97 protein-coding genes, 1 tRNA gene and 2 pseudogenes (2 of these 100 cut by a window edge) are annotated in these 113,664 nt (G+C 72.1%); 46 read left to right on the top strand and 54 right to left on the bottom strand.

Translation table 11 applies throughout. The features are described 5' to 3' along the window. The 7 genes in view from ACZ6D7_RS04690 to ACZ6D7_RS04660 are tightly spaced (at most 26 nt apart) and all read right to left on the bottom strand, a layout consistent with a single transcriptional unit that may run on beyond the window. Positions 1-440 carry the 5' portion of an HpcH/HpaI aldolase/citrate lyase family protein gene (locus ACZ6D7_RS04690; RefSeq protein WP_469483416.1) on the bottom strand. Its footprint begins 391 nt before the window's first position, so only the first 440 of its 831 coding nucleotides appear in the window; its start codon is at positions 438-440; the stop codon falls past the left edge of the window. Then, positions 437-1,642 carry a CaiB/BaiF CoA transferase family protein gene (locus tag ACZ6D7_RS04685; protein WP_469483414.1) on the bottom strand — a complete coding sequence of 402 codons (1,206 nt, stop codon included), beginning with the start codon at positions 1,640-1,642 and terminating at the stop codon, positions 437-439. Before ACZ6D7_RS04685 ends, ACZ6D7_RS04690 begins: the two co-directional genes overlap by 4 nt. After that, on the bottom strand, positions 1,639-2,532 hold the full coding sequence (gene rbsK, locus ACZ6D7_RS04680; protein ID WP_469483412.1) for a ribokinase: 894 nt from the start codon (positions 2,530-2,532) through the stop codon (positions 1,639-1,641). Before rbsK ends, ACZ6D7_RS04685 begins: the two co-directional genes overlap by 4 nt. Next, positions 2,529-3,926: an ADP-ribosylglycohydrolase family protein gene (locus ACZ6D7_RS04675; protein ID WP_469483410.1), complete on the bottom strand. Its 1,398-nt coding sequence runs from the start codon at positions 3,924-3,926 to the stop codon at positions 2,529-2,531. Before ACZ6D7_RS04675 ends, rbsK begins: the two co-directional genes overlap by 4 nt. Continuing rightward, positions 3,914-5,092 (bottom strand): ADP-ribosylglycohydrolase family protein, encoded by a 1,179-nt coding sequence (locus ACZ6D7_RS04670; RefSeq protein WP_469483408.1) that lies wholly within the window; start codon positions 5,090-5,092, stop codon positions 3,914-3,916. The genes ACZ6D7_RS04675 and ACZ6D7_RS04670 overlap by 13 nt, the downstream gene beginning before the upstream one ends. Positions 5,093-5,100: 8 nt before the next feature. Further along, positions 5,101-6,369 (bottom strand): ADP-ribosylglycohydrolase family protein, encoded by a 1,269-nt coding sequence (locus ACZ6D7_RS04665; protein WP_469483406.1) that lies wholly within the window; start codon positions 6,367-6,369, stop codon positions 5,101-5,103. A 26-nt stretch (positions 6,370-6,395) separates the two neighbouring features. Further along, the gene (locus ACZ6D7_RS04660) at positions 6,396-7,445 is read right to left on the bottom strand and encodes an ADP-ribosylglycohydrolase family protein (RefSeq protein ID WP_469483404.1); all 1,050 of its coding nucleotides are present in this window, start codon (positions 7,443-7,445) and stop codon (positions 6,396-6,398) included. 271 nt (positions 7,446-7,716) lie between these two features. Between ACZ6D7_RS04660 and ACZ6D7_RS04655 the strand changes: the two genes are divergently transcribed. The 3 genes from ACZ6D7_RS04655 (at position 7,717) to ACZ6D7_RS04645 (ending at position 14,898) form a co-directional block, all read left to right on the top strand. Beyond that, positions 7,717-8,448 carry a VIT1/CCC1 transporter family protein gene (locus ACZ6D7_RS04655; RefSeq protein WP_469483402.1) on the top strand — a complete coding sequence of 244 codons (732 nt, stop codon included), beginning with the start codon at positions 7,717-7,719 and terminating at the stop codon, positions 8,446-8,448. Between the two features lie 404 nt (positions 8,449-8,852). After that, a complete protein-coding gene (gltB, locus tag ACZ6D7_RS04650) occupies positions 8,853-13,445 on the top strand; it encodes a glutamate synthase large subunit (RefSeq protein ID WP_469483400.1) in 4,593 nt (1,530 codons plus the stop codon). Then, the gene (locus ACZ6D7_RS04645) at positions 13,438-14,898 is read left to right on the top strand and encodes a glutamate synthase subunit beta (protein ID WP_469483398.1); all 1,461 of its coding nucleotides are present in this window, start codon (positions 13,438-13,440) and stop codon (positions 14,896-14,898) included. The genes gltB and ACZ6D7_RS04645 overlap by 8 nt, the downstream gene beginning before the upstream one ends. A 113-nt stretch (positions 14,899-15,011) precedes the next feature. On the opposite strand, the gene ACZ6D7_RS04640 is transcribed toward ACZ6D7_RS04645, so the two are convergent. Next, a complete protein-coding gene (locus ACZ6D7_RS04640; protein WP_469483396.1) occupies positions 15,012-15,917 on the bottom strand; it encodes a rhomboid family intramembrane serine protease in 906 nt (301 codons plus the stop codon). 73 nt (positions 15,918-15,990) lie between these two features. On the opposite strand from ACZ6D7_RS04640, the gene ACZ6D7_RS04635 reads away from it, so the two are divergent. Then, complete coding sequence (locus ACZ6D7_RS04635; protein ID WP_469483393.1) at positions 15,991-16,713, top strand: vWA domain-containing protein; 723 nt, start codon at positions 15,991-15,993, stop codon at positions 16,711-16,713. A 73-nt stretch (positions 16,714-16,786) separates the two neighbouring features. Beyond that, positions 16,787-18,424 (top strand): cytochrome bc1 complex cytochrome b subunit, encoded by a 1,638-nt coding sequence (gene qcrB, locus ACZ6D7_RS04630; protein ID WP_469483391.1) that lies wholly within the window; start codon positions 16,787-16,789, stop codon positions 18,422-18,424. Here qcrB and ACZ6D7_RS04625 read toward each other — a convergent pair. Both ACZ6D7_RS04625 and ACZ6D7_RS04620 read right to left on the bottom strand, forming a co-directional pair. After that, a complete protein-coding gene (locus ACZ6D7_RS04625) occupies positions 18,402-19,580 on the bottom strand; it encodes an SGNH/GDSL hydrolase family protein (RefSeq protein WP_469483388.1) in 1,179 nt (392 codons plus the stop codon). The genes qcrB and ACZ6D7_RS04625 overlap by 23 nt on opposite strands. Beyond that, positions 19,577-20,146, bottom strand: a complete 570-nt coding sequence (locus ACZ6D7_RS04620; protein ID WP_469483386.1) for a TetR/AcrR family transcriptional regulator — start codon at positions 20,144-20,146, stop codon at positions 19,577-19,579. Before ACZ6D7_RS04620 ends, ACZ6D7_RS04625 begins: the two co-directional genes overlap by 4 nt. A 133-nt stretch (positions 20,147-20,279) precedes the next feature. Between ACZ6D7_RS04620 and ACZ6D7_RS04615 the strand changes: the two genes are divergently transcribed. Continuing rightward, positions 20,280-20,771: an FBP domain-containing protein gene (locus ACZ6D7_RS04615; protein ID WP_469483384.1), complete on the top strand. Its 492-nt coding sequence runs from the start codon at positions 20,280-20,282 to the stop codon at positions 20,769-20,771. Between the two features lie 3 nt (positions 20,772-20,774). On the opposite strand, the gene ACZ6D7_RS04610 is transcribed toward ACZ6D7_RS04615, so the two are convergent. Continuing rightward, complete coding sequence (locus tag ACZ6D7_RS04610) at positions 20,775-21,725, bottom strand: acyl-CoA dehydrogenase family protein (RefSeq protein WP_469483382.1); 951 nt, start codon at positions 21,723-21,725, stop codon at positions 20,775-20,777. Beyond that, on the bottom strand, positions 21,725-22,864 hold the full coding sequence (locus tag ACZ6D7_RS04605; RefSeq protein ID WP_469483379.1) for an acyl-CoA dehydrogenase family protein: 1,140 nt from the start codon (positions 22,862-22,864) through the stop codon (positions 21,725-21,727). The genes ACZ6D7_RS04610 and ACZ6D7_RS04605 overlap by 1 nt, the downstream gene beginning before the upstream one ends. A gap of 47 nt (positions 22,865-22,911) precedes the next feature. Here ACZ6D7_RS04605 and ACZ6D7_RS04600 point away from each other — a divergent pair, with 47 nt between their 5' ends. Genes ACZ6D7_RS04600 through ACZ6D7_RS04590 form a run of 3 tightly spaced genes read left to right on the top strand, consistent with a single transcriptional unit; the run spans position 22,912 to position 25,505 of the window. Beyond that, positions 22,912-23,697 carry an SDR family oxidoreductase gene (locus ACZ6D7_RS04600; RefSeq protein WP_469483377.1) on the top strand — a complete coding sequence of 262 codons (786 nt, stop codon included), beginning with the start codon at positions 22,912-22,914 and terminating at the stop codon, positions 23,695-23,697. A 15-nt stretch (positions 23,698-23,712) separates the two neighbouring features. Further along, entirely contained in the window at positions 23,713-24,324 is a 612-nt protein-coding gene (locus ACZ6D7_RS04595; RefSeq protein WP_469483375.1) for a TetR/AcrR family transcriptional regulator, read from the top strand. A gap of 23 nt (positions 24,325-24,347) precedes the next feature. Further along, positions 24,348-25,505 carry an acetyl-CoA C-acetyltransferase gene (locus ACZ6D7_RS04590; protein WP_469483373.1) on the top strand — a complete coding sequence of 386 codons (1,158 nt, stop codon included), beginning with the start codon at positions 24,348-24,350 and terminating at the stop codon, positions 25,503-25,505. A gap of 46 nt (positions 25,506-25,551) precedes the next feature. On the opposite strand, the gene ACZ6D7_RS04585 is transcribed toward ACZ6D7_RS04590, so the two are convergent. From ACZ6D7_RS04585 to ACZ6D7_RS04570, 4 genes are read right to left on the bottom strand one after another with little or no spacing between them, the layout of a single operon-like run. Beyond that, on the bottom strand, positions 25,552-26,601 hold the full coding sequence (locus tag ACZ6D7_RS04585; protein ID WP_469483371.1) for an NAD(P)H-dependent flavin oxidoreductase: 1,050 nt from the start codon (positions 26,599-26,601) through the stop codon (positions 25,552-25,554). Next, entirely contained in the window at positions 26,601-27,344 is a 744-nt protein-coding gene (locus ACZ6D7_RS04580; RefSeq protein WP_469483368.1) for a CoA-transferase subunit beta, read from the bottom strand. Before ACZ6D7_RS04580 ends, ACZ6D7_RS04585 begins: the two co-directional genes overlap by 1 nt. Then, a complete protein-coding gene (locus tag ACZ6D7_RS04575) occupies positions 27,341-28,177 on the bottom strand; it encodes a CoA transferase subunit A (protein WP_469483365.1) in 837 nt (278 codons plus the stop codon). The genes ACZ6D7_RS04580 and ACZ6D7_RS04575 overlap by 4 nt, the downstream gene beginning before the upstream one ends. Continuing rightward, complete coding sequence (locus ACZ6D7_RS04570; RefSeq protein ID WP_469483363.1) at positions 28,170-28,934, bottom strand: enoyl-CoA hydratase family protein; 765 nt, start codon at positions 28,932-28,934, stop codon at positions 28,170-28,172. The genes ACZ6D7_RS04575 and ACZ6D7_RS04570 overlap by 8 nt, the downstream gene beginning before the upstream one ends. Positions 28,935-28,988: 54 nt before the next feature. On the opposite strand from ACZ6D7_RS04570, the gene ACZ6D7_RS04565 reads away from it, so the two are divergent. Both ACZ6D7_RS04565 and ACZ6D7_RS04560 read left to right on the top strand, forming a co-directional pair. Then, entirely contained in the window at positions 28,989-29,729 is a 741-nt protein-coding gene (locus ACZ6D7_RS04565) for an SDR family oxidoreductase (RefSeq protein WP_469483361.1), read from the top strand. 1 nt (position 29,730) lies between these two features. Further along, positions 29,731-30,636, top strand: a complete 906-nt coding sequence (locus ACZ6D7_RS04560) for an SDR family oxidoreductase (RefSeq protein ID WP_469483360.1) — start codon at positions 29,731-29,733, stop codon at positions 30,634-30,636. A 140-nt stretch (positions 30,637-30,776) separates the two neighbouring features. Here ACZ6D7_RS04560 and ACZ6D7_RS04555 read toward each other — a convergent pair whose 3' ends face one another. Beyond that, positions 30,777-31,673 (bottom strand): hypothetical protein, encoded by an 897-nt coding sequence (locus ACZ6D7_RS04555; RefSeq protein WP_469483358.1) that lies wholly within the window; start codon positions 31,671-31,673, stop codon positions 30,777-30,779. Positions 31,674-31,767: 94 nt separating this feature from the next. Between ACZ6D7_RS04555 and ACZ6D7_RS04550 the strand changes: the two genes are divergently transcribed. From ACZ6D7_RS04550 to ACZ6D7_RS04535, 4 genes are all read left to right on the top strand, one after another. Next, entirely contained in the window at positions 31,768-32,106 is a 339-nt protein-coding gene (locus ACZ6D7_RS04550) for a chorismate mutase (RefSeq protein WP_469483354.1), read from the top strand. 124 nt (positions 32,107-32,230) lie between these two features. Next, positions 32,231-34,753 carry an aminopeptidase N gene (gene pepN, locus ACZ6D7_RS04545; protein ID WP_469483352.1) on the top strand — a complete coding sequence of 841 codons (2,523 nt, stop codon included), beginning with the start codon at positions 32,231-32,233 and terminating at the stop codon, positions 34,751-34,753. A gap of 168 nt (positions 34,754-34,921) precedes the next feature. Continuing rightward, entirely contained in the window at positions 34,922-36,298 is a 1,377-nt protein-coding gene (locus tag ACZ6D7_RS04540) for a pyridoxal phosphate-dependent decarboxylase family protein (RefSeq protein ID WP_469483350.1), read from the top strand. Beyond that, on the top strand, positions 36,295-37,746 hold the full coding sequence (locus ACZ6D7_RS04535; RefSeq protein ID WP_469483348.1) for a lysine N(6)-hydroxylase/L-ornithine N(5)-oxygenase family protein: 1,452 nt from the start codon (positions 36,295-36,297) through the stop codon (positions 37,744-37,746). Before ACZ6D7_RS04540 ends, ACZ6D7_RS04535 begins: the two co-directional genes overlap by 4 nt. A 27-nt stretch (positions 37,747-37,773) precedes the next feature. On the opposite strand, the gene ACZ6D7_RS04530 is transcribed toward ACZ6D7_RS04535, so the two are convergent. Further along, a complete protein-coding gene (locus ACZ6D7_RS04530; protein ID WP_469483346.1) occupies positions 37,774-39,579 on the bottom strand; it encodes a bifunctional metallophosphatase/5'-nucleotidase in 1,806 nt (601 codons plus the stop codon). A 149-nt stretch (positions 39,580-39,728) separates the two neighbouring features. Here ACZ6D7_RS04530 and ACZ6D7_RS04525 point away from each other — a divergent pair, with 149 nt between their 5' ends. Together ACZ6D7_RS04525 and pyk are read left to right on the top strand one after the other, a co-directional pair. Then, a complete protein-coding gene (locus tag ACZ6D7_RS04525; RefSeq protein WP_469483344.1) occupies positions 39,729-40,427 on the top strand; it encodes an SIMPL domain-containing protein in 699 nt (232 codons plus the stop codon). A 154-nt stretch (positions 40,428-40,581) separates the two neighbouring features. Further along, entirely contained in the window at positions 40,582-42,018 is a 1,437-nt protein-coding gene (gene pyk, locus ACZ6D7_RS04520) for a pyruvate kinase (protein WP_469483342.1), read from the top strand. A gap of 13 nt (positions 42,019-42,031) precedes the next feature. Here the strand turns inward: pyk and ACZ6D7_RS04515 are convergent, their stop codons facing one another. Together ACZ6D7_RS04515 and ACZ6D7_RS04510 are read right to left on the bottom strand one after the other, a co-directional pair. After that, on the bottom strand, positions 42,032-42,811 hold the full coding sequence (locus tag ACZ6D7_RS04515; RefSeq protein ID WP_469483340.1) for a helix-turn-helix domain-containing protein: 780 nt from the start codon (positions 42,809-42,811) through the stop codon (positions 42,032-42,034). Between the two features lie 106 nt (positions 42,812-42,917). Further along, a tRNA-Leu gene (locus ACZ6D7_RS04510) sits at positions 42,918-42,990 on the bottom strand. A 101-nt stretch (positions 42,991-43,091) separates the two neighbouring features. On the opposite strand from ACZ6D7_RS04510, the gene ACZ6D7_RS04505 reads away from it, so the two are divergent. Further along, complete coding sequence (locus tag ACZ6D7_RS04505) at positions 43,092-43,748, top strand: ANTAR domain-containing response regulator (protein WP_469483337.1); 657 nt, start codon at positions 43,092-43,094, stop codon at positions 43,746-43,748. 85 nt (positions 43,749-43,833) lie between these two features. On the opposite strand, the gene ACZ6D7_RS04500 is transcribed toward ACZ6D7_RS04505, so the two are convergent. The 9 genes from ACZ6D7_RS04500 to ACZ6D7_RS04460 form a co-directional block, all read right to left on the bottom strand. Further along, positions 43,834-44,550: an ABC transporter ATP-binding protein gene (locus ACZ6D7_RS04500; RefSeq protein ID WP_469483335.1), complete on the bottom strand. Its 717-nt coding sequence runs from the start codon at positions 44,548-44,550 to the stop codon at positions 43,834-43,836. Beyond that, on the bottom strand, positions 44,547-45,446 hold the full coding sequence (locus ACZ6D7_RS04495) for an ABC transporter ATP-binding protein (protein ID WP_469483333.1): 900 nt from the start codon (positions 45,444-45,446) through the stop codon (positions 44,547-44,549). The genes ACZ6D7_RS04500 and ACZ6D7_RS04495 overlap by 4 nt, the downstream gene beginning before the upstream one ends. 5 nt (positions 45,447-45,451) lie before the next feature. Then, entirely contained in the window at positions 45,452-47,275 is a 1,824-nt protein-coding gene (locus ACZ6D7_RS04490) for a branched-chain amino acid ABC transporter permease (protein ID WP_469483331.1), read from the bottom strand. Between the two features lie 5 nt (positions 47,276-47,280). After that, positions 47,281-48,213, bottom strand: a complete 933-nt coding sequence (locus tag ACZ6D7_RS04485; protein WP_469483329.1) for a branched-chain amino acid ABC transporter permease — start codon at positions 48,211-48,213, stop codon at positions 47,281-47,283. 115 nt (positions 48,214-48,328) lie between these two features. Continuing rightward, complete coding sequence (locus tag ACZ6D7_RS04480) at positions 48,329-49,558, bottom strand: branched-chain amino acid ABC transporter substrate-binding protein (RefSeq protein WP_469483327.1); 1,230 nt, start codon at positions 49,556-49,558, stop codon at positions 48,329-48,331. 288 nt (positions 49,559-49,846) lie between these two features. Further along, entirely contained in the window at positions 49,847-50,518 is a 672-nt protein-coding gene (locus ACZ6D7_RS04475) for a Tat pathway signal sequence domain protein (protein WP_469483325.1), read from the bottom strand. Next, positions 50,515-50,979, bottom strand: a complete 465-nt coding sequence (locus tag ACZ6D7_RS04470; protein ID WP_469483323.1) for a hypothetical protein — start codon at positions 50,977-50,979, stop codon at positions 50,515-50,517. Before ACZ6D7_RS04470 ends, ACZ6D7_RS04475 begins: the two co-directional genes overlap by 4 nt. Positions 50,980-51,105: 126 nt before the next feature. Then, a complete protein-coding gene (locus ACZ6D7_RS04465; protein WP_469483321.1) occupies positions 51,106-51,594 on the bottom strand; it encodes a PaaI family thioesterase in 489 nt (162 codons plus the stop codon). 53 nt (positions 51,595-51,647) lie between these two features. After that, complete coding sequence (locus ACZ6D7_RS04460) at positions 51,648-53,927, bottom strand: FdhF/YdeP family oxidoreductase (protein WP_469483319.1); 2,280 nt, start codon at positions 53,925-53,927, stop codon at positions 51,648-51,650. Positions 53,928-54,757: 830 nt separating this feature from the next. On the opposite strand from ACZ6D7_RS04460, the gene polA reads away from it, so the two are divergent. Both polA and ACZ6D7_RS04450 read left to right on the top strand, forming a co-directional pair. Beyond that, positions 54,758-57,484 (top strand): DNA polymerase I, encoded by a 2,727-nt coding sequence (polA, locus tag ACZ6D7_RS04455; protein ID WP_469483317.1) that lies wholly within the window; start codon positions 54,758-54,760, stop codon positions 57,482-57,484. Positions 57,485-57,689: 205 nt separating this feature from the next. Continuing rightward, positions 57,690-58,148, top strand: coding sequence for a hypothetical protein (locus tag ACZ6D7_RS04450; RefSeq protein WP_469483315.1), 459 nt, complete (start codon positions 57,690-57,692; stop codon positions 58,146-58,148). On the opposite strand, the gene ACZ6D7_RS04445 is transcribed toward ACZ6D7_RS04450, so the two are convergent. Then, positions 58,111-58,995, bottom strand: a complete 885-nt coding sequence (locus ACZ6D7_RS04445; protein ID WP_469483313.1) for a DUF4184 family protein — start codon at positions 58,993-58,995, stop codon at positions 58,111-58,113. The genes ACZ6D7_RS04450 and ACZ6D7_RS04445 overlap by 38 nt on opposite strands. Before the next feature lie 314 nt (positions 58,996-59,309). On the opposite strand from ACZ6D7_RS04445, the gene ACZ6D7_RS04440 reads away from it, so the two are divergent. The 3 genes from ACZ6D7_RS04440 to pgfA all read left to right on the top strand — a co-directional run bounded on the left by ACZ6D7_RS04440 (position 59,310) and on the right by pgfA (position 62,505). After that, positions 59,310-61,061, top strand: a complete 1,752-nt coding sequence (locus tag ACZ6D7_RS04440) for a lytic transglycosylase domain-containing protein (RefSeq protein WP_469483311.1) — start codon at positions 59,310-59,312, stop codon at positions 61,059-61,061. A gap of 295 nt (positions 61,062-61,356) precedes the next feature. Further along, entirely contained in the window at positions 61,357-61,491 is a 135-nt protein-coding gene (locus ACZ6D7_RS04435; RefSeq protein ID WP_469483309.1) for an SPW_0924 family protein, read from the top strand. Positions 61,492-61,512: 21 nt separating this feature from the next. Then, entirely contained in the window at positions 61,513-62,505 is a 993-nt protein-coding gene (gene pgfA / locus ACZ6D7_RS04430) for a cell envelope lipid trafficking protein PgfA (protein WP_469483307.1), read from the top strand. On the opposite strand, the gene hrpB is transcribed toward pgfA, so the two are convergent. Further along, the gene (hrpB, locus tag ACZ6D7_RS04425) at positions 62,495-65,032 is read right to left on the bottom strand and encodes an ATP-dependent helicase HrpB (RefSeq protein ID WP_469484539.1); all 2,538 of its coding nucleotides are present in this window, start codon (positions 65,030-65,032) and stop codon (positions 62,495-62,497) included. The two genes, pgfA and hrpB, sit on opposite strands and share 11 nt — an antisense overlap. Positions 65,033-65,161: 129 nt before the next feature. After that, positions 65,162-65,998 (bottom strand): class I SAM-dependent methyltransferase, encoded by an 837-nt coding sequence (locus tag ACZ6D7_RS04420; protein WP_469484536.1) that lies wholly within the window; start codon positions 65,996-65,998, stop codon positions 65,162-65,164. A 395-nt stretch (positions 65,999-66,393) separates the two neighbouring features. Here ACZ6D7_RS04420 and rpsA point away from each other — a divergent pair, with 395 nt between their 5' ends. The 4 genes from rpsA to ACZ6D7_RS04400 all read left to right on the top strand — a co-directional run bounded on the left by rpsA (position 66,394) and on the right by ACZ6D7_RS04400 (position 70,097). Further along, positions 66,394-67,887, top strand: coding sequence for a 30S ribosomal protein S1 (rpsA, locus tag ACZ6D7_RS04415; RefSeq protein WP_469483305.1), 1,494 nt, complete (start codon positions 66,394-66,396; stop codon positions 67,885-67,887). Between the two features lie 149 nt (positions 67,888-68,036). Beyond that, positions 68,037-68,975: a PAC2 family protein gene (locus tag ACZ6D7_RS04410; RefSeq protein ID WP_469483303.1), complete on the top strand. Its 939-nt coding sequence runs from the start codon at positions 68,037-68,039 to the stop codon at positions 68,973-68,975. 70 nt (positions 68,976-69,045) lie between these two features. Further along, entirely contained in the window at positions 69,046-69,666 is a 621-nt protein-coding gene (coaE, locus tag ACZ6D7_RS04405; RefSeq protein WP_469483301.1) for a dephospho-CoA kinase, read from the top strand. A gap of 50 nt (positions 69,667-69,716) precedes the next feature. Then, on the top strand, positions 69,717-70,097 hold the full coding sequence (locus ACZ6D7_RS04400; protein ID WP_469483298.1) for a tetratricopeptide repeat protein: 381 nt from the start codon (positions 69,717-69,719) through the stop codon (positions 70,095-70,097). A 17-nt stretch (positions 70,098-70,114) separates the two neighbouring features. Here ACZ6D7_RS04400 and ACZ6D7_RS04395 read toward each other — a convergent pair whose 3' ends face one another. Then, the gene (locus ACZ6D7_RS04395; RefSeq protein ID WP_469483296.1) at positions 70,115-70,381 is read right to left on the bottom strand and encodes a DUF6343 family protein; all 267 of its coding nucleotides are present in this window, start codon (positions 70,379-70,381) and stop codon (positions 70,115-70,117) included. A gap of 86 nt (positions 70,382-70,467) precedes the next feature. Between ACZ6D7_RS04395 and ACZ6D7_RS04390 the strand changes: the two genes are divergently transcribed. The 3 genes from ACZ6D7_RS04390 to ACZ6D7_RS04380 all read left to right on the top strand — a co-directional run bounded on the left by ACZ6D7_RS04390 (position 70,468) and on the right by ACZ6D7_RS04380 (position 73,175). Next, on the top strand, positions 70,468-71,370 hold the full coding sequence (locus ACZ6D7_RS04390; RefSeq protein WP_469483294.1) for an acyltransferase domain-containing protein: 903 nt from the start codon (positions 70,468-70,470) through the stop codon (positions 71,368-71,370). A gap of 133 nt (positions 71,371-71,503) precedes the next feature. Beyond that, positions 71,504-72,181 carry a class I SAM-dependent methyltransferase gene (locus ACZ6D7_RS04385; RefSeq protein ID WP_469483292.1) on the top strand — a complete coding sequence of 226 codons (678 nt, stop codon included), beginning with the start codon at positions 71,504-71,506 and terminating at the stop codon, positions 72,179-72,181. Between the two features lie 238 nt (positions 72,182-72,419). After that, positions 72,420-73,175 carry a uracil-DNA glycosylase gene (locus ACZ6D7_RS04380; RefSeq protein WP_469483290.1) on the top strand — a complete coding sequence of 252 codons (756 nt, stop codon included), beginning with the start codon at positions 72,420-72,422 and terminating at the stop codon, positions 73,173-73,175. 36 nt (positions 73,176-73,211) lie between these two features. Here the strand turns inward: ACZ6D7_RS04380 and ACZ6D7_RS04375 are convergent, their stop codons facing one another. Together ACZ6D7_RS04375 and ACZ6D7_RS04370 are read right to left on the bottom strand one after the other, a co-directional pair. Beyond that, entirely contained in the window at positions 73,212-74,681 is a 1,470-nt protein-coding gene (locus tag ACZ6D7_RS04375; protein ID WP_469483288.1) for a LamG domain-containing protein, read from the bottom strand. Positions 74,682-75,123: 442 nt separating this feature from the next. After that, a complete protein-coding gene (locus tag ACZ6D7_RS04370; RefSeq protein ID WP_469483286.1) occupies positions 75,124-75,807 on the bottom strand; it encodes a GntR family transcriptional regulator in 684 nt (227 codons plus the stop codon). Positions 75,808-76,003: 196 nt separating this feature from the next. On the opposite strand from ACZ6D7_RS04370, the gene ACZ6D7_RS04365 reads away from it, so the two are divergent. Together ACZ6D7_RS04365 and ACZ6D7_RS04360 are read left to right on the top strand one after the other, a co-directional pair. After that, complete coding sequence (locus tag ACZ6D7_RS04365; RefSeq protein ID WP_469483284.1) at positions 76,004-77,482, top strand: NCS1 family nucleobase:cation symporter-1; 1,479 nt, start codon at positions 76,004-76,006, stop codon at positions 77,480-77,482. Positions 77,483-77,487: 5 nt separating this feature from the next. After that, a complete protein-coding gene (locus ACZ6D7_RS04360; protein ID WP_469483282.1) occupies positions 77,488-78,201 on the top strand; it encodes an aspartate/glutamate racemase family protein in 714 nt (237 codons plus the stop codon). Positions 78,202-78,278: 77 nt separating this feature from the next. Here ACZ6D7_RS04360 and ACZ6D7_RS04355 read toward each other — a convergent pair whose 3' ends face one another. Together ACZ6D7_RS04355 and ACZ6D7_RS04350 are read right to left on the bottom strand one after the other, a co-directional pair. Then, a complete protein-coding gene (locus ACZ6D7_RS04355) occupies positions 78,279-78,713 on the bottom strand; it encodes a RidA family protein (protein ID WP_469484534.1) in 435 nt (144 codons plus the stop codon). Positions 78,714-78,768: 55 nt separating this feature from the next. Beyond that, positions 78,769-79,221 (bottom strand): hypothetical protein, encoded by a 453-nt coding sequence (locus ACZ6D7_RS04350; protein WP_469483280.1) that lies wholly within the window; start codon positions 79,219-79,221, stop codon positions 78,769-78,771. Positions 79,222-79,483: 262 nt separating this feature from the next. On the opposite strand from ACZ6D7_RS04350, the gene ACZ6D7_RS04345 reads away from it, so the two are divergent. Both ACZ6D7_RS04345 and ACZ6D7_RS04340 read left to right on the top strand, forming a co-directional pair. Then, positions 79,484-80,269, top strand: a complete 786-nt coding sequence (locus ACZ6D7_RS04345; RefSeq protein WP_469483278.1) for a nucleotidyltransferase domain-containing protein — start codon at positions 79,484-79,486, stop codon at positions 80,267-80,269. A 212-nt stretch (positions 80,270-80,481) separates the two neighbouring features. Next, complete coding sequence (locus ACZ6D7_RS04340) at positions 80,482-82,362, top strand: FUSC family protein (protein ID WP_469483275.1); 1,881 nt, start codon at positions 80,482-80,484, stop codon at positions 82,360-82,362. A gap of 72 nt (positions 82,363-82,434) precedes the next feature. Here the strand turns inward: ACZ6D7_RS04340 and ACZ6D7_RS04335 are convergent, their stop codons facing one another. Beyond that, entirely contained in the window at positions 82,435-83,409 is a 975-nt protein-coding gene (locus tag ACZ6D7_RS04335) for an endonuclease/exonuclease/phosphatase family protein (RefSeq protein WP_469483273.1), read from the bottom strand. Positions 83,410-83,534: 125 nt separating this feature from the next. On the opposite strand from ACZ6D7_RS04335, the gene ACZ6D7_RS04330 reads away from it, so the two are divergent. The 3 genes and pseudogenes from ACZ6D7_RS04330 to ACZ6D7_RS04320 all read left to right on the top strand — a co-directional run bounded on the left by ACZ6D7_RS04330 (position 83,535) and on the right by ACZ6D7_RS04320 (position 85,993). Beyond that, positions 83,535-84,914: an amidohydrolase gene (locus ACZ6D7_RS04330; RefSeq protein ID WP_469483271.1), complete on the top strand. Its 1,380-nt coding sequence runs from the start codon at positions 83,535-83,537 to the stop codon at positions 84,912-84,914. A 187-nt stretch (positions 84,915-85,101) separates the two neighbouring features. Further along, positions 85,102-85,666, top strand: a pseudogene (locus ACZ6D7_RS04325) (DUF899 family protein). A gap of 153 nt (positions 85,667-85,819) precedes the next feature. Continuing rightward, positions 85,820-85,993 (top strand): hypothetical protein, encoded by a 174-nt coding sequence (locus ACZ6D7_RS04320; RefSeq protein ID WP_469483269.1) that lies wholly within the window; start codon positions 85,820-85,822, stop codon positions 85,991-85,993. A 51-nt stretch (positions 85,994-86,044) separates the two neighbouring features. Here ACZ6D7_RS04320 and ACZ6D7_RS04315 read toward each other — a convergent pair whose 3' ends face one another. The 3 genes and pseudogenes from ACZ6D7_RS04315 to ACZ6D7_RS04305 form a co-directional block, all read right to left on the bottom strand. Beyond that, positions 86,045-87,907 (bottom strand): ABC transporter ATP-binding protein, encoded by a 1,863-nt coding sequence (locus ACZ6D7_RS04315; RefSeq protein WP_469484532.1) that lies wholly within the window; start codon positions 87,905-87,907, stop codon positions 86,045-86,047. Between the two features lie 354 nt (positions 87,908-88,261). Continuing rightward, on the bottom strand, positions 88,262-88,702 hold the full coding sequence (locus tag ACZ6D7_RS04310) for a hypothetical protein (protein WP_469483267.1): 441 nt from the start codon (positions 88,700-88,702) through the stop codon (positions 88,262-88,264). A gap of 1,121 nt (positions 88,703-89,823) precedes the next feature. Next, a pseudogene (locus tag ACZ6D7_RS04305) lies at positions 89,824-90,342 on the bottom strand (ATP-binding protein); the annotation flags it as partial. Positions 90,343-90,612: 270 nt separating this feature from the next. On the opposite strand from ACZ6D7_RS04305, the gene ACZ6D7_RS04300 reads away from it, so the two are divergent. The 3 genes from ACZ6D7_RS04300 (at position 90,613) to ACZ6D7_RS04290 (ending at position 92,683) form a co-directional block, all read left to right on the top strand. After that, positions 90,613-91,473: a helix-turn-helix domain-containing protein gene (locus ACZ6D7_RS04300; RefSeq protein WP_469483265.1), complete on the top strand. Its 861-nt coding sequence runs from the start codon at positions 90,613-90,615 to the stop codon at positions 91,471-91,473. After that, a complete protein-coding gene (locus ACZ6D7_RS04295; RefSeq protein WP_057580268.1) occupies positions 91,474-91,728 on the top strand; it encodes a DUF397 domain-containing protein in 255 nt (84 codons plus the stop codon). A gap of 142 nt (positions 91,729-91,870) precedes the next feature. Further along, positions 91,871-92,683, top strand: a complete 813-nt coding sequence (locus ACZ6D7_RS04290) for an SAM-dependent methyltransferase (RefSeq protein WP_469483262.1) — start codon at positions 91,871-91,873, stop codon at positions 92,681-92,683. Between the two features lie 105 nt (positions 92,684-92,788). Here ACZ6D7_RS04290 and ACZ6D7_RS04285 read toward each other — a convergent pair whose 3' ends face one another. The 4 genes from ACZ6D7_RS04285 to pdxR form a co-directional block, all read right to left on the bottom strand. Next, positions 92,789-93,493, bottom strand: coding sequence for a protein-tyrosine phosphatase family protein (locus tag ACZ6D7_RS04285; protein WP_469483260.1), 705 nt, complete (start codon positions 93,491-93,493; stop codon positions 92,789-92,791). Between the two features lie 256 nt (positions 93,494-93,749). After that, positions 93,750-94,667: a hypothetical protein gene (locus ACZ6D7_RS04280; RefSeq protein ID WP_469483258.1), complete on the bottom strand. Its 918-nt coding sequence runs from the start codon at positions 94,665-94,667 to the stop codon at positions 93,750-93,752. After that, positions 94,664-97,018 carry a PEP/pyruvate-binding domain-containing protein gene (locus ACZ6D7_RS04275; RefSeq protein WP_469483256.1) on the bottom strand — a complete coding sequence of 785 codons (2,355 nt, stop codon included), beginning with the start codon at positions 97,016-97,018 and terminating at the stop codon, positions 94,664-94,666. The genes ACZ6D7_RS04280 and ACZ6D7_RS04275 overlap by 4 nt, the downstream gene beginning before the upstream one ends. A 288-nt stretch (positions 97,019-97,306) precedes the next feature. Next, on the bottom strand, positions 97,307-98,746 hold the full coding sequence (gene pdxR / locus ACZ6D7_RS04270; protein WP_469483254.1) for a MocR-like pyridoxine biosynthesis transcription factor PdxR: 1,440 nt from the start codon (positions 98,744-98,746) through the stop codon (positions 97,307-97,309). Between the two features lie 47 nt (positions 98,747-98,793). Here pdxR and ACZ6D7_RS04265 point away from each other — a divergent pair, with 47 nt between their 5' ends. Beyond that, positions 98,794-99,348, top strand: a complete 555-nt coding sequence (locus ACZ6D7_RS04265; protein WP_469483252.1) for a carboxymuconolactone decarboxylase family protein — start codon at positions 98,794-98,796, stop codon at positions 99,346-99,348. A gap of 104 nt (positions 99,349-99,452) precedes the next feature. Here ACZ6D7_RS04265 and ACZ6D7_RS04260 read toward each other — a convergent pair whose 3' ends face one another. The 3 genes from ACZ6D7_RS04260 to ACZ6D7_RS04250 form a co-directional block, all read right to left on the bottom strand. Further along, positions 99,453-100,940, bottom strand: a complete 1,488-nt coding sequence (locus ACZ6D7_RS04260) for a glutamate synthase subunit beta (RefSeq protein ID WP_469483250.1) — start codon at positions 100,938-100,940, stop codon at positions 99,453-99,455. 288 nt (positions 100,941-101,228) lie between these two features. After that, a complete protein-coding gene (locus tag ACZ6D7_RS04255) occupies positions 101,229-101,708 on the bottom strand; it encodes an anthrone oxygenase family protein (RefSeq protein ID WP_469483248.1) in 480 nt (159 codons plus the stop codon). Positions 101,709-101,967: 259 nt separating this feature from the next. Then, a complete protein-coding gene (locus tag ACZ6D7_RS04250) occupies positions 101,968-102,672 on the bottom strand; it encodes a DUF2293 domain-containing protein (protein ID WP_469483245.1) in 705 nt (234 codons plus the stop codon). A 137-nt stretch (positions 102,673-102,809) separates the two neighbouring features. Here ACZ6D7_RS04250 and ACZ6D7_RS04245 point away from each other — a divergent pair, with 137 nt between their 5' ends. Both ACZ6D7_RS04245 and ACZ6D7_RS04240 read left to right on the top strand, forming a co-directional pair. Beyond that, on the top strand, positions 102,810-103,451 hold the full coding sequence (locus ACZ6D7_RS04245; RefSeq protein ID WP_469483243.1) for a nucleoside/nucleotide kinase family protein: 642 nt from the start codon (positions 102,810-102,812) through the stop codon (positions 103,449-103,451). A gap of 299 nt (positions 103,452-103,750) precedes the next feature. Then, complete coding sequence (locus ACZ6D7_RS04240) at positions 103,751-104,185, top strand: CBS domain-containing protein (RefSeq protein ID WP_469483241.1); 435 nt, start codon at positions 103,751-103,753, stop codon at positions 104,183-104,185. A 106-nt stretch (positions 104,186-104,291) separates the two neighbouring features. Here ACZ6D7_RS04240 and ACZ6D7_RS04235 read toward each other — a convergent pair whose 3' ends face one another. Further along, positions 104,292-105,419, bottom strand: a complete 1,128-nt coding sequence (locus ACZ6D7_RS04235) for a magnesium and cobalt transport protein CorA (RefSeq protein ID WP_469483239.1) — start codon at positions 105,417-105,419, stop codon at positions 104,292-104,294. Between the two features lie 271 nt (positions 105,420-105,690). On the opposite strand from ACZ6D7_RS04235, the gene ACZ6D7_RS04230 reads away from it, so the two are divergent. Beyond that, complete coding sequence (locus ACZ6D7_RS04230) at positions 105,691-106,485, top strand: methyltransferase (RefSeq protein ID WP_469483236.1); 795 nt, start codon at positions 105,691-105,693, stop codon at positions 106,483-106,485. Positions 106,486-106,552: 67 nt separating this feature from the next. On the opposite strand, the gene ACZ6D7_RS04225 is transcribed toward ACZ6D7_RS04230, so the two are convergent. From ACZ6D7_RS04225 to ACZ6D7_RS04205, 5 genes are all read right to left on the bottom strand, one after another. After that, complete coding sequence (locus tag ACZ6D7_RS04225) at positions 106,553-107,515, bottom strand: carbohydrate kinase family protein (protein WP_469484529.1); 963 nt, start codon at positions 107,513-107,515, stop codon at positions 106,553-106,555. Between the two features lie 167 nt (positions 107,516-107,682). After that, entirely contained in the window at positions 107,683-108,588 is a 906-nt protein-coding gene (locus ACZ6D7_RS04220) for a pseudouridine-5'-phosphate glycosidase (RefSeq protein ID WP_469484526.1), read from the bottom strand. Positions 108,589-108,737: 149 nt separating this feature from the next. Beyond that, the gene (locus ACZ6D7_RS04215) at positions 108,738-110,045 is read right to left on the bottom strand and encodes an MFS transporter (RefSeq protein WP_469484523.1); all 1,308 of its coding nucleotides are present in this window, start codon (positions 110,043-110,045) and stop codon (positions 108,738-108,740) included. 130 nt (positions 110,046-110,175) lie between these two features. Beyond that, the gene (locus ACZ6D7_RS04210; RefSeq protein ID WP_469483234.1) at positions 110,176-110,730 is read right to left on the bottom strand and encodes a methylated-DNA--[protein]-cysteine S-methyltransferase; all 555 of its coding nucleotides are present in this window, start codon (positions 110,728-110,730) and stop codon (positions 110,176-110,178) included. Between the two features lie 101 nt (positions 110,731-110,831). Next, positions 110,832-111,704, bottom strand: a complete 873-nt coding sequence (locus ACZ6D7_RS04205) for a glycerophosphodiester phosphodiesterase (RefSeq protein ID WP_469483232.1) — start codon at positions 111,702-111,704, stop codon at positions 110,832-110,834. A 272-nt stretch (positions 111,705-111,976) separates the two neighbouring features. On the opposite strand from ACZ6D7_RS04205, the gene ACZ6D7_RS04200 reads away from it, so the two are divergent. Both ACZ6D7_RS04200 and uvrB read left to right on the top strand, forming a co-directional pair. Next, positions 111,977-112,840: an MHYT domain-containing protein gene (locus ACZ6D7_RS04200; protein WP_469483230.1), complete on the top strand. Its 864-nt coding sequence runs from the start codon at positions 111,977-111,979 to the stop codon at positions 112,838-112,840. Between the two features lie 40 nt (positions 112,841-112,880). Continuing rightward, positions 112,881-113,664, top strand: partial view of an excinuclease ABC subunit UvrB gene (gene uvrB, locus ACZ6D7_RS04195; RefSeq protein ID WP_469483228.1) — the 5' portion only. Its footprint extends 1,364 nt past the window's final position; 784 of the gene's 2,148 nt are visible here — the first part of the coding sequence; it begins with the start codon at positions 112,881-112,883; its stop codon lies off the right edge, out of view.

Below are 113,664 nucleotides of genomic sequence, written 5' to 3'. Positions count from 1 at the left end.
CCGAGGGCGATCCCGCGCAGGGCCGGGTGCGCGGCGGCGATGGGGTAGGCGTGCTCGACGCCGAGCGCGGATTCCAGCAGGGCGTAGAGCGGCGGGGCTCCGCCGTCCGCCGGGGCGACGGCCTCGGCGATCCGGGTGATCTGGTCCGGCGAGGTCACCTTGGGCAGCCGCAGGCCCCGGACGCCGGGGAGGTGGGCCACCGCGTGCAGGTCGGCGGCGGCCAGCGGGCTGTCGAGGGCGTTGACCCGGACGTGCACCGGGACCGGCTGGGGGTCGCGGAGTCGTTCGGCGGTGGCCGTGCGGGCGTACTCCTTGCGGTCCGGGGCGACCGCGTCCTCCAGGTCGACGATGACGACGTCGGCTCCGCAGGCGAGGGCCTTGCTGACGATGTGCGGGCGGTCGCCGGGCACGTAGAGCCAGGTCAGCGGGGTGGGGTTCACAGGGCGCCCGCCTCGCGGAGGGCCGTCAGTTCGCTGCTCGTCAGGCCCAGCTCGGTCAGGACGGTCTCCGTGTCCGCGCCGTGCGGGCGGCCGGCCCAGCGGATCGCGCCGGGGGTGGAGGACAGCCGGAAGAGGACGTTCTGCATCCGGAGGGGGCCCAGTTCAGGGTCGTCGACGGTGGTGACCGTGCCGAGGGCCTGGTACTGGGGGTCGGCCATCACGTCCCGTACGTCCTGGATCGGGGCGATCGCCGCCTCCGCCTTCTCGAAGGCGGCGAGCACCTCGGTGCGGGGGCGGGCGGCGATCCACGTGCCGACCGCCTCGTCGAGGACATCTGTGTGGGCGGCGCGCTCGGCGCCGGTCGCGAACCACGGCTCGTCGATCAGCTCGGGGCGGCCGACCAGGCGCATCACGCGTTCCGCGACGGACTGGGCCGAGGTCGAGACGGCGACCCAGGTGCCGTCTGCCGTGCGGTAGGTGTTGCGCGGGGCGTTGTTCGCGGAGCGGTTGCCGGTGCGTTCCTGGACGCGGCCGAGCTGGTCGTACCAGAGGGGCTGCGGGCCGAGGACCATCAGGATCGGTTCGATCAGGGCCATGTCCACAACCTGGCCCTCGCCGGTGCGGTCGCGGGCGGCCAGGGCGGTCATGACGGCGTAGGCGGTGGCCAGGCCCGCGATGGAGTCGGCGAGGCCGAACGGCGGGAGGACCGGGGGCGCGTCCGGTTCGCCGGTGATCGCGGCGAAGCCGCTCATCGCCTCGGCGAGGGTGCCGAAGCCGGGCCGATGGGCGTAGGGGCCGAACTGGCCGAAGCCGGTGACCCGGGTGAGGACCAGCCGGGGGTTGGCGGCCGACAGCTCCTCCCAGCCGAGGTCCCACTTCTCCAGGGTGCCGGGGCGGAAGTTCTCGACGATCACATCGGCGGTGGCGGCGAGGCGCAGGAGGGTGGCGCGGCCGCCGGGCTTGGAGAGGTTCAGGGTGATCGTGCGCTTGTTGCGGCCGAGGTGCTTCCACCACAGGCCGACGCCGTCCTTGGAGGGGCCGTGGCCCCGGGACGGGTCGGGTTTCGTGGGGTGCTCGACCTTGATCACCTCCGCGCCGAAGTCGCCGAGCAGGGTGGCGGCGAGAGGGCCGGCGAAGAGGGTGGCCAGGTCGAGGACGCGCAGGCCGGTCAGCGGAGTTGCCCTGTGGGCGTTCTGGGTCATGAGGTGTACTGCTTCTCGATCTCGGAGCGGTACGGCATCGAGGCGGAGGCGCCGGGGCGCTGGACGGAGAGCGCCGCCGCCGCGGCCGCCCAGGCCAGGGCTTCGCGCATGGGGCGGTCCTCACCGCGGGCCACCGCCAGCGCACCGACGAACGTGTCGCCCGCGCCGGTGGAGTCGACGGCGGTGACCCGCGGGGCGGGCACGACGACGGGTTCGGCGCCGCGTGCCGCGTACAGGCTGCCGGCCGCGCCGAGCGTGACCACGACCTCCGGCACGCTCTCCAGCAGGGCCGCGGCCGCCTCGCGGGGGTCGGTGCGGCCGGTGAGGGTGGTGGCCTCGTGCTCGTTGGGGACCAGCAGGTCGACGGCGGTGAGGAGTTCGGGCGGCAGCGGTCGGGCGGGGGCCGGGGTGAGGATCGTACGGACGCCGTGGGCGCGGGCCGCGCGGGCCCCCGCGACGACGGCGGCCAGCGGGACCTCCAGCTGGAGCAGCAGCGCGTCGGCGGAGGCGATCAGGCCCTCGTCGCCGGGGACGAGATGGTCGACGGTGCCGTTGGCGCCGGGAACGACGACGATCGCGTTGCCGCCCTCGTCGTCCACGACGATGTGCGCGGTGCCGGAGGGGGACTCGACCGTGCGCAGATGGTCGGTGTTCACCCCGGAGTGTTCCAGGGTGGAGCGCAGCCGGGCGCCGAAGGAGTCGTTGCCGACCGCGCCGATCATCGAGACGGTGGCGCCCGCGTGGGCGGCGGCGACCGCCTGGTTGGCGCCCTTGCCGCCGGGGATCGTACGGAACTCCCGTCCCGTCACGGTCTCCCCGCGCTGCGGGGCCTTCTCGACGTACGCGACGAGGTCCATGTTCGTGCTGCCGAGCACGACGATGTCGGTCATGGGCGGGACGCCTCCCGGGGGGTGAGGGACCAGGTGAGCTGGGCGAGGGTGTCGAAGCCGGTGCCGTCGAAGCCGGCGACGGAGGTGGCGAGGCGGTTCTTGAGCGGGTCCGTCCAGCGGGCGGGGAGGGCGGCGGGATGCCCGGCGAGGAGGCCGGCGACGCTGCCCGCGGTCGCGCCGTTGGAGTCGGTGTCCCAGCCGCCGGACACCGCGCGGCGGACGGAGCCGGTGAAGTCGCCGTCGGCATGGGTGAGGGCGGCGGCGATCAGGGCGGTGTTGGGGACGGCGTGGACCCAGTGGGTGGCCTTGTACGTGGTGTGGAGTTCGTCCACGACCGTGTCGAAGTCGGGGTGGACTTCGGCCAGTCGGATGGCGTCGGTGACGGCCCGGGCGAGGCGGGAGCGGGGTGGGATCACCGTGAGGCCGGTGCGCAGGCAGGTGTGGATGTCGTGGTTCCCGGTCGCCGCCGTCGCGATGGTGGCCGCCGTGAACATCGCCGCGTAGACGCCGTTGGCGGTGTGGGTGAGGGTGGCGTCGCGGTGGGCCTGTTCCGCCGCGGCGGCCGGGTCGCCGGGGTTGGTCCAGCCGTGGACGTCGGCGCGGATGAGGGCGCCGATCCATTCGCGGAAGGGGTTGCGGTGGCGGGCGGTGTGCGGGGGTTCGATGCCGGAGAGGAGGTTGCGGTAGGCGATCCGCTCGGCGGTGAAGGTGCGGCCCGCCGGGAGTTCGTCCAGCCAGAGCTTCGCCACGTCGGCGGTGGTGAACTCCCTGCCATGGCGGCGCAGCAGGAGGAGGTTGAGGAGGGGGTAGTTGAGGTCGTCGTCCTCGGGCATCCCGTCGATGTTCTCGGCGAGGGAGGTCGCTGCCGAGCGGCGGTTCCAGGGGTGTCGCGCGAGGAGGTCCGCGGGGACGCCCCGGGCGGTGAAGTAGGTGTCCAGGGGCCAGTTGCCGGTGGACCTGGCGAGGGAACGGATGGCGTCGAGGGGGAGTTTCTCGACGGGTTTGCCCAGGAGGCAGCCCGCCGCTCGGCCCAGCCAGGCCGCTTCCAGGGCAGCCCGGGTGGGGGCCGGGCGGGTGCCCTCGCGGCTCGGGCGGGTGCCTTCGCGGCTCGGGCGGGTGCCTTCGCAGCTGTGGCGGATGGCGGCGAGGTCCGTCGGTTCGTCCTCCGCCAGCCTGCTCGGCAGGTCCGCCAGTTCGTCCAGCAGGTCCTCCGCGAGTTGGCGCAGGTACCGGGAGGCGCGGTGCGGGGAGGCTCCCGCCCGGGACGGGGCTTCCGGGCCGCCCGCCGCCCGCCAGCGGGCCGCGACGGCGTGGGGTTCGCGGCCGTCCTCGACCGCCTGGCGGAGTTCGTGGCCCAGGAGGTCCTCCGGTTGGACCCAGGTCAGGCGGAGCATCCCTGGCCTCCGAGGAGGGTGGTGAAGGCCGCCTCGCGGGTCCGGCGTGCCTGGACGTCCCGGGCGAAGATCTGCCGCGCGACCTCGGCGAGGGTGCGGGCGGGCGCCCACAGGTCCAGGCGGCTGGCCTCGGCCACCTCCTTCGACCAGTCGTCCGGGACGGGGGAGCCCAGGGCGCCGGCCAGCGCGCCCGCCATGGTGGCGATCGAGTCGCAGTCGCGGCCGTAGTTCACCGCGCCGAGGACGGCGTGCCGGTAGTCGCCGGCCGAGACCACCACCATGCCGAGCGCGACGGGGAGTTCCTCGATCGCGTGCAGCCGGGAGGGGCGGCGGGCACCGAGGGAGGGCCGGCGGTAGTCGGGGCCCACGGTGTCGTACGGGGTCACGGCCCGGCGCAGTGGGATCAGCGCCGACTCGAAGTCCCGGTGGTGGGACGCCTCTTCGCAGACCTTCTCGATCGCTGTGCGGGTGCCGTCCTTCGCCAGCGCCAGGCAGGCCGACACGATCGAGTCGGGGGTCGCGCCCGGTGCGCAGGCCGCCGCCACCGCCGCCGCGAAGACACCCGCCGCCTCACGGCCGTACGACGACTGGTGGGCGCCCGCGATGTCCAGCGCCTCGGCGTACGCGCCCGCCGGGTCGGCCGCGTTGACCAGGCCGACCGGGGCCATGTACATCGCCGCACCGCAGTTGACGATGTTGCCCACTCCGGCCTCGCGGGGGTCGACATGGCCGTAGTGGACCCGTGTGACCAGCCATTTCTCCGCGAGGAAGATCCGTTGGAGGGGGAGCGCCTCCGCCTCCAGCTCCGGGATCCAGCGGGGGGTCGTCATCAGGTCCGGGACCAGGTGGTCGGCGATCGCGTACGCGTCGAGGTGGTCGCGGACCGTGGCGTAGACCCTGATCAGCGCGTGGGTCATCAGGGTGTCGTCGGTGAAGTGGCCGTCGCCCTTGTGGTACGGGGCGATGGGGCGGGCGGTGCGCCAGGCGTCGCCGTTCCAGGGGCCGACGATGCCGTGGACGCGGCCGCCGTGGCGCTCGGCGATCTGGTCGGGGGAGTAGCCCTCGACCGGGCCGCCGAGCGCGTCGCCGACGGCCGCGCCGACCAGGGCGCCGGTGATCCGTTCGTCCAGACCCGCCTCTGGGCTTTCTGTTGCTTTGGGCGTCATGCCCCGAATCATCCTCCTGGTGGGGCCGGTTGTGTGGCTTCCAGGAGTTCGGCGAGTTCCACCAGATCGGTGCCGGTGAGGCGGGGGAGCACACAGCCGGAGAGGGTGCGGCAGGTGTCGCGCCAGGACGCGGGGATCGCGTCGCCGCCGCCGAGCGCGCCGGTGAGCGCGCCCGCCAGGGCCGGCGCCGAGTCCGCGACCCGGGACAAGCAGGCCGCCGCCGGCACCGCCTCGGCGACGCGGCCGCCGGAGGCGAGGGCCAGGGCGAGGGCCACCGGGACCGTCTCGGCGGCCGCGATGCCGTAGCTGTAGACGTGGTCGACGATCTGGTGCTCCAGGAGGGGGACCAGGGCGAAGGCGTTCTCGGCGTCGCGCGCCAGTTTCAGGGCGTGGCGGGCGTTGCGGCCGATCTCCGTCTCCTCGGGGAGTTCGGCGAGGGCCGCCGTCACACAGCTCTCGGGGTCCGCGCCGACGAGGGCCAGGGCGAGCGCGGCCGCCATGGCCCGGGCGCCGTGCACACCGTCGCCGTCCTGGGTGTAGCGGGCGTCGAACTCGGCCAGTTCGGCGGCGAGTCGGGGGTCGCCGGGGTGGGCCACGGCGAGGACGCAGGCGCGTACGCAGGCCGCGTCGTCGAAGTAGTGGGGGTTGTCGTGGCCGGTGGCGGGCGGGCGCAGGCCCGTGGCGAGGTTGCCCAGGCCGGCCCGGACGGAGATGCGGGCGCGCAGGGGGAGCACCGCGGACTCGATCTCCGGGGCGCGGTCGGCCGCCGCCGCGACCTCGCTGGCGATGGCGTTCCAGGTGAGGTCGATGGCGGCGCGCATACGGCGTTCGCGGCTGAGGTCGCCGAGGACGGTGTCGTCTCCGGCCCGCAGGACGGCCTCCGCCGCGAAGGCCGCCCACTCGGCGTCGTCGGAGGGGCCGAGGCGGAGGGGCTCGGGGGGTTGGTTGAGGGCGATGGGGACGGGGAGGGTGGTCGTCGCGTTGTGCTCGGCGAAGGTGTCGAGTTCGCGGGTGAGGCGGCGGGTCCATTCGGGCATGCGGGCGGCGCGGTGGCGGGCGGCGGGCCAGCCGGCGGCGTCGCCCGCGGCCAGGCCGAGGAGGAGACCCTGGATGCGCTTCTCCCGGTTGCCGCCCGTGGCACCCTCGGCGTCGGAGGCGGCCGGCCTCCGCGGGAGGTCCGGGCTGTCGGCCGCCGCGGGCTCGGGCGGCTCCGCCGTGGGTGTCGGTTCCTGCCGCTCCGGTGCGGGCGGCTCCGTCGTCGTCGTTCCCGCGGACATTCCCTCGTCCCATGGGCCCGGTGGTCTCATCGGTGGGTCTCCGTTCCGTCGGGGGCGGGCCGGTCGTGGTTCAGCAGGCTCGGTACCAGGTCCGGTACGACCACCCCCTCGCCCCACTTCCCGCCCTCGCCCGGTACCAGCAGTTCGGCCACGTCCAGGACGTGGTGGCCGGCCATCGAGGGGAGGCAGCTGCCGCGGGCCGGGCCGATGGCCGCCGCCCAGTCGGCCGGGATGGCGGAGACACCCTCGGTCGCGCCGGCCAGCGCGCCCGCGACCGCCGCCGTGGTGTCGGCGTCGCGGCCCATGTTGACGGCGGTGAGGACCGCCTGTGTGAAGTCGCCGTCGGCCGCCGCGTAGGCGCCGAAGGCGAGGGCCACGGCCTCGGGGGCGAGGTCGGTCCAGGGGTAGCCGCCGATGACGACGGCGGAGCGGACCGCTCGTTCGCCGCGGTGGGCGACTGCCACCGCCCGGCGCAGGGAGCGGGCCGTCCAGGAGTCCTCGGGGACGACGGCCAGTGCGGAGGCGATCACGGCGACCGTCGGCGCGCCCGCCATCGCCGCCGCCACACCGGCCGCGACCGCCTGGCCGCCGTAGATGCCCTCGCCGTCGTGGCTCACCGAGCCGTCGATGGCGACGAGACGGGCCGCTTCCGCCGGGCGGCCCGCGGCGAAGACGCCGAACGGGGCCGCGCGCATCGCCAGGCCGTCGCTCCAGGCGTGCCGGTGCTGGGCGGAGATGGGGGCGGCCAGGCCCCGGCGCAGGTTCTCCAGGGTGCCGCGTTCGCTGAAGCCGGCGCCGCGGAAGGGGCCCTCGTCGCGGTCGGCGATCCACTGGTGCCAGGCCGCCTCCACATGGGCCGGGGTGAGGGCCGAGCCGTGCCGGGCGAGGAGCAGGCCGGAGAAGATCGCGTACTCCGTGTCGTCCGTGCCGGCCGGACGGTCCGCCACATAGCCCGTGACGCGGCCCCAGCGGGCCCGGATCTCCGACGGCTTCAAGTTCTCGGCCGGTGCGCCGAGCGCGTCTCCGACGGCGAGGCCCAGCAGGGCGCCGCGGGCCCGTTCACGGATCGATGCCATGCGCGGCCTTTCCTCCGGGGGTCCCGCTCGGGTGCGGAACCCTTTGCGGATGTGTCCCACCATCGGCGGTTGACCTGAGCCTCGAACCCCTTCATGTCACCCGGTCGACATTTGTGCAGGATCCCGATCGAATGAGCGCTCGAAGGTAAAAGCGCAGGTTAGCGCAGCCTCGCCTTGGTGGCGGGTGGGGATGCGGAGGCGTATCTTATGTGCTGTCGGAAATTAGAATCAGTCTAAAGTTAGCTTTGGCTCAGCTTACTGGGGGACCCTCATGGCCATCATCGAGACCGAGGCGCCGCTGCACGAGGCGCACCGTGACAACCACACGCACCGCGATGTGAACGGCGGCTGGCTGCGCCCCGCCGTCTTCGGCGCGATGGACGGCCTGGTCTCCAACCTCGCCCTGATGACCGGTGTGGCCGGCGGGGAGGCCGGGCGGCAGGCCCTCGTGCTGACCGGGCTCGCGGGCCTGGCCGCCGGCGCCTTCTCCATGGCGGCCGGCGAGTACACCTCCGTCGCCTCGCAGCGCGAACTCGTCGAGGCCGAGCTGGACGTCGAGCGCCGGGAGCTGCGCAAGCACCCGAAGGACGAGGAGGCCGAGCTGGCCGCGCTCTACGAGATGCGGGGGGTCGAGCCCGCGCTGGCCCGGCAGGTGGCCCGGCAGCTGTCGCGCGATCCCGAGCAGGCGCTGGAGATCCACGCCCGCGAGGAGCTGGGCATCGACCCGTCCGACCTGCCCTCGCCGCTGGTCGCCGCCGTGTCGAGCTTCGGGTCGTTCGCGCTGGGCGCGCTGCTGCCCGTGCTGCCGTATCTGCTAGGGGCGAGCGCGCTGTGGCCGGCCGTGCTGCTGGCGTTGTTCGGGCTGTTCGCGTGTGGTGCCGTCGTGGCGCGTGTCACCGCGCGCAGCTGGTGGTTCAGCGGGCTGCGGCAGCTCGCGCTCGGGGGTGCGGCGGCGGGTGTGACGTACGTCCTGGGCAGTCTGTTCGGAACGGCCGTAGGATAGTTCGACCGCTACTTATGCGTTGGGCCGCATAGGTAGCCGTTACTGACTGGTTTCGACCGCTTAACCAGTGGGCATGAGCCGTAAGCGCTGTGGGCAATGACGCCTGCGGCGCACGCGCGGGGTGGGCGAAGACGCCCGCGCCGCCCTTCGGACCGACGGACACCGATCTGTCCCGTTCGGTCCCCACACACTTTCAGCCAGGTGCGCGGTACCCCCGCCGCACGCCCATGGCGTCCGCATGTTGGAACGGAGTATCCGGTTCCCGAGAACCGCTCCATCATGTAACCTGCACGAAATTTTGCACTTACGCAGAGGGCCAACGTCGTCCCTTCGCAAGTCACTCCCCCAGAGCCTCAGAGCCTGGGAGGGGCCACCAGCCACTTGAGACGACGACGGGAGAGCCGATGCGTACGCCGCGCCAGCCGTCCCAGCATTCCGCGAATGGCCAGAACTGGTCCTTCATGGATGCTCGCCCTGCTGCGCAGGGTATGTACGACCCCCGCAACGAGCACGACGCCTGTGGCGTCGGCTTCGTGGCCACCCTCACCGGCGAGGCGAGCCACACGCTGGTCGAGCAGGCGCTGACCGTTCTGCGCAACCTCGAACACCGCGGCGCCACCGGCTCCGAGCCGGACTCCGGCGACGGTGCGGGCATCCTCACCCAGGTCCCCGACGCGTTCTTCCGCGAGGTGGCCGAGTTCGAGCTGCCCGAGGCCGGTTCCTACGCCGTCGGCATCGCCTTCCTCCCCGAGGACGGCATCCAGGACGCCGTCTCACGTATCGAGACGATCGCCGCCGAGGAGGACCTCACCGTCCTCGGCTGGCGCGAGGTCCCGGTCGCCCCGGAGCTGCTCGGCGCCACCGCCCGCTCCACCATGCCGGCCTTCCGGCAGGTGTTCGTCGCGGACAGTTCGAGCCAGGGCATCGCGCTCGACCGCAAGGCGTTCGTGCTGCGCAAGCGCGCCGAGCGCGAGGTCGGCGTGTACTTCCCGTCGCTGTCCGCGCGGACGATCGTCTACAAGGGCATGCTGACCACCGGCCAGCTGGAGCCCTTCTTCCCGGACCTGTCCGACCGCCGTTTCGCCTCGGCCGTGTCGCTCGTCCACTCGCGCTTCTCCACGAACACCTTCCCGTCGTGGCCGCTCGCCCACCCGTACCGCTTCGTCGCGCACAACGGTGAGATCAACACCGTCAAGGGCAACCGCAACTGGATGCGCGCCCGTGAGTCGCAGCTGGTCTCCGACCTCTTCGGGCACGAGAAGCTCGAGCGGGTCTTCCCGGTGTGCACGCCGGACGCCTCCGACTCGGCGTCCTTCGACGAGGTGCTCGAGCTGCTCCACCTCGGTGGCCGCTCCCTGCCGCACTCCGTGCTGATGATGATCCCCGAGGCGTGGGAGAACCACGACTCCATGGACGCGGCCCGGCGCGCCTTCTACCAGTTCCACTCCACGATGATGGAGCCCTGGGACGGCCCGGCCTGTGTCACCTTCACCGACGGCACCCAGGTCGGCGCCGTGCTCGACCGCAACGGTCTGCGCCCCGGCCGCTACTGGGTCACCGACGAGGGCCTCGTCGTCCTCGGCTCCGAGGTCGGCGTCCTCGACATCGACCCCGCCAAGGTCGTCCGCAAGGGCCGCCTCCAGCCCGGCAAGATGTTCCTCGTCGACACCGCCGAGCACCGCATCATCGAGGACGACGAGATCAAGGCGGAGCTGGCCGCCGCGGCCCCCTACGCCGAGTGGCTCGAGGCCGGCGAGATCGAGCTGGGCGACCTGCCCGAGCGTGAGCACATCGTGCACACCCACGCCTCGGTCACCCGCCGCCAGCAGACCTTCGGCTACACCGAGGAAGAGCTGCGCGTCATCCTGGCGCCGATGGCCAAGTCGGCCGCCGAGCCGATCGGTTCCATGGGCACCGACTCGCCGATCGCCGCGCTGTCCGCCCGCCCGCGCCTGCTGTTCGACTACTTCACGCAGCTGTTCGCGCAGGTCACCAACCCGCCGCTGGACGCGATCCGCGAGGAGCTGGTCACCTCCCTGCGCTCGTCGCTGGGCCCCGAGGGCAACCTCCTCGAGCCGACGGCCGCCTCCTGTCGCAGCGTCACCCTGCCCTTCCCGGTGATCGACAACGACGAGCTGGCCAAGCTCATCCACATCAACGCCGACGGCGACATGCCCGGCTTCAAGGCCGCGACCCTCTCGGGCCTGTACCGGGTGCACGGCGGCGGTGACGCCCTCGCCGCGCGCATCGCGGAGATCTGCGCCGAGGCCGACGCCGCCATAGACAACGGCGCCCGGCTGATCGTCCTGTCGGACCGCCACTCGGACGCCGAGCACGCGCCGATCCCGTCGCTGCTGCTCACCGCGGCCGTCCACCACCACCTCATCCGCACCAAGCAGCGCACCCAGGTGGGCCTGCTGGTCGAGGCCGGTGACGTCCGCGAGGTCCACCACGTCGCCCTGCTGATCGGCTTCGGCGCAGCCGCCGTCAACCCGTACCTGGCGATGGAGTCCGTCGAGGACCTGGTCCGGGCCGGCACCTTCCTGTCGGACATCGAGCCCGAGCAGGCGATCCGCAACCTGATCTACGCGCTCGGCAAGGGCGTCCTGAAGGTCATGTCCAAGATGGGCATCTCGACCGTCGCCTCCTACCGCGGCGCCCAGGTCTTCGAGGCCGTCGGTCTCGAGGACGGCTTCGTCACCAAGTACTTCAGCGGCACCGCCAGCAAGATCGGCGGCGTCGGCATCGACGTGGTCGCCAAGGAGGTCGCCGCCCGGCACGCCAAGGCGTACCCGGCGTCCGGCATCGCGCCGGCCCACCGCGCCCTGGAGATCGGCGGCGAGTACCAGTGGCGCCGCGAGGGCGAGCCGCACCTGTTCGACCCGGAGACGGTCTTCCGCCTCCAGCACTCGACGCGTGCCAACCGCTTCGACATCTTCAAGAAGTACACGGACCGGGTGAACGAGCAGTCCGAGCGCCTGATGACGCTCCGCGGCCTGTTCGGCTTCAAGTCGGACCGCCCGTCGATCTCCGTCGACGAGGTCGAGCCGGTCTCCGAGATCGTCAAGCGCTTCTCCACCGGCGCCATGTCGTACGGCTCCATCTCCAAGGAGGCGCACGAGACCCTCGCCATCGCCATGAACCAGCTGGGCGGCAAGTCCAACACCGGTGAGGGCGGCGAGGACGCGGACCGGCTGTACGACCCGGCGCGCCGCTCCGCCATCAAGCAGGTCGCCTCCGGCCGCTTCGGTGTGACCAGCGAGTACCTGGTCAACGCGGACGACATCCAGATCAAGATGGCCCAGGGCGCCAAGCCCGGCGAGGGCGGCCAGCTGCCCGGCCACAAGGTCTACCCGTGGGTCGCCAAGACCCGGCACTCCACCCCGGGTGTCGGTCTGATCTCCCCGCCGCCGCACCACGACATCTACTCCATCGAGGACCTGGCCCAGCTGATCCACGACCTGAAGAACGCGAACCCGCAGGCGCGGATTCACGTGAAGCTGGTCTCGGAGGTCGGCGTCGGCACGGTCGCCGCCGGTGTGTCCAAGGCGCACGCGGACGTCGTCCTGATCTCCGGCCACGACGGCGGCACGGGCGCCTCGCCGCTGACATCGCTGAAGCACGCGGGCGGCCCCTGGGAACTCGGTCTCGCCGAGACCCAGCAGACCCTGCTGCTCAACGGGCTGCGCGACCGGATCGTCGTCCAGACGGACGGCCAGCTGAAGACCGGCCGTGACGTGATCATCGCCGCGCTGCTCGGCGCCGAGGAGTTCGGTTTCGCGACCGCGCCGCTCGTCGTCTCCGGCTGCGTCATGATGCGCGTCTGCCACCTGGACACCTGCCCGGTCGGCATCGCCACCCAGAACCCCGTGCTGCGCGACCGCTTCGCCGGCAAGGCCGAGTACGTGGTGAACTTCTTCAAGTTCATCGCGGAGGAGGTCCGCGAGCTCCTCGCCGAGCTGGGCTTCCGCTCGATCGAGGAGGCCGTCGGCCACGCCGAGATCCTCGACGTCGAGCGCGCCGTCGACCACTGGAAGGCGCAGGGCCTGGACCTGGCCCCGCTGTTCCACGTGCCCGAGCTGCCCGAGGGCGCGGTGCTGCACCAGGTGATCGCCCAGGACCACGGCCTGGAGAAGGCGCTCGACAACGAGCTGATCAAGCTCGCCGCCGACGCGCTGGCCGCGGACTCCCAGGCCGACGCCCAGCCGGTGCGCGCCCAGGTCAAGGTCCGCAACATCAACCGCACGGTCGGCACCATGCTCGGCCACGAGGTGACGAAGAAGTTCGGTGGCGCGGGCCTGCCCGAGGACACCATCGACATCACCTTCACGGGCTCCGCCGGCCAGTCCTTCGGCGCCTTCCTCCCGCGCGGTGTCACGCTGCGCCTGGAGGGCGACGCCAACGACTACGTCGGCAAGGGCCTCTCCGGCGGCCGGGTGATCGTCCGTCCCGACCGGGGCGCCGACCACCTCGCCGAGTTCTCCACCATCGCGGGCAACACCATCGCCTACGGCGCGACCGGCGGCGAGCTGTTCCTGCGCGGCCGCACCGGTGAGCGGTTCTGCGTCCGCAACTCCGGCGCGCTGGTCGTCTCCGAGGGCGTGGGCGACCACGGCTGCGAGTACATGACCGGCGGTCACGCGGTGGTCCTCGGTGAGACGGGCCGCAACTTCGCGGCCGGCATGTCCGGCGGTGTCGCCTACGTGATCGACCTCGACCGGGACAACGTCAACGCCGGCAACCTGAACGCCGTGGAGGCGCTGGACGACGCGGACAAGCAGTGGCTGCACGACGTGGTGCGCCGCCACGCGGAGGAGACCGGGTCCACGGTCGCCGAGAAGCTGCTGGTGGACTGGGACACGTCCGCGGAGCGCTTCAGCAAGATCATCCCCAGCACGTACAAGGCAGTGCTCGCCGCCAAGGACGCCGCCGAGCGAGCGGGACTCTCCGAGTCCGAGATCACCGAGAAGATGATGGAGGCGGCGATCAATGGCTGACCCGAAGGGCTTCCTGAACCACGGCCGTGAGGTCGCCAAGTCCCGTCCCGTCGACGTGCGTCTGAAGGACTGGAACGAGGTCTACGTCCCCGGCTCGCTGCTGCCGATCATCGGCAAGCAGGCCAGCCGCTGCATGGACTGCGGCATCCCGTTCTGTCACAACGGCTGTCCGCTGGGGAACCTGATCCCCGAGTGGAACGACTACGCCTACCGCGAGGACTGGTCGGCGGCGTCGGAGCGGCTGCACGCCACGAACAACTTCCCGGAGTTCACGGGCCGGCTGTGCCCCGCTCCGTGCGAGTCGGCGTGCGTGCTCGGCATCAACCAGCCGGCCGTCACCATCAAGAACGTCGAGGTCTCGATCATCGACAAGGCGTGGGACGCGGGCACCGTCGCCCCGCAGGCCCCGGAGCGCCTGTCCGGCAAGACCGTCGCCGTGATCGGCTCGGGCCCGGCGGGTCTCGCCGCCGCCCAGCAGCTCACCCGGGCGGGCCACACCGTCGCCGTCTACGAGCGCGCGGACCGCGTCGGCGGGCTCCTGCGGTACGGCATCCCCGAGTTCAAGATGGAGAAGCGGCACATCAACCGCCGTATCGAGCAGATGCGCGCGGAGGGCACCCGCTTCCGTACGGGCATCGAGATCGGCCGCGACCTCAAGGCGACCGACCTGAAGAAGCGGTACGACGCGATCGTCATCGCCGCCGGTGCCACGACCGCCCGTGACCTCCCGGTCCCCGGCCGTGAGCTCAAGGGCGTCTACCAGGCGATGGAGTACCTGCCGCTGGCCAACAAGGTCCAGGAGGGCGACTACGTGGTGTCGCCCATCTCGGCCGAGGGCAAGCACGTGGTCGTCATCGGCGGTGGCGACACCGGCGCCGACTGCGTGGGCACCGCCCACCGCCAGGGCGCGGCCTCCGTCACCCAGCTGGAGATCATGCCCCGTCCGGGCGAGGAGCGGAACGCCGGCCAGCCCTGGCCGACCTTCCCGATGCTCTACAAGGTCACGTCCGCGCACGAGGAGGGCGGCGAGCGGGTCTACTCCGTCTCCACCACCCACTTCGAGGGCGACGAGGACGGCAACGTCCAGTGGCTGCACCTCACCGAGGTCGAGTTCATCGAGGGCAGGCTGACCCCGAAGCCGGGCACGGAGCGCAAGATCCCCGCCCAGCTGGTCACCCTCGCCATGGGCTTCACCGGCACCGACCGCGAGAACGGCCTGGTCGAGCAGTTCGGTCTCGACCTCGACGAGCGCGGCAACATCGCCCGCGACGCCGACTTCCAGACCAACGTGCCGGGCGTCTTCGTCGCCGGTGACGCGGGCCGCGGCCAGTCGCTCATCGTGTGGGCGATCGCGGAGGGCCGCTCGGCCGCCCGCGGCTGCGACCGGTTCCTCACCGGGGCCAGCGAACTCCCGGCCCCGATCCGCCCGACGGACCGCTCCCTGATGGTCTGACGGTTCCGCAGGACGAAACCTCAAGAGACGTCCCGTACAAAGGCGTACGGAACACCAGACGGCGCCTGCCCCTGTCCCCGACCGGACGATGGGGTGGGCGCCGCCGCCTTGTCTCATGCCAGCGCGCCGACCTTGCCGAGGGCGAGTACGACGAGCAGGGCGAGGAGGGCCAGGCACACACCCGCCTGGATGAACGAACGGCGCTCGCGCGGCGCGTACGCGTACGCCACCGTCACCACGCCACCCGCGAGCAGCCCGCCCAAGTGCCCCTGCCAGGACGTGAGTCCCGCGGAGATCACCAGCCACAGCAGCAGGCCCGCCATGAAGCGGTTGACGGCGTTCATGTCGGCGCCGAGGCGGCGCGCCATGACGTAGTAGGCGGCGCCGACGCCGAAGATCGCGCCGGACGCGCCGACCGTGGGGGTGGTGGGCGCGATCAGCAGCACCAGCACCGAACCGCCGAGCGCGGACAGCAGGTAGAGGGCGAGATAGCGGATCCGGCCGAGCTGGGACTCGACCACCCGGCCCAGGTTCCACAGCGACACCATGTTCATCACGATGTGCAGGATCCCGAACGTGCCCTCGGTGGGCGGCAGATGGAGGAAGGCGCCGGTCAGCAGCCGGTACCACTCCCCGTCCACGACCCCCTCCGGCTGAAACCCCGCCGGGTAGGCGGCCTGCCACACGTAGTGGCCGCCGTCCGGCCCGGTCAGCCCGGCACCCAGCATCTCGAACCGGTCCACGATCGCCGGACGCACCAACTCGCCGAGATAGGCGAGGACGTTCAGCCCGATCAGCACGTACGTCACCATCGGCACCGCCGACACCCGGCCGCCGACGACGGTCCGGGCCCGGCGGATCGACCGTGCGCCCTCCCGCACGCACTCCGGGCACTGGTGGCCGACGGCCGCCTCGCGCATGCAGTCCGGGCAGATGAACCGCTCGCAGCGGGTGCAGCGGACGTACGACTCCACCTTGGGATGGCGGTAGCAGGTGGTGACGGCGGACTCGGGCTCCACGGCCGGCTCCTCGGGGTTCTCGGCAAGAGCGAACAAAATAGCGAACGCCGGTGGGTGTGGGAGGGTGGGGGGCATGGTCGCGATCAGTCTCAGCAAGGTCCAAGAGACGGCACCCGCGCTGGTCAGCCTCTACAAGAGCGCCGGGGTCTCCCTCACGAAGCACGGCCTCGACGGGCAGCGGGCCGCCGTCTACCTCGTGGTCGACTACTCGGGGTCGATGAAGCCGTACTACCAGGACGGGAGCGTGCAGGCGCTCGCCGACCGGGTGCTGGGGCTGTCCGCGCACCTCGACGACGACGGCCGGGTGCCGGTCGTCTTCTTCTCCACCGATGTCGACGCCGTCACCGACATCGCGCTCGCCGGCCATCAGGGGCGGGTGGAGCGGATCGTGGCCGGGCTCGGGCACATGGGGAAGACCAGCTACCACCTGGCGATGGACGCGGTCATCGACCACTACCTCGACAGCGGATCACGCGAGCCCGCGCTCGTCGTGTTCCAGACGGACGGCGGCCCGATCAACAAGCTCGCCGCCGAGCGCTACCTCTGCAAGGCGTCACGGCTGCCGCTGTTCTGGCAGTTCATCGGCTTCGGCGACCGGGGCAGCAAGCAGTTCGACTTCCTGCGCAGGCTCGACGACCTGCCCGTGCCGGCCAAGCGGGCCGTCGACAACGCCGGTTTCTTCCACGCCGGTTCGGACCCCAGGAAGGTGTCGGACGCCGAGCTGTACGACCGGATGGTCGGCGAGTTCCCGAAGTGGCTGGTGGCGGCGCGGGCGGCAGGGATCGTACGGCCGTAGCGGGCGCACGCGCCATTGGCCCCGCCGCGCCGCCGTGCCACCCTGGGATCATCCGACGGGGAGGCGGCGGCGTATGGCGGACGACGCGCGATCGGGGCACGAGGGCCGGGGCGGCGAGCCCGCGAAGGGCGAGCGGATCGCCGACTGGGCCGACGGACGGCTGGGCATCTACGGGCTCGCCCGCACGAACCTGCGCAAGCTGTTCCCCGACCACTGGTCCTTCATGCTGGGCGAGGTCTGCCTCTACAGCTTCCTCGTCCTCATCCTCACGGGCATCTACCTCACGCTCTTCTTCGAGCCCAGCAGCGCCGAGGTCGTCTACGACGGCTCGTACGTCCCGCTCAACGGCATCCCGATGACCCGGGCGTACGAGTCGACGCTGGAGATCAGCTTCGATGTGCGCGGCGGGCTGCTGATCCGGCAGCTCCACCACTGGGCGGCGCTGGTCTTCGTCACCGGCATGCTGGTGCACATGATGCGGGTGTTCTTCACCGGCGCCTTCCGCAAGCCCCGTGAGCTGAACTGGCTGTTCGGCTGGACCCTGTTGATGCTCGGCATCCTCACCGGCCTGACCGGCTACTCGCTCCCCGACGATCTGCTCTCCGGCACCGGCATCCGCTTCGCCGACGGCGCGATCCTGTCGATCCCGCTCGTCGGGACGTATCTGTCGTTCTTCCTCTTCGGCGGGGAGTTCCCGGGCCACGACATCATCTCGCGGCTCTATCCGATCCATGTCCTGCTGTTGCCCGGGATCATGCTCGGGCTCGTCGTCGCCCATCTGATCCTGGTGTTCTTCCACAAGCACACCCAGTACCCCGGGCCCGGACGCGACCAGAAGTCGGTCATCGGGATGCCCCTCATGCCGGTCTACATGGCGAAGGCCGGCGGGTTCTTCTTCCTCGTCTTCGGGGTGCTGACGCTGATGGCCGGCATCGCCACCATCAACCCGGTGTGGGCCTTCGGTCCCTACCGTCCGGACCTGGTGACGACCGGCGCGCAGCCCGACTGGTACCTCGGGTTCTCCGAGGGGCTGATCCGGGTGATGCCGGGATGGGAGATCAACGCCTGGGGCCACACCCTGGCACTGGGCGTCCTCATCCCCTTCTCCCTCTTCCCGCTGATCCTGCTCGCCCTCGGCCTCTATCCGTTCGTCGAGGCGTGGATCACCGGGGACCAGCGGGAGCACCACATCCTCGACCGGCCGCGCAACGTGCCCGTGCGCACCGCACTCGGCGTGGCCTGGCTGACGCTGTACGTGGTGCTGCTGATCGGCGGGGGCAACGACATCGTCGCCACGCATCTGCATCTGTCCATCAACGCCATCACCTGGTTCGTGCGGATCGCCGTGTTCGTGGGGCCGGTCGTCGCCTTCATGGTGACCAAGCGGATCTGTCTGGGGCTGCAACGCCGGGACCGGGACAAGGTGCTGCACGGCCGCGAGACCGGCACCGTCAAACGCCTTCCGCACGGCGAGTACGTCGAGGTGCACGAACCCCTCGGCCGGGAGCAGCTGTTCACCCTCACCCAGCACGAGCAGAACCCGCCCTACGAGATCGGCCCGCGCGTCGACCACAACGGAGTGCGCCGGCCGGTCACCGTCTCCCAGCGGGTGCGGGCGCGGCTGGCCCGGGCCATGTTCGGCCCCGGAAGCCACATCCCGAAGCCGACCCCGCAGGAGTACCGCGAACTCACCGGAAAGCACGGTCACTGAGCGCCAGCGCGGCGAAGCGTTCGCCGATCAGGCGGTGCGTGGCGGCGTCCGGGTGGAGGCCGTCGGGGAGGGGGAGCACGGCGGCGTCGGCCTCGCCGTAGAGGTCGCGGCCGTCGAGATAGTGCAGGTGCGGGTCGTCGCCCGCCCGCCCGGCCACGATCCGTTCGAGTTCCTCGCGGACGACGCGCAGGGTGAGCTTGCCGTACGCGACCTCGGCCGGGTCGCCCATGGGGTGGAACCACAGACGGTCCTCGGCGACGGCCGTGAAGTCGAGAGCGGTGGGGCCCGGGGTGTCCTCGTGCATGGGGCACAGGATCGGTGAGACGACCAGCAGGGGCGTGGCCGGACGGCCCTCGCGGATCGTGTCGAGGAAGCCGTGCACGGCCGCGGTGAAGGCGCGCAGCCGCATCAGGTCGAGGTTCACCAGGTTGATGCCGAGCTTGACGCTGATCAGATCGGCCGGGGTGTCCCGCAGCGCGCGGGCGGTGAACGGGTCCAGCAGGGCGCTCCCGCCCAGGCCCAGGTTGATCAGCTCCACCCCGCCGAGGGAGGCGGCGACCGCGGGCCAGATGCCGGTGGGGGGCACGGCGTCCGAGCCGTGGCTGATCGAACTGCCGTGGTGCAGCCAGACGGGGCGGCCACTGGGCGGGGCGGGTTCGACGGGGGCGTCGGTGCGCAGGGCGACCAGTTCGGTGGTCTCGTTGTGCGGGAGCCAGATCTCCAGGTCCTTGACCCCGGCCGGCAGGCCGGTGAAGCGCAGGGTGCCGACCGGGCCGGACTCCGTGCGGGTGGTTCCGGCGGCCAGGTCGACGGTCAGGATCCGGCCGCCCTCCGTCACACTGCCCCGGCCGGCCGGGCGGCCGTCGACGAGCAGCTCGTACACACCGTCCGGGCGGGGCGGGGCACCGACGTAGATCCGCTTGGTGGGCAGGACGTCCAGCTCGACCGCGGTGGCGCCGCTGCGGAACGCGAGCCGCACGCCCGACGGCTGGGACTCGGCCATGGCGAGCTGCGGGTCGGCGCACTGGGCGCGCGCGCGTGCGGGCAGCCGGTGCGGGAGCACGCCGTGCTCGGTGCGCTCCAGGTCGAGGGCGCCGCGCAGCAGGCCGGCGGTGATGGGGGTCGTCACCCACCCGGGCTCGTTCGCGCGGCTCATGCGGCGGGCCAGTTGCGCAGCAGGGCGTCGAGGGCGTCCAGGACGCGTGTCCAGGTCTCGTCGGTGTCGGGCGCGCTGTGGCTGAAGGCGCCGCCCAGCTCCAGGCCGACATAGCCGTGGAAGACGCTGCCGAGCAGGCGGACCGCGTGGGTGCGGTCCGGTTCCGTCAGGTCGTAGCCGCGCAGCAGCGCCCGGGTCATCTGCGCGTGCCGGACGCCCGCGCTCGCCGCCGCCGTCTGCGGGTCGAGCCTGAACTGGGCGGCGGCGTAGCGGCCGGGGTGCTCGTGGGCGTAGTCGCGGTAGACGTTCGCCAGCGCGGCCAGGGCGTCCTTGCCGGCCCGCCCCGCCAGCGCGTCGGCGGCCCGGTCGGCCAGCTCCTCCAGGGCGAGCAGGGCGATCCGGGTCCTGAGGTCATGGGAGTTCTTCACATGCGAGTACAGACTCGCCACCTTGACGTCGAACCGCCTGGCCAGCGCCGAGACGGTCACCTGGTCGAAGCCGACCTCGTCGGCCAGCTCCGCGCCCGCCCGCACCAGGCGTTCCGTGGTCAGTCCGACCCGCACCATGTCCGTCCTCCCATGTCCGTCCTCCCGTGCCGGCTCACCCTGTCCGGGCTCACCTGTCCGGCCTCACCCTTGCCCCTTGCCTGAAGTGATTATGCATTTGCCTAAAACCTTTAGGCAAATTAGCCTCATCTTTATGAAGCCGCTGACCGAGCAAGAGATCCGTGCCGCCTTCGTGAACTGCACCAAGGGCGAGGCCAAGCGCCTGTCCGTGCCGCGCGACCTGGCCGACCGGCCCTGGGACGACCTGGACTACCTCGGCTGGCGCGACCCCCAGGCCCCCGACCGGGCCTACCTCGCCGTGGAGCTGGACACCGGCCTGACGGCGCTCGCCCTGCGCGCCTCCGCCGGGGCCGTCGGGCAGGCCCGGCGCAGCATGTGCTCGATGTGCCTGACCACCCACTCCGGCGGCGTCTCGCTGATGGTCGCGCCGAGGTCCGGCCGGGCCGGACAGCAGGGCAACTCGGTCGGCGCCTATCTCTGTGCCGACCTGGCCTGCTCGCTCTACGTGCGCGGCCTGCGCGACGCGGGCATCGGCGCCCGGCTGCACGAGACGATCACCCTGGAGGAGAAGGTCCGGCGGACCGTGGCCAACCTCGCCGCGTTCGTCGCCAAGGTGACCGGCTGAGCGTCAGGCGCGGGCGTTCAGCACCGCGGACCGGCACTCCTGCGGCGTACCCCACGCGGTGCGCAGGGCGCGGGCCTTGGCCAGCCAGAGCGACAGGTCGTACTCCGCCGTGTAGCCGATCGCGCCGTGCAACTGGAGCGCGGCACGGGCGCTCGCGTACGCCGCCTCGCAGGCGCTCACCTTCGCCGCCGCCACGTCCGCCGGCGCCATCGTCACAGCGGCGCCCAGGACCAGCGGCCGGGCGAACTCCAGCGCGATCCGCGCGTCCGCCAGCCGGTGCTTGACGGCCTGGAACGAGCCGACGGGCACCCCGAACTGCGTGCGACGGCCGACGTACGCCACCGTCCGCTCCAGCAGCGCCAGTCCGATGCCCAGGGCCTGCGCGGCGGTGACGAGCCGCGCCCGGAGCAGGGCCTCCCGCACGGGCGGACCGGCGGCGAGCAGCTCGCCGCCCGGCCGGAGCCGGGTGAGCCGCCGCGCCGGGTCGAGACAGGGGCGTACGGGCCCGTGACCGGGGGCGAGCCACAGACCGTCGGGGCCCAGGGACAGCCGTACGTCCGCCGCGTCGCCGTCCAGCGCGTACGCCCCCTCGTACGCCACCGTCGCCAGCGACTCGCCCGACGCCAGCGCGGGCAGCAGCCGCTTCGCCGGGCCCGGTTCACGGATCAGGGCCGCCGCCGTCACCGTCTCCACCAGCGGCCCCGGCACCGCGTGCCGTCCCAGCGCGACGAAGGCCACGGCGAGGTCCACGGGGCGTGGCCCCAGCCCCTCGTACGCCTCCGGCACCGCCAGCGCGAACACCCCGGCCTCGGCGAGCCGGGACCACAGCGCGCGTCCGCTCGCGTGCTCGCCCCGGCTCCACTCCCTGACCACCTCCGGGGTGGCGGCGGCCGTCAGCAGGGCGTCCAGGGAGTCGGCGAACGCCCGTTGCTCGGGGTCGAGGAGAAAGTGCATCAGCGGCGTCCCTTCGGCAGGCCGAGCAGCCGCTCGGCGACGATGTCGCGCTGGATCTCGTTCGTCCCCGCGTAGATCGGCCCGGCGAGGGCGAACACGTACCCCTCCGCCCAGTCGGTGTCCGACCGCTCGCCCTCCTCGCCGAGGAGATCCAGCGCCGTCTCGTGCAGCGCGATGTCGAACTCGGACCAGAAGACCTTGTTCAGGCTGGACTCGGGGCCGAGCCGCTCGCCCGCCAGGAAGCGCGACGCCGCCGCGTGCGTGAACAACTGGTAGGCGCGGGCGCCGATCAGGGCGTCGGCGACTCGGCCGGCCGATTCCGCAGGGCTGCCCTGCGCCTGCCAGAGGGCGTGGAGGCGCTCCGCGGACGCGAGGAACCGGCCGGGGGAGCGCAGGGTGAGGCCGCGTTCGTCGGCCGCCGTCGACATCGCGATGCCCCAGCCCTGGCCGGGTTCCCCGATCACGTCCTCGTCCGGCACGAACACGTCGTCCAGGAACAGCTCGGCGAACGCCGGTTTTCCGTCGAGGCGGCCGATCGGGCGGACCGTGACCCCCGGGGCGCGCAGGTCGAACATGACGTAGGTGAGCCCCTGGTGGGGCTTCGGGGCCGCCGGATCGCTGCGGAACAGGCCGAAGGCGCGGTCGGCGAAGGCCGCGCGGGAGGACCAGGTCTTCTGGCCGGTCAGCAGCCAGCCGCCGTCCGCGCGCACCGCGCGCGACCTGAGGGACGCCAGGTCCGAACCCGCCTCCGGCTCCGACCAGGCCTGCGCCCAGATCACCTCGCCCGTGGCCATCGGCGGCAGGACCCGGGCCCGCTGCTCCTCGGTGCCGTGGTCGAGGAGGGTGGGGGCGAGCAGGCTGATCCCGTTCTGGCTGACGCGTCCGGGGGCGTCCGCCGCCCAGTACTCCTCCTCGAAGAGCAGCCACCGCACCAGCCCCGCGTCCCGGCCGCCGTAGCGCGCGGGCCAGTTCACCGCCGACCAGCCGTCCGCGGCCAGTTCGGCCTCCCACGCGCGGTGCGCGGCGAAGCCCTCCGCCGTCTCCAGGGACGGCAGGGGCGGGTGCGGCACGTGCGCGGCGAGCCAGGCGCGCGCCTCGGCGCGGAAGGCCTCCTCCTCCTGCGTGAAGGCGAGATCCATGACACCCATCCTTCCCTAACAAGTGTTTGGTAGGTTAGCGTGGGGTCATGACAGGCGTCGAGAGTCCGGCGTACGTGCCCGGACACGGGCTGCTGAAGGGCCGCACCGCCGTCGTCACCGCGGCGGCCGGCGCGGGCATCGGCGGGGCGACCGCCCGCCGCTTCCTGGAGGAGGGCGCGCGCGTGCTGATCAGCGACGCCCACACCCGCCGGCTCAAGGGGTACGAGGCCGAACTGGCCGGCGCGTTCCCGGGCGCCGTGACCGCGCTGCCCTGCGACGTCACCGACGAGACCCAGGTGCGGGCCCTCTTCGACACGGCGGTGCGCGAGCACGGCCGGCTGGACGTCGTCGTCAACAACGCGGGACTCGGCGGCACTTCACCGCTCGTGGACATGACCGACGACCAGTGGTCCCGGGTCCTCGACGTGACACTGAACGGCACCTTCCGCTGCACCCGGGCGGCCCTGCGGCTGATGCGGGAGAGCGGCTCCGGGGTGATCGTCAACAACGCCTCCGTCGTCGGCTGGCGCGCCCAGGCCGGCCAGGCGCACTACGCCGCCGCGAAGGCCGGTGTGATGGCCCTGACCCGCTGCGCGGCGATCGAGGCGGCGCGGTACGGGGTGCGGGTCAACGCCGTCTCCCCGAGCCTCGCCATGCACCCGCACCTGGCGAAGGTCACCACCCCCGAACTGCTGGCGGAGCTGACCGCGCGCGAGGCCTTCGGCCGGTACGCCGAGCCCTGGGAGGTGGCCAACGTCATCGTGTTCCTGGCGTCGGACTACTCCTCGTACATGACGGGCGAGGTCCTCCCCGTCAGCAGCCAGCACGCGTAGGACGACAATGGACCCGTGCCGACCAAGAAGAAGCCCCAGGTGACCGCCGCGCCCGCGCGCCGCGGCGAACTCCTCAGCACCGCCGCCGAGGTCTTCGCCGAGCAGGGCTACAACGCCACCACCGTCCGCAAGATCGCGGACCACGCGGGGATGCTCGCGGGCAGCCTCTACTACCACTTCGACTCCAAGGAGTCGATGCTGGAGGAGATCCTGCGCACCTTCCTCGACGAGCTGTGGGACGGCTACGACACCGTCCTGGCCGCCGGGACGGGCCCCCGCGAGACCCTCGAGGCCCTGGTCACCGAGTCGTTCCGGGAGATCGACCGGCACCGCGCCGCCGTCGCGATCTACCAGAAGGAGAGCAAGCAGCTCGTCGCGCAGGAACGGTTCGCGTTCCTCGCCGAGTCGCAGCGCAGGTTCGAGAAGGCGTGGCTGTCCACGCTGGAGCGCGGGGTCGTGGACGGGGTCTTCCGCGCCGACCTCGACGTCCGTCTCACCTACCGGTTCGTCCGCGACACCGTCTGGGTCGCCGCGTCCTGGTACCGGCCCGGCGGACAGCACAGCCCGGAGGAGATCGCCCGGCAGTACCTGTCGATGGTGCTCGACGGCATCGCCGTACGTGAATAGTCCTTTCCTGTAGGGGAGTTGCCATGGCCGAGGCCTTCATCGTCGAAGCGGTCCGTACGCCCGTGGGGCGGCGCGGGGGAGGGCTCGCCGGGGTCCATCCGGCGGACCTCGGGGCGCACGCGCTCAAGGAACTTCTCGCGCGCGCGGGCGTCGACCCGGCGGCCGTGGAGGACGTCGTGTTCGGCTGCCTGGACGCGGTCGGTCCGCAGGCCGGGGACATCGCGCGCACCTGCTGGCTGGCCGCCGGACTGCCCGAGGAGGTGCCGGGGGTGACGGTGGACCGGCAGTGCGGATCCTCCCAGCAGGCCGTGCACTTCGCCGCCCAGGCCGTGCTCTCCGGCACCCAGGACCTGGTCGTCGCGGGCGGCGTGCAGAACATGTCGCAGATCCCCATCGCCTTCGCCACCCGGCAGGCCGCCGAACCCCTCGGCTTCACCCAGGGCCCCTTCGCGGGCAGCGAGGGCTGGCGCGCCCGCTACGGCGACCGGCCCGTGAACCAGTTCGCCGGCGCCGAGATGATCGCCGCCAAGTGGGGCATCTCCCGGCAGGACCAGGAGGAGTTCGCGCTGCGCTCGCACCGGCGGGCGGTGCGGGCGATCGACGAGGGCCGGTTCGCGCGCGAGACCGTCGCCCACGGGGACGTCACCGTCGACGAGGGGCCACGCCGGGACACCTCCCTGGAGAAGATGGCCGCGCTGAAGCCCGTCATCGACGGCGGGACCGTCACCGCCGCCTGCTCCTCGCAGGTCTCCGACGGCGCCGCCGCGCTGCTGCTCGCCTCCGAGCGGGCGGTGCGCGAACACGGGCTGACGCCCCGCGCGCGCGTGCACCACCTCTCCGTACGCGGCGAGGACCCCATCCGCATGCTGACCGCGCCCATCCCGGCCACCGCCCACGCCCTGAAGAAGACCGGCCTGACCATCGACGGCATCGACCTCGTCGAGATCAACGAGGCCTTCGCGCCCGTCGTCCTCGCCTGGCTGAAGGAGACCGGCGCCGACCCGGAGAAGGTCAATGTCAACGGCGGCGCGATCGCCCTCGGCCACCCGCTGGGCGCGACGGGCGCCAAGCTGATGACGACCCTGCTGCACGAACTGGAGCGCACGGGGGGCCGGTTCGGCCTGCAGACGATGTGCGAGGGGGGCGGGCAGGCGAACGTGACGGTCATCGAGCGGCTGTGACGGTGGACGAACGGCTGGGACGGTGAACGAGCGGCCGGGACGGTGATCAGGGGGAGGCGGTGAGGCGGTCCCTGACCTCCTCCGCCTCCTTCATGATCCGTTCCACCAGCTCCGCGCACGACGGCAGGTCGTCGATCACCCCGGCGACCTGCCCGGAGGCCATGACGCCGAGATCCGTACGGCCGTCCACCATCGCCGACCTCAGCAGCATCGGCGTGTTGGCGGCGAGCAGGACCTGACTCCAGGACAGCTCCTTGCCGTGCTTCAGCGCGAGGCCGTCGCGGACCAGGCGCGGCCAGGTGAGCCCGGACAGCTTCCGGAAGGCCGCCGCCCGACGGACCGCGTGGAGCAGGCTGCGCGTCCGGCCGGACCGCTCCAGGGCGGTCACCAGGTCCGTACGCAGCATGCGGTGCGGCAGCCCGTCCACCGCCCGGGTGACCGTGACGTCCGAGACCGTCGCCGCCAGATAGCGCGCCTTCACCGCGTCCGGCACGGTCGAGTCCGAGGTCAGCAGGAACCGCGTCCCCATCGCGACCCCCGCCGCGCCGTACGCCAGCGCCGCGACCAGGCCCCGCCCGTCGAAGAAGCCGCCCGCCGCCACCACCGGGATGTCCACCGCGTCCACGACCTGCGGCAACAGCACGGTCGTCGCCACCTCACCGGTGTGTCCGCCGCCCTCCCCGCCCTGGACGACGACCGCGTCCGCACCCCACGCGGCGACCTTCTCGGCATGCCGCCGGGCCCCGACGGAGGGGATCACGACGACCCCCGCCTCCTTCAGCTCGGCGATCAGCTCCCGGGACGGCGCGAGCGCGAAGGACGCCACCCGCACACACTCGTCGACCATGATCCGCACCCGGTCGCCGGCGTCCGCCGCGTCGGCCCGCAGGTTCACCCCGAACGGCGCGTCCGTACGGGACTTCACCTCGCGGATCGCCTCCCGCAGCCCGTCGACGGTCATCGTCGCCGAGCCGAGGACGCCCAGCGCCCCCGCGTTCGCCGCCGCCGAGACCAGGCGCGGGCCCGCCACCCAGCCCATGCCGGTCTGCACGAGGGGGCAGCGGACCCCGACGAGTCGAGTGAGCGCGGTGTCCATCAGAGGGTGACCTCCCGGGCCCGGGTGTTCCCCGGGTCGATGACCTCGCGGATCAGCCGCAGCTCGGCGGCGGTCGGGTCGCGGGTGAACGGCACCTCGTCCGCGACCACGAGGTCGAACCCCGTCGCGTCCCGGACCTGCTCCACCGTCACCCCCGGATGCACCGAGGCCAGCCGCATCGTGTGATCGGGCGTGGCGAAGTCGAAGACGCCCAGGTCGGAGACGACCCGTGGGATGCGGTGGTGGCGGGCCCCGGCCGCACGGTCGTAGCCGACCCCGCACACCATGTCGACCCGCTCGACGAACACCCGCCGCGCATGCCTCGGGATCCAGTAGCTCGTCGGGTTGTTGAGCGTGTTGACCGGCGCGCCACGCACCCCGAGCAGCTGCCGCGCGGGCTTCGCCCAGTCGCCGACGCAGGAGATGTTCTGGTTGCCGTACCGGTCGATCTGGCTCGCGCCCATCATCACGTGCCGTCGGCCGCCGCTGACCAGCTCCAGGTGCCTGCGGTACGGCAGCCAGCCCTCGACCGTGCCGTCCGGGCCGACGATCATCGCCTCGCCGTCGGTCAGCAGCAGGTCGGGCGCGAAGGTCAGCCTGGCGAGCCGGGCGCCCACGGAGGGGATCAGGCCCATCGGGCTCGCCAGGATCTCGCCCGCGCCCCGCCACGCCTCGGCGCAGGCGATCACACAGTGCTCGGCGCGGGTGATCCCGAGAGACTCGGTGCGGGTGACCTCGCTCATGACCCCTCCTCGACCGCGGCCCGGTAGGCACGCTCGTCCCCGGCCAGGAAGCGGGCCGCGAACTTTGGCCAGGGCGTGCTCGCGTACCGCTTCTGGAACGCCTCGTCCCGGCCGTAGTCGGGGGCGCAGGACGTGAAGTGCGCGCCGCCCGGCGCCTCCACGACCCCCGTCACGACATGCCGCCCGATCAGCAGCGACTGCGGCGGCGCCTCCTTCGTCAGCTCGGCCGTGTCGACGATCCGCTCGCAGGAGACGTACGCCGTGTCCGCGGCCTCGCAGAAGAGGTCGTCGAAGTACGGGTCCGGGCCCAGGTACTGCCCGTTGCCCAGCCGGTCGGCCCGGTTGACGTGCACCAGCGCCGCGTCCAGGCGCAGGGCGGGCACGGCGACGAACGTCTCCTGGTCCTCGTAGGGCGAGGTCACCGTGCGCAAGGACGGGTTGACCCGCATCACGTCCGAGCCGAGACCCGCCCGCACCGGCAGGAAGGGCAGCCGGTTCGCGGCGGCGCGCAGCCCCCACATGAACATCGCCTCGTCGATCTCCGTCAGCTCGAAGGCGCCGCGCTCGCGGGCCGCGCGGTAGTGCGGTTCGAGGGGGATCGAGTCGAGGGTGACGAAGGCGGTGACCAGCCTGCGGATCCGGCCCGCCGCCGCCAGCATGCCGACGTCCGGACCGCCGTACGACACGACGGTCAAGTCCGTGATCTCGGAGCGGAGCAGCGCCCGGACCAGGGCCATCGGCTTGCGGCGCGAACCCCAGCCGCCGATGCCGAGGGTCATGCCGCTCTCCAGCCGGGAGACGGCCTCCTCGGCGGTCATCGTCTTGTCACCCACCCGACCCACCCTCCTTCCCGAACGTGTCACGGACCCGGTCGCCCACCCCGGAGAGGCTCGCCTCGAAGGTGAAGCCCTGTTCGAAGCGGTAGCTGCGGCGCACGTCGACCGGATCGATGCCGTTGATCGCCGCCTTGGCGAGCCGCAGCAGCTCGCCGTCCTTGGCGGCGATCTCGCGCGCCAGCTCCAGTGCCGCCGCGCGCAGTTCCTCGCGCGGCACCACCCGCCACACCGAGCCGTGCGCGAACAGCTCGGCCGCCGTGACCGTGCGCGAGGTGTAGTACAAGGCGCGCATCAGGTGCCGGGGGACCAGCCGGGCCAGATGCGTGGCCGCGCCGAGCGCGCCGCGGTCCAGCTCGGGCAGCCCGAAGGTGGCGTCCTCGCTCGCCACGATCGCGTCCGCGTTCCCCACGAGGCCGATGCCGCCGCCCAGGCAGAAGCCGTGCACCGCCGCCACCACCGGGACCTCGCACTCGTACACCGCCGCGAACGCCTCGAAGCAGCCCCGGTTGACGCCCACCAGCGCGCTCGGGCCCCCCGCCTGGAGCTCCTTGACGTCCACGCCCGCGTTGAACCCCCGGCCCGCCGCGGTCAGCACCACGCACCGGGTCCGCGGGTCCCGGCCCGCCGTGCGCACCGCGTCGGCCAGCGCGAACCAGCCGCTCACCGGCAGCGCGTTGACCGGCGGAACGTCGACCGTGACGACCGCGATTCCTTTTTCCGGTCCCTTTTCCGGGGACGAGGTGGAGACACCCATGGAAGCATCAGCTACCTTTCCACCAAACGTTTGTTAGGTGAAAGGTAGCAGCGAATGGAGCTGGACGGGAAGGTCGCCGTCGTCACCGGCGGCACCCGGGGCGTCGGCGCCGGCATCGCGCAAGCCCTCGCCGAGGCCGGCGCCGAGGTGGTCGTCTGCGCCCGCCGGCCGCCGGAGGTCCCGGCCCCCGGCACCACGTTCGTGCCGCTCGACGTGCGCGACGGCGACGCCGTACGGGAGTTCTTCGCCGGACTCGCCCGCCTCGACGTCCTGGTCAACAACGCGGGCGGCGCCCCCTACCGCCCACTCGCACAGGCCGACGCCGAGCGGCACGCGCGCGTGATCGAACTCAACCTCCTCGCCCCGCTGACCGTGTCCCTCGCCGCCCACGGCCGGCTCCGCCGCGCGGGCGGCTCGGTCGTGATGATCGGCAGCGTCGGCGGAAGCCGCCCCTCGCCCGGCTCGGCCGCCTACGGCGCGGCCAAGGCGGGCCTGGAGAACCTCGCCCGCTCGATGGCCGTGGAATGGGCGCCCGAGGTCCGCGTCAACACCCTCGTCGTCGGCATGGTCCGCACCGAACTGTCCCACCTGCACTACGGCGGCGAGGACGGCATCGAGGCCGTCGCCCGTACCGTCCCGCTCGGCCGGCTCGCCCGCCCCGCCGACGTGGGCGCCGCCGCCGTCTTCCTCGCCTCCGACGCGGCCGCGTACATCAGCGGGGCGAGCCTGCTCGTGCACGGGGGAGGGGAACGGCCCGCGTTTCTCGACGCCGCGACCGCCAACAAGGAGACCTGAGATGAGCGGAATCTGCGACGGCCGGGTCGTCGTCGTCACCGGCGCCGGACGCGGCCTCGGGCGGGCGCACGCGCTCGCGTTCGCCGCCGAGGGAGCCCGGCTCGTGGTCAACGACCTCGGCGTCGGCCCGGACGGCACGCCCGGCCCCGACGGCCCCGCCGCGCGGGTCGTCGCGGAGATCCGCGCGGCCGGCGGCGAGGCCGTCGCCCACGGCGGCGACATCGCCACCCCCGAAGGCGCCGCGTCCCTGGTGACGGCCGCCCTGGAGACGTACGGCCGGCTCGACACCCTGGTCAACAACGCCGGCTTCCTGCGCGACCGGATGCTCGTCAACCTCGACGAGGACGACTGGGACGCCGTCGTACGCGTCCACCTCACCGGCCACTTCCTCCCCCTCAAACACGCCGCCGCGCACTGGCGCGCCGAGGCCAAGGCGGGCCGGACCCCCACCGCCCGGATCGTCAACACCAGCAGCGGCGCCGGACTGCTGGGCTCGGTCGGACAGGGCAACTACAGCGCCGCGAAGGCCGGGATCGTCGCCCTGACCCTGGTCGCGGCGGCCGAACTCGCCCGCTACGGCGTCCAGGTCAACGCACTCGCGCCCGCCGCGCGCACCCGGATGACGGAACGCACGTTCGCCGCGACCATGGCGGCCCCCGAGTCCGGCTTCGACGCCATGGCCCCCGAGAACGTCTCCCCGCTGGTCGTCTGGCTCGGCTCCGCCGCGAGCACGGGCGTCACCGGGCGCGTCTTCGAGGCGGAGGCCGGACGGATCACCGTCATGGAGGGCTGGCGGCCCGGACCCACCGCCGACAAGGGGGCACGCTGGAACCCGACGGAGGCGGGGGAGGCCGTACGCACCCTGCTGACGGAGGCCGAGCCACCGGGAGCGGTGTACGGGGCATAGGCGCGGTGCGGGCCGTGCCTACGGGGCGCAGGCGCGGTGCGGGCCGTGCCTACGGGGCGCAGGCGCGGTGCGGGCCGTGCCTACGGGGCGCAGGCGCGGTGCGGGCCGTGCCTACGGGGCACAGGCGCTGCGGGCCGTGCCTATGTGTCGCACTCCAGCACCGTCCGGCACAGCCCGCACCGTGCCCGCACCCGTCCCTTCACCGGCACCCTGATCCGCTGATGACAGGTCGGGCAGGGGAACGTCACCCGCAGCGACCCCACCGGATCGGGCGCGAACGCGTACGGCGAGTCCGGGGCCACGGCGCCCGGGCGGTGGTCCTGGGCGTGCCGGCGGTCACGGGCGTACCGGCGCCGCCCCGACCAGCCCGCCGCCGTCAGCGGCGGCTGCCGCTCGTCGTCACGGGCCCGCTCCGCCCCCCGCCCGTACGCCGTGTACGCCTGCGCGCTGGTGAACCACGTCGACGGATCCTCACCGAAGACCTGCGACCGCTTCGCCAGCACGTACCCGAACTCCTCCGGCGTCAGATACCCCAGCTTCTGCGAGGACGCCCCGTCCTCCCGGTAGGCGTCCAGCAGCAGCCAGCCCGCCCCCAGATACGTCGTCGCCGTGTCCGTGAGGATCTCGTTGTCCCGCGTCCCCGGGAACGACAGGTCCATCCGGTGCAGATACACATGCATGATCTCGTGCGCCAGAGCCGCCCCGATGTCCCGCCGATGCCGACGGAACCGGTCGTTCAGCTCGATGAAGTACTCCGGGCCCGCCGTCAGCTCCACGTGCGCCGCGTGCTCCATCTCCCGGAACGCCACGATCATCCGCGCGTCCGGCAGCCGGTAGTGCCGCACCAGCTCCCGCGCCACCCGCTGCGCCCCCAGATACAGGTCGTCGACGTCACAGAACGCCACGTCGGCCGGCGGCACACTGGTGGCGAACTGGTGGATCGTGTCGTACGACAGCCTTCTGTAGAGGGCCGTGACGGCCGCCCGCACCGTCCCGAGATGCGGAAAACCGTGCTCGACCGGTCCGCCATCGGCCACGCCCGCACCCCCAAGACGCCGTCCACCCGCTTCCACTGTACGAGGGTGCCACCGGTCGCGGCCCCCGCCGGGCGACGCACTAGGGTGATCGCCCATGACCACCAGCAACACCCCGGGAACCGGTGACGTCGACCAGGCCGTGCGCGAGGAGCTGGCCCGGCTGCGCGAGAGCATCGACAACATCGACGCCGCCGTCGTCCACATGCTCGCCGAACGCTTCAAGGCCACCCAGCAGGTCGGCCACCTCAAGGCCCGCCACCAGCTGCCGCCCGCCGACCCGGACCGCGAGTCCCGCCAGATCGCCCGGCTGCGCACCCTCGCCGAGAACGCCCGCCTCGACCCCGCGTTCGCCGAGAAGTTCCTGAACTTCATCATCGCCGAGGTGATCCGCCACCACGAGCGCATCGCGGAGGACGCCGGCCAGGACCGGTGACCCCGCCGGATCCGGCCGCGGGACCCGGCACACGGGATCCGGCGCCCCCGGCGCGAGAAGGGACATAGGGCACGTACCGATCCGCCCCTGTGCCCCACCGACAGCATCAGGCAGCATGTCGTTCATGTCCGTACTGACGCGCGACGAAGCGCAGATCCGTGCCCAGCTCCTCGACGTACACCGCTACACCATCGAGCTCGACCTGACCACCGGCGACGAGACCTTCGAGTCCCTGACCGTCGTCCGGTTCACCGCACGCGCCGATGGCACCACCTTCGTCGAACTCAAGCCCACCGAGCTGCGCTCCGTCACCCTCGACGGACAATCCCTGGACCCCGCGACCCTGACCGGGAACCGGCTGCCCCTGGACAACCTCCGCGCCGGCGAGCACGAACTGCGCGTCGAGGCCACCATGCCCTACTCCCGTACGGGCGAGGGCATGCACCGCTTCACCGACCCCACCGACGGCGAGACCTACCTCTACACCCAGCTCTTCATGGACGACGTCCAGCGCGTCTTCGCCGCCTTCGACCAGCCCGACCTCAAGGCCGTCTTCGAGCTGACCGTCACCGCCCCCGAAGGCTGGAGCGTCCTGGCCAACGGCATCACCGAACACCTCGGCGAGGGCCGCTGGCAGGCCGCCGCCACCCCGCTCATCTCCACCTACCTCGTCGCCGTGGCCGCCGGCCCCTGGCACTCCGTCACCACCGAACACCGCGGCCTGCCCTTCGGCATCCACTGCCGCCGCTCCCTCGCCCCCCACCTCGACGCGGACGCCGACGAACTCCTCGAGATCACCCGGCAGTGCTTCGACCGCTACCACGAGAAGTTCGACGAGCCCTACCCCTTCGACTCCTACGACCAGGCGTTCGTCCCCGAATTCAACGCCGGCGCCATGGAGAACCCCGGCCTCGTCACCTTCCGCGACGAATTCGTCTACCGCTCCGCCGTCACCGACACCGAACGCCAGACCCGCGCCATGGTCATCGCCCACGAGATGGCCCACATGTGGTTCGGCGACCTCGTCACCCTCCAGTGGTGGGACGACATCTGGCTCAACGAGTCCTTCGCCGAGTACATGGGCTACCAGACCCTCACCGAAGCCACCCGCTTCACCGACACCTGGACCGACTTCGGCGTCGTCCGCAAAGCCTGGGGCTACGACGCCGACCAGCGCCCCTCCACCCACCCCGTGGCCCCCGACTCCGTCCCCGACACCGCCTCCGCACTGCTGAACTTCGACGGCATCTCCTACGCCAAGGGCGCCTCCGCACTGCGCCAACTGGTGACCTGGCTCGGCGAGAAGGACTTCCTGGCCGGCATCAACACCCACTTCGCCCGCCACCGGTTCGGCAACGCCACCCTCGCCGACTTCATCGACTCCCTCGCCGCCGCCACCGAACGCGACGTCCACGCCTGGGCCGACGCCTGGCTGCGCACCACCGGCGTCGACACCCTCACCCCCGCCGTCACCGGCGAGAACGGCGACCACGCCCTCACCGTCGAGCAGCACGGCAGCCGCCCCCACCGCATCGCCGTCGGCCTCTACGACCGCGAACTCGCCGACGACGGCCGCCCCGACCGCCTCACCCTGCGCGAACGCCTCGACCTCGACGTCCCGCAGAACGCACCCCAGACCCTCGGCAAGCGCCCCGCCCTGCTCCTCCTCAACGACAGCGACCTCACCTACGCCAAGATCCGCTTCGACGCCCGATCCTTCGAGACCGTCCGCTCCTGCCTGTCCGCACTGCCCGAGCCCCTCACCCGGGCCGTCGTCTGGAACGCCCTGCGCGACGCCGTCCGCGACGGCGGCAGCACCCACCCCGGGACGACCCCCGAACCGCCGCTGTCCCCCATGGACTACCTGGAGACGGCCCGCGCCCACCTCCCCCGGGAAACCGACCTCGCCCTCGTCCAGGGCGTCCTCGCCTTCGCCTCCACACACGTCGCCGACCGCTACGTCGCCCCCGACGAACGCCCCGCCGCCCTCGCCACCCTCAGCTCCCTGTGCCGCGACCTCATCCGCCGCACCGAGGACGGCGACCACCCCGGCCTGCGCCTGATCGCCGTACGCCACTACATCGACGTCGCCGCCCACCCCGACACCATCGCCGCCTGGCTCGCCGACGGCACCGTCCCCGGCGGACCCGAACTCGACCCCGACCTGCGCTGGCGCGTCCTCGCCCGCCTCGCCGTCCTCGGCGCCGTCGACGAGAGCGCCATCGCCGCCGAACTCGACCGGGACCCCTCCGCCACCGGCCAGGAAGGCGCCGCCCGCTGCCGCGCCGCCCTGCCCACCGAAGAGGCCAAGGAGAAGGCATGGGCGGCGATGTTCGCCTCCGACGACCTCTCCAACTACCTGTTCACCGCCACCGCCCAGGGCTTCTGGCAGCCCGAACAGGCCGACCTCGTCCGGGCGTACGTCCCACGGTTCTACGAGGACGCCGTCGCCGTCGCCGCCCGCCGCGGGCCCGCCATCGCCGACGCCGCCGGCCGCTGGGCCTTCCCCGTCCACGCCGTCGACGCCGACGCCCTGCACCTGGGCGAGACCTGCCTGCGCGACGCCGACCCCATCCCCGCCCTGCGCCGCAAGCTCGTCGACCAACTCGACGACCTGACCAGGGCCTTGAAGGTGCGATCGATGTAAACGCCACCCCGGGCCACCCCAGGCCGCCCCGGACGATCCGCCCCGGACGATCCACCCCGGACGACCGGTACCCCCTTTCGGGTACCGATCGTCCGGCTTCCCGGGCGCGTCCACCCCCTTCGCGTACAAGCTGGAACCCCTCTGTTCCGCCTGCGCCCGGAGGACCCCATGAGCACGCCGCCCCTCGCCTCAGGACCCGAAGGCCCCGACGCCCTGCGGCCGTTGCTCGACACCGTCCTCGACGCCCTCGACACCGGCCGCAGAGCCCGCGGCGGCCCCCTGCCCGCCGGCGGACCCGACGCCGTCGCCGCCCAGGTCCGCGCCGCCGTCGGCGACCTCCTCCCACGCCACGGCGACCCCGACGCCCTGCGCACCCTCGTCCACACCCTCGCCGCCGGCGCCGCCGACCCCGCAGACCCCCTCTGCGCCGCCCACCTGCACTGCCCGCCCCTCGCCGTCGCCACCGCCGCCGACCTCGCCGCCACCGCCCTCAACCCCTCCCTCGACTCCTGGGACCAGGCCCCGGCCGCCTCGGAACTCGAAGCCCTGGTCACCCAGGCCCTCGCGGCGGAGATCTACCCGGACGCGACACCAGGCGTCCCCGACGCCCTCGTCACCACCGGCGGCACCGAGTCCAACCAACTCGCCCTCCTCCTCGCCCGCGAGGCACACGGCGGCGCCGTCCGCCTCGTCCACGGCTCCAACGCACACCACTCCCTGCCCCGGGCCGCCTGGCTCCTCGGCCTGCCCGAACCCGTCGTCGTCCCCGCCCCGGCCGGCACCCTCGACCCCACCGCCCTCGACACCGCCCTCACCGAACTGACCGGGCCCCTCCTCGTCGCCGCCACCGCCGGCACCACCGACGCCGGACTCATCGACCCGCTCCCCGAGATCGCGGCACTCTGCGCCGCCCACGGCGCCCGCCTCCACATCGACGCCGCCTACGGCGGCGGACTGCTCTTCAGCGACCGCCACCGCGCCCGGCTCACCGGCCTCGACGCCGCCCACACCATCACCCTCGACCTGCACAAACTCGGCTGGCAACCAGTAGCCGCCGGACTCCTCGCCGTCCGCGACACCACCGACCTCGCCCCACTCCGACAGCGCGCCGACTACCTCAACGCCGACGACGACACCGAAGCCGGCCTCCCCGACCTCCTCGGCCGCTCCCCACGCACCACCCGCCGACCCGACGTCCTCAAGATCGCCGTCACCCTCAAAACCCTCGGCCGCGACGGCCTCGCCACCCTCGTCGACCAGGTCTGCGCACACGCCCAGCACTTCGCCACCCTCGTCGAGGAGCACCCCCGCTTCGAACTCCACGACCGGCCCACCCTCACCACCGTCCTCTTCCGCCCCGCCCACGCCACCGACGCCACCGTCGCCGCCGTACGCCGCCACCTGCTCACCGACGGCCGCGCCGTCCTCGGCCGCGCCCGCCTCGACGGCCGCCTCTGGCTCAAGACCACACTCCTCAACCCCCACACCCGGCCCGACGACCTGGCCGCCCTCCTGAAACTGGTGGAAGGAAACACCCCCCGATGACGCCCCCGACACCCCCGCGGAACACCCCCCGACCCGACCCCCGCCCCCCGCACCCCGAACCCGACACCCCCCGCGACCTCGTCGGCATCGGCATCGGCCCCTCCAACCTCTCCCTCGCCGCCCTCGCCCACCCCCTCGCCGAACTCGACGCCGTCTTCTACGACCAAGCCCCCGCCTTCGCCTGGCACCCCGGCCTCCTCATCGACGGCTCCCGCATCCAGGTCCCCTACCTCGCCGACCTCGTCACCCTCGCCGACCCCACCAGCCCCTGGAGCTTCCTCTCCTACCTCCGCGCCCACGAACGCCTCTACCCCTTCTACTTCGCCGAGCGCTTCCACATCCAGCGCGCCGAATACGACGCCTACTGCCGCTGGGTCACCGAGCACCTCCCCGGCCTCCACTTCCGCCACCAGGTCGACGCCGTCCGCTGGAACCCCGAACGCGACGTCTTCGAAGTCGACTTCACCCAACTCGACACCGACGGCGAAGCCGAAGCCCTCGGCCGCACCCACACCCGCAACATCGTCCTCGGCATCGGCACCCAACCCCACGTCCCCGACCCCCTGCGCCCCCTCGCCGACGCCCCCGGCGTCCCCGTCATCCACGCGAACGACTACCTCACCCACCGCGACACCCTCCTCGCCGCCGGCCACATCACCGTCGTCGGCTCAGGGCAGTCCGGCGCCGAGGTCTTCCTCGACCTCCTCAGAGCCCGCCCCGCCGGCCGCGAACGCCTCCACTGGATCGGCCGCACCGACGCGTTCGCCCCCATGGAGTACTCCAAACTCGGCCTCGAACACTTCACCCCCGACTACACCCGCTACTTCCACGGCCTCGCCGAACCCGTCCGAGACCGCGTCGTCGCCGCCCAATGGCAACTCCACAAAGGCATCGACACCGGCACCCTCGCCGCCATCCACGACGAGCTGTACCGCCGCACCCTCCACGGCGGCTGGCCCGACGCCGTCCTCACCCCCGGCGTCCAGGTACGCACCGCCGGCCGGATCGCCATCACCCAGGTCGAACTCCACCTCGAACACCTACAGCAGAACACCCGCACCCGCCTCACCACCGACGCCGTCGTCCTCGCCACCGGCCACCACGAACGCCCCCTCGACCGCATCCTCGCCGGCCTCGACCCCTACATCCGGCGCGACAGCCGCGAACGCCCCCGCATCGACGAACACTTCCGACTCGTCCTCGACCCCTGCGTCACCGGCGCCGCCTACGTCCAGAACGCCGAACGCCACACCCACGGCGTCGGCACCCCCGACCTCGGCCTCGCCGCCTGGCGCAGCGCCACCCTCCTCAACACCCTCACCGGCAAGGACAACTACCCACTCCCCGCACGCACCGCCTTCACCACCTTCGGCCTGGAACAACGACAGCCCCAGATCCCGCCCGCACGTCAGCCACACACGCTGACACCCCTGCGAGACGCGATCTGAGGCCGTCACCCCGGACCCGGGAACGAGCTAGAACACCGGCGTACCGTTCCGCGTGAGCTTCCAGTCCACCGACGCGAAGTCCTTCGGGTCCAGCACGCCCTTCGCGGTCACCCACTCCGCGATCCGCGTACGGATCTCCGTCGACTCCGACCACACCTCGGTGGCGGAGGCCACGTGCGGGAACGCCCCGCCACCGTTCGCCCGATAGTTGTTCACCGCGAACACGAACTGCTGCGCGTCATCCAGCGCCGCACCGTCGTACGTCAGGTTCTTGATCCGCGAACCCGCCGCCTGCGCGATGTCGATCTCGTACGCCAGCCCCGACACATAGTCGTAGTTGTAGTCCGGACGATTGCCCGCGTTCGTCAGCTTCGCCACATCGACGACCGCGTCCGGCGCCGTCTGCACGAAGTACGCCGCCGAGTACTCCAGGTACGCCCTGATCTGCGCACCCGTCATCACCTTCGCGACCAGCGTGTTGTCGTACACGTACAGGCTCGACAGATCACGGATCGTCACCTCGCCCGCCGGAATCTCCGACGTACGCGAGAACGGCGACGCCTGCGCGATCACCGGCAGCGACGCGTACGACGTCCCCACCAGCGCCGCCCTCACGACATCCTCCTGGACCTTCGTGATCAGGTCGATGATCGGCGCGTCCTTGTACCGCGCCTCGACCGTCGTCAACGTCTCCGTGGCCGTACCGACCACCTGGTTGACATACGCCACCACCTTCGCGTGCTCGTCGGAGAGCAGCTTGGTGATCTTCGGGTCGTCGGCGACCGCGTTGGAGTTCAGCACCTTCGACGACACCGACTCCACGGACCAGCGGCCCTTCACGAACACCAGCTCGATGTCGAACAGCGACAACCGCTCCGCATACGCCAGCGGCTCCGACAGCACCACCGTCTTCCCGGTCTTCGCGTTGACGACCTTCAGCTCGGGAATCTCCACATGCGCGTGCCCGACCAGGATCGCGTCGATGTCCGGCACCTGCTGCGCCACCAGCGCCGCCGAGTTCTCGATGTACGGCAGCTGGTCACCGTACGACGACGTACCGGAAGAACCCGAGTGCGCCGACACCACCACGACATCCGCGCCCATCGACTTCAGCTTCGGCACCCACTTCGCCGCCTGCTCCTCCAGACCCGGGAACGTCAGCTTGCCCTGCACATACGCCTTGTCCCAGATCGCGATACCCGGGTTGGTCAGACCCAGCACCGCCACCTTGACCGGCGCGGCCCCCGGCACCCGGAACGTCTTCATGAAGTACGGCGGGAACGCCGGCTTCAGCGTCTTCGCGTCCACCGCATTGGCACCCAGCAGCGGGAAACGGCACTGCTGCTCGAACTTGCGCAGCGTCTCGATGCCGTAGTTGAACTCGTGATTGCCGAGCGCCACCGCGTCGTACCCGATCGCGTTCATCGCCTGCGCCATCGGGTGCACCGGGCCACCCTTGGCGGTGATCGGGTCGACCTTCGCGTAGTAGTACGTCAGCGGCGTGCCCTGGATCGTGTCGCCCGCGTCCAGCAGCAGCGTGTTGCAGCGGCCCTTCTCCGCACGCACCTGGTCCACCAGCGTCGAGATCCGGGCCAGGCCCTGCGCGTTGCCGGCCGTGTCCTTGTATTCGGCGTTCTTGAAGTAGTCCCAGTTGAAGACATGACCGTGCAGGTCCGTCGTACCCATCACGGTCAGCGAGTACCGCTTCGGCCCCTTCGCCGGCTTCCCGGCCTCGGCCGCCTGCGCCGCCGGAGCCGCGACCGCGCCCGCGACCGCCACCCCCGCCCCGGTCACAGCGGACTTCTTCAGGAACTTCCGGCGGTTCAGCGGCATGTCTCGGGCTCCTCGGCGAAAGGTGAACAACGCGCGTAGATTCTGACCCGGACATGCCCGACGGCAACAGGTCCAGGAGGTTGCGATCTGGTGACCGCAACGGTCAACTCGGGCCCCGGAAAAGGGAGCACCATGACAGAGTGGTACGTATGACCTCACCGCCAACCCCGCCGTACGGCACCCCCGACACCCCCCTCCTCGCGGTCCGCGGCGAGGCCGAACTCGAAGTCGACCCCGAGATCGCCCGCATCGCCGTCACGGTCACCGCCCGCGGCCGCGACCGCCGCACCGCCCTCGACGACCTCACCCGCCGCAACGCCACCGTCCTGGAACTGGTCAAGTCGTACGGCGACGTCGTGGAGAACGTGGCGACAGGAGCCATGTCGATCGCCCCGGAACTGACCCAGCGCGGCCGCGGCGAACGCGTCCGCACCTACCAGGGCACCGTCCGCACCACCGCCGAGCTGACCGACTTCAGCGCCCTCGGCGAACTGACCACCCGCCTCGCCGACCTGGAACTGACCCGCGTCGACGGCCCCTGGTGGGATCTGCGCCCCGGCTCACCCGTCCACCGGGACGCCCGACAGCAGGCGGTCCGCGAGGCCGTCCAGCGAGCCAAGGAGTACGCGCAGGCACTGGGCACCTCCGTGGCCGCCCTGGTGGAACTGGCCGACACCGGCACCGGATCGGCCGGCGGACATCCCCGAGCCGCCTTCGACCGCCACATGGTCCGGATGTCTGCCGCGGAGGACCTGACCGCCGCCGAACCACTCGATCTGGAACCGCAGCGGATACGGGTCCGGGCAGAGGTGAGCGCGCAATTCACGATGATTCCGCCGAGCCTCTGAATTCACTCTTTCGGATTATCTGATGGCTCATGTATCGCTCATCGGAGCGGTCACCCGCACAATTCAACAGTTGTCAACTGCCCTTCACCCAACGCTTGTTGAGCGGTCATGTCCTCCCAATTCGCTACCGATCGGTAAGACATAGGCTCGACACATGCGCCGAGCAAAAATCGTCTGCACCCTGGGCCCCGCCACCGACACCTTCGACCAGATCAAAGCCCTGGTAGAAGCCGGAATGGACGTCGCCCGCCTCAACCTCAGCCACGGCGGCCACGCAGAACACGAGGAGCGCTACCAGCACGTACGCCAGGCCTCCGACGAGACCGGCCGCAGCGTCGGCGTCATCGCCGACCTTCAAGGCCCGAAGATCCGCCTCGGACACTTCGACGAAGGCCCCGTACTCCTTGAACGCGACGACGTCTTCACCATCACCGTCGAGGAGGGCATCGCGGGCGACCGCCAGATCTGCGGCACCACATACGGAGGCCTCGCGGAGGACGTGACACCCGGCGAACGCATCCTCGTCGACGACGGAAAGGTATGCCTCGAGGTCACCTCCATCGACGGCCCCCGCGTCCACACCCGCGTCCTCGAAGGCGGGATCATCTCCGACCACAAAGGCCTGAACCTCCCCGGCGTCGCCGTCTCGGTCCCCGCCCTCTCCAAGAAGGACGAAGAAGACCTCCGCTGGGCCCTGCGCACCGGCGTCGACGTCATCGCCCTGTCCTTCGTACGCAGCGGCAAGGACATCCTCGACGTCCACCGCATCATGGACGAAGAAGGGCGCCGACTCCCCGTCATCGCCAAGGTGGAGAAACCCCAGGCCGTCGAGAACATCGACGACATCGTCGCCGCCTTCGACGGGATCATGGTGGCGCGCGGAGACCTCGGCGTCGAGATGCCACTGGAACTCGTACCGATCGTCCAGAAGCGCGCCATCAAGCTGGCGAAGCGGAACGCCAAACCGGTGATCGTCGCCACCCAGATGCTCGACTCCATGATCGAGAACTCCCGCCCCACCCGCGCGGAAGCCTCGGACGTCGCCAACGCCGTGATCGACGGCACGGACGCGGTGATGCTCTCCGGCGAGACCAGCGTCGGCAAGTACGCGCTCCAGACTGTCCGCACCATGGCGAAGATCGTCGCGGCGGCCGAGGAGGACATCCTGGCGAAGGGCCTCCCCGCACTGACCGAGAACAACAAACCGCGCACCCAGGGCGGCGCGGTCGCCCGCGCGGCGGCGGAGATCGGCGACTTCCTCGGCGCGAAGTTCCTGGTCGCCTTCACCCAGAGCGGCGACACGGTCCGCCGCCTCTCCCGCTACCGCTCCCCGATCCCCCTGCTGGCCTTCACCCCGGAGCCGGCGACACGGTCGCAGCTCAATCTCACCTGGGGTGTGGAGACGTTCCTGGGCCCGCACGTGGATTCGACGGACGCGATGGTCGACCAGGTGGACGAGCTGCTGTTGAAGTACGGGCGGTGCGCGAAGGGGGATGTGGTGGTGATCACGGCCGGGTCGCCTCCCGGGGTGTCGGGCTCCACGAACCTGGTGCGGGTGCATCACATCGGGGAGGACGACAGTCCCAAGTAGGGGACTGGCTGGGTCAGTGCTTGGGGCCTACGTGGGTGTCGAGTAGGGCTACGTGCGCTTTCTTGGCGACGGAGATGTTGTAGGGGTTCCCGTTGCGGGTGCAGTGCGTCCACTCGATGCCCAGCTTTTCGAGGGTGTCGGTGAAGAGTCGCCGGATGTCGTCGGAGACGTTGGTGAAGAAGTACCGGGGGTATTCGTAACGCTTGCGTTCGCCGGCGACCATGCGGGTCGTCCAGTTGGTGATGCGGCATCCGTCGGAGTGGATGAGGCCCCGGATGAATTCCCAGGGGTGGGCGTCGAGGATGGTCTGCTGCCAGGGCTCGAGGACGATGGGCCGCTCGTGTTTCTTGCCGGGGCCGTGCTGGGGGAACATGCAGGTCCAGTGCCTGGTGTAGGACTTCACCTCGACGCAGCCTGTTTTGTGGCGCTGGCTGACGCTCGGGAGCGGCATCACCTTGCGCATGGCTGCTTCAGCTGCGGCAATCAGCCCGGTCTGCGTCGCGTTGCAGAAGATGGAGAGGTGGTGCTGCCTGGGCTTCGAGACGACGTGGCCGTCCCCGAGATAGAGACCCAACAGGTAGGCGTATGCGATCTCATCGAACTCGCGGCCAGTGCATTTGGGGCAGTCCGTCGGCTGCTCGTATTTCTCGCCACGGGCTTTGCGGTCCTCGCTGCGCCACCAGCCGACGGTGCCGCGTGGAATGTTCAGACGCTCAGCCACTACACGATTGGTGACACCCTGCCGCATGAGTGCGACGGCTTGGGCGCGAATCGAAGAGGTGTGCTGTTCCATGCGGCCACTTTGGGCGGGAGATCGTGACGACACGCAGCAAAAAGCGGATGTTCACGAGAATGGGAACATCCGCTTTTCTGTCGTGACCTTGGGAACCAAGGAAAAGTGCCCCGAGTCGGATTCGAACCGACGCTGGATGGGTTTTGAATCCATGGCCTCTACCGCTGGGCTACCGGGGCCCCTTCGAAACGAAGGTCAGCGGTCACCCGCTGTGCCACTACCTTACCGCAGCTAGGTAGGCTCTTGTCAGCAGTACCCCTGCCCTGAACGAGGAGCCCAAGTGACCGCCCCCGAGTCGCCCCAGCCCGTAGACGCGCCCGACGACGACAAGTCGCACGTGCCTCCGCTGACGACCCGTGTCGTCATCGCCGAGGACGAGGCCCTGATCCGGCTCGACCTCAAAGAGATGCTGGAGGAGGAGGGCTACAGCGTCGTAGGTGAGGCCGGTGACGGCGAGCAGGCCATCGAGCTGGCCCGCGAGCACCGGCCGGACCTCGTCATCCTCGATGTGAAGATGCCGAAGCTGGACGGGATCTCCGCCGCCGAGAAGATCGCCGAGGAGCGGATCGCCCCCGTCCTGATGCTCACCGCGTTCTCGCAGCGCGACCTCGTCGAGCGGGCTCGTGACGCCGGCGCGATGGCGTATCTGGTGAAGCCGTTCAGCAAGAGCGACGTGGTGCCGGCGATCGAGATGGCCGTCTCCCGCTTCAACGAGCTGAGGGAGCTGGAGAACGAGGTCGCCGACCTCACCCTCCGGCTGGAGACCCGCAAGCTCGTGGACCGGGCGAAGTCCGTCCTTCAGACGGAGTACGGGCTGACCGAGCCCGCCGCGTTCCGGTGGATCCAGAAGACCTCCATGGACCGGCGGATGTCGATGCAGCAGGTCGCCGAGGCGGTCATCGCGGACGCCGAGGAGAAGAAGGCGTCCAAGGGCTAGTCACCGAAATAGGCCGCAGACGTACGACGAGGCCCGCGCCCGGAGAAGGGGCGCGGGCCTCGTTGCCGTAGGAGGACCCTGGTGGTCAGTCCTCGCCGAGGTAGGCCTTGCGGACGGACTCGTCGTGCAGGAGGTCCTGGCCCGTGCCGGAGAGGACGATGTTGCCGACCTCCATGACGTGACCGTGGTCGGCGAGCGACAGCGCGGCCTGGGCGTTCTGCTCGATGAGCAGGATCGTCATGCCCTGGGACTTCAGCTCGGCGATGGTCGCCATGATCTTCTGCATCATGATGGGGGAGAGGCCCATCGACGGCTCGTCGAGCATCAGCAGCTTCGGCTGGGACATGAGCGCGCGGCCCATCGCCAGCATCTGCTGCTCACCGCCGGACAGGGTTCCCGCGGCCTGCTTGCGGCGCTCTCCCAGGATCGGGAAGAGGTCGTAGGCGCGCTGGATGTCCTTTTCGATGCCCGCCTTGTCGCTGCGCAGGAAGGCGCCGAGGCGGAGGTTGTCCTCGATCGTCATGCGCGGGAAGATGTGCCGGCCCTCGGGGGAGTGGGCGAGTCCCAGCGAGACGATGTCGTGGGCGGGGACCTTCTTCAGCGATTTGCCGTTGAACTTGATCTGGCCGCCGACCGGCTTGAGCAGACCCGACAGGGTGCGCAGGGTCGTGGTCTTGCCGGCGCCGTTGGTGCCGATGAGGGTGACGACCTCGCCGGCCTCGACCTTGAACGAGACGCCCTTGACGGCCTCGATCTTGCCGTAGGCGACCCGGAGGTCCTCGACTTCGAGCAGTGCGGTCATCGGTCGTTCTCCTTGCCGGGCGCGGCGTCCGTCGGGGTCGTCTCGGCGGTCGCTTCGGCGGCCTCGACTTCGGCGATCTCCTCGGCGCCGGGGGCGTTCTCGAAGGGTTCGCCGAGGTAGGCGGCGACGACGCGCTCGTCGCCCTGGACGGTGGCGCTGTCGCCTTCGACGAGTTTCTGGCCCTGGACGAGGACGGCGACGCGGTCGCAGAGGTTGAAGATGAAGCGCATGTCGTGCTCGATGACGAGGACGGCGATGCCCTTGTCGCGGATGGCGAAGACGAGTTCCTCGGTGGCTCGCGTCTCCTGGGGGTTCATGCCGGCCGTGGGCTCGTCGAGCAGGAGCAGGCCCGGCTCGCTGGCGAGTGCTCGGGCGATCTCCAGTTTGCGCTGCTCGCCGTAGGGGAGGTTGCGGGCCAGGTGTTCGGCCTTCTTCTCCAGTCCGACGAACTCGAGGAGTTCCATGGCGCGTTCGCGGGAGGCCGCCTCGGCCTTGTGGAAGCCGGGGCCGCGCAGGATGGCGGACCAGAAACCTTCCTTCGTCCGTGTGTGGCGGCCGACCAGCACGTTTTCCAGGACCGTCATGTTGGCGAACAGGCGGATGTTCTGGAAGGTGCGGGCGATGCCGGCGGCCGTGACCTTGAAGGACTTGGGCGGCAGGACGGTGCCCTTGTAGCGGACCTCTCCCTCGGTGGGGATGTAGAGGCCGGTGAGGCAGTTGAAGAAGGTGGTCTTGCCGGCACCGTTGGGGCCGATGAGACCGACGATTTCGCCGGCGTTGACGTGGAGGTCGACGTCGCGGACGGCGGTGAGGCCGCCGAAGCGCATGGTGACGCCGCGTGCGTCGAGGACCTTTTCGCCGGCGGGGGCGGCCTGGGTGGTGGTGTCGGTGGTCATGGTGGTCAGGCCCCTGCCTTCGTCAGGACGGTGGGAGCTTCCGCCTCTTCGTGGAACTCGAGCTGACGTCGCCGGTTGGGGATCATGCCCTCCGGGCGGAAGCGCATCAGCAGGATGAGCGCGAGGCCGAAGGCGAAGAGCTGGTAGTCGCCGAGGAACTGGAGCTTGTTGGGGATGAGGAAGAGCAGCGAGGCGCCGATCAGGGGGCCGCCGATGGTGCCCATGCCGCCGAGGACGACCGCGGCGAGCAGGAAGGCGGAGTTGGGCGGGATGGGACCGGCGAAGAGGTACTGCTCGGGTGTCACGGTGTAGGTGACGTGGGCCTGGACGGTGCCGGCGAGGCCGGCGAGGGAGGCGCCGACGGCGAAGGCGATGAGCTTGACGCGGAAGCCGTTGATGCCCATGGCGAGGGCGGCGGTCTCGTCCTCGCGGATGGCGACCCAGGCGCGGCCGATGCGGGAGTCGCCGCTGCGTCGGAAGACGAGCACGACCACGGCGGTGATGATCAGCATCAGGAAGAAGTAGTTGGCGAAGCGGCCGATGTCGACGCCGAGGATGTTGTGGACGATGCCGAAGTCGAATCCGAGGATGTCGAGGTTCGGGATCGAGGAGATGCCGTTGGAGCCGTTGGTGATGTCGGGGCCGGAGGTGCCGTCGAGGTTGTTGGCGGTGATGCGGAAGATCTCACCGAAGCCGAGGGTCACGATGGCGAGGTAGTCGCCGCGCAGTCGCAGGGTCGGGGCGCCGATGAGGACGCCGAAGACGAGGGAGGCGGCGGCGCCGACGAGTGCGGCGGCCCAGAAGGGGAAGTGCACGTCGAACGGCGAGCTCGGGGAGCCGGAGACCATGGCGGCGGCGTAGGCGCCGACGCCGAGGAAGGCGACGTATCCGAGGTCGAGGAGGCCGGCGAGGCCGACGACGATGTTCAGGCCGAGGGCGACGGTGGCGAAGATGAGGATGTAGACGCCGAGGGTCGCGTACTGGTCGTCGGTCTGGGTGAAGGGGAACAGTGCCGCCGCGACGAAGGCGCCGCAGATGGTGATGTTCTGGTGCCGGGCGGTGATCTGGCTGGCCTGGGCGATGAGGCCGGACTTGTTGAGGGCGGCGAAGCCGAAGCCGGCGGTGATGAGGAACCCGACGAACAGTTCGTCGTACTCGGTGCCGATGCCGTAGGTGAAGACGGTGAGGCCGAGGCCGAGGACGGCGACGATGATGAGGATCTCGACGTACGAGGGGAGTGCGCCGACCGGGCGGGCCGTGCCGGAGGTGAAGGCGGCCTTGATGGTCTGCCACTGGTGGGCGGCCTTGTGCTTGGTGTGCTCCCACGACGAGTCGTCGGGGTCGATCGGGTCCGGCTCGGGGTGCTCGAAGGGCAGGGCCAGGGCGCCGAGGAAGGCGGCGAGGCTGCCGAGGGCGACGAGGTAGCCGCCGGGTTCGAGGTTGACGACGCCGCCGAGGTCGGCGCTGATCGCGATGACCGTGTACCAGCTGGTGGCGAAGGTCGCGAGGGCGGCGAACTTGATGGCTCCGTCGGCGCCGGCGGGGGTGAGCCAGCCGAGGCCCTTGACGCCGTAGGAGGCGAGGCAGAACAGGGTGGTGAGGGCGCCGCCGATGAGGACGAGGACCTGCAGGCCGCCCGGGTAGCCGTAGACGGTGAGGTCGCCGGGGAAGGCGGAGGTCCAGGTCCAGGCGAGGAAGGTGGAGATGATGGTGAGGATCGCGCCGCCGGTGGCGAGGGCGCGGCCTGCCTTCTCCGGGATGGCGATGAGGCCGGCCGGGGCGGAAGCGGCCTTGCCGGGTGCTTCGGGTGCGGTGGTCTGTGTGGTCATCGGTGTCACGCCCTGTCAGCGACGCGCTCGCCGAGCAGGCCCTGGGGGCGCAGCAGCAGCACGAGGATGAGGAGTACGAAGGCCCAGACGTCGGCCCAGGCGTTGCTGCCGAACTGGCCCATGCCGGGGATGTCGGCGATGTATGCGGTGGCCAGGGTTTCGACGATGCCGAGGACGACGCCGCCGATCATGGCTCCGTAGATGTTGCCGATGCCGCCGAGGACGGCCGCGGTGAAGGCCTTGAGTCCGAGGAGGAAGCCCATCGTGAAGCTGATCTGGCCGTACTTGAGGCCGTAGGCGACGGCGCCGACGGCGGCGAAGGTGGCGCCGAGGGCGAAGGCGATCACGATGATGCGGTCGGTGTTGACACCCATGAGCTTGGCGGTGTCGGGGTCCTGGGCGGTGGCCTGCATGCCGCGGCCGGTGCGGGTCTTCATGACGAAGTAGCCGAGGAAGGCCATGCTGAGGGGTGCGGCGATGAGGAGGAAGACGTCACCGGTCTGGATGGTGACGTTGCCGATCTCGAAGGGGCCGCCGTCGATCTGGGGGAAGACGCGGGCGGACTTGGCCTCGGGGTACCAGGCCCAGACGGCCTGCTGGAGGGCGAGGGAGAGGCCGATGGCGGTGATGAGCGGGGCGAGGCGGGGTGCGTTGCGGAGGGGGCGGTAGGCGAACCGTTCCGCTCCCACGGCGACGGTCGTGGAGACCATCACGGCGCCGAACAGCATCAGGGGCAGGGCGATCGCCATGGATGTGCCGTCGGGCAGTATGTACACGTAGACCGTGAGAGCGCCGAACGCTCCGGTCATGAAGATCTCGCCGTGGGCGAAGTTGATGAGCTGGACAATGCCATAGACCATTGTGTAGCCGATGGCGACAAGGCCGTACATGGATCCCAGTAGCAGGCCGTTGACCAGCTGCTGCGGCAGTTCGTTCACCGCATGTCCTCCGAGACGGTTCGGATGTTTCGACGGGTGGGGCCGGATGCGAGTCCGCGCGGGGCGCCAGTGGAACAGCGCCCCGCGCGGCTCGGATGTGGTGCGGGTGGTGGGGTCAGCCGGTGTAGGTGCCGGACTTGACGGCCTTCCAGGCACCGTTCTCGACGGCGTAGACGGTGAGCTGCTTGTTGGTGGCGTCGCCGAACTCGTCGAAGGAGACCTTGCCGGTCACACCGTCGAAGGAGACGTTCTGGACGGCCGCGGTGACCTTGGCGCGGGCGTCGTCGGGGAGCTTGCCGCCGTTGTCGTCGACGACCTTCTTGACGGCCTCGATGATCGCCCAGGCGGAGTCGTAGGAGTAGCCGCCGTAGGCCGCGTACTCCTCCTTGTAGCCGCCGGCCTTGTAGTTGGCCACGAACTCCTTGGCGGAGGCGAGCTCCTCGACCGGGGCACCGACGGAGGTGGCGAGGTCGCCGGCCGCGTCGGCGCCGGCGAGCTTGATGAAGTCCTCGGCGTAGATGCCGTCGCCGCCGACGAGCGGGATCTTGGCGCCGGCGTCCTTGATCTGCTTGCTGAGCGGGCCGGCCTGCGGGTACTCGCCGCCGTAGTAGACGACGTCGGCGCCGGAGTTCTTGACCTCGGTGGCGACCGCGGAGAAGTCCTTGCTGTCCGGGTTGATGTGCTGGGTGCCGGCAATGGTGCCGCCGAGCTTCTTGAACTCCGCGGTGAAGGTGGCGGCCAGACCGGCGCCGTAGGTCTTCTTGTCGTCGATGACGAAGACCTTCTTCTTCTTGGCGTCGTTGAAGACGTACTGGGCGGCGAACGGGCCCTGGATGGCGTCCGTGGTCGCGGTACGGAAGTACGACGTGTACGGGCGCTTCTTGGTGGTGGCCCAGTCGGGGCCCTGGGTGAGCGCCGGGTTGGTGTTGGCCGGGGAGACCTCGACCAGCTTGGCGTCGTCGAAGACCTTCTGCATGGACTCGGCGACGGAGGAGTTCAGCGGGCCGACGACGCCGAGGACGGACTTGTCGGCGACGAGGGCGGTCGCGTTCTGCTGGCCGGCGGAGGGCTGGGCCTGGTCGTCCTTGGCGACGATCTTGAAGGTGACGCCCTCGACGAACTTCTCCTTGTTGGCCGTCTTGGCGGCCAGGTCGACGGAGTTCTTGATGCCGAGGCCGAGCGCGGACAGGTCGCCGGTGAGCGGGGCGTCCACGCCGATGGTGACGACGGTGCCGTCGCTGTCGGAGCCCTTGTCGCCGCCGCTGTCGCGCGAACCGCAGGCGGTCAGGGTGAGAGCTCCGGCGGACAGCGCGGCGGTGATGGCGATGAGCGAACGTTGACGCACGTTCCAGTCCTTTCCCTGGGCGGCCCTCCCCCCTGGAAGAGGCCGAGTCGAGCGCTGAGGCCGAAGGGGTATTCCAGCCGTGCGGTGACTGGGCGTGACTCTAAGCGGGTGAAGGGAACGTGGAGGAGGGTCTGACCAAGGCTGTGACGCTCTTGTTATGACACGAGGTAATGCAGAGCGGTACTTGGCGGGTGGAACAGCGAATTTCAGGCCGATTCGCCCTGTCCACATGCTGAGAATGTGCAGGACGAACACCGGGGAGTTCAGGTGTCTCGGGCGTTTTGGTGATTACCTGGAATCGTTGCTACAGGCGACTTGTAGGGCCTCTGAGAGGTCCTGCGCATACCGCTGCCCCAGGATGAAACTGTGGACCTGTATTGCGCGCGCATTACGTAGAGTTACGTCCAGGAAAGGCAGACCGGCGTTCTCCGGCACTTTTCCGCATTCCGTGACATGCATGGTGATGACGATCCTGCGGGCGGAACCGGCCTGAGTCCGGAACGGGGTCCGGGGTGCCGAGGTGAGCGAAAGACCGGCGTACGGCTGGGACACCCGGGTCACGGTGACCGGAGGTCCGGACTCCACGCCGAACAGCACGTCGAAGGCGAAGGTGCGGGGCCGGGTGCCGGGCGGTACGGCGCGCCCGCCGAGGTAGGTGACGTCGACGACCTGGGACGGGAACGGCGGTGCGGTGGCTGCCGGTTCGGGATCGTGCGGCCGGGTCGCGTAGAGGTAGCCGCCGCCGGCGAGGAGGAGAGCGGCGGTCGCGACGGCGAGGACGGCTCGGCGGTGGGCGGCGTAGAAGCGGGTGGCGCGGAGGCGGGTGGCGTGGAGGGTGCCGGCCTGGGGGTGGGTGGCCTGGAGGTCGGTGGGGGCCGAGGCCTCTTGGGGCGGAGGGGTGTTGAGGGCGTCCCGCGCGCGCGTGCCCTCGCCGGGCTCGACCGGGCCGATGCCGCTCACTGCCAGGGGCCTTTGCCGGGGCCGCCGGAGCGGTACCAGTCGACACAGCCCGCGCGGGCCTCACGGTCGATCAACTCGTCCGCCGCGTCGGCTCCTTGACGCTTCTTCTCCGCCCGGGCGTCGTCCACGACGCTCCGCAGGATCTCGTACTGCCCGTTCGACAGTCCCATCGACTGGTAGTCGCCGTACGTGTCGCTGTCCAGGACCTCACGCGCCCAGTGGGCGACGATGCGGGTGCACAGCGCCTCGGGCGGGGTGGTGGAGGGGGAGGGGCGGGCAGAGGGGTGGGTGGAGGCGCTGTTGCCGCCGGAGGCGCAGGCGGTCGCCAGTACGCCCGCCAGTACGCCTGCCCATACACCTGCCCATACGCCCGCCAGCACTTTCGCCGGCCGAGCCGGTCCGTGGGGCGGAGCCGCCCCGGCTCGTGTCGCCCCCGCCCGAGTGGCCCCTCCCGTGGTCATACCCCGACGCTAGGCCGCCGGACGGCACGGAGCAACGCCCCGGCGCTCGCGCCGACGGCGGCCGGCCGGGCCGCGCGCCGCGCCCGGCAGGGCCCGGCCGCGTCCCGTCGACGCCTCCGGCGCGGGTCAGCCGGCCGCGCCCGCCTGCGCCCCGTCGCCGGCCCGCACGTCCCGCAGCAGGCAGGTCAGCCGGGCGGTGCACACCCGGCGGTCCTGCTCGTCGCTGATCACGATCTCGTACGTCGCCGTGGACCGCCCCCGGTGCACGGGCGTGGCCACGCCGGTGACCAGGCCGGAGCGGACGCCCCGGTGGTGGGTGCAGTTGAGGTCGACACCGACGGCGATCTTGGAGCTGCCGCCGTGCAGCATCGCGCCGACCGAGCCGAGGGTCTCGGCGAGCACCGCGGACGCGCCGCCGTGCAGCAGCCCGTAGGGCTGGGTGTTGCCCTCGACCGGCATGGTGCCGACGACCCGGTCCGCGGCGGCCTCGACGATCTCCACCCCCATCCGGCTGCCGAGGTGCCCGGCGGAGAACAGGGCCACCAGGTCGACGCCGAGCGCGGCGTACTCGTCGATGACCTCTTGCGGGAACTTCACGTGCTGCTGCTCGCCCATGGGGCCCGGCTCCGTTCGTCGATCAAGTCGTGCGGGTGTGGCTGAGCAAACGCTCAGTCGGTCGACGATTGTTCCAGACGGACCACGACGGACTTGCTGGCCGGGGTGTTGCTGGTGTCCGCCGTGGCGTCCAGCGGCACCAGCACGTTCGTCTCCGGGTAGTACGCGGCCGCGCAGCCCCGGGCGGTCGGGTAGACCACGACCCGGAAGCCGGGCGCCCGCCGCTCCACGCCGTCCCGCCACTCGCTCACCAGATCCACGTACGACCCGTCCGTGAGCCCGAACGCGCGCGCGTCCTCGGCGTTGACCAGGACGACCCGGCGGCCGTTCCTGATCCCCCGGTAGCGGTCGTCGAGGCCGTAGATCGTGGTGTTGTACTGGTCGTGCGAGCGCAGCGTCTGCAACAGCAGACGGCCCTCGGGCAGCTTCGGGTACTCGACGGGCGCGGCGGTGAAGTTGGCCTTGCCGGTGGCCGTCGGGAAGCGGCGCTCGTCGCGCGGGGCGTGCGGGAGCGTGAAGCCGCCGGGGCGGGCCACACGCGCGTTGAAGTCCTCGAAGCCCGGGATGACGCGTGCGATGCGGTCGCGGATCGTCGCGTAGTCCTTCTCGAACTCCTCCCACGGCACCCGGCTGTTGGCGCCGAGCACCCGGCGGGCCAGCCGGCAGACGATGGCCGGCTCGGACAGCAGATGCGCGCTCGCGGGCGCCAGGCGGCCGCGCGAGGCGTGCACCATGCCCATGGAGTCCTCGACCGTCACGAACTGCTCTCCGCCGCCCTGGAGATCGCGCTCGGTGCGGCCCAGCGTCGGCAGGATCAGCGCACGCGCGCCCGTGACGACGTGCGAGCGGTTGAGCTTCGTCGACACGTGCACCGTCAGCCGGGCGCGCCGCATGGCCGCCTCGGTGACCTCGGTGTCGGGGGAGGCCGACACGAAGTTGCCCCCCATGGCGAAGAACAGCTTCGCCTCGCCGTCGCGCAGCGCGCGGATGGCGCGGACGACGTCGAAGCCGTGCTCGCGCGGGGGCGCGAAGCCGAACTCCTTCTCCAGGGCGTCCAGGAAGGCCGGGGCGGGGCGCTCGAAGATGCCCATGGTGCGGTCGCCCTGCACGTTCGAATGACCGCGCACCGGGCAGACGCCCGCGCCCGGGCGGCCGATGTTGCCGCGCAGCAGCAGGAAGTTGACCACCTCGCGGATGGTCGGCACGGAGTGCTTGTGCTGGGTGAGGCCCATCGCCCAGCAGACGATGGTGCGTTCGGAGGCGAGCACCATGCCCAGGGCCTTCTCGATCTCCGCGCGCGTGAGGCCGGTCGCGGCGAGCGTCTCGTCCCAGTCGGCGGCGCGGGCGGCCGCGGCGAACTCCTCGAAACCGTGGGTGTGTTCGGTGATGAACGCCTCGTCCGTGGCGTTCTCCGTCTCGAGGATCAGCTTGTTGAGGAGGCGGAAGAGGGCCTGGTCGCCGCCGATGCGGATCTGGAGGAACAGGTCGGTGAGCGTGGCGCCCGCCGTGAGGCCCTTGGCGGTCTGCGGGTTCTTGAAACGCTCCAGGCCGGCCTCGGGCAGCGGATTGACGCTGATGATCCGCGCGCCGCCCGCCTTGGCCCGCTCCAGGGCGGAGAGCATGCGCGGGTGGTTGGTCCCCGGGTTCTGCCCGGCGACGATGATCAGGTCTGCCTGGTGGAGGTCCTCCAGCAGGATGCTGCCCTTGCCGATGCCGATCGTCTCCGACAGCGCCGAGCCCGACGATTCGTGGCACATGTTGGAGCAGTCCGGCAGGTTGTTCGTGCCCAGCTCGCGCGCGAAGAGCTGGTAGAGGAACGCCGCCTCGTTGCTGGTGCGGCCCGAGGTGTAGAAGACGGCCTCGTCGGGGGAGGCGAGGGCGGCCGACTCCTCGGCGATGATGTCGAAGGCGCGCTCCCAGGTGACCGGCTCGTAGTGCGTGCCGCCCTCGGGGAGGTACATGGGGTGCGTGAGCCGGCCCTGCTGGCCCAGCCAGTAGCCACTGCGGCCGGTGAGGTCGGTGACGGGGTGGGCGGCGAAGAACTCCGGCGTGACCCGGCGCAGGGTCGCCTCCTCGGCCACCGCCTTCGCGCCGTTCTCGCAGAACTCCGCCGCGTGCCGGTGGTCCGGCTCCGGCCAGGCGCAGCCCGGGCAGTCGAAGCCGTCCTTCTGATTGACCCGCAGCAGCGTCAGCGCGGTCCGCTTCACACCCATCTGCTGCTGCGCCATCCGCAGGGTGTGCCCGATGGCCGGCAGCCCCGCCGCCGCGTGCTGCGGCTCGGCGACCTGCGGAGCGTCCTGGACCGGATCAGCCTTGGGCGGCCTCGTTGCCATCGCACGCTCTCCTTCGACCATCCGTCCGTGCGGTACGCCTCCGATCCTCGCACGCGCCACCGACATCGCCGGGGTACGGGTTTGGGGCAGGGGGGCGGGCGGGAGGGGCTGGGGTCGCGCACCAGGGAGGGCGGGACCGGGCTCTGGTCGCGCACCAGGGTGGCGGGTCCGGGCTGTGGTCGCGCCCGGGGGCGGTCCGGGGCGTACTGCGGGGCGTGCTGCGGGGCGGGACGGGGCTGTGGTCGCGCACCAGGGAGGAAGGGGCCGGGCTGTGGTCGCGCCCGGGGGCGGTCCGGGGCGTGCTGCGGGGCGGGACGGGGCTGCGGCCGTGCATCAGGGTGGGCGGGTCCGGGCTGGGGCCGTGCATCAGGGTGGGCGGAACCGGGCTGTGGTCGCGCCCGGGGCGGTCCGGGCAGCGCTGCGCTCGCGCCGCCCGGGGGAGGCCTCGGTCCCCCGGCGGGTGCCGGGCCGTGCTGTCCCCGGGCTGGGGCAGCGGGCGGGCGCGGCGCTCTCGGGCAGCGGTCGCGGCACCAAGGGTCCCGGGCCCGGCGGGGCTGCGACTCAGGTTTTCTGCCGCGGGCGGGGGCTGTGGCGCAAGGGCTGGGGGCGGCCGACGCCACGTGCCGCGCCGCAGAGTCCGGGCCTCCAGGCGGGCTGCGTGCCGACCGTCCGGGCCTCCAGGCGGGGCTGCGTGCCGTACCGTCCGAGCCCCCGGCAGGCCGCGTGCCGCACAGCCCGGCCCCTCGGCAGGCGCCGTGCCGTACCGTCCCGGCCCCCGGAGCTGTGGTCGTCGGGGCCGAGTGTCAGTGGGGCGTGGCAGGATCGGGGGCGTGGCAGAGACAGCAGCGAAGAAGACCGAGACCTCCTCCGGCGGCAGCCGGCCCCGCCTGATGCTCATGGACGGGCACTCGCTGGCCTACCGCGCGTTCTTCGCGCTGCCCGCGGAGAACTTCACCACCGCGACGGGCCAGCCGACGAACGCGATCTACGGCTTCGCGTCGATGCTGGCCAACACCCTGCGTGACGAGGCGCCCACGCACTTCGCGGTGGCCTTCGACGTCTCCCGCAAGACCTGGCGCTCGGAGGAGTTCACCGAGTACAAGGCGAACCGCTCCAAGACCCCGGACGAGTTCAAGGGCCAGGTCGAGCTGATCGGCGAGCTGCTCGACGCGATGCACGTCTCACGGTTCGCGGTCGACGGCTTCGAGGCCGACGACGTCATCGCCACGCTCGCCACCCAGGCCGAGGCCGAGGGCTTCGAGGTGCTGATCGTCACCGGCGACCGCGACTCCTTCCAGCTGGTGTCCGAGCACACCACCGTGCTGTACCCGACGAAGGGCGTCTCGGAGCTGACCCGGTTCACCCCGGAGAAGGTCGTCGAGAAGTACGGGTTGACGCCCGCCCAGTACCCCGACTTCGCGGCCCTGCGCGGCGACCCGTCCGACAACCTCCCGGGCATCCCGGGCGTCGGTGAGAAGACGGCCGCGAAGTGGATCAACCAGTTCGGCTCGTTCGCGGAGCTGGTCGAGCGCGTCGAGGAGGTCAAGGGCAAGGCCGGCCAGAACCTCCGCGACCACCTGGAGGCCGTCAAGCTCAACCGCCGCCTCACCGAGATGGTCCGCACGGTCGAGCTGCCCAAGGCCGTCCCCGACCTGGAGCGCGCCCCGTACGACCGCACGGCCGTCGCGATGGTGCTGGACACCCTGGAGATCAGGAACCCCTCGCTGCGCGAGCGGCTCCTCGCCGTCGACCCGGGGGCCCAGGAGGCCGAGACGACCCCGGTCGTCACCGGCGGCGTGGAGGTCGACGGCACGGCCTTGGCCACCGGCGAGCTGACCGGCTGGCTCACCGAGCACGGCACCGAGACCCTCGGCGTCGCCACGGTCGACACCTGGGCGCTGGGCACCGGCTCGGTCGCCGAGGTCGCGCTCGCCGCCGCCGGCGGAGCGGCCGCCTGGTTCGACCCGTCCCAGCTGGACGAGTCCGACGAGAACACCTGGGTTGCCTGGCTCGCCGCCGAGGACCGCCCCAAGATCCTGCACAACGCCAAGGGCGCCATGCGCGTGTTCGCCGAGCACGGCTGGTCCGTCGCCGGCGTCTCCATGGACACCGCGCTCGCCGCCTACCTGGTCAAGCCGGGCCGCCGCTCCTTCGACCTGGACGCGCTCTCCCTGGAGTACCTGGGCCGTGAGCTGGCCCCCGCCGCCGCGGCCGACGGCCAGCTCGCCTTCGGGGCGGACGACGGCGCCGAGGCCGAGGCCCTGATGGTGCAGGCCCGCGCGATCCTCGACCTCGGCGAGGCCTTCCGGGGCCGGCTGGAGGAGGTCGGCGCGGCGGACCTGCTGCGCGACATGGAGCTGCCCACCTCCATCCTCCTGGCCCGCATGGAGCGGCACGGCATCGCGGCCGACCGCGCCCACCTGGAGGCCATGGAGCAGATGTTCGCCGGCGCCGTCCAGCAGGCCGTGAAGGAGGCGCACGCGGCGGCCGGTCACGAGTTCAACCTGGGCTCGCCCAAGCAGCTCCAGGAGGTCCTCTTCGGCGAACTGGGCCTGCCCAAGACCAAGAAGACCAAGACCGGCTACACCACCGACGCCGACGCCCTCGCCTGGCTGGCCGGCCAGACGGACAACGAACTGCCGGTGATCATGCTCCGCCACCGTGAGCAGGCGAAGCTCCGCGTCACCGTCGAGGGCCTGATCAAGTCGATCGCCGCCGACGGCCGTATCCACACCACGTTCAACCAGACCGTCGCCGCGACCGGCCGGCTGTCGTCCACGGACCCGAACCTCCAGAACATCCCGGTCCGTACGGACGAGGGCCGGGCGATCCGCCGCGGCTTCGTCGTCGGCGAGGGCTTCGAGTCCCTGATGACCGCCGACTACAGCCAGATCGAGCTGCGCGTGATGGCCCACCTCTCCGAGGACGAGGGCCTGATCCAGGCGTTCACCTCCGGCGAGGACCTGCACACCACGGCCGCCTCCCAGGTGTTCGGCGTCGAACCGGCCGCCGTGGACGCCGAGATGCGCCGCAAGATCAAGGCCATGTCCTACGGCCTGGCGTACGGCCTGTCGGCGTTCGGCCTGTCCCAGCAGCTGAACATCGAGGCGGGCGAGGCGCGCGCCCTGATGGACGCCTACTTCGAGCGCTTCGGCGGCGTCCGCGACTATCTGCGCCGCGCCGTCGACGAGGCACGGGCCACGGGCTACACGGCCACGCTCTTCGGCCGCCGCCGCTACCTCCCCGACCTCAACAGCGACAACCGCCAGCGCCGCGAGGCCGCCGAGCGCATGGCCCTCAACGCGCCCATCCAGGGCACCGCCGCGGACATCGTCAAGATCGCCATGCTCAAGGTGGACGACGCGCTGCGCGCCGCGGACCTCCACTCCCGCATGCTGCTCCAGGTCCACGACGAAATCGTCCTGGAGATCGCCCCCGGCGAGCGCGTGGCCGTGGAGGAGCTGGTGCGCCGAGAGATGGCCGACGCGGTCCACCTCAGGGCCCCGCTGGACGTCTCCGTGGGCGCGGGCACGGACTGGGAGTCGGCGGCGCACTGACCTGCGGCGCACCGGCCTCCGGTGAGGGAGTCCGACCCGCTCCCGAGGCCTGACGAGAAGGGGCCCTGTCCATGGCGACAGGGCCCCATTTCCTTCCACGGCCCCCGCCCCGTCCCGTCACCCCCGGTACATCCCCCGAAGGGCCCTCACCCACGTGGCCCCCGCCAGAACGCCGCCCACCGTCCGCGCCCGCAAGGATGCCGCCATGGGTATACGCATGCTTCACCGCCGGACGGCACACGCACGCGTTCACGCCACGGCGACCGCAGACACGCAGGTCGACCCGGACACGGCCCCGCCGCCGCGCCCCCGGCCCGCCCTCGCGCCCGGCGCCGCCACACCCCGCGTCCCCAGGACCCCCGCCGCGGCCCTGCGCGCGGCCACGGCCCGGCTCCGCGACCGGGGTCCCGACCGCTTCGACCACCTCGTCCGCCCCCTCCGTCTCTTCGGCCTCGACCGGCTGGCCCGGTTCGTCCACCGGGTCAGGGACGGCGCCTGGCGCCCGTGGTACGAGACGGCCCGCGGCTACCTGGCCCTCGCCCTCAGCACGCTCGGCCGGCTCCGCCGACGCCGCAGGACACGCCGGATCGCCGTCTTCGTCGTACCGGCACCGCCCGCGCCGCCCGTCACCCGGCGCCCGGACGGCTCCGCTCCCCGACGGTGACCGGATCCGGCCGCCCGGCGACGACGTCACCCCGGGCGGCCGGACGCCACAGCCGTACGCCGACGGCGTACAGCAGCACGCCCAGCACCAGGCCCGCGCCCGCGCCGAAGCACACGGTCGGGATCAGCTCCCACGGCTTGGCCTCCCGCGCCCCCCAGTACTCCCACCAGCGCGTCGCCCGGCGCACCGCCGCGACCAGCGCGCAGCCACCGATCACGGCCCCGGCCCACCACCGGTCCCGCACCGACAGCACCGGCACCCCGTCCGGTGCGCCGACCGGCACCCCGTCCCGTGCGCGGCGCAGCGCGCGGGTGAGGAACACGGTGATCACGACGGCGGCCGCGGCCGAACCGCCGTACTGGAGGTACCAGTACAGCGGTGAGCCCGCGACCTTCTCGCCGAGCACCGGGAACAGCCGCATGCCCCAGCGGTCGAGGTGGGTGAAGGCGTCCCAGACCACATGGGTCAGCGCGCCGAGCACGGCGGAGACGTACCACCACAGGACCGTGGACGGCCGTACACGCGCGCGTGGCCGCCCGCAGCGGGTCAGCGCGGCCGTCCCGCCCTGGCGGGCGCGTGGCAGCAGGGCCACCAGGGGTTCGCGCACCAGCAGCCAGAGGCCCACCAGGGCCCAGGTGATGAGCACGTCGACCGTGAAGACGCCGGTGAAGGAGTGCGTGACGTCGCCGAACTCCATGGCGCCGTCCAGGGCACTCGCCGCGTAATAGGTCATGTCGGGTGCGAAGGAGCCCGCCACGAGCACGGCCGGCACCAGCCGTCCGCGGCCGGTCCCGTCGGTGCGCAACGCGGGCAGTACGGCTGCCGCATGACTCAGGGTGAACGGCAACGCGGCTCCCGGGGGCGAGGGTCGGCGGACCGGGCGGCCCCTTGATCGACGACGCAAGGTAGGCGAGACACGGTTCCCCGGCCAACGGAACCCGGCCAACCCGTGAAATCGGCATGCGAACGGGTGCCGGTGCAAAAGAAGTTGTCGTAGGGTCGCTTGGGTTGCCGTGCCGCCGGCGCAGTCGAGAAGAAGAACAGACCAGTGCAAAACCCCTCCGGGTGCAACCCTCGGGGAGGGTTGATCGTCACAACAGCCACAGGCGTGGTGCAGACAAGGACACGGGCGCTCGGGCGTTCACGGGAGGGGTTCACTTCATGTCGTCGGCGTATTTCGGCAGCAGGCTGCGCAAGGGGGCGGTCAATACCACCGTGGCCGCCCTGGCCGTCGCGGCGCTGGCCGCGTCCCAGGCACCGGACGTCACGGCCGACAGCGCGGGCAGGCAGACCGCCGCCGACGCCCCGGCCGCCGACCTGTCGACCGGTGACGGCGCGACCGGCAACTCGCCGTACTACACGGACCTGCCGCCCCTGAACAGCCCGAACCCCGCCCCGAGCGAGAGTGCCGGCACCACGCCCGTCACCACCGGCAGCGCCGAGGCCGGCATCCCCGCGACCGTCCTGGACGCCTACAAGAAGGCCGAGGCGGAGCTGGCGCAGTCCAAGCCCGGCTGCAACCTGCCCTGGGAACTCCTGGCCGCCATCGGCAAGGTGGAGTCCGGGCAGGCCCGCGGCGGCCGCGTCTCCGCCGACGGCACCACCCTCTCGCCGATCCTCGGCCCGGTCCTCAACGGCGTCGGCTTCGCGAACATCAGCGACACCGACAACGGCGCCTACGACGGCGACAGCACCTACGACCGTGCCGTCGGCCCCATGCAGTTCATCCCCTCCACCTGGGCGTGGGCGGGCCGCGACGGCAACGACGACGGCAAGAAGGACCCCAACAACATCTACGACGCCGCGCTCGCCGCCGGCCACTACCTGTGCCGCTACAGCTGGGACATGTCCACCTCGACGGGCCTGCGCAGCGCGATCCTCAGCTACAACAACTCGACGGACTACTACAACACCGTCATGTCGTGGCTGGAGTACTACCGCAAGGGCACCCACGAGGTCCCCGACGGCACCGGCACCGTGCCGTCCAACCGCAGCGACGACGACAGCGACACCACGCCCAGTTCGCCGTCCACCCCGTCGACGCCGCCCGCGCCCAGCACGCCGCCCGCGCCCAGCACCCCGCCGACGCCCGGCACCCCGAGCCCGCCGTCGACGCCCGCCACGCCGACCGACACGGTCGACCACCTGGAGGACGCGGGCACCGCGAAGCTCACCACCATGGCGGGCGACGCGTTCAGCGGCAGGATCAGCACCCGCACGGAGACGGCGGCCGGCAAGGCCGTCGCCAAGGTCAGGGTCCGCTTCACCATCGTCGGCGACACCGACGCCACCTTCACGGGCGGCGAGAGCGTGGCGACCATCGCCACCAACAGCAAGGGCGTCGCCCTCGCCCCCGCGCTCCGGGCGGGCGAGAAGACCGGCACCTTCACGGTCCGCGCCACCGTCGTCGGCCGCACGGTCACCGCCGTCGAGTACAAGGCCACCGTCACCGCGCGCGCCGCCGACGCCCTCGCCCGCACCACCACCACGGCGCCGACCTGCGTCGCGGGCGGCGAGTTCGCCGACCAGATCGAGGTGAAGGCCACCTACCAGGGCGCCGTCGCGGACAAGGTCGCCGCCACCGCCACCCTGATCACGTCGGCCGACGACCCGACCGCCAACGACAAGGGCCCGTACTTCAAGGACGCCGCCGGCAACCCCGTCCGCACCCTGACGGGCCTCCAGACCGACGCGAACGGCCTGCTGAAGCTGCCCAAGCTGTACGCGGACGACACCGCCGGCACCTTCCTGCTGCGCATCACCACCACCGGCGGCGCGACCCTGACGGTCGAACTCACCGTCACCGCGCCCGAGCCCTCGACGCCGAGCCCGGAGCCCAGCGAGTCGTCGAGCACGCCGAGCACGGCGACCCCGAGCGCCTCGTCCAGCGAGTCGTCCACCTCCGCGTCGTAACCCCGTTCTCCCCTTTCTCCCCTTTCTGTGATTTCTCCGATTTCTCCGTACGGCCACCGCGGGGGGGGCCCCCCCCGCCGGGGGAGAGGGTGGTGTTCGTACCCGCCTTCCTCCCCCCCCCCCCCCCCCCCCCCCCCCCCCTTCCCTCCCCCCCCCCCCCCCCCCCCCCCCCCCCCCCCCCCCCCCCCCCCCCCCCCCCCCCCCCCCCCCCCCGGTGCTGTCCGACCTGTTCTCATCTCAACCGCCCGTTGCTACGGTGCCGCACCTGACGCCCTGTCAGCTCCGGGAGGCCCGTATGCGTGCCCTGATCGCCGCCGCGACCGGTCTCGCCGTCGCGCTCGCGCTCGTTCTCACGCTCTCCGCGCTGGGCACCCCGACCGGGAAGACCTCCCCGAAGCCGATGCTGACGACGGTGCCCGCACACCCGTAACCGCCCGGGAGGGAGGCCGAGATGCGCCGCAAGGCCAGCCTGATCCTGCTCGCCCTCGCCGTGTTCTTCACGGCCCTGTCCCCACTGCTGCGCTGGTACGCCTTCCCGCGCCTGGCCAAGATCCCGGCGAACGAGTACCAGACCATGGTCCTGGAGGCGAAGAACGCCACCCTCCTCGACTACGGCACCATGACCGCCCGCACCGTCCCGAAGGTCACCATCGTGCAGACCCTCAAGGGCGACGTGGAGGCCTCCGAGCGGATCGAGAGGACGGCGGGCCGCGACGTCGTCGTCTGGGACGGCCTGTCCTACGTCCAGGGCCCCGACGGAAAGATGGTCTCCAAGGTCCCCGAGCGGTACATCTTCGACGCCCACACCCAGGAACCCGTCCACGCCACCGGCGAGATGGTCGACGGCGACCCCGTCCGCCGCGCCGGCATCGAGTTCAAATGGCCCTTCCTGACGGAGAAGCGGGACTACGCCTACTTCGACGCCCAGGCCCGCCTCACCGCCCCCATCCACTACAAGGGCACCCAGGACTTCCGCGGTGTCGAGGTCTACTACTTCGAGCAGACCATCCCCTGGACCAAGGTCCCCATGCCCAGGACCATGCCCGTCGAGGGCATCACCCCCGAGACCGTCGCCGAGACCGGCACCACCCGCTGGTACACCACCGTCCGCAAGTTCTGGGTCGAACCGCTCACCGGAGCACCCGTCTACGGCGAGGAGATCCACCAGGAGGAACTGCGCGGCGGCAGCCTCCTCGGCGACCGCGACAAGGTCACGGCATTCGCCGGCCATGTGAAGATGCGCGAGGACTACATCGAGCACACCGTCGCCCTCGTCAAGCACAACCGCACCCTGGTCCTGCTCCTGACCTCCTACCTGCCCTGGGGCTTCCTCGGCCTCGGCATCCTCCTGCTCGCGCTCTCCCTGTACCTGGAGGCCCGCGGCCGGCGCCCGTCCGGCCCGGCCCCCGCCAGGGCCGCCGACCCGGAACCGGTCACCGCCTGAGCCGCGCGTTGGTGTGCCGTGTCGGCTCGGCCGAAGCCGGATCCTGCGGCCACGGATGCTTCGGATACCGGCCCCGCAACTCCGCCCGCACCCCGTGGTAACCGTCCTTCCAGAAGGACGCGAGATCCGCGGTGACGGCGGCCGGCCGCCCGGCGGGGGAGAGGAGATGCACGAGCAGCGGCACACCCGCCACGGCGGGCGACTCGTGCATTCCGAACATCTCCTGCAACTTCACCGCGAGCACCGGCCGTTCCGGATCCCCGTAGTCGATCCGGATCCTGGACCCGCTCGGCACCGCGATCCGCTCCGGCGCCAGCTCGTCGAGCCGCGCCGCCTGACCCGAGGCCCAGGGCAGCAACCGCCCGAGCGCCTCCCCGGCATCGATCCGCGCGAGATCGGCCCGCCGCCGCGCCCGGCTCAGCTCGGGCTCCAGCCATTCGTCCACACGCGCGTGCAGCGACGCGTCCGACACATCGGGCCACGGCTCGCCCAGGTGCAGCCGCAGAAACGCGAGCCGCTGCCGCAGCCCCTGACCCTCCGCCGACCACCGCAACAGCCGGAACCCCTCCTCCCGCAGCCCCTCGACGAGCGCCTCGCGTACGAGGCTGCCGTCGGCGTCCCTGAGCGGACGCACCGTCACCTCCACCGCCCCGAGCCGCTCCACGCGCCGCGCGACGACGTCCCCGCCGGCCCAGTGGACCTCGTCCCGCTCGTCGAGCAGCGCACCGGCCGCGAGCCGCGCGGCCTCCTCGTCCACGACCGCCGCGAGCCGCACGCGCGCGTGCCTCGTGCCGACCGGCCGGTCCGCCACGGCGACGGCCAGCCAGGGGGCGGTGCGCAGGGCGGAACCCTCGGGGAGTTCGGCACGCGTCCCGGACACCATGAGATACGACCCACCGTCCAACTTGGCGACCCGCTCGGGAAACGCGAGAGCGGCGACCAGAGCGGCGGCCCGATCGTCGCCGGTGCGTCGTGCGGCCTCGGCGTCCGTCCTCGACCGAGCGTCCCGGGTGGGCGAGCCGGAAGCGGCGAAGGCGGCCCGCAGCCGCCGAACCTCCGCCCGCCACCGCGCGCCGTAGGCGTCACCCCCGCGCCGGGCACCGCGCAGAGCGGCGGCGAGATCGTCGCCGTACTCCCGCGGAGCCTCCTCGCTCAACAGGGCGACGGCCTCCGCGGCCCGCTCCGCCCCCACCAGCGGGGCCCCGTCCAGCAAGGCCCTCCCCAGCCGGGGGTGCAGCCCCAGCCGGGCCAGCCGCACCCCCCGCTCCGTGGCCCGCCCGCCGAAGTCCACCGCCCCGACAGCCGTCAGCAGACGCCGCGCCGCCGCCATCGCCCCGCCCGGCGGCGGATCCAGCAACGCCAACGAGGACGCCTCGGGATCGCCCCAGCAGGCCGCCTGGAGGGCGAACGCGGCGAGGTCGGCCACCTTGATCTCCGGCGCCGGGAACCGCGGCAGACGGGCGTCCTCCGCCTCCGCCCAGCACCGGTACACCGCCCCCGGCGCCTCACGCCCCGCACGCCCGGCCCGCTGCCGCGCCGACGCCTGCGAGGCCCGTACCGTCGTCAGCGCGCTCAGCCCGCGCGCGTGGTCCACCCGCGGCTCGCGCGCCAGCCCCGAGTCCACGACCACCCGCACCCCGGGGACCGTCAGCGAGGACTCCGCGACCGAGGTGGCCAGCACCACCCGGCGCCGCACGCCCGGCGCCAGCACCGCGTCCTGCACCTCGGCCGGCGCCCGCCCGTGCACCTGGAGCACGTCCACCCCGCCCAGGTCCCCGAGCTGTCCCGCGACCCGCGCGATCTCCCCGACGCCCGGCAGGAAGCACAGCACGTCCCCCGACCGCTCGGCCAGCGCCCGCCGCACCACCGACGCCACGTGTGCCAGCAGCACCGGATCGACCCGCATGCCGTGCGCCGGCCGTACCGCACGGGCGGGCGGCGCCCAGACCACCTCCACGTCGTACGAGGAACCGTGGGCCTCGACCACCGGCGCACCGCCCAGCAGCCGCGCCCACCCCTCGGTGTCGGTCGTCGCGGACGCGGCCACCAGCCGCAGCTCGGGCCGCAACGTCTCGCGTACGTCCCAGAGGAAGGCGGCCGACGTGTCCGCGTCCAGATGCCGCTCGTGGCACTCGTCGAGCATCACGACGTCGACGCCCGCCAGCTCCTGGTCGCGCTGGAGCCGCTGGAGCAGCACACCCGTGGTGACGACCTCCACGCGCGTGTGCCGCCCGACGACCCGCTCCCCGCGCACGCTGAACCCGACGCTCTCGCCCACCCGCTCGCCCAGCAGCCACGCCATCCGCCGGGCCGCCGCGCGGGCCGCGATCCGCCGCGGTTCGGCCACGACCACCCGCCGCGCCGGCCCCTCGCCCAGCAGCCCGGCCAGCGCCAGCGGCACCAGCGTGGTCTTGCCGGTCCCCGGGGGCGCGGCGAGCACGGCGGTGCCGTGCCCGTCCAGGGCGTCGTTCAGCGCGGGCAGGGCGGCCCGTACGGGCAGCGCGTCCAAGGCGTCGTCACGGAGCATCACGCCCCCAGTGTCGTACGCCCCCTACAACGGAACGCACGCGCGCGTGCGGGGCCCCCACGCGCGCGTGTGCGTTCCCTGCATACGACGCGTACGCCACGTACGCCACGTACGACGGCATACGAGGGATCAGTCGCGTTCGCAGACGAAGATCGCCGTGCCCGGGAGGAGGTTCCCGCGCAGCGGGGACCAGCCGCCCCACTCGGAGGTGTTCCAGACCGGCCACTCCGGCTCGACCAGGTCCACCAGCCGGAAGCCGCCGGCCACGATGTCGCGGACCCGGTCGCCGAGCGTGCGGTGGTGCTCGACGTACACCGCGCGACCCTCCTCGTCCTGCTCGACGTACGGCGTGCGGTCGAAATAGGACGAGGAGACGGACAGGCCCTCCGGGCCCGGCTCGTCCGGGAAGGCCCAGCGGATCGGGTGGGTCACCGAGAACACGAACCGGCCGCCCGGCCGCAGCACCCGGCGCACCTCCCTCAGCACCAGCACCGGATCGGCGACGAACGGCAGCGCCCCGTACGCCGAGCAGGCCAGGTCGAAGGAGCCGTCCGCGAACGGCAGCGCGCTCGCGTCGGCGCACACCAGCGGGAACGCGCCGCCGATGCGCAGCGCGTGCTGGAGCTGGCGGTGGGAGAGGTCCAGGGCGACCGGGCGCGCGCCCTGCGCGGCCAGCCAGCGCGCGCACTGGGCGGCGCCGGCCCCGATCTCCAGGACCTCCTTGCCCTTGAGGGCCTCCGGCGGGCCGAGCAGCTCGGCCTCCACCTCGTCGAGGCCCTCGGGACCCCACACGAAGCGGTCGTCCCCGAGGAACGTGCCGTGCTCGATCTGGTACTCGTCGGCGTTGCGGTCCCACCAGCCCCGGTTGGCCCGGGTGCTCTCCGTGACATCGGCGTCGCGCCGGGTGGCCTCGGGCTCGGGAATCGGCTCCGGGACCGGCGTGGACGATACGGGCTCTTGGATGATCGGCTCCCTCGTCGTACTCTTCCGTGCAACCCGCCCGACGGCGCCGCTCAGGTGTCACCGGAGGGCTCTCCTGCGGCCTGCGTGGCCTCAGAAGACAGGTTGTGTGCCGGGAATGCGGCGATCCGCCCCGGGTGTGCGCCTTCGCGCATTGACCCCGCCCGGCTGCCCCCGTATGCTACAAGTTGCGCTGCGGGCCTGCGCACCTCAGACGTAGCAGGCTGCGCTCGCATCTGTTGTATGTCCCCTCGGTTTTCGAGGCGTCATCATCAGTTCCTGGTGTCATCACCGGTTTCTGATGGGGCGCTTCCTTGGCTGTCCGGCTTCTTCAGAGCGATACGGGCTCCCGGCGTAGCAGTACCTACGACTTTCTGTCCGTAACCGGAGCCCTTTCCCACATGACGAGCAGCACCGAGACCACCGCCACCACCCCGCAGGTTGCGGTCAACGACATCGGTAACGAGGAAGCCTTCCTCGCCGCGATCGACGAGACGATCAAGTACTTCAACGACGGCGACATCGTCGACGGCGTCATCGTGAAGGTCGACCGGGACGAGGTCCTGCTCGACATCGGTTACAAGACCGAAGGCGTTATCCCGAGCCGTGAGCTCTCGATCAAGCACGATGTCGACCCGAACGAGGTCGTCGCCGTCGGAGACGAGATCGAAGCCCTTGTCCTTCAGAAGGAGGACAAGGAAGGCCGCCTGATCCTCTCGAAGAAGCGCGCCCAGTACGAGCGTGCCTGGGGCACCATCGAGAAGATCAAGGAAGAGGACGGGATCGTCACCGGTACCGTCATCGAGGTCGTCAAGGGTGGTCTCATCCTCGACATCGGCCTCCGTGGCTTCCTTCCGGCCTCCCTGGTCGAGATGCGCCGCGTTCGCGACCTCCAGCCCTACGTGGGCAAGGAGCTCGAGGCAAAGATCATCGAGCTGGACAAGAACCGCAACAACGTGGTCCTGTCCCGCCGTGCCTGGCTGGAGCAGACCCAGTCCGAGGTCCGCCAGACGTTCCTCACGACCCTCCAGAAGGGTCAGGTCCGTTCCGGTGTGGTCTCCTCGATCGTCAACTTCGGTGCCTTCGTGGACCTGGGTGGCGTCGACGGTCTGGTCCACGTCTCCGAGCTGTCCTGGAAGCACATCGACCACCCCTCCGAGGTCGTCGAGGTCGGCCAGGAGGTCACGGTCGAGGTCCTCGACGTCGACATGGACCGCGAGCGCGTCTCCCTGTCGCTGAAGGCGACCCAGGAAGACCCGTGGCAGCAGTTCGCCCGCACCCACCAGATCGGCCAGGTCGTGCCCGGCAAGGTCACGAAGCTGGTTCCGTTCGGTGCGTTCGTCCGCGTGGACGAGGGCATCGAGGGTCTGGTCCACATCTCCGAGCTGGCCGAGCGCCACGTGGAGATCCCGGAGCAGGTCGTCCAGGTCAACGACGAGATCTTCGTCAAGGTCATCGACATCGACCTCGAGCGCCGTCGCATCAGCCTCTCGCTGAAGCAGGCCAACGAGTCCTTCGGTGCCGACCCGGCCTCGGTCGAGTTCGACCCGACCCTGTACGGCATGGCCGCGTCGTACGACGACCAGGGCAACTACATCTACCCCGAGGGCTTCGACCCCGAGACCAACGACTGGCTCGAGGGCTACGAGAAGCAGCGCGAGGAGTGGGAGCGCCAGTACGCCGAGGCGCAGACCCGCTTCGAGCAGCACCAGCAGCAGGTCATCAAGTCCCGCGAGGCCGACGAGGCTGCTGCCGCCGAGGGCGGCGAGGCTGCGGCTCCGGCCGCGGCCGGTGGTGGCTCGTACTCCTCCGAGGGCGCGGACACCTCTGGTGCCCTGGCCTCGGACGAGGCGCTGGCCGCGCTCCGCGAGAAGCTCGCCGGTGGCCAGAGCTGAACGCTAGCCGCTGAGGCTTAGCCGCTCGACCGAGGGCCCGCACCTTTCGAGGTGCGGGCCTTCGGCGTTGGGACGTGTTCTCACCCTCGTGGGAATGCCGACGCCCCTTGGAGCGTTGTGAGTCAGGAACACGAGGAGGAGCGGTCCAGGTGCTTGATCCGCAGGGTTTGTACGCATGGGAGCCGAAGGGGCTGGCCGTCGTCGACATGGCGCTCGCCCAGGAGTCGGCCGGACTTGTCATGCTCTACCACTTCGACGGATACATCGACGCGGGCGAGACCGGCGACCAGATCGTCGACCGGCTGCTCGACGCACTGCCACACCAGCTCGTCGCCCGCTTCGACCACGACCGGCTCGTCGACTACCGCGCGCGCCGGCCGCTGCTGACCTTCAAGCGCGACCGCTGGACGGAGTACGAGGAACCGGCCATCGAGGTACGGCTCGTCCAGGACACCACCGGCGCCCCCTTCCTGCTGCTGTCCGGCCCCGAGCCGGACGTCGAGTGGGAGCGCTTCGCCGTGGCCGTGAAGCAGATCGTGGAACGCCTCGGCGTCCGCCTGTCCGTGAACTTCCACGGCATCCCCATGGGCGTCCCGCACACCCGCCCGGTGGGTCTCACCCCGCACGGCAACCGCACGGACCTGGTCCCGGGCCACCGCAGCCCCTTCGACGAGGCACAGGTCCCCGGCAGCGCCGAGGCGCTCGTCGAGTACCGCCTCATGGAGGCCGGCCATGACGTTCTGGGTGTCGCCGCGCACGTCCCGCACTACATCGCCCGCTCCACCTATCCGGACGCCGCCCTGACGGTCCTGGAGGCCATCACGGCCGCGACCGGGCTGGTCCTGCCGGGCATCGCGCACACCCTGCGCACCGACGCCCACCGCACGCAGACGGAGATCGACCGTCAGATCCAGGAGGGCGACGAGGAACTCACCTCCCTCGTCCAGGGCCTGGAGCACCAGTACGACGCGGCCGCGGGCGCCGAGACCCGCGGCAACATGCTCGCCGAACCCGTCGACATCCCGTCGGCCGACGAGATCGGGCGCGAGTTCGAGAAGTTCCTGGCGGAACGCGAGGGCGAGGGCTGACGGTCCGGGCCGCCCGCCTTCCCAGGGCCTGCCGGGTGCATTGTCGGCGGCAGGCCCTAAGCTTCCGCTCATGCTGAAGGTGGGCCTGACCGGTGGGATCGGCGCCGGCAAGAGCGAGGTGTCCCGGCTGCTCGTCCAGTGCGGGGCCGTACTGATCGACGCGGACCGGATCGCGCGCGAGGTCGTCGCCCCCGGCACGCCGGGACTCGCGGCGGTCGTGGAGGCCTTCGGCGAGGACGTCCTCGCCCCGGACGGCAGCCTGGACCGCCCCCGGCTCGGCTCGATCGTCTTCGCCGACCCCGAGAAACTGGCCGTCCTCAACGCGATCGTGCACCCCCTCGTCGGCGCCCGCTCCCGCGAACTCGAGACCGCCGCCCCCGAGGACGCCGTCGTCGTCCACGACGTCCCCCTCCTCACCGAGAACGGCCTCGCCTCGCTGTACGACGTCGTGGTCGTCGTCGACGCCCACCCCGACACCCAGCTCGACCGGCTCGTCCGGCTGCGCGGCATGACCGAGGACGACGCCCGCGCGCGGATGGCCGCCCAGGCCACGCGCGAGAAGCGCCGGGAGATCGCCGACATCGTCATCGACAACGACGTACCGCTCGCGGACCTGGAGCGGCGCGTGCGAGAGGTGTGGGCGGACCTCGTGGACCGGGCGGCCGCCCGGCGGGCGCCCGACCAGGAATAGGGGTCCTCGCTCCGCGCGTTGAACCCTCCCAGCAAGGGAAGGATTTTTCCGTGCCCGATACCAGCGGTTCGACCGGACGTACTCCGGAGACGCATGTCATCGACTTCCGTGCCGCGGAGCAGCTGCTCGCCGCACGGGACCCGCGGGGCGCGGTGAAACTGCTCGACCGTGTCATCGCCGCACACCCCGAGAACACCGCCGCCCGGCTGCTGCGCGCCCGCGCCTTCTTCGCCTCCGCGCAACTGCGGCCCGCCGAGCTGGAGTTCACCGTCGTACTGGAGCGGGAGCCGGACAACGCGTTCGCCCACTTCGCGCTCGCCCGCACCTACGAGCGGCAGGGACGCGGCGACCAGGCCAAGCGTCACTTCCGCCTGGCGGCGGCGCTGGACCCGAACCCGCAGTACCTGGAGGCCGCACGGTTCGAGACCTGACGGCCGCCCCGAGCGCATCAGGGGTGGCGGTGCTCCGGCGGCCGGTACGGGGGGATGTCACGGCCCGGCTGATAGTGCGGGCCCTGCCGCAGGCGCTTGAGGATCATCGTCAGATCGACCGTGACCACCAGCCACAGCACCCCGCAGGCGACCGCCCACCCAGGGCGCCCCGCCAAGGCGAACGCGGCCGTCCCGAAGATCGCCCAGACCAGCCCCCACAGGCTCAGGAACAGGCGCATCCGCAGCGCACTGCGCGCTGTCGCCGGCTCACTGCCCGTACGCATCCGGATCACCACTCCTTCCTTGAAACGTACTCTTCGGCCCGGACGTTCTCCAGAGGATCCATGAGCACGAAGAGGGGGTTGGTGCTGTGCTGCCGGACGCCGACGAACTGGCCGAGGTGCTCCTCGACCTCGCGGTACCGCACGAGGACATCGACGAAGCCGTACGGCTGAGCCGACGGGTGCGGGGTGACACGGAGGCGCTGCGGTTCCTGGAGGAAGCCGTGGCGGACCTCGTCGAGGGAATGGGCTCGATCCGGGCGAGGGCGGTCGACATCCCCCTGCTCCCCGGCGCGTCGGGCGCCCTCGCGCGCTATGCCCCGCTGTACGTGTTCGTCGGAGCGCTGCCGTACGTGCGCGCCCACCACCGTGAGCGGGGCGTCGCGGAGGAGGTCGGCCGGCGGACCCTCGCCGACGTCGGCCGGGGTGTCGCCTGGCACCGGCGGTGGTACGGCACGGGCGGCGTGCTGAGCCCACGCTGGCTGGGCCTCCACTTTCGCGGCGAGCTGTACCAGCTGGGCCGGCTCCAGTTCCAGCGCGCCCGGATCGGCTCGTGGACGAGCGACTCGATCGCGGCGGCCGGCCTGCCCCTCGGACCCGGCGACCCCGCACTGGGACTGCACGTACCCGACTTCATGGGCCCGCTGACACCGGAGGCCGTCGACCGCTCCCTCGCCCTGGCCCGCGCCTTCTTCGCCCGCCACTACCCCGAGGAGCCCTACCAGGTCGCGACCTGCGGCTCCTGGCTGCTCGACCCCCAGCTCAAACGCCGCCTGCCCGCGGACTCCAACATCGTCCGCTTCCAGGAGCGGTTCCGCCTCAGCCACCGGCTGCCGGAACCCGAGGACACGGAGCCCGTGCGCTTCGTCTTCGGCACCACCGACGTACCCCTGGACCGGCTGCCACGCCGTACGGTCCTGGAGCGGGCCGTCCTCGACCACCTGGGGGAGGGCGGCCACTGGTACGTGGGGCACGGGTGGTTTTCCTTGTAGGGAACGGGAGTAGGGAACGGGAGCTGACGCTTCGAGGCGGCTCGAAGATCGGATCGTCCCTCGAACGGGGGAATCAGGGGAGGGGTGGAACTGCCCGCCTCGGGCGGGCCGTTGGACGGGCATGAGGCTGGAAATGCGAGAGGGATACGAAGGAACCGGTCCCGGTGCGATCACCCCGGACGGCTGCGCGGTCGAGCTGTACGCGCGCCTTCCCGTGGGGAACGAACCGGAGGTCGTCGCCGCGGCCGTACCCGAGGGCGCGCACATTCTCGAACTGGGCTGCGGAGTGGGACGCGTGACGCACGCCCTCGTGGAACGCGGCTTCACGGTCACGGCGGTGGACGAGTCCGCCGACATGCTGGAGCGCGTCCGCGGAGCCCGCACGATATGCGGACCGGCCGAAGACCTCGACCTGGATGAGACGTTCGACGCTGTGATGCTCGCGTCGTTCCTCGTCCACGCCGGCGACCCCGAGGTACGGCGAGGCCTGCTGCGTGCCTGCGCACGGCACGTGGCGAAGGACGGGTACGTGCTGATCCAGCGAGAGGGGGAGGACTACCACACGAACCTGCCGCGCGAACGCGTCGACCCCAGCGGCTTCACCGTCCGCATGGTCTCCTCCGAACCGGTCGGCGGCGGAGCCCACTCGGTGCGCGCGGAGTATGTGTTTCCGGACGCGGTCTGGACCCAGACCTTCCTGGCCCGCCCGCTGACCACGGAACAGTTCGAGGAGGCCCTCGCGGAGGCCGGCCTCAGGGTCGACCGGTATCTGACGGAGGACCGGGTGTGGGTGAGGGCGGTGAAGGGCTGACCGGGCTCCGGCGGGCGGTGATGAGCCGGGCGGTGATGAGCCGGGCGGTGATGAGCCGGGCGGTGAAGAGCCGGGCGGTGGCGGCGTGCGGCGAACGACGAGCTGCTGGGCCTGGTGCGGCGACGAGCCTGGTGCGGCGACAGGCATGGTCGGGGGCGGGAGTGGGCGGGGCGTGGTCGGGGGGGCGGGCGTGGTCGGGGGCAGGGTGCGGTCGGGCTGTCGATCGTAGGGTGGAGTCATGGACGCGCCTCAAGGTCCAGGAGCAAGTCCAGGCCTCCGGTCAGATCCCCGGTCAGGCCCCGGTACCGGTCCGGGCCTGCCCGATCTGGATCGGTGTGTCGTCGGGTGTCGGGCCTGTCCTCGGCTGGTGGCCTGGCGTGAGGAGGTGGCCCGTACGAAGCGGGCGGCCTTCGCCGACTGGACCTACTGGGGGCGCCCGGTGCCCGGGTTCGGGCCGTCCGACGCCCGGCTGCTGATCGTCGGGCTCGCTCCGGCCGCGCACGGCGGGAACCGGACCGGGCGGATGTTCACAGGTGACCGTTCCGGGGACGTGCTGTACCAGGCGCTGTACGACGTGGGGCTCGCCTCGCAGCCCACCTCCGTCGCGGCCGACGACGGCCTGGAGCTGTACGGCGTACGGATCACCGCGCCCGTGCACTGCGCGCCGCCCGACAACAAGCCCACCCCCGGGGAACGGGACACCTGCCGCCCCTGGCTCGTACGGGAACTGCGGCTGCTGCGGCCGACGCTGCGTGCGGTCGTGGTCCTCGGCGCCTTCGGCTGGCAGGCCGCGCTGCCCGCGTTCGCCGAGGCGGGCTGGAGCGTGCCCCGACCGCGTCCCGTGTTCGCGCACGGGACGCGGGTCTCGCTGGACGGCCTCGCTCTCTTCGGCTGCTTCCACGTCAGCCAGCGCAACACCTTCACCGGCCGGCTCACCCCCGAGATGCTGAGGGAGGTGCTGCGTACGGCGGCGGAGGTGGCGGGGCTGCCGTAGTGCGGCGGGGTGGCCCCGGTCCGGCCGAGGATCAGGTCAGACGATCCGGGCCGCGGCGATCGGCCGGGACGACACCGGGTGGGCGTTCTCCTTGGCGACGTTGACGCTCCACCGGTACCGGGAGAACTCCCCGGTGGCGTTGGACGCGTAGAACATCATGTGGCCGATGCCGACGCCCTCGAGCTGCTTCTGCGCCCCGCCGCCGATCATGCGGGTGTCGGGGTACTTGGGGTAGTTGGTCAGCGCGTACACGCCGTGCGGGTCGCCCGTGCAGTCGACGACCTCCACGGCGTACTGCGTCTCTCCGGTGAAGTCCGCGACTCCGGTGAAGACGCCCTTGACCTCGCGGACCATGACGATGTGGCCGGTGTTGCCGTCGACCTGGCCCCGGTAGTCCACCGCGATCAGATCACCGGGAAGGAGGTCGGTGACCTTGCGGATCAGCCGGAAACGCGGGCCGGCGGTGCCGTCGGCGAAGGCCTTGCGGTAGTCGGCGGCCTCCGGGATGCGGTCCTGGAAGTACTGGGTGAAGTAGCTGTCGGAGGCCCAGCCGTAGGTGTGCTGGAGCACCCGGGTGACGAAGGACGAGCAGCGGGCCAGCGCGATCCAGCTCGACAGGTCGTCGGGCGTGCCCCAGGTGACGGTCGACGGGGAGCCGATCAGATAGACGTTGTTGAGGCCGGCGGTGCGGCCGCTGATCAGGGAGATCTCGTCGGCGCTCAGCGCGCGGCCGTACGCGCGGACGTCGTCGATCGCGCCCTTGAAGCGGTTGACGTACGCCCCGTCCCAGCGGGCCCTGCCGATGTTGAGGCCCTGGGGCGCGGCCCACGACAGGGTCGCGTCGGCGCTGCCCCGCAGCTCGCCGTTCACATACAGGTGGATACGGGTGCCGTCCCACACTCCGGTCAGGTGGGTCCAGATGCCGGGCTCGACGGTGGTGGTCGCCGCCACGGCGGAGATCTTGACGCTCTGGTCCTCGGCGCGCACCTTGAACGCCCAGGCCTGGGCCGTGTCGTCGTACTGGAGGAGGAAGCGGCTGCACCCCGTGCCGTCCTGGCTCACCGCCGTGTACATGGTGCCCTTGTCGGCGTCGGCCGCGAGACACACCCAGGCGGAGACCGTGAAGGCGGCCGTGGTGTCCAGGACGGAGGCCGTGGTCGCGTATCCCGCGGGGCTCCCGTCGAGGTTCAGCTCGCCGCCGGCCCGGCGGGTCGTCCAGGACGCGCCGGTGCCGAGGGTGAGGGGCCGGTCGTGGCCGGAGCGGTCGGCCGCGGAGCCGTCCAGCGGCCAGTGCCCGGCGAGCCCCTGAGGCAGGTGACCGGCAGCCAGCAGCCGCTGGTAGTGGACCATCCGCTCGGCTTCGAGGAGGTGGGGTGCGGCGACCGGGGTGAACGGGGTGTCCAGCGGGGCGTCGGCCGCGGCGGTCCCCGCACCGCCGATCACACCGGTCATCGCGCCCGCCCCCACGAGTGCCGCTCCGCTCAACAGCCCACGTCTGCTCACCATGTGCGTCTTTCTCCGTCCCGTTGTCGCCTGCGTCCGTCTTCGGACACCTGTCCGAAGAGTCGGGAGAGTCTAGGCGGCCGGTGGGCCGGAGCGCCGGTGAGTTTTCCGGCGGGAGGCGGTGCGGAGGGGCGGGGCGTTGGGGGTGTTGGTGGAGCGTTGGGGGCGTTGGATTTGTCTGCCGGAACGACCGCGGCTTCTAGGACCTGTCCGGCCGATCATGCCGCAGACGCGGGGTGTGGCACGCCCTCCCCCAGAGGGGGTACCCCCAGCGGCGTTGTCGTCGGTTGCCGACTCCCCCGCGCTCGGCTGCGCTCGCGCGGGGGGACCCCCACCGCGTCGACGCCCTCCTCCGCCTTGCAGCTGCACGCACCACACCGCACCCCGCTCACCGGCACTACCGAGGCACCGTCGCTTTCCTGCGACTTGATCGGCCGGACAGGTCCTAGGCGGGCGGTTCCTGCGGCTCCTCGGCGAGGTCGCCGAACAGGTGCCGCACCGTGGAGCGGTGGTTGGCCTGGACGTGGCGCAGCGCGTGGGCGCGGGCGCGGTCGGGGTCGCCGGAGGCGATGGCCTCGTACAGCTCCTGGTGTTCGGCGAGGAGTTGGGGCCACTCCTCGTTGCGCCGGGTGAGCCAGCGCAGGCGGCCGGCGACCGGTTCCATGACCGAGATCAGCAGGCCGTTGCCGGCTAGGGCGAGCAGGCGGTCGTGGAAACGGGTGTTGATGTCGGTGATCGCCTCGGCATCCCCGACCTCGGTCGCCCTGGCCGCCCGGTCGAGCAGTTCCCGCAGCTCCGCGAGCGCCTGAGGGGTCGCCCGGGTCGCGGCCAGCCCCGCCGCGTACACCTCCAACGCCTCGCGCAGCTCGAAGAGTTCGTCGACGTCGGTGGGGCTCAGTCGTCGTACGACGGTGCGGCGAGGGGTCTCGAAGAGGACGAACCCCTCGGCGACCAGGGCCCGGATGGCCTCCCGGACCGGTACCCGGGAGACCCCGAACCGCTCGGCCAGCTCGCGCTCCACCAGCCGGTCGCCGGGGCGCAGGTGGCCCGCGATGATCTCCTGTCGCAGGGTGGCCAGGACGCGCTCGCGCACCGCGCCCAGGGGTTCGATCTTCGCCGTCGAGCTCATGGGGGCCATTTTCGCCGATGCGAGGGGCCTTTTTGCGAGGGGGCTTTTACGGGGTCGTAACGGGACGGACATCGGTCAGAACGCTTGACGGCGGGACCATGACGGCAGTTTGGTATACCAAACGCTCCCGGCATCCCCGGCACCCCTGGCAGCAGCCCTCCTCCGTCCCCTCGCCCTTGTCGCCCATGGAGGCCCCGTGTCCCTCGCCGACAGCGCCGAAGCCACCGGCGCGCCCGCGTTCGTCCCCGACCCCCGGCTCACCAACGAAGACCTCGCACCCGCCGAGAAGCGCAACTGGAAGGTCTTCGACCTCTTCGCCCTGTGGATGTCCGACGTCCACAACCTCGGCAACTACACCTTCGCCGCAGGTCTCCTCGTCCTCGGCATGAACGTCTGGCAGGTCTTCACCTCCCTCCTCGTCGGCTTCGTGCTCATCTATATCGGCATGAACTGGATGGGGAAGATCGGCCAGCGCCACGGCGTGCCCTTCCCCGTCGTCAGCCGGATCAGCTTCGGCGTCTGGGGCGCCAACATTCCCGCCCTCATCCGGGCCGTGATCGCGATCATGTGGTACGGCATCCAGACCTACCTCGCCTCCGTCGCCGTCAACGTGATGCTGCTGGCCGCCTGGCCGGGCTTGGAATCCTGGACGCACAGCTCCTTCCTGGGCCTCGACGCCCTCGGCTGGGTCTCCTTCGTGTCCCTGTGGCTGATCCAGGCGCTGATCATCAGCCAGGGCATGGAGTCGGTGCGCAAGTTCCAGGACTTCTGCGGCCCCGCGATCTGGCTCGTGATGATCGCGCTGGCCGTCTGGGTCCTGGCCAAGGCCGGCTGGACCATCTCGCTCACCAGCACCCCGCATCCGGTCTCCGTCGGCGAGCAGTGGCGCCAGTGGTTCGGTGCGATCGGACTGATCCTTGCCACCTACGGCACGCTGATGCTCAACTTCTGCGACTTCTCCCGCTTCGCACCCGACTACAAGACCGTCCGGCGCGGCAACTTCTGGGGTCTGCCGATCAACTCGACGGCCTTCGTGGTCGTCTCCGTGATCGTCACCGCCGGTTCGCTGGAGGTGTTCGGCGAGGCCATCACCGACCCGGCGGAGCTGGTCGCCAAGGTCGGCAACACCTGGGTGCTCGTCCTGGCCGCGCTGACCTTCGCCATTGCCACCATGGGCGTCAACATCGTCGCCAACTTCGTCTCCCCGGCCTACGACCTCGCCAACGTCTGGCCCCAGAAGATCACCTTCAGGGTCGGCGGCATGATCAGCACAGTCGCCGCGCTCGTCGTCACCCCCTGGAACCTCTTCTCCAACCCGACCGTGGTCAACTACTTCCTCGGCGGCCTCGGCGCCTTCCTCGGCCCGCTGTTCGGCGTGATCATGGTCGACTACTACTGGGTCAAGCGTGGCCGCGTCGACGTCGACGAACTCTTCGACGCCACCCCCGGCTCCCGCTATTACTACCGGGGCGGCGTCAACCCCAAGGCCCTGTGGGCGTTCCTCCCCTCGGCCGCCGTCGCGGCGGTGCTCGCGCTGGTGAAGACCTTCAGCGACGTGGCGCCCTACTCCTGGTTCATCGGTACGGCCCTCGCGGCCGGCCTCTACGTGCTGCTGTGCCGCAGCGAGCGGGCCGCGCAGGTCCCGGCCGCCCCCGAGAAGCCCGTGGAGGTCTGAGCAGCGTGCGGATCGTCGTCACCAACTGCAACACCACGCAGGAGATGACCGAGGAGATCGTGCGAGGTGCCCGGGCCGCGGCAGGCCCGGGCACCACCGTGACCGGACTGACCCCCGCCTGGGGACCCGAGTCGGCGGAGGGCTGGCTCGACAGCTACCTGTCCGCGGCGGCGGTCCTCGACACCCTGCGCACCTACGACGGTCCGCCGTACGACGCCGTCGTCATGGCCGGGTTCGGCGAGCACGGACGAGAGGGCGTACGGGAGCTGGTGGACGTACCCGTCGTCGACATCACGGAGGCCGCGGCGCACCTGGCGTGTCTGCTGGGGCGCCGGTACGGGGTCGTCACGACGCTGGAGCGGTCCCGCGGCCAGATCGAGGACAGCCTGGAACTGGCCGGGGTGGGCCGCAACTGCGCCGCCGTCGTCGGCACCGGTCTCGGAGTCCTCGACCTGGGCGACGCCGACCGCACGGCGAGTGCCTTCCTGGCGGCGGCCGGGAAGGCGCGGGACGCCGGCGCCGAGGTGTTGGTCCTGGGCTGCGCCGGTATGACCGGACTGCAGCGGACGGTGAGCGACAAGCTGGGCCTTCCGGTCGTCGACGGCGTGGGGGCGGCGGTGAGGCTGGCCGAGGCGCTGGTGGGGCTGGGCCTCACCACGAGCCGCGCGGGGAGCTTCGCGAAGCCCGAGCCCAAGCGGCGGGTGTGGCACGCGACATGAGCCGCCTCGGACGGGCTCACTCCCGCCCCGCCCCGGCCCGTCCCTGCTTTTGTCTCAGCCCCTGCATCCGCCTCTGCCTACGCTTCCCCCTCCCCTTCCGCTCCCGGTCCCAATTCCGGGACGACGGCCGTGGCTGTGATCTCCACCAACTGCCCCCGATATCCGAGACACGCGACCCCGAGCAGCGTCGACGAGTGAGGCCCGGTGCTGAGCCCGGACCTCACGACCACGCCCCACACGGCCGCGAGCACCGCGGGCTCACTGCTGACGACGTACACGTCGGTGGACACGACGTGCGCCAAGTCGCTTCCGACCGCGCGCAGTTGCTCGGTCAGGTTGGCGATCACCTGCTCCGCCTGCCGTATCGGATCCCCCTCCCCGATCAGTCGCCCCGTGGCGTCGAGGGGGACGGATCCGGCGAGAAAGGCGAGCTTCGTGCCGGCCTCGACGACGGTGGCGTGGGAGTAGGTGGGCGGGGGGTAGAGGGCGGGGGTGGTGACGCGGCGGATCATGTCGGCTCCCGGACGGGCGAGGTGGCTGAGTGCGGTGGAATCGATGATCCGATCCTCAAGGCCCTCGCGCACGCGAGTATTCGGCCGGAGGGTGGGGGAGCCGGGCCGTGGTCGGGAAGGGCGGAGGGCGAGCGCCCTGGCCAGGGGATGTCCAGCCGTCCGTACCGCGTGCCGCCGCGATCCTGGCCAGTACCTCTCGTCGCCTGCGCCGACCGGCCGCCGTCGTCACCGTTGCCGTGGACGAGCGGCGGGCGGCAGCCGCCGACACCGCCCGGAAGCCGTCGCTCCGCTCGGCGGCCTCGACTCGTTCGACGCGGTAGAGACGAGTGTGCGGGGCGGAACGGACGTACGGGTTGGGGCGCATGAGGTCCGGATCGCCGAGCAGCCGGCGCACCATCCCGGCCGTCCATCCCCGGGCCCGTAGCCCGGCCATGGAGACGTGCGTGCTGCGGGACGAGCGCCCGCCGCCGTTGCCGTTCTCTCCCCGATTCCGCCCATGCGTCGTCATCACGACCTCCCCCGTCGTTGCGGTGATTCGTCACGTTGAGTGACCACTTCATTGATAGCGCCTGCCACTGACAATCGGCCCGACTCCGGCGGCCCTGTGGATAACCGGTCGACAGCCGGCCCGGCTCGCCGACACGCTTTCCCCTCCGGCACCCCCCGCCTCCGGCACCCCCGCCTCCGGCACCACCCGCCTCCGGCACCACCCCCGGTCCAGCACCACCCCCCCGCTCCCGCCCCCCGCGACGCCGAGGAGATCCGAGCCGATGCCCGCGTCCGTGCACAGCGACGCCGTCTTTCTCTCCAGCACCGCCGACCGCCTCGCGACGCTCCCCACCGTCCGTGCCGTCACCCTCGGCGGCTCCCGTGCCCAGGGCACGCACCGCCCGGACAGCGACTGGGACCTGGCCGTCTACTACCGTGGCGCGTTCGAACCGGCCGATCTCCGGGCCCTCGGCTGGGAGGGTGAGGTCTCCGAGATCGGGGGCTGGGGCGGCGGCGTGTTCAACGGGGGCGCCTGGCTGACCGTCGACGGGCGGCGGGTCGACGTCCACTACCGGGATCTCGACGTCGTCGAGCACGAGTGGGCGGAGGCGGAGGAGGGGCGGTTCCGGGTGGAGCCGCTGATGTTCCATCTCGCGGGGATCCCGAGCTATCTCGTCGTCGCCGAACTGGCCGTCAACCAGGTGCTGCGGGGCGCGTTGCGGCAGCCCACGGACTTCCCCGCCCGCCTGCGCGGGACCGCCCCCGACCGCTGGTACGGAACCGCCCGCGCCACCCTCGCCTACGCCAGGGCCAACCACGCGCCCGCCGCACGGCGTACCGAGGCCGCCGGCGCGCTCGCCGTGGCGGCGACCCAGGTGGGGCACGCCGTGCTGGCCGCGCGCGGGGAGTGGGTGACGAACGAGAAGCGCTTGCTGGAACGGGCGGGCCTGCGGGGCGTCGACGAACTCGTCGCCCTGGTCGGGAACGTCGACGCCGACAGGCTGGGGGCGGTGTTCGAACAGGCCGAGACGCTCTTCTCGGAATCCATGCGAACGGCTCTCGTGTGACGTCCCTCGGCCACCATTCGAAGGAAAAGGCACCGGTCCGGCATTGCGTTCATAAAGAAAGCGGACTTCGCGGCAGCCGTCACCTCGCCGAAACCCAACCGTCCCACTTCCCCCCAAGATCGCCCCGTACCGTGGACACCACAGCTCACCGCTGACCGCCCCGGCCGCCGTCGCCCGAAGGCACCCCGAGCCCTCGATCCGACAGGAGCCCCGTGTCCCCGCGCCCGCACCTTCCCGCTCGCGCATTCGCCGCTCTGCCGCCCTGGCTCGCACACGCCCTGCGCGCACAGCGCGGGCCCGTTCCCTGGAGCGCGGTCACGCGCGGCGCGCTGGCCGCCGGGCCGCTGCTGCTCGCCGCCGTCCTGGCCGGCCGGACCTCCCTCGGGGTGGTGGCCGCCATCGCCGCGATGCTCGCCGGGATCAACGACCGGCCCGGCAGCCGGCGGGCGTCCGTCAGGCGGCTCGGGGCGCCCGCGCTCGCGGGAGCGGGCGGGCTGCTCGTCGGGACGTACGCCGGGGATCACGTCGGGGCGGTCGCGCTGACGGCCGTGTTCACCGGGCTGGGACTCCTCGCCGGCGGGATGAGCGCCATCGGGCCGGTCGCCTCCGGTGCCGGGACGCAGCTGCTGGTCGCCGCCGCGATCGGCGCCGGGATGCCGTTGCCCGAGGGCGGCTGGATGCGCGCCCTGGCCTTCCTCGCCGGCGCCGGATGGCTGCTCGCGCTGCGACTGGCGCTGCCCACGCCCGGGGCGATGACCGGCGACTTCCGGTTCGACGGGGAACGGGACGCGGTGGCCGGGGTGTACGACGCGGTCGCCGCGCTGCTCGACGCCGCTGGCACCGACCGGGCCACCGCCCGCCGCGCCGCCCTCACCGCCGCACTGGACCACGCCCAGGACGCCCTCGCCGGCCCTCGGCTGCGGCGCTTCGCCAGCTCCGCGGCCGAGCGGCGGCTGCACGCCCAGTACGCCGCCGCGCTGCCCCTGGCCGAGGCCGCGACCGCCCTTGCCTGGGCCGGGGAACCCGTCTCCGAGCGGGCCTGCGAAGGACCCCGGCTGCTCGCCGTCGCCGTACGGGAGAACGCGCACACCGGGCCGCTGCCCGCGCCCTCCCGGTCGGCGCCCGCGCTGCGGGCCCTCGACGACGCCCTGCTGCACGCCGCCGAGGCCTTCGACCGGGGTGGCGGGGGCGACCTGCACACCCGTCGGCGCAGCGCGCGGGACCTGCTGCGGACCGCGTTCGGGGCGGGCGGCCGCGAGTACGGGCTGCGGGTCGCGCTCGGCTTCGGGGCCAGCGCCGCCGTCGCCCAGGCCCTGCACCACGCCCAGTGGTACGGGCAGCACACGCACTGGTACTGGCTGCCTGCCACGGCCGTGTTCCTGGTCAAGCCCGACCTCGGGCCGCTGGTGTCAAGGGTGTTGTGCCGGGCCGCGGGGACCGTGCTCGGGGCACTGCTCTTCGCCGGGTTCGCCGCCGTGCTGCCCCGGCCGGAGGGGCTCGTGGCGCTGGTCGCCGTCTGCGGTGCGTTGATCCCCGTCTCCACGCGGCACTTCGCCGCGCAGACCGCCGTCGTCACCGTCCTCGTGCTGTCCCTGGTGATGGTGGGCGGGGAGCCCCAGGCCTCCGTCAGCCGGATCGTGGAGACCCTGCTGGCCTGCGCGATCGTGCTGTTCGTCGGGCATCTGCCGATGCCGGGGGAGCGCGGTGGCCAGGTACGTGCCCGGCTCGCCGCGGCCGCCGGTGCCGCGCACGCCTACCTCACCCATGTGCTCGCCGGCCCGGACGACCGTGCCGCCCGCTGGACCCTGCGCCGCGAGGCCTACCGCACCCTCGCCGAGGCCCGCACCGCCATCGCCCTCGCCGCCGCCGAACTGCCCGCCCTCGCCCGGCACACCGAAGGCACGGACGAGGTCGCCGCCCTCCTGGAACGGCTCGTCGACACCACCACCGCCTGCGCCGTCCACCTCGACGACACCGGACGGCTCGCCGCACCGCACCGGGAGCGGCTCGCCGAACTCCTCGACGCACTCGCCGCACGACGGGACCGGGTGGGGCTGCCGACCCCGCTGCCGAAGCTGCCCCGCGCCGTGTGACACGGCCCCGTCAGCCGGTTCGTGTCACGGTGTCCGCCGGTCGGCCCATGTCACCGTGTCAGCCGGTCCGCGTCAGCCGGTCCGCACCCACACCGGCGCGTGGTCCGACCCCGGCTCGTTCCGCCGCGCCGCCGGATCCGCGCCCACCGACGGCAGGGGCCGCTCCTCCGGCGTCCCCGTTTCCGTCCCGATGGCCGTCCCGATCCCCGTTCCGGCCGCCGTCACCCGGTGGACCAGACGGTGGCTCGTCAGGATGTGGTCGATCAGCTCACGGCGGCCGGAGTTGATCCGGGAGTACCGCTGGTCGGCCGGGATCAGCGGGGCCACGTTCCACAGGCGCGTCGCGTCGCCCCGGTCGGGCGCCTTGAAGCCCTGTGTGCCGATCTCCGAGCCGGGCGGGCCCAGCAGGATCTGCGTGGTCGCCGCCTGCACCTCGTCGTTCAGGTCGCCCAGCACCACCACGTCCCGCTCGCGGCCGTCGCCCGCCAGGAGGTCGTCGGCGAGCGCCCGCAGCGCCGCCGCCTCCGCCGTCCGGCGGTAGAGGGCGTAGGCGCCATAGCGGGCCCGCTCGCCCTCGTCGCGCGGGAAGAACCGGCCCCCCGGATACGACAGCAGCTTCGACTTCAGATGGGCCACCGCCACCCGCAGCGGCCCGTCCCCCGTCACCGTCTCCACCGCGAGGAACCCGCGGCCCGACTCCGCCACGGTCGCCCCGGAGTCGTCCGCCTGCACCGGACGCAGCCGTGCCGGGAACCCGCGCGTGTCCGCCAGCACCTCCAGCGGCGCACGGCTGATCACGCCGACCCGGATGCCCCGGCTGTCGGCGTGCGCGGAGAGCGCCGCGTGCCAGGTGCCGCCCACCGCCTCCACCAGGTCCGTCAGCGCCTCGGGGTCTCCGACCTCCTGCACACCGAGCAGCCCGGGGCCGAGTGCGCGGATGCCGTCGGCGAGGGCGGCGAGCTTCGTCTCGTAGGCGGCCTTGTCCTTCGGGCCGAACGGTCCGCCGGGCCGGTACAGGTTCTCGAGGTTCCACGTGCCGAGGAGCATGCCGGGCTCCCTCCAGGAGGCGTCGTGGCGCCAGGGTGCCCGCCGCACCCCGTGCGGCGACAGGTTCGCGACACGATGCGGGCCACGGCTCACACCCGGGCACGACACGGTCGTACGTTGACGCAATGACGCCTTCTGCGACGCCCGCCCCGGAGCCCGGCCGCGCCGCCGATCTCCTCATCACCGGCTGCACCGTCCTCGTCCACGACGAACACGAGCGGATCGCGTTCCGGGAGGACGCCGCCATCGTCGTCCGCGACGGCACCGTCGACGCCGTCACCAGCGCCGCCGACGCGGCCGCCGTCCCCGCAGCCGAACGCATTGAGGCGTCTGGGCAGCTCGCGATGCCGGGGCTCGTCAACTGCCATACGCACGCGCCGATGGTCACCCTGCGCGGCCTCGCCGAGGACCTGCCCACCGAGGAGTGGTTCAACGACGTCGTCTGGCCCGTCGAGTCCAACCTCACCGAGGAGGACGTCGAGTGGGGTGCGCGGCTGGCCTGCGGCGAGATGATCCGTGCCGGGGTCACCTGCTTCGCCGACCACTACTTCGCGATGGACGCGGTCGCCGCCGTCGTCACCGAGTGCGGGATGCGCGCCCACCTGGGCCAGGCCTACTTCTCCTCCCAAGGGCCCCAAGGCAGGGAGGAGTCACTGGAGTTCGCGCTGCGGCACCGCGGCAGCGCCGACGGCCGCATCACCACCGCCCTCGCCCCGCACGCCCCCTACACCGTGACCGATATCGATCTCGCCGCCACCGCCGCTCTCGCCCGCGACCACGACCTGCCCGTGCACCTGCACGCCTCCGAGAACCGCGACCAGGCCGACACCAGCCTCGCCCGGCACGGCGTCACCCCCATCGAGATCCTGGAGCGCACCGGCATCCTCGACACCGACGTCCTCATCGCCCACGGCACCGGCATCCTCGAACGCGACCTGCCCCTCCTCGCCCGCGCCCGGGGCCGAACGGCCGTGGCGAGCGCGCCCCGCGGCTATCTCAAGTTCGCCTGGCCCACCACCACCCCCGTGCGTGCCCTGCGCGAGATCGGCGTTCCCGTCGGTCTCGCCACCGACGGCGCCGCCTCCAACAACTCCCTCGACGTGTGGGAGTCCATGGCCCTTACCTCTCTTCTCCAGAAGTCCACCACCGGCGACCCGCGCTGGCTCACCTCCCGTCAGGCCCTGCACCACGCCACGCTCCAGAGCGCGCGGGCCGTCGGACTGGAGGACCGTGTCGGCAGCATCGCCCCCGGCCGGCGCGCCGACCTGATCCTCGTCGACCTCACCGGACCGCACACCCAGCCCGTCCACGATCTCGCCGCGACCCTCGTGCACAGCGCCCGCGCCGCCGACGTACGCACCACGATCGTCGACGGCAGCATCCTGATGCGCGACCGCGTACTGCTGACCGTCGACGTACCCGCGGTGGTACGGGAGCTGGGCCGGCGGATGCCCGCGCTCCTCGACCGCAGCCACGGCCGACGCATTCAGCAGTACGACACGTAGAACCCTCCCGACACCCCAAATCCTCCCCAACGCCCAACCCCTCCCTGACGCCCACCCCTCCCTGACACGCAGAAGACGGAAATCCGGAAATCCGTCCGGCACGCGAAAAACTCCCGGGCACCGCCGATGAGTTCCGCCGTGTCCGTCAGTCACCCTTTCGAATGAACCGCTGCACGGGGAGGGGCCCATGGCGCATCCGGAGCTTCCGGAGGTCGTAACGCGTGACGCATGGCGCGCGGCGCGCGAGGAACCGCTGGTCAAGGAGGGGCGGTGGCACGCGCGCGGGACGCGCTGAACGAGCAACGGCGCGCACTGGCGATGGTGGAGGTCGGCACGGCGTAACTCTTCGACGGCGGCGACGGCAAGGCGACCCTGCTCGACCTTTTCGCGGGGCGTCCGCAACTCGTCGTGCACCACTTCATGTTCGCCCCGGAGTGGGAGGCCGGCTGCCCCGGCTGCTCCGGCTTCCTCGACCAGCTCGGCCACTTCGCGCACCTGAACGCGCGCGACACCTCGTTCGCCGCCGTGTCCCGGGCGCCGTACCAGAGGACGTGACCCGCGAGCGCGACGGCGGGCTGGTGGAGCGGCCCGGGCTCAGCTGCTTCCTGCGCGAGGGCGATCGCGTCTTCCGCACGTACTCGGCGTACGACGGCCTCGACGCGCTCGGTTCCACGTCCAGCCTCCTGGACCTCACGGTTCTGGGACCGATCGGGGACCGGCACGTCCGCTATCACGACGAGTACGACTTCTGACACGGACGGTGCGGAAGATGTCCGGAAAGTGACCGGATCCTCACCGTCCGCGCCGGCGCCGTGTCAGCTACGTCTCAGTACCGCAACCGAGCGAGCCGTTGGGCCTCCGGAGGGCGTTAACTCCTACAAGTACGACGCTTCGGGAGGTGCGAGATGGTGAACGGGCGAACCGTGCTCGAACGCTTTCCCGCAGGCGGGCCGCGCGGATCGTGGCCCGCGGAGGAGTTCGCGCACGCGCGACGCATGGAGGGGCTGGCCGCCGAGGTCGTCATGGACCTCGCGACGGACACCTTCCTGGTGATCGTCCGCGGCGACGCGACGGACTGAGTCCGGGATGGCTGTGCCCGGGACGGACTGAGTCCAGGACGGACTGAGCCGTCAGCCCACCTTCGAGGTGGGCGCCGGTGAGGTGAACTGCTCGGCCTGGAGCGCGTACAGCTCGGCGTAGACCCCACCGCCCGCCAGCAGCTCGTCCGGCGTGCCGGACTCCACCAGCCGGCCCTGGTCCAGCACATGCACCAGGTCCGCGTGCCGGACCGACGCCAGCCGGTGGGTGATCAGGACGACCGTCTGGCCGCTGTCGGCCAGCGCCCGGATCTTCTCGAAGACCTCCAGCTCGGCCCGGGCGTCGAGGGCCGCCGTCGGCTCGTCCACGATCAGGATGCGGCCGCGCCGGTACGCGGCCCGCGCGATACCGAGCCGCTGCCACTGCCCGCCCGACAGCTCGTGCCCGCCGCTGAAGTTCCGGGCCAGCAGGGTGTCCAGACCGCGCGGCAGATCCGCCACCACCTCCTCCGCGCCCGCCTCGGCGATCGACGCGGCCAGCCGCTCCTCCGTCAGCGCCGCGGACGACCGCCCGACGGCCACGTTGACCCGGGCGGTGAACGGCCAGCGCTTGAAGTCCTGCGCCACCATCGCGATGCGTTCGGCCAGCTGGTGCCGGTCCGCGTCCGCCACGTCCACGTCGTCCCACAGGATCCGCCCCCGATCCGGCCGGTACAGCCCGGCCAGCAGCTTCACCAGAGTCGTCTTGCCCGAGCCGTTCTCCCCGACGAGCGCGATGATCCGGCCCAGCGGGAGCGTGAGGGTGACGTCGTCGAGGGCGGGGCGGGTCGACTCACCCGGATAGCCGAAGGTGACGTGCTCGAAGTGGATCTCCCGAGGATCGTCCGGCAGTGCCACACCGCCTACCGGGATCGCCCGCTCGGCCGCCTCGACGTACAGACGCTGGAGATCGCCCACGAACAGGGCCTCCTCATGGAGCTGGTTGACCTCCAGGACGAGCGTGTTCAGGCTCGTGGAGCCGCTGCGGATCGCGATCACCGCCGTGCCCGCCACCGCCAGCGCCATCGTCCCCGTCAGCAGCAGCCCGCCCAGTGTGGCGTACGTCGCCGCCGTCGCCACGCCCGTCCAGGTTGCCGCGATCAGCCCGGTACGGGCGGCCAGCCGGGCCAGCCTGGCCTGCTCCGCCTCCGCCGTCTCCGACATCGCCCGGAAGTGCCGCAGCAGGAACGGGCCCACCCCGTGCACCCGGATCTCCGGCGCGGCCGCCGGTTCGGTGAGCAGGCTCGCGATCAGTTGACCCGCGCGCGCGTGCTGCACCCAGGTGTGGAAGGACTCGTACCGGCGCCGGGCGTTGGTCAGCGCGCTCCACGCGCTGGGCAGCGTCATCGTCACCAGCAGGGGCAGCAGCAGCGGATGCAGCACGGTGAGCACGCCCGCTGCCGCGGCCAGCGAGATCACCGCGTTCACCACACGCGTCCCGTACATGATCATCCGACGGGCCGACTGGGCGCCGTACTGCGCGGTGTCCAGCAGTTTGTGGAACGCGTGATCCTCGATCGCGGCCAGTTCGACCGCCGCCGCCCGCTCCAGGTACAGCTCGGTCGCCACCCGCTCCACCTTGGGTTCGAGCCGCCCGGTGGCGTACGTCGACGCGGCCCGCAGCAGGGCCCCGACCAGGAGGACGACGCCCATGGTGGCCAGTGCTGGGGCGGCACCGCGCAGCCGGTCCTCGATCGGGCCGTCGCCGATCAGCCGGGTCAGCACCGTGTTCACCGCGAGCAGGCTCACCGCCTGCGCCGCCCCCCGGGTGATCTCCGCGATCAGGACGACTCTGGCGGCCCGCGGGTCGGCCTGCCGGGCCAGCCGGAGGCTCACGGCGAGCAGCGACGGCAGCCGGGCCAGCATCGCGCGGAAATCCAGCTCCAGGAACGCGTCCCGGTGCTGGTTCCAGCCCATGTCGTAGCGGAGCGGGCCGCCGAAGAGCAGCCGCTCCGACTCGGACACGTCGCGCTCGTCGGGACTGTTCCGTTTCCGCGCCTTCCCCACCGGTGGCCTCCCCCGATCGTGGACGAACGGCCACTATTGCGGGAGGGGGTGCGGCAGGACAGGGCGCAGGGCGGGGGAGTGGGCGCGCGCGGGCGTGCGCCGGGCGGCACCTCGGACGGCCGACGGGGGCGGATTGGGCGGATTGCTCTGCGGCGGACGGCCGACGGCGGCGGACTGATACGAGCCGGACGACAGACGGAGACAGATGGACGACAGACGGCGGCGGACTGCTGTGCGCCTGACGTCGGACCGGGGACGGGACTGCTACGCGCTGATCGGCCGGGACCAGGCCGGCGCGGTGCCGGTGAGGCGGCACAGGGCCAGGTAGAGGGGGATCGGCGGGGTGTACGGGACTGTGCCGTCCGGTCGGTGGATGAGATCGGGGGCGTGCGGAACGTCCGGGACGACCGCACCGGTGGCGTACCGCGCGGGGGCGGGCCACTCCAGGGCGTAGTCGGAGTCGGACGGGACGAGCCACCACCAGTGCGACGCGTCGGCGTAGACACAGCCCACGCGCGGGAGGCGCGGCATGAGCAGCGGGCCGAGGCCGGCGGGGACGGCGACGGCGTCGCAGCCCAGCGGGGCGGTCATGCCGTCGGGCACGGTGAGCCGGCGGGGAGCCTGTGGCGTGGTGCCCAGGCCGCGCTTCAGGCGGACGAGCGTGTCCAGGCTGAGGACCGGAACGCGACCGGACACGGCGCTCATGCCCGGCCCCACTCCCAGCTGCGCTCGACCGGGACGATTCGGGCGGCCCCCGCCGCGCTCGCGCCGGGGAGCGGGCGCCGGGCGGACGTGTCGTCGGCTTCGGCACTCACCGGGTGACCGGACGGGCGGCTCTCGTGCTCCGGGGTGCGGTGCCACTGCGGCGCCACGCGGGGAACCGGGCCCGGAGGCTCCGGTGTGTGATGCGGTGGCCGCACGGGGTGGATCCCTGATTCGGGCACCCGATGCGTGGGGTGCGTGCCGGGTTCGGGCACACGGTGGGTCGGGTGGGTGCTTGCTTCCGCAGCGCGGTGGGTCGGGTGCGTTCCCGCCTCCGGCGCACGGTGGACGGGGTGCGCGGCGTGCGCCACGGCTTCCGGTGTGCGGTGGAGCTGGTGCGCGGTCCGGGGCGCGGGGGTTTCGCTCTGGTGCGCCGTCCTGGCCGCCGGGTTGTCGCCGCGGTGGGTTGCCTGATGGACGGGCCCGTGGTCCTGGTGGGCCGCCCGATGCGGCGGCACGTCGCCCTGGGGCGACATCCGGGGGGCGAGCCCGTCGTTCTGGTGCCCGATCTGCGGCGCCGCGGACGGTGCGGGCGCCGGTGCCGCAGACGGTGCGGGCGCCGGCACCGATGCCGGGCTGTCGCCGCCGCCCGAAGGCACGGCCTGGGGCTCCGGGTCCGGGCCGGCACTCGGAGCCGTCGGGGCGTTGCTTCCGGCCGAGGCGTCGGCACTCCGAGCCGCAGTGTCGTTACTCCACGGAGCAGTGTCGTTACTCCGGTACGTCTCCTGGGCCGGTGCGCCGCCCCGGTACTCCTGCTCGGCCGGCGCGTCCTCCGGATACGCCCGCTCCGCCGGCGCGTCCTCCTCGTCCGAACCGTCGGCCGGACCCGGCTTGGGCCGGGCGCCCCAGCCGAGGTCGCCGCGGGGCTCATCGGCGCCGTCGCCGGCGCCGCGGCCACGGCCGAGCTCGGGGGCAAACTCCATCGGGTCTGACTCGGCGGCAAGCTCCAGGCGGCCGGACCCGGGAACCAGGTGCACATGGCGAGACTCGGGAACCAGGTCCACATGGCCGGACTCGGGCTCCAGGTCCGCGCACAGTTCCACGGCGTCGACCCGCAGCCCCTCGCCCGGGTCGGCGTGGTCACGCGGTGTGTCCGAGCCATGGGCCAGGTCGGCCCAGACCAGCAGGCCGGGCCCGTGCTCCTGGGCACCCCAGGCGCGACAGAGGGCCTCGACGAGAAGCAATCCCCTCCCGTGCTCCTCTTCAGGGCGCTGAGGGGACGGATGCGGCTCGCCGGGAGCGCAGCCCTCGTCACGCACGGCTATGCGCAGCACGTCGTCGCCGTCGTACAGCTCGCACACGACGACATCGCTCGCGGTGTGCACGATCGCGTTGGTGACCAGCTCGGATATGACGAGAGCGGCCGTGTCGCAGGTGTCCTCGCACACCGACCATCCGGTCAGTCGCGCCCTGGCCAGGCGTCTGGCCTGAGCGGGAGAACCCGGGTGGGCGGCCAGTTCGAATCGGAACCGGCGCTCGGCAGCGGCCTGGTCGGGGCCTGCTCCCGGGGCGGCACCGAGACCCTGGGGGCGGCCTGCGGCGGCGTCTGTTCCTAAGGGCGCGGACGGAATCACGCTTGCCACTATCGCCCCGCCGTGAACACTTGGCAAGTGTCACTCTGAAAAATGCAGAGTGCTGTGTGACGCGGTAGAACGCCGTGGCAGACTGCTCGCAACAGCACGTTGAGCGGCGCCAGTTGGGATCAGCGGAGATCCGTACGGATTCGTACAGATCTTCGAAGCGGTCTTCGAATGGCGCCGTAAGGCTGTCAGGATTCGTTTCGTTACCCGGCCGGTCGGGGCCCAGTGCGGCCAAAGCGACCGGCCGTCCAGGGCTCTTCGTGGAGGTGGAGCGTGAGCGAACCGCGGTCCGCGCCGACCGTCGGACAGGTTGTCCTCGGTCGTCGCCTGCTGGACCTGCGGGAACGCGCAGGGCTCAAGCGTGAGGAGGCCGCCCGCATCCTCCGTGTCGCGCCCGCCACCGTCCGCCGGATGGAGATGGCCGAGGTCGGCCTCAAGATCCCGTACCTCCAGTTGCTGCTCAAGGCCTACGGCGTCACCGACGCGGAGGCCGAGGGGTTCGTGCAATTGGCCGAGGAGGCCAACAAGCCCGGCTGGTGGCAGCGGTTCCACGACGTCCTGCCCGGCTGGTTCTCGATGCACGTCAGCCTGGAGGGCGCGGCCGCGCTGATCCGCCAGTACGAGCCCCACTTCGTCCCCGGTCTGCTCCAGACCGAGGACTACGCGCGCGGAGTGCTGAGGTCCGGCGCCATCGGCCAGACCCGGCCGGAGGACATCGAACGCCTCGTCGACCTGCGCATGCAACGCCAGGAACTGCTCACTCGTCAGGATGCGCCCCGGTTGTGGGTCGTGATGGACGAGACGGTGCTGCGCCGCCCGGTGGGCGGTCCGGAGGTGATGCGCGCGCAGATCGACAAACTGCTCGAAGCCACGAAGCTGCCCAACGTGACGCTCCAGGTCGCCCCGTTCGCGAGCGGGCCGCACCCGGGTACGTACGGGCCCTTCGTGCTCTTCCGATTCGCCATGCCGGAGCTTCCGGACATGGTCTACAGCGAGTACCTGACCGGCGCCGTCTATCTCGACGCGCGCAACGAGGTGGCGACCCATCTCGAGGTCATGGACCGCATGGCGGCGCAGGCCGCTACTGCACATCGCACGAAGGAGATCCTCCGGGATTTCCGCAAGGAGCTGTGAATGGATCGCATCAAGCCGCGCAAACGGGTCTACAACGGCATGCCCGCGCGGGACTTGGGCAGCGAAGGCTGGCACAAGCCGTGGAGCGGCGGGAACGGCGGCAACTGCCTGGAGGCGATGAAGCTCGCCGACGGCCGGATCGCCGTCCGCCAGTCCACCGACCCCGACGGTCCGGCGCTGATCTACACCACCGACGAGATGACGGCCTTCATCGAGGGAGCGAAGGCGGGAGAGGCGGACTTCCTGCTGTCCTGACGTGACGACGCGACCGACGTGACTCGCGTGACGTTTCTGCTCCGTCCCGGCCGTCTTTCCATTGCCTTTCTCCCGCTCAACTTCCTTATTTTGGTACTGAATTGATCATCATTGACCGCGTCAGATGCTTACGGAGTGCCTCATGACCGGGCAGGACCCCACCCCCGTCGTCGAGATCGACACCAGCAAGCCCCATCCCGCACGGATGTACGACTGGTACCTCGGTGGCAAGGACAACTACCCCGTCGACGAGGCGATGGGTCGCCAGATGCTCGCGCTCGACCCGCGTGTCCCGGTGATGGCACGAGTCAACCGAGCCTTCATGCACCGTGCCACGCGCTGGCTGGCCGGGAACGGCGTCCGGCAGTTCCTGGACATCGGTACGGGTATCCCGACCGAGCCCAACCTGCACCAGGTCGCGCAGGAGATCGCCCCGGACGCCCGGGTCGTCTACTGCGACAACGACCCGATCGTGCTGGCCCACGCGGCGGCCCTGCTGCGCAGCACGCCCGCGGGCGTCACGGAGTACCTCCAGGCGGACGTCCGCGACCCGGCCGCCATCGTCGAAGGGGCCAGGAAGATCCTGGACTTCAGCCGGCCGGTGGCCCTGTCGCTGGTGGCGCTGCTGCACTTCGTCCCCGACGAGGACGGGGCGCACGAACTCGTCACCCGGCTGCTCGCCGAGCTGCCCTCGGGCAGCTACCTGATGATGACCCACGCCACCGCCGACTTCACCCCGGAGGAGTCCGCGGCGGCCACGGAGAAGCTCAAGGCGGCGGGCGTCACCCTCGCCCTGCGCTCCCGTGAGGAGTTCGGCCGCTTCTTCGACGGGCTCGACCTGGTCGAGCCGGGTGTGGCGGTCGTTCCCGAGTGGCACCCGGAGCTGGGCGAACCCGTGCCCGGCCAGGAGGACGGCGTCATCCCCGGCTACGGGGCGGTGGCCCGCAAGCCGTAGCGGTAGCTACAGCTACAGCTACAGCTACAGCTACAGCGACAGCCGAGGCCCGCAAGCCGAAGCCCCCGGCTGGACACCGGGGGCAGAGGCTCAGGACCAGGTCGGTCAGAACCAGGTCAGGATGCGCCGCGGGGCGTCCACCAGACGGCTCAAGGCGACGATCGGGAACGGCGGCTGCTCGGCCTCGCTCCTGCTGAGGTGCAGTCCGTAGTAGATCTGCTCGATCGACGGCGGTCCGACCGCGAGGTTGCGCCGGACGGCTGACGACGACGACTGCTCCCCTGTCTTCACCAGGTACGCCGCCGCCATCGTGCCCGTACGGCCGACGCCGGCACCGCAGTGCACGAACACCTTGCCGGGCTCCGCCGAGACGGTGTCGAGGAGCTGCTGCACCTGTGCGGGCTTCGGCGTCTGCCCGTCACGGATCGGCAGGCGTACGAGGTTCAGCCCGGCCTCGCGCGGTGAGGCGAGCTGGGAGGCGCTCAGGTCCTCGGCGCGCAGGTCCACGACCGTGGTGAAGCCCATGCCGGCCAGGGCCCGGTATCCGGCGGGGGAGGGCGCGGCACCGCGCCACAGTCGTCCCTCCGTGTCGACGGGCTGGTAGTTGTGGATGCCCTGCACCGTGCGGGTGCCAGCCGGGGCGGCTGTCTCCTCCTTGGCCCAGTAGGACAGGGCGAGGATGCCGCCGGCTCCGGCGGCCCACAGGACCGCGTAGCCGATGATGATGCTGATGAGGATCCGTATCGCGCGCCGGGGCAGTGGGCGCTGGCGGAGAGCAGGGTTGGGCAGGGTAGCGCTGATGACAGCCATGAGCGACCAGAGGGAGTAGGGGACGTGGGCGCATTCGAATGGTAGCCCGATTACCCCTTGTCCGTCTTGTCCGTGTACGTATGCACATACGGACTGTATGTCCTATTCGGGTGCCCTGACCCCTCCGGAACCCGTCTCTGCCTCCTCCCGGAGCCCCTTCCCGAACCGGTCCCTGCCCCCTCCCGGAACCCCTCCCGAACCGGTCCCTGCCCCCTCCCGAACCCCGTTCCTCACCCCCCGGAACCCCTCCCGGCCGTCAGGCGCCTTCCGCGTCCGCGTCCCCGATCCCGACCACCGTGAGATGGGCGCGTTCGAGAGTCGTGTCCTCCAGGCAGCCGCGCAGCCGCATCCGGTCGTGCTCGGTCAGCGCGGGCCGCACGACCCCGGCGAACAGGCCGTCTCCCAGGTCGCCCAGGGTCGCGTGATGCAACGGCACGGACGTGGAGTCCCGGCAGCGCTCCCACACCTGCTGGGCGGCCAGGGCCCGCCGCCCCGCCGTCAGGTCCGGGCCCCGCATGTCGACCTGGACCAGCACTGAGGTCGCCTCGTTCCTGTTCGGCTCCTCCTCCCGGGTCTGGGTCAGCTTGGCGAGCCCCACCACCAGCGCGACGGCCAGGGTGGCCGCGACGGCGGAGGCGGCCGCCACGCGCGCGGTACGGCCCCGGGACGGCTGGGGACCCACCGGCGGCAGCTCCGCCAGATCGTCGGGGCCGTCCGGATCGGGCGCGCCGAGCACGGCGAGCCGCCCGGCCAGCCGCCGCTCGGCCGGTTTCCCCGTGGCCGAGGCGATCCGCTGCACCACCCAGGCCAGCCCGGTCAACAGCACCCCGGTGATCATGAGGACCGGCACGAAGACGTACGTACGGTCCGCCGGGTCGTCCAGCCACCGGAACCGGGCATCCTCGTGCGCCTCGGGAGGCTGCCGGAGCCGGGCGAGCACGTCGTCCTGCCGTGCGTCCATCTCCCGCTGCCGCCGGTCCGTGTCGCGCAGCCGTTCCTCGATCCGGGTCAGCCGCCCCAGCAGCACGACGCCGAACAGCAGAACCTCGACGACCAGCAGCAGCACCCCGCAGATCAGCGCGCGCTGCCACTGCCACCGGTACAGGTAGATCACCAGGTACGTGCCCGCTCCGGCCGCGGCGAGGCCTCCGAAGACGTACGCGATCCGCTTCATGGCGCGTCCCCCGGCCGTACGTCTCCCGTGGTCCCGTCGAGCGAGAGGCGAGAACCGGGCGGGAAGCGGCGTACGGCGTCCGAGGCGCCGACGACCGCCGGGAGCCCGAACTCCCTGGCCAGCACCGCCAAGTGGGACAGCGGACTGCCGGTCTGCGCGACCAGGCCGGTCAGGCCCGGCAGCAGCGGGGCCAGCGCCGGGTCCAGCGTGCGTACGACGAGCACGGCGTCCCGCGGCCGGGGCCCCGTCCCGTCCCACACGGTGCCGACCGCGCGCCCGCCGGACACGCCCCGGCCGCCGTCGCCGTCTCTGTGGCCATGGCCATGGCCGTGACCGTCGCGGTGCGCGGCGACCACGACCTCGCCGTCCGCCAGCCGGAAGGCGTCCGGCAGCGGGGCAGACGCGGAGCGCGGCACACGCGTGTGGAGGTCGCCCGGCAGCGGACCGCCCTCCAGAGTGGCGGCCACTTCCGCCCAGTGCAGGAGCGCCACCTGATCCACGTCGAGGCGCATCCGCCGTGCCGCCTCTCGCACGAGCCGGACCTGGAGCTCCTGAACCCAGCGGATCCGGAGACGGAGGGCCTCGCGGGGCGGGAGGGAAGCGATGGGGGAGGGAGCCCGATGCGCGGTGGCGACGGTGTCCGGGGTGCTCTCGCGCGCCAGGACGGCGGTGGCGTCCGGACGGGCATCGAGGTTCGGATGGGGAGGTTCGTCGCCGTTCGGGCGGTCTGCCTCATCGCCGTTCGGCCGGGCCTCGCCGTCCGTTGCGCCGAGCGCCCACAGCGGGCGTCCGCCCGCGTCGCGCCGGGCCCGCGCGCCATTGCCCTCGACCTGCCCCGCCACGTGCGTCTGTGTGTCCTGCCCCGGCACGCGTGCCGGGGCCTGCCCCGGAAGGTGCGTCCCCGGAAGCCGCCCCCGCCCGCGCAGACTCGGTGCCGTGAGGGCCAGGACCACCGGTTCCGAGGCGATCACGCGGTCGTCGGGGACGCCCCGCGCGCGGGCCGCCGCGAGGGCAGTGAGGGCCGTGCCCGCCGCCGTACGGGTCTTCGGGGGTTCGCGCAGGAGGGCGCCCGCGAGGGCCTCCTGGGCGTGCAGGGACACCAGGACCCGGCGGGTCCAGCGCAGCTCCGCCGCCAGCACGGAGGCGGGCGTTCCGGTGGGCGCCGGGACATGGGCCAGATGGCGGTCGACGTCCGCGACAAGGTCCGTCGCCAGGCCCGGCAGCGCCCTGCCGAGCCGCCCCACCCGCCAGGCCGCCGCGAGCCGGCGGGCCCCCGGCGCCGGGTTGAGCAGCGCGAGCCACCGGTGCCGTGGCGCCGCCGCGCCGAGCAGGCGCAGGTCGGCGGCCGGCCGCCCGCCGACCGTCGTGACCACCGGCACCGTCCGCAGCAGCCGGCGGGGCGCGGTGCCCCCGATGTCGAGCGCGGCGGCGAGGCCGTGGGCCATGGGCGTCACCCACAGGTCCTCCTCCAGCGGCGCCAGCTGCTCCGGCAGCGTCTCCGCGACCGGGCCGGGCCCCAGCAGCCGTGCCCCGCGCGCGGGCCGTACCGCCATCGCCGTGATGGGGCGGCTCTGGAACAGCCACAGCCGCCCGTCCGCGTCGAACCCGAACTCGATGTCCTGCGGCCCGCCGAAGACCTTCCGGGTCCGCCGCGCGAGCCGGGCCAGCCGGGCCAGCTCGGAACGGGTGAGCAGCGGGCCGGGTTCCGCCTGCTCCGTGCGCAGCAGCCGGCCGCGTCCGCTCAGCCAGTAGCTGGTGCCGGCCCGCTCGCCGCTGACCAGGCTGTCGGGGCCGCCGCGCACCGCGCTCACCAGCATCCGGTCGGCCCGTCCCGCCACCGGGTCGGCACCGAACATCACCCCGCCGGCACGCGCGGTGAGCATCGGCTGCACAAGGACCGCCATGGCGGCCGTGGACCCGTCGGGTCGCCGCGCCGAGTCGAGCACGGTCCGTACGGCCTTGCGGAAGGCCGACCAGCCGCGTACGTCGAGCACTGAGGCGAACTGACCCGCCAGCGAGGACTCCTCGGTGTCCTCCTGCGGCGACGAGGACCGTACGACGAGTGGACGGGTGCCCCCCTCGGAGAGGTCGTCCCAGGCGCGCCGCAGGGCGATGGTGTCGCCGCCGCCTCCGTGTGGGATCACGAAGCCGGGGAGCACCGGCAGTCCGGCGCGGGCCGCGCGGGCGAGGTTCGCGGCTTTGGATCCGGTGAGTCGGGGGAGCGCGGCGCCGGGCTCGTCCAGCGGGACTGCGGCCGAGTCCCGTGCCTCGACCAGGGCGAGGGCGACCTCGCAGCGTGGGACGTCCCCGCCACCGGCAGCTTCTTCATGACGTTCGTCGAGCGTCGTCATCAACACCCTCCAGGACCGACCGCCAACAGGGGGGACGCGCGGGATGGGCCCTGCGCCTGACGGCGGAACGAAGGATGGGGGCGGCCGCTGCCTGACCCGAAGCCGGGCGCGACGACAGCACACCTCCTGTTCCGATGATCCCACCGCTCTTCCGATCCATGTAGTCCGTAAGCCACTTTTCGGACGCGCGGGAGGATTTGTCCGGGGGCCAGGATCCCGGGGTGACTCGCTCGGAGACCGGACCGGACCGGATCGTGCGGACCGGACCGCGGCGCGGCGCTCGGCGCCTCACGCGGGGGACGGACCGCGTCGCGGGCCCGGTGGCAGCACCCCGCACAACGCGTCCAGGGCAGCCCCGTACGCGTGCTCCGACGGTGTCGCGTACCCGACGACGAGTCCGTCGCCGGCCGTCATGTCCGTCTCCGGGTGCCGGAAGGCCGCGAGGCCGTCCAGGGCGACGCCCTGCCAGGCGGCCGCCTTGACCGTGGAGCGTTCGGTGCCGGGCGGCAGCCGCAGCACCGCGTGCAGCCCGGCCGCGACCCCGGTGACCTCGATGTGCGGCGCCTGGGCGGCCAGCGCCGCGACCAGCCGGTCCCGGCGACCGCGGTAGCGCTGCCGCACCCGCCGTACGTGACGGTCGTACGCCCCGGACGCGATGAAGTCGGCCAGACTCAGCTGGTCGGGGACGCTCGCCCACGCCTCCCGCTCGCCCTTGGCGGCGAGCACCCCGTCGACGTACCGCCGCGGCAGCACCATCCATCCCAGCCGCAGCGCGGGCGAAAGGCTCTTGCTGACCGAGCCGAGGTAGATCACCCGCTCGGGGTCGAGGCCCTGGACGGCACCGACGGGCTTGCGGTCGTAGCGGAACTCGCCGTCGTAGTCGTCCTCCAGCACCACCGCGCCACGCGCGCGTGCCCAGTCGACGACGGCGGTCCGGCGGGTCGCGTGCAGCGGGCCGCCGGTGGGGAACTGGTGCGCGGGGGTGAGCAGGACGGCCCGTTCGCGCCCCAGCCGGCCGACGCGCGCCCCCTCCTCGTCCAGCGGTAGGGGAACCGTCCGCACGCCCGCCGCCGCGAGCAGCTCCCGGTGGAAGCCCAGTCCGTACGCCTCGACGGCCAGCGGACCGCGCAGCACCCCACCGGGCGTGAACAGCAGCCGCAGCGCGTGGGCGAAGCCGGAGCAGATCACGATGCGCTCGGGCTCGGTGCGGACGCCACGCGCGCGTGCCAGGTACTCGGTGAGGGCCTCGCGCAGCTCCCGGCGCCCGGCGGGGTCACCGGGTCCGAACACCTCGTTGGGCGCCTGCTGGAGGGCCCGCCGGTAGGAGGCCAGCCAGGCCGCTCGCGGAAACGCCGACGCGTCCGGGGTGCCCTGCCTCAGGTCGTGCAGCGGGCCACGCGCGCGTGGAGGTGCGTTTACGGGCGTCCGCTCGGCGTGTCGCAGGGGTTCGGTCCGTTCGGCGACGCGAGTGCCGGAACCCTGGCGGGCGGTCAGCCAGCCCTCCGCGACCAGCTCGGCGTAGGCGTCGGCCACCGTGTTGCGGGCGATCCCCAGATCGGCGGCGAGCGACCGGTACGGAGGCAGCCTGGTGCCCGGAGAGAGCCGCCCGTCCCGCACGGCCTCGCGCAACGCCCGCATGAGCGCGGCCCGCCGCCCGCCCGGCCCGGACAGCTCCAGGTGCAGGTCGGCGCCGATCCGCTCCGCGGAATTGACCCACGAATCCACCATGGAAATGCACCCTACAGGGGGTCTTTCCGGCCCGTAGGTTGGAGGACATGACGACGAACACCACCGCCATCGCCACCGCTGCCACCACGGGTACCGCGACCGCCGAGACCGTGCCCGACCCCGCCACCGCGATCGCCGCCGCCGAGGCCGCACGCACCCGGCTGGACTTCGGCCGGTCCGCCCGGCCGGCCTTCCGCGCCCTCATCGGCTTCGACGCCGCCGCCCGCGAGGGCCTCGACCCGGCCCTCGTCGAGCTGATCCAGATCCGGGCGTCCCACCTCAACCACTGCGCGTACTGCCTGCACATGCACACCAACGACGCCCGCAAGGCAGGCGAGAGCGAGGACCGGCTGCACCTGGTCGCCGTCTGGCGCGAGGCCCGCCACTTCTTCACGGAGCGGGAGCAGGCGGCCCTGGCCCTGACCGAGGCGCTCACCCTGGTCGCCGACGGAGGCGTCCCGGACGACGTCTACGCCGAGGCCGCCGCCCGCTTCGACGAGCGGGAACTGGCCCAGGTCATCGCCCTGATCTGCGCGATCAACACCTGGAACCGGGTCGCCCTGGCGACGGGGAAGGTAGCCGGCACGGACGAGCGCCGCTGACCCTTGCCTCCCGGGACCCGCGCCTCCCGGGACCCGCGCCTCCCGGGACCCGCGCCTCCCGGGACCCGTACGTACGTCTCAGGAGCCTCGTACCCCCGGGGCTCTCAGACGATCATGGGCCGGTCGTACGGTGAGATCGGCGCCGGCAGCCGCGAGGCGCCCGTCAGATGGCGGTCGACGGCCGCCGCCACCGCCCGGCCCTCGGCGATCGCCCACACGATCAGCGACTGGCCGCGCGCGGCGTCCCCGGCGGCGAACACCCCGGGGACGTTCGTCGTGAAAGCACCGTCCCGCGCGATCGTGCCGCGCGGCTCCATCGTCAGGCCCAGCTGGTCGGTGAGTCCGTCCGCCCGGTCGGGCCCGGAGAAGCCGAGGGCGAGCAGCACGAGGTCGGCGGGGAGCGCCCGCCCGGTGCCGTCCACCGGCGTGCGCCGCTCGTCGACCTCGACGAGGTGCAGCGACCGCACATGGCCGTCCTCGTCGCCGGTGAAATGGAGCGTGGACGCGGCGAACAGGCGCGCGTCCGCGTCGGCCGCCGGCGCGGTCCGAAGGTCACGCGCCTCCTCGTGCGCGGCCGAGAGCCGGTAGATCTTCGGGTACGTCGGCCAGGGTTCCGTGTCCTCGTCGCGGTCGGCGCCGGGCTGCCGGTAGATGTCCAGCTGCGTCACGGACGCGGCCCCCTCGCGCACCGCCGTCCCGAGGCAGTCCGCCCCGGTGTCGCCGCCACCGACGATCACGACGTGGCGGCCGGCGGCGGACATCGGCGAGACCTCCAGGTCCCCCTCGCACACCCGGTTGGCCAGCGGCAGGTACTCCATCGCCTGATGGATGCCGGCCAACTCCCGGCCGGGCACGGGAAGTTCCCGCCACGCCGTCGCCCCGGTCGCGATCACCACGGCGTCGTAGCGGGTCCGCAGCTCCGCCGCCCCGACGTCCCGCCCGACGGCCGTCGACGTACGGAACTTGGTCCCCTCGGCGCGCATCTGCTCGATCCGCCGCTCCAGATGGCGCTTCTCCATCTTGAACGCGGGGATGCCGTACCGCATCAGGCCGCCGATCCGGTCGTCCTTCTCGTACACGGCGACCGTGTGCCCCGCGCGGGTCAGCTGCTGCGCGGCGGCCAGCCCGGCGGGACCGGAACCGATCACCGCGACCGTCTTCCCGGAGAGCCGGTCCGGGGGCCGCGGCGGGGTGAACCCGTCCGCCCAGGCCCGGTCGGCGACGGCGACCTCGACGTTCTTTATGGTGACGGCCGGCTGGTTGATGGCGAGCACACACCCCGCCTCGCACGGCGCCGGACACAACCGCCCGGTGAACTCAGGGAAGTTGTTCGTCGCGTGCAGCCGGTCGCTCGCCGCCCGCCAGTCCTCCCGCGACACGAGGTCGTTCCACTCCGGGATCAGGTTGCCGAGCGGACACGCGTCGTGGCAGAACGGTATGCCGCAGTCCATACAGCGGTCCGCCTGCCCGCTGATGATGGGCAGGAGCGCCCCGGGGACGTACACCTCGTCCCAGTCCCGGACCCGCTGCTCCACGGGCCGGCGGGGCCAGTCCTGGCGCGGCGTGGTCATGAATCCCTTGGGATCGGCCATGTCCGTCTTCCTCGCGTGCATGTGCGCGACAGGCCGTGCGTCATCGGGCGGCACTCTTCCGGCCACGATACGTCCCCCCGCCCGGCCCCGCAGAGCGCCCGACACCGCTTTCCCCGGGGCGGCGACGGATCCTGCCCGGGGACCTTCCGCCCCCACCCCCGTGAGGCGGTCGTCAGCCTCGCGTGAGGCGACGGCAGCCACGCGGCACGTGGTGGCAGCCACGCGGCACGTGGTGGTGGTCAGCCCCGCAACCTCGCAGCCCCGCGTCAGGCGGTGGCCGGCCCCGCGTCAGGCGATGGCCAGCACGTACGAGATCGCGGCCGCGGCCGAGGCGACCGTGCGGACGTGGTTCCACGCCGTCCACTCGCGCACGTACGTCGGCCAGTACGTGGCCGCCTCCGGGGTGCCCGGTTCCAGCCGCGCCAGCGCGTCGTTGCGCGGCACGTTGGCGATCATGGTGACCCCGAACGAGCCGAACAGGTACAGCGCGCTGCCCAGCAGCAGCTCCACCGTGCCCTCGTCCGGCCACAGCACGAACGTCACCACGGCGATCACCGCGGCCAGCGCCGCCGACCCGACGAACACGATCATGAACGCCGGCCTCACCGCGGCCACGTTGATCGCGTTCATCGCGGCGACGCCCTGAGCGGGCGGCAGCGCGGCCAGCCCCCGCATCACGAAGGTCGAGAACCCGCAGAACACCCCGGCCACCAGCCCGGTGCCGAGCACCCCCAGCACCGTCAGCACGAAGTACGGTCCATCGATCATGTCAACGTCAACTCCAGCCTCGAACCGGATCATGCCCGGAACCATCCGTCCTCACCAGTGAATTCCCGCACGGGAACGGTGACCATGGCCGAGCGGCGCCGAAACATAAGCGAGCGTCCAGGCGCACCGACGAGCGATCCGCGCCCCCGGTCTCCGCGTGCCCTGGTCCCTCGTGCCTCCGGTCTCCTCGTGCCCCCGGTTCCTTGTGCCCCGGCCACCTCATCGTCCCCGGCCGCCTCATCGTCCAGTCATCTCGTGATCAGGCGGGGCCCAGTCCCGCCTCCCACCCCCACTCCCGCAGGATCCGCTCCACCTCCGCCGAGATCCGCCGCCGTGCCTCGCGCCGCGGCACCCCGTTCATCAGCAGCCGGTCGTACGGCGTCTCCAGATGCCGTACGGACGCCACGACCGCCGAGACCACGGCCCGCTCGGACAGCGCCCGCCCCGCCGCGCTCCGCCCCACCCGCCCACTGCCCCGCAGCGACGCGTGCGCGGCGAGCGCCCGGGCCCGGTCCTCGGGGCAGCCCGGCAACAGGCGCAGGATCTCCGCCGCGAACGCCGCCGTGAACCGCACGTCCTCCTCCGCCCGCCGCCGCGCGTCCCGCACCCGGCGCCGCCGCCGCGCCTCCGCGTCCGCCAGACACCGCGCCTCCGCCCTGGCCAGCCCCGCCTCCTCGACCAGGACGCCCTGCCGCTCGTAACGCCCCCTGCGCCGGTTGAACCGCACCACCACCGCCGAGAGCGTGCTCTCCTCCCGAGATCTGCGGGTCAGCGCCGTGTCGCCGCGCGGCAGGAACACCAGGTGGCTGAGGTCCGCGCAGTCCAGGCAGCGCGGCCCGTCGTCCTCCACGACCACCATCGGCACCGGACCGCGACGGCACCCGACGCAGTGCCTGCGCCGCTGCGGCTGAACGACGAGAAGACCGGTACGGGGCAGGGCGGTTGCGGGTGCTGCGGCTGTCATAGGGGCTTCATTCCCGCTGGTGAGCGTGGTGGCACGTCGGCTCGGCCCCGCTTTGCGGATCGTCCGGCAGCCCTTGTCGCGCGCATCCCTCTTCTCCGGGCGATCACCGTCCCCGTTCGACGGGCGACTGACGCATCATGGGCCCTGTGCGACTCGAAGCGATCACCTGGGAACGGCTCGGCGACCTCCTCGCCGAGCGGCTGCTCGACCTGAAGCCGTCGGACGGCAGCCCCTGGCCGCGCGTCGCCTTCGACGGCGCCCCGGCGGCCCGCCCCGGCGACCTCGCCGAACGCGTCGCCGAGGCCCTGCGCATACGCGGCCGGCCCTCCCGGGTCGTGGACGCACACGGCTTCCTGCGCCCCGCCTCCGTCCGCCTGGAGTACGGCCACCACGACGTGGAGGCCTACTACAACGGCTGGCTCGACACCGGCGCGCTGTGGCGCGAGGTGTTCGGTCCCCTCGAAGCCGGCGGCGACGGGCTGATCCTGCCCGACCTGTGGGACCCGGTCACCGACCGCGCCACCCGCAGCCCCTACGTCCAACTCCCGCCCGGCGGATTCCTGTTGCTGCACGGTCCCTTCCTGCTGCGCCACTGGTTCCCCTTCGACCTCAGTGTCCATGTCCTCCTCTCGCCAGGGGCCCTGCGCCGCCGCACCCCCGAGGCCGATCACTGGACGCTGCCCGCCTTCGAGAGCTACGACCGGGAGACCGGCCCGGCGGCCGCGTCCGACGTCCTCGTCCGCGCGGACGACCCGCGCCATCCGGCGTGGGGTGGCTGATCCGCCCGACCACATTCCGCAGTGACCCCCGGTTCAGCGTCTCGGTCCACGACCTCGCCAACCCCTGCACCTCGGTCGAGATCCGCGGCACCGCCGAGATCCTCCCGGACCCGGTCAAGCGCCTCCCGCACGAGCTCTCGCACAAGTCGTGGGCTTCTCGGCCTGAGCCCGGACCGCGTCGGCGCGGCCGTCGATCACGGCTCCGGGTGCGGGTGCGCGGTGGCGCGGCGAGAATGTAGGGGGCCGGGACTAGCGGTGCCCCCCGCGCCGCGCCGGCCGTCCGGCACCGGGAGGTACGCATGACCACCGCCGGAGACATCATGCACCGGGGCGCCCGGTGGATCCCCGCCCACGAGACCCTCGACCGCGCCGCCCAGCTGATGCGCGAACTGGGCGTCGGCTCCCTGCCCATCGGCGACGACAATGATCGGCTCTGCGGCATCCTCACCGACCGCGACATCGTCGTGGGCTGTGTGGCCAAGGGCCACGACCCGTCCAAGGTCACCGCCGGGGAGATGGCCCAGGGCACCCCGCGCTGGATCGAGGCGAGCGCCGACGTCGACGAGGTGCTCCGCGAGATGCAGGACCACCAGATCCGCCGGCTGCCCGTCATCGAGAACAAGCGCCTGGTGGGAATGATCAGCGAGGCCGACCTCGCCCGGCACCTGACCGACGATCAGATCGCGCTCTGGGCCGGGAGCGTCTACGCCATGTCCGGCACCAGCCCGCACTGACACCACCGAGCCCGCACTGACACCGCGGTCCCGTCACTCGCACCGGCCTCGCCGGACTCGGCGCCGGCCGGTGCGCCTCAAAGCCAGGCCGGTGCGCCTGTGCGGCTCAGAGCCAGCCGTTGCGCCGGAAGCCGCGGTACAGCACCAGACAGACCACGGAGATCACGCCGATCACCAGTGGGTAGCCGAACCTCCAGTGCAGCTCCGGCATGTGATCGAAGTTCATGCCGTAGACACCGCAGACCATCGTCGGGACCGCGATCACCGCGGCCCAGGCGGTGATCTTCCGCATGTCCTCGTTCTGCGCGACCGTGACCTGGGCGAGGTGCGCCTGGAGGATCGAGTTGAGCAGTTCGTCGAACGCGGCGATCTGCTCCGTGGCCCGCAGCAGGTGGTCGGAGACGTCCCGGAAGTACGCCTGTATCTGCGGGTCGACCACCCGCACCGGCCGGTCGGCGAGATCCATCAGCGGACGCTTCAGCGGCACCACGGCCCGCTTCAGCTCCAGGAGTTCCCGCTTCAGCTGGTAGATCCGCCCCGGGTCGGCCCGCGCGCCGTTCTCCGCGAAGACGTCCGCCTCGACCTGGTCGATGTCGCCCTGTACGGCGTCGATGACGTTGAGATAGTCGTCGACCACATGGTCCGCGATGGCGTGCAGCACCGCCGAGGGACCCGTGGAGAGCTGACCCGGATCGGATTCCAGCTCCTCCCGCAGCGGGCCCAGCGAGCCATGCCGTCCGTGCCGCACCGTGATGACGAAGTCCGGGCCGACGAAGACCATGATCTCGCCGGTGTTCACCACCTCGCTGGTCGCCGTCAGTTGCTCGTGCTCGACGTAACAGACCGTCTTGAACACCGCGAACAGCGTCTCGCCGTACCGCTCGACCTTCGGGCGCTGATGGGCCTCGACCGCGTCCTCGACCGCCAGCGGATGCAGGTCGAACAGCTCGGCGATGCCCGCGAACTCGTCGTTCGTCGGCTCGTGGAGTCCGAGCCAGACGAAGCCGTGGCGATGCTTGCGCACCTGCTCCACCGTGTCGACGAGGTCGCCCGCGACCGGCGCCCGCACGCCGTCCCGGTACGCCACGCAGTTCACCACCGAGGAGCCCAGCGGGGAGCGCGCGTGGTGACTCAGGTCGACCCGGGTATGCCGCCGGGCCAACCGCGCCACCTTGCGCAGGCCGCCGACCCGGCCGAGGCCGGTGACCTTCCGCAGATTCCCCGCCATGGTCATCTGGGTCTCCTTGTGTGATCTCCTCGCGCCGCACTGCCTGCGCCCTGGCGCGCCAGTCTGCCAGGCTCGGGTATGCCGTGGGTAAGCCTGTGGAAGGGGAGGATTCCGCTTTGTTCCCGCCTGTGGACGACGGGGCGTCGAAGCGTTGGTGATACCGATTCCCGGCCCCTCCCGAACCGGGCCTCGGGGCGGCGTCTACCCCGCCTCCGGCGCGATCAATCCGGCCGCGTCGACCACCTCGGACAAGCCGGGCAACTGGGATGATCGCCGCATGACGCGAACCGACGGGTACCTCCTGGACAACGGGCAGACCGAGGCGGCCGAACGCTTCGACGCCTTCGCCGCCCTCTTCGACCCCACGACGTTCCGCCACCTCGAAGGGCTCGGTATCGGCCCCGGCTGGCGCTGCTGGGAGGTCGGAGCAGGCGGCACCTCCGTGGTGTCCTGGCTGGCCAAGAAGGTCGGGCCCACCGGCAAGGTCGTCGCGACCGACATCGACACCGGCCTGCTGTCCGCGGTTGCTCGCCCGCCGGTCGAGGTACGTGTCCACGACGTCGGCGCCGAGCAGCCGCCGGGCGAGGGCTTCGACCTGGTGCACGCCCGGCTCGTCCTCGTCCATGTCCCCGACCGGGACGGGGCGTTGCGATCGATGATCAAGGCCTTGCGGCCCGGCGGCCGCCTCCTCGTCGAGGACGGCGACCCCGCCCTCCAGCCTCTGATCTGTCCCGACGAGTACGGCCCCGAACAGCAGCTGGCCAACCGTCTGCGGCACGGCTTCCGCAAGCTGCTCGCCGACCGGGGCGCCGACCTCTGCTACGGCCGCAAGCTGCCGCGCCTGCTCCGCGAGGCAGGGCTGCGCCGCGTCGAGGCCGACGCCTACTTCCCCGTCAGCTCGCCCGCCTGCGCGACCCTGGAATCGGCGACGGTCCGCCAGATCCGCGAACGGCTCGTCACCGCCGGCCTCGCGACCGAGGACGACATCGACCGCCACCTGGCCAACGTGGCCTCGGGCAGCATGGACCTGGCGACGGCGCCGATGATCTCGGCGTGGGGGAGGAAGGGGTAAGGGTGCACTACGCGCACGCGCGTGCTGACGCCCTCACCCGGCGCGCTGGATCCGCTGGATCCGGCCCTCACCCGGCGCGCGCTGGATCCGCTGTCTCCGCCCTCCCGCCACCGGCCGAGGGGCCCGCGGACCTCGACTCGTCGCCCGCCACCGGCGGTCTGCCACCGACGCGTTCCACCGCCCGGGCCCCCGCCCGGCACCCCTCGGCCGCCGCGGCCGCGGGCCCGGCGCCCGCGAGCAGCGTGGCGAGGAAGGCGCCCGTGAAGGCGTCACCGGCGCCCGTGGTGTCCCGCGGTGTCGCGGGAGCCGGGGGGACATGGGTGAGTACGGCACCGTTCCGGGCCACCAGCGCGCCGTCCGCCCCCTGCTTCGCCACCACCAGCGGGACGTGGCGGCTCAACTCCGCCGCCGCGCCCGTGCCGTCCGGCAGCCCGGTGAGCAGACATGCTTCGTCACGGCTGGGCAGCAGCACGTCCACACCCTCGACGAGGGCCAGGAACCGCTCGACGCCCAGCTCCATCAGGAAGCCCGCCGACGCCGGATCGAGGCTGACCGGCACCTCACGCGCGCGTGCCGCCGCCACGGCCGTGCGGACCAGCGCCCGCCCGGTCGCGGAGAACAGCAGATAGCCCGACAGATGCAGCCGGCCGACCCCGTCCAGGAGACCGTCCGACCAGTCGCCGGGATCGAGGCGCAGGGACGCGCCGCTGTCGGTGAGGAAGGTCCGCTCGGCCGCGGCACCCGTGTCGACCAGGCAGATCACCGTCCCGGTCGGCGCCTGCGGATCGACGACGAGCCGGGGCCGCACCCCGCAGGCGGTCAGCTCCCGTTCGTGCCAGGCCGCGGCGTCCGCGCCCACCCGGCCGAGCAGCCGTACGTCCGGACACCCCCAGTGGGCCGCCCAGCACGCCACGTTGGCACCCGCGCCGCCCGGCAGGGTGCGGATCACGGCGGCCGTGTCCGTCCCCGAGGCCAGCGGTCCGCGATGCCGCGCGACGACATCCGTCACGACGTCCCCGACCACCAGCAACGCCCCGCCCGCGCTGGCCCCGCCCGCCTGGGCCGCATTCTCGCCGGTCCCGCCGGCCCCGCCTGCCCCGCCGACTCCGCCCGCGTCGCCCCCGTCCGCGTCGGCTGCACCCGGCTGCGGGCGGCCGCCCCGGCCGCGCCGTGCCGCCCCGGCCGGCCGCCGCCCGGTCACCCGCCGGCCCAAGCCGCCGCGATCCTCCCCGCCAGCCGTACATTTCCGCGCACCGCCGCCAGGTTGGCGCTCAGGGACGCCCCGTCGGTGTGCCGTACCAGGTAGTCGAGCAGGAACGGCGTGACGCCCTGGCCGGTGATGCCCTCCGCCTCGCACGCGTGCAGCGCGTCGGCGAGCACGCGTGCGTGCAGCGCCGGGTCCAGTTGCTCCTCCTCGGGCACCGGGTTGGCCACGATCAGCGCCGACTCCGGCACGTCCAGCGCGTCCTGGGCCCGCATCACCTCGGCCACCTGCTCCGGGGACTCCAGCGTCCAGTCCACCGGATGCCCCGAGTCGGAGAGATAGAAGCCGGGGAAGCGGTCCGTGCCGTATCCGGCGACGGCCACACCCAGCGTCTCCAGTCGCTGAAGGGTCGCCGGAACGTCCAGGATCGACTTCACGCCCGCGCACACCACTGTGATCCGCGTGCGCGCCAGCAGGCCGAGGTCGGCCGACTCGTCCTGCGTGACCGTCCACTCCCGGTGCACACCGCCGAGCCCGCCCGTCGCGAACACCCGCACACCCGCCAGCGCGGCCAGGAGCGCCGTCGCCGAGACGGTGGTCGCCCCGCTCGCGCCGGAGGCCACCGCCAGCGGCAGGTCACGATGGCCCAGCTTGCGGATCCCGTCCTCGTTGGCGACTCGTTCCAGCTGCTCCTTGTCCAAGCCGACATGGGGCCGCCCGTCGAGCACGGCGATCGTCGCCGGTACGGCGCCCTGCTCACGGACGACCGCCTCCAGCTCCAGCGCCACCTGGAGATTGCGCGGGCGAGGCAGCCCGTGCGCGATGATCGTGGACTCCAGGGCCACCACGGGTCGACGCGCGTCGACCGCCTCCCGTACCTCTTCCGACACCACCAGCACCACGCCTGCCTCCTGTCCGTCGGTCTTCCTTCATCCCTGGCGAGCGCCGCACCGGGTCAAACCCCCGCGCCCTGTGGGAGACACCACCGGCGCGCGACGCATGGGAGACACCCCTGGCCGAGGGAGGCAGGACGGGAGAAGCGCGGCTCTCAGCCGCCCGCGGCCGCCTCGCCCGCCACAGCGTCTCCTGCCATCGCTTCGCCCGCCACGGAGTCCCCTCCCGCCGCCTCGCTCGCCTTCGTACCGCCTCTGCCCCGCGTGAACAGCACCAGAACGGCCAGCGGCACGAGCAGACAGGCCGCCGCCAGGTTCAGCCACGCGTAGCTCGCCTTCGCCACCACCAGCCCGGCGATCGCCCCTCCGATCCCGGCCGAGGTGTTCATCGTGAGGTCGGATATCCCCTGCGCTGCCGCCCGCGCCGACTGCGGAACCGCGTCCGTCAGCAGCGCGGAGCCGGACACGAGCCCGGCCGACCAGCCGAGGCCGAGCACGAAGAGCCCGGCGGCGGTCTGCCCGTGACTGCCGCCCGCCGTTCCGGCCAGGAACAGCGCACAGGCCAGCAGCCCTGCCGCGAGCCCCGTCACGGACAGCCGCCCCACCCGGTCCGAGAGCCGGCCCATCAGCGGGGCGAACGCGTACATGCCGGCGATGTGCCCGCTGATGACCAGCCCGATGAGATCGATGCCCGCCCCGTGGTGGGCGAGGTCGATCGGGGTCATCGACATCACGGAGACCATCGCCGTGTGCGACACGGTCACCGTCACCAGGGCGAGCCGGGCGCGCGGCGAGGCGGCGACGGCCGACAACCCGGCGCGCAGGGAACGGGATCCGGGGGACCGCTCGTCCTCGGGCGCCAGCGCACGGGCGGTCAGCAGCGGGTCGGGGCGCAGCAGCACGGCCACCACGACCGCCGATATGACGAAGATCCCGGCCGCCCACAGGAACGGGCCCGCCGTCGCGGGTATCCCGAGACCGGCGACGCTGCGACCTGCGGGCGCGGCGATGTTCGGGCCCACGACCGCGCCGATGGTCGTCGCCCACACGACGGTCGAGATCGCCCGGGCCCGCCGCTCGGGCTCGGCCAGATCCGCGGCCGCGAACCGCGCCTGAAGGTTCGCCGACGAGGCAGCGCCGAAGGCCGCCATGCCGCCGAGCAGCAGCGGAAAGCTCCCGACCCGCGCGGCCACCACCACGAGCGCGGCCCCGAGGGCGCCGATGAGATAGGCCAGCACCAGCCCCGGCCGGCGCCCGCGCGCCGTCATCAGCGCGGCCAGCGGCATCGACAGCACGGCCGTCCCCGCGACGGTCGCGGTGGGCGCGAGCCCGGACAGCGCCTCGGTGCCGCTGATCTGATGGGCCAGGACGGTGGCCAGCCCGATGCCGATGGCGACGCCCAGCCCGCCGAGGATCTGACTGGTGACCAGCACCGCGGTCGTACGACGCCGCAGCCCCGGCATCAGCTCGGCGCTGACGGGCGCCGCACCGGCGCGCTCGACGGCGGTCACCGCCGGCACCCCGCCGCTCCGCGTCCGTACCGAAGGATGGTGAGTGTGGTCACCGGCGCGGTCTCCCCCCCCCGTCGAATGTTCAGAACAGCGGCTCGGGCAGTACCCCTTCCAGCGCGAGCAGCTTCCGCTTGGTCTCCAGGCCGCCCCCGAACCCGCCGATGCCGCCGTCGCTCTCGACGACCCGGTGGCAGGGAACCACGACCGGCAGCGGATTGGCACCCATCGCCGTTCCCACGGCCTGGGCCGCCCCCGGCTGCCCCACCCGCTTGGCCAGATCGCCGTAGCCGACGACCGCCCCGTACGGAACGCCGGACGCCAGCTCGCGCAGCACCTGCCGGTTGAAGCCCGAGATCAGGGACCAGTCCAACGGCAGCTCGAAGTCGCGTCGATCCCCCGCGAAGTAGGCGTCGACCTGCCGTATCGCCTCGGCCAGCAGAAGGGAGCCGGGTGCCTCGACCGGCTCCGTGCCGAGCCGGTCCGCGAGCCGGGCGAGAGCCTTGTCCCGGACCGCGTCGGTGGCGTGGAAGACGACGTTGACCACACCCTCGCGGGTCGCGGCCAGCAGCAGCGGACCGATGTCGGTGCCGACGACGGCCCACACGACCTGCTGCTCGTTCTGCCCATGGCTGCTCATGCGATCCACCGTACGGCCTGCCACTGACAACGCCCCCGCCCCGGGCACGGGGCCCCTCCCCGGACGGCCGCCCGACATCAGCGGCGATGCCCGGCCGGATGTCAGGAGCAGTACACGGCCCGCCGGACCACGTCCGGCTTGTTGGTGATGATGCCGTCGACGCCGTACCCGGCGACGGTCCGGGCGGCGGGAGCGTCGTCAACGGTCCAGGCGAAGACCTCCAGCCGCCTGCCGTGCGGCCCGGTGAGCGCGTGCACGGCGTCGACGTAGGACCGGGACAGTGTGCTGTGCGACGGGTTGACCAGGTCGGCGAAGCCCGCGTACGAGGGCAGGTCCGCCACGGGCGGCGTACCGAGCAGGCCGATCCGCACCGCCGGCTTCAGATCGTGGACGGTGCGCAGACTTCCCGCGCTGAAGCTCTGCACGATCAGCCGGCCGGACACGTGCCGCCGGTCGAGCCAGCCCTCGTTGCTCAGCAGCTTGAGGGTCTGCGCCTCGATGCCCGGGTACAGGCCGGGGTTCTTGATCTCCAGGAGCAGCTTCTGGTGGTTGCGCTCCACCCGGTCCACGTACTCCTTCAGCGTCGGCACGCGCGTGCCGACATAGGCCGGCCCGAGCCAGCTGCCCGCGTCCAGCCGCGCGATCTCGGCTGCGGTGAAGTCCTTCACCTTCCAGGGGGCACGGCCGGGAAAGACGTCCTCGACGTCGGTCGTACGGCTCAGACTGTCGTCGTGGATCACCACCAGCTCGCCGTCCCGGGTGCGCTGGACGTCGTTCTCCACCCAGGCGATGCCCCGGGAGGCGGCCTCGTCGACGGCGGCCAGGGTGTTCTCGGGGGCGTACGCGGAGGCACCCCGGTGGGCGATCACCGTGGGCCGGGCCGCGATGCCCGCCCGGGCGTCGGGGACGGGCAGCAGGAGAGCGGCGGTGCCCAGGAGCGCGGTGGTCGTGGCGGCAACTGCGCGCGCGTGCATGTGCACTCCTCGTGTCGAGCGATCACGTACGGCTCAACTGTGACAGCACAGAGTCAACGACGGGGGGAGTACGGGATGGCCACGGAATGAAAGGTGAGGCCCGAGCCTGCTCACCGGTGCCGCACATGTGGGGCAAGGGCGTGTTTCTTTGCCGGAAAATCGTTCGACCATTCCGGTGGCAGTCATACTCTCTCTCAGCCTTGACCGCTCGCGCGGTCCTGGGGAGGGGCGCGTCAGGGACAACCGGCAACAGGGCGGAAGGGCAGCCGCGCATGCAAGGCACGGTCGACGGATTCAGCTACGGACTCGTCACACCGCTGGTGGCCTACGTCATGGCCTGCCTCGGTGGCGCCCTGGGCCTGCGCTGCACGACCAGAGCCCTGCTCGTCGCCCACTCCTGGCGCCCCGGATGGCTCGCCCTCGGCTCGGCGGCGATCGGCTCCGGGATCTGGACGATGCACTTCATCGCGATGATGGGCTTCACCATCCAGGACGCCCCGATCCACTACGACAAGCCGACGACCTACGCCAGCCTCGGCGTCGCCATCGTCATGGTCGGCGTCGGGATCTTCATCGTCGGCTACCGGGGAGCGACCGGGACCGCCCTGTTCACCGGGGGCACCATCACCGGACTGGGCATCGCCTCGATGCACTACCTGGGCATGGCCGGCATGCGCTTCAACGGCAAGCTGGAGTACAACACGTTCACCGTGGCCATGTCCGTCGCCATAGCCATGGCCGCCGCGACCGCCGCCCTGTGGTCCGCGGGACAGGTCAGGGGTTTCCTGTGGAGCGTGGGCGCCAGCCTCGTCATGGGACTCGCCGTGACCGGCATGCACTACACGGGCATGGCCGCCGTGAACGTCCATCTGCACACCGGCGCCCCCACCCCGGGCGACTCGCCCGCCGCCCTCCTCGCGCCGATGCTGATCGGCCCCTTCGCCTTCCTCTGCCTCGCGGGCGTCGTCGTGCTCTTCGACCCGCTGATGGTCATGGGCAAGCCCGACTGGACCCCCGTCGAGCACAAGCCCGGCGTCCCGGCCCACCAGCCGTCCGCGCACACCCCGCGCCGCGCCCAGCTCCGGACCCGCCGGAAGGTCGCCCACAGCGAGTCCCGGACCCCGCAGAACCGCTGATCCGACCCCGTTGTCAGTGGGGGGTCGTACGGTGGATGGCATGCGGCCCGTTTCCCAGATCGAACGCACGGTGGCGCCCTTCGAGGTCGTCAGTCCGTACCAGCCCAACGGCGACCAGCCGGCGGCCATCGCCGAGCTGGCCCGGCGCGTCGGGGGCGGCGAGAAGGACGTCGTCCTGCTCGGCGCGACCGGCACCGGCAAGTCCGCCACCACCGCGTGGATGATCGAGAAGCTCCAGCGCCCCACCCTGGTGATGGCACCGAACAAGACCCTGGCCGCCCAGCTGGCGAACGAATTCCGGGAACTGCTGCCGAACAACGCGGTCGAGTACTTCGTCTCGTACTACGACTACTACCAGCCCGAGGCGTACGTCCCGCAGTCGGACACCTACATCGAGAAGGACTCCTCGATCAACGAGGAGGTCGAGCGGCTGCGCCACTCCGCCACCAACTCCCTGCTCACCCGGCGGGACGTCGTCGTGGTCGCCTCCGTCTCCTGCATCTACGGCCTCGGCACCCCGCAGGAGTACGTGGACCGCATGGTCCCCCTCAAGGTCGGCGAGGAGATCGACCGGGACGAGCTGCTGCGCCGCTTCGTGGACATCCAGTACACGCGCAACGACCTGGCGTTCACCCGCGGCACCTTCCGGGTGCGCGGCGACACCATCGAGATCTTCCCGGTCTACGAGGAGCTGGCCGTCCGCATCGAGATGTTCGGCGACGAGATCGAGGCCCTCTCCACGCTGCATCCGCTGACCGGCGAGATCATCAGCGACGACGAGCAGCTGTACGTCTTCCCGGCCTCCCACTACGTCGCGGGACCCG

The organism is Streptomyces sp. NPDC041784 (assembly GCF_055591025.1).
This window is presented reverse-complemented; position numbering and strand designations above follow the sequence as displayed.

Coding starts and splice junctions, on each gene's coding strand:
- ACZ6D7_RS04685 (WP_469483414.1), bottom strand. CDS start 1,642: ATGACCCAGAACGCCCACAGGGCAACTCCGCTGACCGGCCTGCGCGTC.
- ACZ6D7_RS04285 (WP_469483260.1), bottom strand. CDS start 93,493: ATGGCTGTCATCAGCGCTACCCTGCCCAACCCTGCTCTCCGCCAGCGC.
- ACZ6D7_RS04530 (WP_469483346.1), bottom strand. CDS start 39,579: ATGCCGCTGAACCGCCGGAAGTTCCTGAAGAAGTCCGCTGTGACCGGG.
- ACZ6D7_RS04200 (WP_469483230.1), top strand. CDS start 111,977: ATGCAAGGCACGGTCGACGGATTCAGCTACGGACTCGTCACACCGCTG.
- rbsK (WP_469483412.1), bottom strand. CDS start 2,532: ATGACCGACATCGTCGTGCTCGGCAGCACGAACATGGACCTCGTCGCG.
- ACZ6D7_RS04635 (WP_469483393.1), top strand. CDS start 15,991: ATGGTCGCGATCAGTCTCAGCAAGGTCCAAGAGACGGCACCCGCGCTG.
- ACZ6D7_RS04490 (WP_469483331.1), bottom strand. CDS start 47,275: ATGACCACACAGACCACCGCACCCGAAGCACCCGGCAAGGCCGCTTCC.
- ACZ6D7_RS04495 (WP_469483333.1), bottom strand. CDS start 45,446: ATGACCACCGACACCACCACCCAGGCCGCCCCCGCCGGCGAAAAGGTC.
- ACZ6D7_RS04470 (WP_469483323.1), bottom strand. CDS start 50,979: ATGACCACGGGAGGGGCCACTCGGGCGGGGGCGACACGAGCCGGGGCG.
- ACZ6D7_RS04210 (WP_469483234.1), bottom strand. CDS start 110,730: ATGAGCAGCCATGGGCAGAACGAGCAGCAGGTCGTGTGGGCCGTCGTC.
- pdxR (WP_469483254.1), bottom strand. CDS start 98,746: ATGGTGGATTCGTGGGTCAATTCCGCGGAGCGGATCGGCGCCGACCTG.
- ACZ6D7_RS04565 (WP_469483361.1), top strand. CDS start 28,989: ATGGAGCTGGACGGGAAGGTCGCCGTCGTCACCGGCGGCACCCGGGGC.
- ACZ6D7_RS04550 (WP_469483354.1), top strand. CDS start 31,768: ATGACCACCAGCAACACCCCGGGAACCGGTGACGTCGACCAGGCCGTG.
- ACZ6D7_RS04450 (WP_469483315.1), top strand. CDS start 57,690: ATGGGTATACGCATGCTTCACCGCCGGACGGCACACGCACGCGTTCAC.
- pepN (WP_469483352.1), top strand. CDS start 32,231: ATGTCCGTACTGACGCGCGACGAAGCGCAGATCCGTGCCCAGCTCCTC.
- hrpB (WP_469484539.1), bottom strand. CDS start 65,032: ATGCTCCGTGACGACGCCTTGGACGCGCTGCCCGTACGGGCCGCCCTG.
- qcrB (WP_469483391.1), top strand. CDS start 16,787: ATGGCGGACGACGCGCGATCGGGGCACGAGGGCCGGGGCGGCGAGCCC.
- ACZ6D7_RS04335 (WP_469483273.1), bottom strand. CDS start 83,409: ATGCTCCTCGGCACGTGGAACCTCGAGAACCTGTACCGGCCCGGCGGA.
- coaE (WP_469483301.1), top strand. CDS start 69,046: ATGCTGAAGGTGGGCCTGACCGGTGGGATCGGCGCCGGCAAGAGCGAG.
- pgfA (WP_469483307.1), top strand. CDS start 61,513: ATGCGCCGCAAGGCCAGCCTGATCCTGCTCGCCCTCGCCGTGTTCTTC.
- ACZ6D7_RS04605 (WP_469483379.1), bottom strand. CDS start 22,864: ATGGATCTCGCCTTCACGCAGGAGGAGGAGGCCTTCCGCGCCGAGGCG.
- gltB (WP_469483400.1), top strand. CDS start 8,853: ATGCGTACGCCGCGCCAGCCGTCCCAGCATTCCGCGAATGGCCAGAAC.
- ACZ6D7_RS04675 (WP_469483410.1), bottom strand. CDS start 3,926: ATGCTCCGCCTGACCTGGGTCCAACCGGAGGACCTCCTGGGCCACGAA.
- ACZ6D7_RS04290 (WP_469483262.1), top strand. CDS start 91,871: ATGACCGGGCAGGACCCCACCCCCGTCGTCGAGATCGACACCAGCAAG.
- ACZ6D7_RS04615 (WP_469483384.1), top strand. CDS start 20,280: ATGAAGCCGCTGACCGAGCAAGAGATCCGTGCCGCCTTCGTGAACTGC.
- ACZ6D7_RS04350 (WP_469483280.1), bottom strand. CDS start 79,221: ATGACGACGCATGGGCGGAATCGGGGAGAGAACGGCAACGGCGGCGGG.
- ACZ6D7_RS04255 (WP_469483248.1), bottom strand. CDS start 101,708: ATGATCGATGGACCGTACTTCGTGCTGACGGTGCTGGGGGTGCTCGGC.
- ACZ6D7_RS04295 (WP_057580268.1), top strand. CDS start 91,474: ATGGATCGCATCAAGCCGCGCAAACGGGTCTACAACGGCATGCCCGCG.
- ACZ6D7_RS04460 (WP_469483319.1), bottom strand. CDS start 53,927: ATGGCAACGAGGCCGCCCAAGGCTGATCCGGTCCAGGACGCTCCGCAG.
- ACZ6D7_RS04500 (WP_469483335.1), bottom strand. CDS start 44,550: ATGACCGCACTGCTCGAAGTCGAGGACCTCCGGGTCGCCTACGGCAAG.
- ACZ6D7_RS04215 (WP_469484523.1), bottom strand. CDS start 110,045: ATGCCGGGGCTGCGGCGTCGTACGACCGCGGTGCTGGTCACCAGTCAG.
- ACZ6D7_RS04645 (WP_469483398.1), top strand. CDS start 13,438: ATGGCTGACCCGAAGGGCTTCCTGAACCACGGCCGTGAGGTCGCCAAG.
- ACZ6D7_RS04660 (WP_469483404.1), bottom strand. CDS start 7,445: ATGGCATCGATCCGTGAACGGGCCCGCGGCGCCCTGCTGGGCCTCGCC.
- ACZ6D7_RS04440 (WP_469483311.1), top strand. CDS start 59,310: ATGTCGTCGGCGTATTTCGGCAGCAGGCTGCGCAAGGGGGCGGTCAAT.
- ACZ6D7_RS04580 (WP_469483368.1), bottom strand. CDS start 27,344: ATGAGCGAGGTCACCCGCACCGAGTCTCTCGGGATCACCCGCGCCGAG.
- ACZ6D7_RS04590 (WP_469483373.1), top strand. CDS start 24,348: ATGGCCGAGGCCTTCATCGTCGAAGCGGTCCGTACGCCCGTGGGGCGG.
- ACZ6D7_RS04585 (WP_469483371.1), bottom strand. CDS start 26,601: ATGGACACCGCGCTCACTCGACTCGTCGGGGTCCGCTGCCCCCTCGTG.
- ACZ6D7_RS04260 (WP_469483250.1), bottom strand. CDS start 100,940: ATGGCCGATCCCAAGGGATTCATGACCACGCCGCGCCAGGACTGGCCC.
- ACZ6D7_RS04515 (WP_469483340.1), bottom strand. CDS start 42,811: ATGGAACAGCACACCTCTTCGATTCGCGCCCAAGCCGTCGCACTCATG.
- ACZ6D7_RS04280 (WP_469483258.1), bottom strand. CDS start 94,667: ATGAAGCGGATCGCGTACGTCTTCGGAGGCCTCGCCGCGGCCGGAGCG.
- ACZ6D7_RS04315 (WP_469484532.1), bottom strand. CDS start 87,907: ATGGGCTGGAACCAGCACCGGGACGCGTTCCTGGAGCTGGATTTCCGC.
- ACZ6D7_RS04320 (WP_469483269.1), top strand. CDS start 85,820: ATGGTGAACGGGCGAACCGTGCTCGAACGCTTTCCCGCAGGCGGGCCG.
- ACZ6D7_RS04205 (WP_469483232.1), bottom strand. CDS start 111,704: ATGCACGCGCGCGCAGTTGCCGCCACGACCACCGCGCTCCTGGGCACC.
- ACZ6D7_RS04665 (WP_469483406.1), bottom strand. CDS start 6,369: ATGTCCGCGGGAACGACGACGACGGAGCCGCCCGCACCGGAGCGGCAG.
- ACZ6D7_RS04330 (WP_469483271.1), top strand. CDS start 83,535: ATGACGCCTTCTGCGACGCCCGCCCCGGAGCCCGGCCGCGCCGCCGAT.
- ACZ6D7_RS04560 (WP_469483360.1), top strand. CDS start 29,731: ATGAGCGGAATCTGCGACGGCCGGGTCGTCGTCGTCACCGGCGCCGGA.
- ACZ6D7_RS04655 (WP_469483402.1), top strand. CDS start 7,717: ATGGCCATCATCGAGACCGAGGCGCCGCTGCACGAGGCGCACCGTGAC.
- ACZ6D7_RS04670 (WP_469483408.1), bottom strand. CDS start 5,092: ATGACGCCCAAAGCAACAGAAAGCCCAGAGGCGGGTCTGGACGAACGG.
- pyk (WP_469483342.1), top strand. CDS start 40,582: ATGCGCCGAGCAAAAATCGTCTGCACCCTGGGCCCCGCCACCGACACC.
- ACZ6D7_RS04535 (WP_469483348.1), top strand. CDS start 36,295: ATGACGCCCCCGACACCCCCGCGGAACACCCCCCGACCCGACCCCCGC.
- ACZ6D7_RS04600 (WP_469483377.1), top strand. CDS start 22,912: ATGACAGGCGTCGAGAGTCCGGCGTACGTGCCCGGACACGGGCTGCTG.
- rpsA (WP_469483305.1), top strand. CDS start 66,394: ATGACGAGCAGCACCGAGACCACCGCCACCACCCCGCAGGTTGCGGTC.
- ACZ6D7_RS04240 (WP_469483241.1), top strand. CDS start 103,751: ATGACCACCGCCGGAGACATCATGCACCGGGGCGCCCGGTGGATCCCC.
- ACZ6D7_RS04265 (WP_469483252.1), top strand. CDS start 98,794: ATGACGACGAACACCACCGCCATCGCCACCGCTGCCACCACGGGTACC.
- ACZ6D7_RS04610 (WP_469483382.1), bottom strand. CDS start 21,725: ATGCACTTTCTCCTCGACCCCGAGCAACGGGCGTTCGCCGACTCCCTG.
- ACZ6D7_RS04345 (WP_469483278.1), top strand. CDS start 79,484: ATGCCCGCGTCCGTGCACAGCGACGCCGTCTTTCTCTCCAGCACCGCC.
- ACZ6D7_RS04525 (WP_469483344.1), top strand. CDS start 39,729: ATGACCTCACCGCCAACCCCGCCGTACGGCACCCCCGACACCCCCCTC.
- ACZ6D7_RS04385 (WP_469483292.1), top strand. CDS start 71,504: ATGCGAGAGGGATACGAAGGAACCGGTCCCGGTGCGATCACCCCGGAC.
- ACZ6D7_RS04625 (WP_469483388.1), bottom strand. CDS start 19,580: ATGAGCCGCGCGAACGAGCCCGGGTGGGTGACGACCCCCATCACCGCC.
- ACZ6D7_RS04570 (WP_469483363.1), bottom strand. CDS start 28,934: ATGGGTGTCTCCACCTCGTCCCCGGAAAAGGGACCGGAAAAAGGAATC.
- ACZ6D7_RS04245 (WP_469483243.1), top strand. CDS start 102,810: ATGGGCCCTGTGCGACTCGAAGCGATCACCTGGGAACGGCTCGGCGAC.
- ACZ6D7_RS04435 (WP_469483309.1), top strand. CDS start 61,357: ATGCGTGCCCTGATCGCCGCCGCGACCGGTCTCGCCGTCGCGCTCGCG.
- ACZ6D7_RS04310 (WP_469483267.1), bottom strand. CDS start 88,702: ATGAGCGCCGTGTCCGGTCGCGTTCCGGTCCTCAGCCTGGACACGCTC.
- ACZ6D7_RS04375 (WP_469483288.1), bottom strand. CDS start 74,681: ATGGTGAGCAGACGTGGGCTGTTGAGCGGAGCGGCACTCGTGGGGGCG.
- ACZ6D7_RS04355 (WP_469484534.1), bottom strand. CDS start 78,713: ATGATCCGCCGCGTCACCACCCCCGCCCTCTACCCCCCGCCCACCTAC.
- ACZ6D7_RS04395 (WP_469483296.1), bottom strand. CDS start 70,381: ATGCGTACGGGCAGTGAGCCGGCGACAGCGCGCAGTGCGCTGCGGATG.
- ACZ6D7_RS04465 (WP_469483321.1), bottom strand. CDS start 51,594: ATGGGCGAGCAGCAGCACGTGAAGTTCCCGCAAGAGGTCATCGACGAG.
- ACZ6D7_RS04620 (WP_469483386.1), bottom strand. CDS start 20,146: ATGGTGCGGGTCGGACTGACCACGGAACGCCTGGTGCGGGCGGGCGCG.
- ACZ6D7_RS04370 (WP_469483286.1), bottom strand. CDS start 75,807: ATGAGCTCGACGGCGAAGATCGAACCCCTGGGCGCGGTGCGCGAGCGC.
- ACZ6D7_RS04250 (WP_469483245.1), bottom strand. CDS start 102,672: ATGACAGCCGCAGCACCCGCAACCGCCCTGCCCCGTACCGGTCTTCTC.
- ACZ6D7_RS04230 (WP_469483236.1), top strand. CDS start 105,691: ATGACGCGAACCGACGGGTACCTCCTGGACAACGGGCAGACCGAGGCG.
- ACZ6D7_RS04380 (WP_469483290.1), top strand. CDS start 72,420: ATGGACGCGCCTCAAGGTCCAGGAGCAAGTCCAGGCCTCCGGTCAGAT.
- ACZ6D7_RS04275 (WP_469483256.1), bottom strand. CDS start 97,018: ATGACGACGCTCGACGAACGTCATGAAGAAGCTGCCGGTGGCGGGGAC.
- ACZ6D7_RS04540 (WP_469483350.1), top strand. CDS start 34,922: ATGAGCACGCCGCCCCTCGCCTCAGGACCCGAAGGCCCCGACGCCCTG.
- ACZ6D7_RS04235 (WP_469483239.1), bottom strand. CDS start 105,419: ATGACCATGGCGGGGAATCTGCGGAAGGTCACCGGCCTCGGCCGGGTC.